This is a genomic window from Paractinoplanes durhamensis, from assembly GCF_016862175.1.
In the GTDB taxonomy this organism is placed as follows: Bacteria; Actinomycetota; Actinomycetes; order Mycobacteriales; family Micromonosporaceae; genus Actinoplanes; species Actinoplanes durhamensis.
In genome coordinates, this window is sequence record NZ_BOML01000058.1 from 170450 (window position 1) to 261457 (window position 91008).

A 91008-nucleotide genomic window follows, 5' to 3' on the forward strand; every position below is an offset into this window, starting at 1 on the left:
CTCGGCTGTTCGAGCTGCAGGCCACCGACCGCGGCCTGTCCGAGCTGCTGGTCAGCACCAGTTTCGACGACGACGACCGGCTCGCCGAGTTGCGCACGGCCGCCCAGCGCAGCGCCTCCGAGGTGATCGCGCGGGCGGTGGGCGCCGGGGTGCTGCGCGCCGACTTCAACCGCCGCGACATCAGCCTGCTGATGCGGGCCAACGCCGGCGTGCTCCAGCGGTCGACCGAGCCGGACGCCTGGCGACGTCAGTTGACGCTGTTGCTGGAGGGCCTGGCCGCCCGCTGATGACATTTAAAGTTGTTTAAGGTCAAGCCAAGGTCCCTTAATTACAGACCGGCCGAGAATCGACTCCCGTCGTCACCACCTGCGATCGGAGTCACCCATGCAACGCAGCCGTCTGCGTCTCGCCATCTATGCCTCGGCGGCCGTCCTCGCCGTCGGCGGTGGCGTCGGCGCGGCCGTCGCGGCCACCACCCCGACCACCAAGGCCGCGGGCGTCCTCAGCGCAACCTTCACCAAGGACAGCGACTGGGGTTCGGGCTACCAGGCGAAGTACACGATCACGAACGGCACCGGCGCGGCCGTCAGCGGCTGGCAGCTGGCCTTCGGGCTGCCGTCGACCGCGAAGCTGGGCAGCTTCTGGGACGCCACGGTGACCGTCTCCGGCAGCACCGCGACGGCGAAGAACCCGAGCTGGGCGCCCACCATCGCGGCCGGCGCCAAGGCCGAGTTCGGCTTCATCGTGGCCGGCAGCGGCAGCCCGGTGAGCTGCACGATCAACGGGGTCTCCTGCGCCGGCGGCACGCCGACCACCGCACCCACGACGACCCGGCCGACCACCGCGCCGACGACGGCCCCGACCACCAAGGCGCCGACCACGGCCCCCACCACGGTCGCACCGACCACCACCGCGCCGACCACCCCGTCGACCGGCGGTGTGCTGGTCGCCCCGTACGTCGACATGGGTCTTCTCTCGAACGGCTCGACCACCCTCGCCCAGCTCGGCACCAGCGGGAACGTCAAGTCGTTCAGCCTGGCCTTCGTGACCAGCGCGGGCTGCAAGGCCAGCTGGTTCAACGCGTTCGACCCGCGGCAGAAGCAGTTCGCCGACCAGATCGCGGCGGTCCGCGCGGCCGGCGGTGACGTGAAGGTGTCGTTCGGTGGTGCCACCGGCATCGAGCTGGCCCAGGCCTGCACCAGCGTCGCCACCCTGCAGGCCGAGTACCAGGCGGTCGTCACCGCCTACAACCTGAAGTACATCGACCTGGACATCGAGGGTGCGGCGGTGGCCGACCCGACCACGATCGCCCGCCGGTCGACCGCGCTGGCCGCCCTGCAGAAGGCCAACCCGGGCCTGAAGATCTCGCTGACCCTGCCGGTGCTGCCGGAGGGCCTGACGGCGGACGGCGTCAACGTGGTCAAGTCGGCCAAGGACGCCGGCGTGAACCTGGACCTGGTCAACATCATGGCGATGGACTACGGCCGCTCCGCCCAGGACTACGGCGACCTCGCCATCCAGGCGGTCAAGTCCACCAAGGACCAGATCAAGGCGCTGTACGGCAACAGCGACGCGGCCGCCTTCAAGATGGTCGGCGTGACGCCGATGCTGGGGGTCAACGACGACCAGGGCAAGTTCCTGCAGAGCGACGCGCGGGACCTGGTCGCCTTCGCGAACGCCAACCACATCGGCTTCGTCTCCTACTGGGAGGCGAACCGGGACAAGAACGCCTGCACGGGTGCCCTCTTCCAGTGCACGAACGTGAGCCAGACGCCGTTCGAGTTCAGCAAGATCTTCGCCGGCTTCACCGGCTAGAGCTTTCCTCTCATCCCCAAAGTAAGAGAAACGCGGCTCCGGGTCCCCCAACCCGGAGCCGCGTTTTTTCGTACGTCTACGCCAGGCCGCGGCCGGCGTTGGCGAGCGCCTCCTCGGCGAACTCCCACCGGGTCGCCGCGGTCGGGGCGTCGAGCCACATGTTGAGCGAGACGCGCAGCGCCACCAGGAAGGCGGCGGCGGTCATCCGCGCCCGTACGCCACGCGGGTCGGGCTCGGTCAGGCGGGCCGAGACCTCGGCCGCGAGATCCCGCTCGACCGCGGCGAACGTCTGCATCTGGGCGGCGAAGAGCGTCGGATGGGTCCGCAGGAGCCGGCCCTGGGCCACCATCTGCGGGTCGAGGTCGCCCACTTCCCGGTTGAAGTCGGCGGCGGCCGCGGTGAGCGCCGCCCACGGTGACTCGGCGGCCGGCCGGCCGCGGAACGAGTCGAGCAGGCGCTGGATGCGCTGGAGGTCGCCGTGCATGAGCGCTTCCTCTTTACTGCTGAAGTAGTTGGAGAACGTCCGCCGGGAAACACCCGCGTCGTCGGCGATCGCCTCCACCGTGATCCGGTCCAGGCCGTGCTCGGTCGCCAGCCGGACCGCCGACTCATGCAGGGCCTGCCGGGTGGCGGCCTTCTTCCGCTCGCGAAGCCCCGGCTCCGCCGTCGTGCTCATGGGATGAGCGTACCGGCGTGTGACTCGGTTCTCAATGGGAAATATTGCTCAGTGAGCAGCGTTGGTCGATAGTTGTATTTGCCAACCACTTGAAGAACCCGCTGGAGGCTGCGCGATGAGCGCGAAACCCATGTCCCACCGCCAGATCATGGAGGCGCTCTCCGGCCTTCTGCTGGTGCTTTTCGTGGCGATGGCCAGCTCGACCATCGTTTCCACCGCGCTGCCGAAGATCATCGGGTCGCTGAACGGCACCCAGACCCAGTACACCTGGGTGGTCACCGCCAGCCTGCTCACCGCGACCGCCTCCACCCCGATCTGGGGCAAGCTCGCCGACCTGTACAGCAAGAAACTGCTGGTCCAGATCTCGATCGTGGTGTTCGTGGTCGGCTCGATCATCGCCGGCTTCAGCCAGACCGCCGGCCAGTTGATCGCCGCCCGCGCGTTCCAGGGCCTCGGCATGGGTGGCGTCCAGGCGCTCGTCCAGGTCGCCATCGCCGCGATGATCCCGCCGCGGGAGCGCGGCCGGTACAACGGCTACCTCGGCGGCGTGATGGCCGTCGCGACCGTCGGCGGCCCGCTGCTCGGCGGCCTGATCGTCGACACCGCGTGGCTCGGCTGGCGCTGGTGCTTCTTCATCGGTGCGCCGATCGCGGTGATCGCCCTGGTCGTGCTGCAGAAGACGCTCAACCTCGCGGTCATCCGGCGGGAGCACGTCAAGGTCGACTACGTGGGTGCCGCCCTCATCGCGGCCGGCGTCAGTGTGCTGCTGGTCTGGGTGTCGTTCGTGGACAGCTCGTTCGCATGGTTGTCCTGGCAGACGTACGCCATGGTGGGTCTCGGTGTTGTTCTTCTCGCCATCGCGATCTGGGTGGAGACCCGGGTCGCCGAGCCGGTCGTGCCGCTGGAGATCGTCAAGAAGCGGGGCACCGCCCTCGCGATCATCGCGAGCCTGTCGGTCGGCATGGCCATGTTCGGTGGCGCCGTCTTCCTCGGCCAGTACTTCCAGATCGGCCGCGGCTTCAGCCCGACCGAGGCGGGCCTGCTCACCATCCCGATGATGGCCGGCGTGCTGGTCTCCTCCACCATCTCCGGCCGGATGATCAGCAAGACCGGGCACATCAAGCCGTACATCGTCGCCGGAACGCTCGTGCTGGTGGCCGGCTTCGCCGGTCTCTCGATGCTCGACCACGAGACCCCGCTCTGGTACGTCGGCATCGCGATGGCCCTGGTCGGCATCGGTGTCGGCATGTCGATGCAGAACCTGGTCCTCTCCGTGCAGAACACCGTGTCGCTGAAGGACATCGGCGCCGCCAGCTCGACGATCGCGTTCTTCCGCTCGCTGGGCGGCACCATCGGCGTCTCGGTGCTGGGTGCGGTCCTGGCCCACCGGGTCACCGCGGAGCTGGGTGGGGGCGCATCCTCCGGCAGCAGCAGCCTCAACATCAGCGCCCTGCCCGAGGCCGCTCAGCACGTGGTCCGCGCCGCCTACGGCGACGCCACCGGGCACATCTTCCTGATCTCGGCCGCCATCGCGGTGGTCGGCGTGGTGGCCGCGCTGTTCATGAAGCCCACCGCGCTGCGCTCGACGGTCGACCTCGACTCGTCCGCCGCCTCGAGCGCCGAGGCCCCGGTTCCGGCTCTCACCCGCTGAACCCCTTGAAGCGTGTGCCCGATCACGTGCTTGGGATCTTCCACTTACCCAGAGCTAGCCTTCAGGAACGGAGCGCATACGAGAGAGGCGGCGGATTTGAACGGGGATCTCGATGCCGCCCTGCTCGAACTCGAAGACGCCATCAACTGGGACGCCGAGGCCATGCTGGAGCAGGCCGGCCGGCTCGAGCGGGACGCCCAGGCCCTCGGCGACGAGTTGCTCGTCGCACGCGCCCGGCTCAGCCAGGCCAACCTGCACATGCGGGCCGGCGATCTGCCCGGCGCGGCCCGCCGGATCTGGAAGGTGCACCAGTGGGCGGTCGAGCACAACGCCCGGCAGCTCACCGCCCGCACCCACCTGGTCTGGGCCAACATCCACCGGCATCTCGGGGACGCCGCCCAGTGCCTGGAGCACTCCATCCTCAGCGTCGAGCTGCTCGACGACACCGCCACCGACCACATGCGGATCTGGCATCTGGCCAAGCTCGCCGACGCGCTCAGCCTGGCCGGCTCGATGGACGCCGCACGCCTGCGCTACCGGCAGGCCGCGGACCTCGCGCGCCGTCTGAAGCGTCCGGATCTGCAACTGGCGGTTCTCAACAACTTTGCGTACGCCGAGTTCGCGGCCGGGCAGCACGAGATGGCCCAGCAGGTCGCGGCCCGGCTGCAGCGGCACGCCGCCGGGCACGGCTTCGAGCTGGACGCCGCCCTGCTCGACACGATCGGCGCGATCCAGATCGAGAACGAGCAGTTCGCCGAGGCCGAGCGCACCCTGCTGGCCTGCCTCGACAACCACCACGACGGCAACCAGGACGACGCCGACGCGCTGGCCGAATACCTGCTCACCCTGGCCCGGGCCCAGCGCGGCCTCGGTGCGTACGCCCGGGCGCAGCGCAGCCTCAACGCCTCCCGGCGCCTCTGCGCCGAGCGTGCGCTCGGCCATGTGCAGGTCCGGCTCCATCAGGAGCAGGCCGAGCTGTACGCGGCGCAGGGCGAGTTCGCCGAGGCGTACGCGGCGCACAAGGAGTTCTTCGCGGCGCACACCCGGCAGCACTCGATCCAGCGCGAGGCGCAGGCCCGGACCAGGCAGGCGATGTTCGAGACGGCGGAGGCCCGGCAGGAGGCCGAGCGGTTCCGCGAGCAGGCCCGCCGCGATCCGCTGACCGGGCTGCGCAACCGCCGGTTCCTCAACGAGCAGCTGCCCGGCCTGATCGAGTCGGACCCGGAGCTGACCGTGGCGATGATCGACCTCGACCACTACAAGCGGATCAACGATCAGCTCTCGCACGACGTCGGCGACCTGGTGCTGGTGCAGGTGGCCCGGCTGCTGGAGAAGGCGCTGGCGGAGATGGCGCCCGGCGGTTTCGTGGTGCGGATGGGCGGCGAGGAGTTCCTGCTGGCCCTGCCGGGGACGCCGATCGACCGCGCCACCGCGGCGCTGGACGACCTCCGGCGGATGATCAGAGGTCACGAGTGGGCGCCACTCACCGCCGGTCTTCCGGTTACCGTGAGCATTGGCGTGGCCGGCGCCGGAGACGCCGCGAAACCCACCCAGGCGGCCCTTCTGTCCATTGCGGACAGTCATTTGTACGCCGCTAAGCACGGTGGACGCGACCGGGTGGTGTCATCGGCGACCGGATCCGGCCGGAACCGCCGGGCATCCGCGGCGTGAGCTGCGATTCCGCTCCGTAATGTTGATCTGGGTCGACGCCGGTGAACACGCATAGGTCGAACCGCTACCCTTGACGACACTGACGGATGTCGACCCGCGCGAGGGTCGGCGAGGTTCGCCCGTCGGCGCTGGGAGGGGTCATGCACGGAAGCAACGAGGTTGCGCCGCCAGGAGTCAACACCAACGTGCCCCATTCGGCCCGCATCTACGACTACTGGCTGGGCGGGAAGGACAACTTCGCGGTCGACCGGGCGGTCGGCGAGGCGATGATCAAGGCGATCCCCGGCATGCGCTACATGGCCGGCGAGAACCGCAAGTTCGTCCACCGGGTGGCCCGTGATCTGGTCGCCAAGGAGGGCATCAAGCAGTTCCTCGACATCGGCACCGGCATCCCGACCCGGCCCAACCTGCACGAGATCGCCCAGCAACTGGAGCCGTCGTCGCGAGTGGTCTATGTGGACAACGACCCGATCGTCCTGGTGCACGCCCGCGCCTTGATGATCAGCACGCCGGAGGGCCGCAGCGAGTACATCTCGGCCGACATCCGCGACCCGCGCTCGATCCTCGACGACCCGGCGCTGAAGGACACGCTCGACCTGGACGAGCCGATCGGCCTCACGCTGATCGCGGTCCTGATGCTGCTGGCCGACGCCGACGACCCGTGGTCGCTGGTCGGCGCGCTGCGCGACGCGATGCCGTCCGGCAGTTGCCTGGCGATCACGCACCCGACCGCCGACTTCGCGCCGGCCGAGGTCGAGCAGGCGGTGAACGCCGCGACCGGGGCCGGCATGACGCTGGTGGCCCGCTCGCAGGAGGCGGTGCGCCGCCTCTTCGGCGACTGGGAGCTGCTGGAGCCGGGCCTGGTGCCGGTGTCGAGCTGGCGCCCGGACACGGCGGTGGACAACCCCGAGGCCGCCTACTACTGGGCCGGGGTCGCACGGAAGCCGTAACGGCTTGGGTTTAGGCGGGGGTCAGGGGCGAGCGGGCCCCTGACCCCCAGTTATATGTGGGGTAAAGCCGTCCCCGCCGCTGCGCCTCACCGGCCAATCCCCTGACCACGACCGTCCTGGCCGGACGGCGCGATCGCCGGCGTGGCGTAGCGGCGGGTTGAGACCGGTCGAGCGGCCTGGCACGGGGGAACCGGACCGCCCGACCGGCGTCGGGCGAGCGCCTTTGCGGGGCGCTCACGGGTGTGACGGCGTTTACACCCGCAATCGTGGTCGCTTGCGTGCCAGCGGGGCCGGTAGTCGCTCCGCGCGAATCAGAATGTGGCGGCGGCCGGCCGGATGACCGGCCGCATCGAGCTCGTCGACCTCGGCGACGAGCCACGTGGTGCCATCGCGCACGACCGAGCTTTCCCACTCGATGTGCACGATGCGTAACCGAAGGCTGCCAGAACCATGATGGTAGTCCGACTCGGCAAACTCCTGCGCGGGCCAGCGCGGCTGCCGCGGAAGGAGCCGGCCGCCGCGGAAGATCAGCGCCGTCGGCACCGGAACCGGCGGACCGGGAAGGTGCCCGGCACGTCGGCCCCGCGCGCAGCGGACGAGGTCACTCGCGCGCGTCGGAATCACCTTCCTCGGCCGACGACCGAGGATCGATCGCCGTGGCATCGGGGCGGGTCAGGGCATACCTGACCCCGCCGAAGCGGTGGGTGACAGTGCTGGCACGCGTGGTAGCCGCGGCCATGTCATCCATCAGTGGCTCGTCGCGATAGACGACGGACGGGTTTCCCCGACGTTGTGTTTCCACTCCATCGGGGTCACTCGGATCCGCATGCTCGGGGCCGATGTTGGGAATCGACATGCTCGCCACCTCTCGCTCGGACGCCCCCGCCAGGGAGCCTCGCGTCGAGGCCGCAGACGCCGTTTCCGCGACCGACCCGTCACCCAAAGATGTCACCGTAAGTGACACCCATTGAGGTGTGTACGTGCGTTATCATGCTCACAATCACGTGAGTACGCAAGGCCAAATGCACGTGCATTTGCACAACGCGTGATCTGGCCGTAGCCACGAGAGACCGCCGCCTCCGGACGATCCCCGACCGGAGCAAACCAAGGGAGTTTCGAATGAACGCGGTTAACGGCATCCCCGCCGGCCAGTTGGACGGTGTCACCTGGCAGAAGAGCCGGCGCAGCAACCCCAGCGGCAACTGCGTCGAGGCTGCGCTGCTGCCCAACGGCGATGTCGCCATGCGCAACTCGCGGGACCCTGAGGGCCCGGCCCTGATCTACACGCCGGCCGAGATCGAGGCCTTCCTCGGCGGAGTTCGTGACGGCGACTTCGACAACCTGCTCGCCTGACCCCGGTGACCGGGCCGACGAGCCCGCGATCCACCGGAGAATCCGGCCATAAAAGACTCAGGCCCGCCGATCGGCGGGCCTGAGTGCTGTCCGGGACCTACTAGGCCGGGCGGCCGACCTCGTGCAGGAGCTTGCCGAGGATCTCCGGCGTGTGGTTCGGCGCCTCGGCGTCGATGCAGACCCGCTCCATCGCCATCGCGTACTGGTCGACGTCCTCGCGCTTGTCCAAGTAGATGGCGCTCGTCAGCTGCTCGACGTACACCACGTCGGGCAGCTCCGGCTCCGGGAAGCGCAGGATGGCGAACGGGCCACCGGCGGCGGCGTGGCCGCCCGCGTGGAAGGGGATGATTTGCAGACGAACGTTCGGCTTCTTCGACGCCTCGATCAGGAACTCGATCTGCGCCTTCATCACCTCGACGCCGCCGATCGGGCGGCGCAGCACGGCCTCGTCGATGACCGCCCACAGCTGCGGGGCATCCGGCCGGTCGAGGATCTGCTGCCGTTGGCGGCGCAACTCGACCCGGCGGTCCATCTCCTCCGGCGTGACGCCGGCGTGGCCGAGCATGATGACGGCCCGCGCGTAGTCCGGAGTCTGCAGCAGACCCGGGACGAACTGGACCTCGTAGGTGCGCAGCAGCGAGGCCGCGGCCTCCAGGCCCAAGTAGGACTGGAACCAGCCGGGCAGGATGTCGCTGAACTGCTGCCACCAGCCCGGGTTGTTGGCCTGGCGGGCCAGCACGAGCAGAGCCTCGCGCTCGGCCTTGTCGTTGACGCCATAGAGGGTCAACAGGTCGGCGACGTCACGCTCCTTGAAACTGACGCGCCCTAGCTCCATGCGGCTGATCTTCGAACCCGAGGCGCGGATCTCCCACCCGGCATCTTCCCGGGTGATGGTCTTGGCCTCCCGCAAGCGGCGGAGCTGGGCGCCGAGCAGGATGCGCAGCACTGTAGGGCCGCTGCCCGGTGCCTCCTCCTGCGAACCCGCGCTCACCTGACTCCTCGTCATCGCTGTCTTGGGGGCTGCCGGCCGCAGTCCCTACGCATCCTAAAGGGGAGATCGTCCACAACGAAACAGCACCAGCTTATCTCCGGAGGGTGACGCCCGAGGCATCCACGCGATGCAAATGCACGTGCATCCGGCCTTGCGAACGCCTCCGTCGGCGAGGATGATAACGGACACACCCGCACCACCTGCTGACACAGCGTGCTGAATAGTTCGGCTTCTCGGCTTACGCGCGCGATCTGGGTGGCGTTGTTTCGCCAGCCTGACGACGGAGTCTCCGAGACCTGGGAGGGCCAGCTCGATGTCCACACCTCCGCCTAACACCCCTACAGTCGCGCCGCCGCAGCGTGACCCCGCTGATGTGGCCCCGGCGGACAGCTATCACCCGTCCGACCGAGTCTGGGTCTACCGCGACGGCTGGCGGGCCGGTGTGATCGAGGCGAGCTCTCCCCGCGCAGTGACGGTGACCTATCGGCCCGGCGCACACCGTGGCACCGGGGTCGACACCTTCACTGCTCCTTATGTGAGCGTGCGCTCCTCGGAAGACCCTGCGCTCGACAAACGCGACCGCAATATCGTCGGTCGCCGGATGACACCGACCGGCCTCCCGGTGCGAGGTTCCGCCGCATGACCGGCGCAGTAACCGTGGCGGCCATCGTCGGCCTGCTCAGTCTTCTCGGTGGCGTAGCCCTGGGGTGGTATTTGCGACGCACCAACGACTGGTGCGCCGCGTGCGGAGACCAGCTGGCGTGTGAAGGATGCGGATCCGGCGCCGCCTGGCCCAAGCGGCCCATGTCGCCGTCCAACTCCCTATAACCCGCACTGATCCAACCGAGCCGGCGCAGATGCGCCGGCTCCTTTTGTTTCCACGCGGACAGTTACTGTCCGGAGTGCGAATTCACGGCATCTATCGAGTGAACCTGATGAACTCAAGATCGAGGAAACGGTCACTCAACGTGACTTTTTAGGGGTGCGGCAGGCCGCTCGGCGGACGCTAATCACCCAAAGGGTCGATATTGAAGTTGTCACGGAACACGTTCGCCGGGTCGTACTCCCGCTTGAGAGCCCGCAACCTGGCCAAAGTCGCAGGTGGCCAGGCCTCGGCAAGCCGCTCCGGGCTCTGATCGGTCTCGAACGAGAGGTACAAACCGCGGAAGTGGGTGGCCAGTTCGGCCCAGGCAGCGTCCAATCTCGACTTAGATGCCCCGAATGCCACCACTGAGAAGTTCGCTGCCCGGTGCGAATACGCCGTGGCAACCTCCGGCACGTCGGCGACCGCGCCGCCCACCGACCTGATCTGGAAGAAGTAGGCCGTACCCGCGTTGATCAGGGCCGCAGCGGCGGCACAGAACGACGGCGTTAGATGATCGATAAGCCCCGAGCGGGCCACCGGATCCCCCTGGCCCTCGTGCGGCGCGTCCGGCACGTTCATCACCCCGGCATACGGCACCAACTGGACCTGCTGGTCGAGCAGCGGCGCGATCTCGGCGATCGGGGTGAGCCGCTCGATGATCGTGTCCGGGGTGGAGGAGTTCACCACGCCGTACACCTGGGCGAGCGACTGCCCGCGCCGCGGCGCACCGACGATGAGGTTGGTGGTCAGGTCGCGGGGTGCCGCCTCCATCGCGGCGCCCCAGCGTTCGAGCAGGCCGGCCGTGTCGGAGGCGTCGAAGACGAACTGCCCGAACCCGACGTCCCCCACCTCGTCGACCTGGAACTCGAACGAGGTGACGACCCCGAAGTTCGCGCCGGCGCCGCGCACCGCCCAGAACAGGTCCGGGTGCTCGGTCTCGCTGACGTGCATTCGCGAACCGTCGGCCAGCACCAGGTCGGCGGCGCGCAGGTGGTCGATGGTGAGGCCGTGCTCGCGGGCCAGCCAGCCGATGCCGCCGGCCGTGGCCAGCCCACCGACCCCGACGCCGCCGTAGTCACCGCTGGACAGCGCCCACCCGTGCGGGGCCAGCGCCGCCGCCACGTCCTTCCAGCGGGCGCCGGCCTCGACCCGGACCAGGCGATCCGCCTCCGACAGGACCGAAATGTCGCGCATTTCGGACAGGTCGATGACGATGCCACCGTCGTTGGTGGACCGCCCGCTGATCCCGTGCCCCGCACTGCGCACCGCCAGCGGCACCTTCTGCTCGCGGGCGAACGCGAGCGCGGTCACCACCTGCTCGACGTCCCGCGCCTTGATCACCAGGCCGGGCGAACCGCCGCGCATATAGGTGGAGCGAACCTTCGCGTAGCCGAAATCGCCCGGCTCGACCGCCGTCAGCGAAGCCGGAAGCGCGTCATAGTCAATGCCTTCCCGGCGTGCCGCCAGCGCGACAGCGCTGCGCACCGGCCCGGCGTTCGTCCTTCGGGTGGAGAGTTCCGCACGCACCGCCGGAATGACCTCTTCAGCGAATCGCTGCAGCTCAAGCGGGTCATCGCTGCCAAGAATGAGGGTCCCGACGCCATCGTCGAGGATCAGCGGCAACAGTTCGTCCACCCACTGCGCCGCCCCTTTCCCCGGTTCGCCGGAAATGTTCAGCAGCCGGCGAATCTCCCGCGGATCCCGCCCCGCACCGGCGGCCGCCTCGTCGATGATCGCGTTCCCGCGCGCAAGATCCCCCGGCTTCAGATAGCCGAGCGACGGCAGCCACCCATCGGCCTTGGCCCCCACCAGCCGCAACATCCGCGGCTTGTAGGCCCCCAGCCAGATCGGCACGTCATGCGCCGGCGCCGGCCCACGCTTGGCCCCCTTGAGCTGGTAATACTTCCCGTCGACCCGGAGCTGGTCACGCGAGTCGGCCCGCCAGACCTCGCGAATCACCTCCATCGCCTCGGCCAGCTGCTCCACCGACTCGGCCGGCGTCCGCCGCGGAAACCCCATAGCCACCATCGCGTCCCAAAACGCCCCCGCGCCGAGCCCGAGCGCGAGCCGCCCCTCGGACAGCAGATCGAGCGAGGCAGCCGCCCGAGCGAGCACCGGAGCCGGCCGCATCGGGACATTCAGCACATTGCCGGAGATCTGAATCGTCGACGTCTGCGCCGCCACCCAGGTCAGCAGCGTCCACGTGTCCAGAAATCCAGGCTGATACGGGTGATCCTGAAAGGTGACCAGGTCAAACCCGAGCTGCTCACTCAGCTGCGCACGCGCAACAGCGGCTTGCGGCGGGTCATTGACGGGCGTGATGAACGTCCCGAACTCGATCGGGTGACCATAATCCACAAGCCCGAGCCTAGGTCGTCCCGCACGCCGAATCCGTGCGTCCTGCAACACATGATGCAGACCTATATATAGGTACGCGCCACGGGGCCACCAACCGCAACATCCGCGCCGGCCGCTTCTGGATACCTCGGCCGTCGCTGGTCACCCCCGGCGGCAGGCCACCGGCGGGCGCGGCGCCAACGCTGGGGCAGTTGCCGCCGTGGCCGGCCTCAGGGATCTTGGCCGGGCGGCGCCGTGCTGGGCTCGGCGGTTCGGTCGGCTTTCAGGCTGTCGACCTCGGCGCGAAGCTTGCGGATCTCGTGCAGGAGCAGGGCGATGTCGGCGCGGGTGGCGGTGCCGGCCGGCCGATCCGCGTCGGAGAGCCGCTCGACGAGCCAACTCGCCAGCGACCCGGTGGTGAAGCCGATCAGACCCAGGCCGCCGAACATCAGGGTCACCGCCACGAGACGACCCTCGATGGTCTGCGGATAAAGGTCGCCGTAGCCGACCGTGGTGATCGTGCAGACCGCCCACCACAGCGCTTCCGGGTAGGAGTTGATGAGGCTGTCCGAGCGGTCCTGCTCGGCGTCGAGCACGGCCAGGGCCGCCATCAGCACGATCAGGAACGACGCGCAGATCACGTAGACGGCCAGCCGCCCCCGAGTCCAGGCGACGGCGTGGCGGTTGAGCACGCGGAGAGCATTGAGCAGGCGTAACGCTCGGAGCGGGCGCAGCACCGGCAGGATCAGCACGGCCAGGTCGAACCAGTGGGTGCGGACGAAATGCGGTTTGCTGCGCGCCAGCCGAAGCCGAATCAGATATTCGATGCAGAACAGGCTCCAGATCACCACATCGCCGAGCTCGCAGACATTCCGCCAGGTCGAATCCAGATCCGGCTGAAGCACCGGCCACGCATAGACCGCGATGAAGAGCAGAGAAAGACCGGTCAACGGGTACGCGGTGGCGTGCTCCCACGCACGCAGCCGAACCTCGGACCCGTCACGACTCATGATCGCAGCTTGCCTGATCAGCCGGCCTTTTTGGGTGCGGTCCTGGGCTTGAGCGGCTGGGGGCAACCAGAGGTGCGGTTGTGAAAGTTGAGACGCGTACTCAAAAAGCCTTTGAAGGTGGTTCGGCAGATGGCGAACGCCCGCGTTTCGCGGGGAGGTCGACGGGCAACAAAAGGCGCGTCGGGATGTCCGTGGAGGTGGACCCGCATGCTGGAGCCGAACGAGAAGGCAAGGTTCGACAGTCTGGTGAGCGGCCTGCGAGAGGACGACCCCGTCTTCAGCCGCCGAATAGACCGCCTGGCCAAGCCAAAGCGAAACCGCTACCTGGCATTGGCCGTTCTGCTGTGGACCGCGGCCCCGATTTGCATAGTCTTCGGTGGATGGACGGGCTTGCTGCTGGCCGCGGTAGGCGTGGCCTACGGGGTCCACTTGATGTCAAAACGGGCCAGCGTGACCAGCGAGGCCGTATGGCCACCCCAGCGCCGCCGACCCGGCGTCGCCAACTGAGCGTTACTTCCAGGACTCGCCGGTAAGCCGCTCATAGACCTCGATGTAGCGGTTACGGGTGGCCGCAACAACTTCTTCAGGGATTTCCGGCCCCGGATCCGTGCGATCCCACTCGGTGAGCGAGCCGGACCAGTCCCGAAGGAACTGCTTGTCGAGGTAGCGCTGAGTGCCCCCCGGCTTCCATTCATCGGCCGCCCAGAACCGCGACGAGTCCGGCGTGAGCAGCTCGTCCCCAAGCTTGAGGGTGCCGTCCTTGGCGATGCCGAGCTCAATCTTGGTGTCGGCAATGATGATGCCCTTGGTGGCCGCAACTTCTTGCCCGCGCCGATAGACCTCGAGGGTGACGTTCCGAAGTTCCTCGGCAGCGTCGTCCCCCACCTTGGCCTGAACGTCAGCAAAGGTCATGAACTCGTCATGCCCTTCACCCACCGCGGCCTTGGTGGTCGGGGTGTAGATGGGCTCAGGAAGCTGAGACCCTTCGATCAGCCCAGGCGGAAGCGCAACACCGGAGACAGCACCGTCCCGCTCGTATTCCTTGAGCCCAGAGCCGGCAAGGTAGCCGCGGGCAATGCACTCCACCATGACCATGTCGAGCCGCTCACAGCGGATGGCCCGGCCGGCCCACTCACTCGGCACGTCAGTGCTGGAGATGACGTGGTTGGGGATGACATCACTGAGCTGCTCAAACCACCAGAGCGAGAGCTGAGTGAGAATCTTCCCCTTGTCCGGGATAGGGGTGGGAAGGATGACGTCATAGATCGAGATCCGGTCCGAGGTAACGAGAAGCAGGTCATCGCCATCGGCGTAGACGTCCCGAACCTTCCCCGAGTGCAACAGCTCCACGTGCTCCCCTTCGCGCGACCGTCCCGCATGTGCCACCTCACGCTATCCGACCTCGAAGAAGCCGGTCCGAAAGGCCCACCAGACAATCAAGATCAATGCGGCAGAATGACCGGGTGCGTGACGAGCTTGCCGCCGGGCTGTACGAGACCGTTCTTACTGAGGCGCTTGAGGCGCAACTCTCCGGGATTGACGCTCAACTTGTCGACAGGATCCCGCTGCGCAAGGCCGACGCGCCCGACCGCATTGCCCAGCTTCTCGCTCGACAGGTGTTTCGCGCGCTTGAGGCTGTCCCCCTCGATGAACGGGTAACCGTCGGCGTCGAAGTCGCAAATCTGCTGATGGACCAACTACAAGCTCGGCTCCCGAAGGCTGCCGCCGCGACCGAGCGGCCGACCGCAGCCGGCGAGGTCCTCCACGCCATCGGGACGACTCAGCTGGACGGCAAGCCGCATTTTCCCGCTCGGCCGCTCATCCCGCTGCTAGACACGGCGCTGCTGACCAATGCGCGCGGCGAACCACGAGTAGGCAGTCAGGTGCTCCGGGAGATCGAATCGGCGGACGAGATCGACCTGGTCATCGCCTTCATTCGCAGCAGCGGGCTGCGGCAAGGATTGGGTGACGCGCTGCGTCGGCACGCCGAGCAGGGCAAGCCGTTGCGGATCTACACCACCACGTACACCGGGTCGACCGAAGCCGCGGCACTCGACAAGCTCACTGCGATGGGCGCCGACGTTCGGGTTTCCTACGAGACGTCAGCCAATCGCTTACACGCGAAGGCCTGGCTCTTCCACCGGCACAGCTCGTTCAGTACCGCCTACGTGGGCTCGTCGAATCTGACCTATTCGGCGCAGAACGATGGAACAGAGTGGAACGTTCGCCTCTCCGCTGCGCGCAATCCCGATGTCATCGCTCGCATCAAGGCCGCCTTCGAGACGTTTGGGGCCAGCGAGGAATTCAAGAAGTACGAGAAGGAACAGTTTGAGGACGCCCTCGCGCGCATGCGCCGCTCGGACCGGCCCGATCCGACCGTCATCAGCCCAACTGAGCTGGAGCTCAAGCCGTTCCAGGAGCGCCTGCTCGAACTGATCGAGGTTGCCCGAGCCAAGGATCGCCACGAGAACCTGCTGGTCTCGGCCACCGGAACGGGCAAGACCGTGATGGCGGCTATCGACTATCAACGGTTGAGGTCTCGGCTTCCGCGAGCCCGCCTGCTCTTCGTCGCGCATCGGAAAGAGATTCTGCAGTCGAGCCTGGCCACCTACCGGCAGGCGCTGCGGGACTACTCCTTCGGCGAGCTGTGGGTAAATGGCGAACGCCCAACGGACTTCGAGCATGTCTTCGCCTCGATCTACAGCCTGAAGAACAGCATCGACCAGATCGCGCCTGACCACTTCGACGTCGTCGTCATCGACGAGTTCCACCACGCGGCCGCAGCCTCATACGACGCGGTCCTGGCCAGACTGCAACCACGCGAGCTGTTGGGACTGACTGCCACCCCGGAACGAACTGACGGGCAGTCGATCCTGCACTGGTTCGGTGGCCGAATCGCCGCCGAGCTTCGGCTTTGGGACGCGATCGAGCAGCGCCGGCTGTCCCCCTTCGAGTACTACGGCATCCACGACGGCATCGACCTGCAGGACGTTCCGTGGCGTCGTGGCCAGGGCTACGACCTAGATGCGTTGACCGAGAAGTACACCGGCAACGACCGCTGGGTGCGTTTCGTCTACAGCCAGTTGGTGGACCACGTCGACGACTTGGCCACGATGAAGTGCCTCGGCTTCTGTGTCAGCGTTGCGCACGCTCGCTATATGGCCGCGCAGTTCGAGCAGATGGGCATCAAGGCGGTCGCGGTCTCAGCCACATCCACGGATGTCGAGAGGGAAGGCGCCCTCACCGATCTGGCCGCCGGCCGGACACAGGTGGTCTTCTCGGTCGACCTCTTCAACGAGGGCGTCGACGTCCCGGCGGTCGACACCCTCCTGATGCTGCGTCCGACCGAGAGCGCCACGCTCTTCCTGCAGCAGTTGGGCCGCGGCCTGCGGCAGTCCCGCGAGAAGACGATCTGCACGGTCCTCGACTTCGTCGGCATGCACCGACGCGAGTTCCGCTTCGATCTCCGCTACCGAGCCCTGCTGGGCGGCAGTCGCCGTGACCTGGAAAAAGCGATCGAAGACGGCTTCCCATTCCTGCCGGCCGGCTGCCACATGGAGCTTGACCGTGTCGCCCAGGACGTCGTGCTGCGCAGCATCAAGGACGCGGTGCCGTCTACCTGGCCGAACAAGGTCAGGGAGTTGCGCGAACTCATTCGCCTCCGCGGCACGGTCTCGCTATCCGACTATCTGCGAGAGACCGGCCTGGAACTCGCCGACATCTACAAGGGCGACCACACCTGGTCAGAACTACTTGAGGTCGCCGGCGCGCCAATCGAGTCCGCCGGCCCATTCGAGGAGCCCTTGCGTCGAGCCGTCGGCCGATTGACGCACATCGACGACCGGCAGCGGCTGGACGGCTACCTCGCACTGCTGACCGCGGCTGGTCGCCCGAACACCGGATCGATGAGCAAGACCGAGCGACGGCTGCTTCACATGCTCATCGCCAATCTCGGCAGCCAGGTGCTGACCAAGAAGAACGAATTGCAGGACGCCACCCTCCAGCAGGCCACCGACATCGTCTGGCGGCACCCGCAGGTGTTGGCAGAGCTTCGCGAGTTGATGTCGACGCTCTATGACGCACCCGATCACGTGCAGCACTCATTCGCCAACGAGATCCCGCTGCAAGTACACGGCCGCTACACCCGACTCGAAATGCTCGCCGCCGTGGGCGAGGCCGACCGCGCCAAGACTCGGGAATGGCGCGAGGGCGTGCTCGACGTGTCAGCCATCGGCGCCGACTTGCTCGCCTTCACCCTCGACAAGACCAGCGGCGACTTCTCACCCACCACCCGCTACCGCGACTACGCGATCAGCCCAGACCTCATCCACTGGGAAAGCCAGTCGACCACGTCGGCCGACAGCCCGACCGGGCAGCGCTACCAGCATCACGTGGCCATGAAGCGGCAAATCCTGCTCTTCGCACGAGAGAACAGCGACGAGCGCGCGTTCTGGTTCCTCGGACCTGCCACCTACGTGAGTCACGAGGGCGAGCGCCCGATGGCCGTGAAGTGGCACCTGGAGACTCCACTGCCTGGCGATCTGTTCGCTGCTTTCGCAGCCGCGGTCGCGTAGTCGACGTTAATAGCCGAACGCATAGACCTTTCCGACCAGCGCCGGATCGCTGCAGGCCACAACGGTCACGTCGTACCAGGAGTCGCCGTCGGGACGGCCAGTGCCGGTGAACTCGTAGATGTGGTCATACTCCCAGGCCACCATGTCATCGGCGTCCCCGTCCACGGGCGGGGCCGGGATGACCGCACCAACAACCTGGGTCGGAATCATCAAGCCGCCCTCGTAGCGGTTCTCGATTGCCAGACTGATCGTGATAAATCTGTCGGCAGTCACGAAACGCTCGTGCACCGCGATCCTCCTATCCGGCAAGCTTCGCAAGTAATTGGCCAGTTAACTCGCGCTTGGCCCTGTCCACACTAGGCTGCGAAAAACCTACGCAAATTGCCGGATCAGCCACCCTCTTGTCTCAAGCCTGCCCCCCTGTAGATCATCATGCCGGCCATGATCAGCTACACGGCAAATCAGCGCTATAACCGTGCCGCTATCCACGCTGCGGCCAAGAAGGCGGGCGGTCCGCCAGGCAATGCCACCGCCGGGATCACGGTGGTCGGAGACGATCAGTGCGTCTTCTGGAATCCCTTCCGAGGACTCTATGCGAACCGATGGATCAAGGAGCCTGACGAGTTCATCTACTCAGGTGAGGGCAGCGTTGGGCCCATGCTGGACAAGGGTGGGAACCGCCGCCTCAGTGCGTGCCACGCGAATGGCACACCTGTACTTGTATTTTACAAGATGCAGAGGACAGGCTCGGAATGGCTCCACCTCGGCAGCTTCACCGTCGTGGATGTTGAAGCTGGGGTAAGCGTGGACGTCAAAAAGGTCCTGCGTGATGACATCAGGTTCCGCTTCCTACGGGTGACGCAGGACGTAATTTCCCAACCCCTGCCGGCACTTCCGAACGTTCCGCCGCCCCCGCCGCCGTCCGAGAACGAGCTTTGGGCACTGGTCGCGGCCCGTGCAGTGAAGACCAACGGCAAGCGGAAGCGGGCAACCAGGACGAGCCGCGATCGGCGCGTCTCCGATCCGCTTTTGACGGCCTACGTGCTCCAACGCGCCATCGACAATGGCGGCACCTGCGAGTCCTGCGGGGTCGCGCCGGATTGGAAGGACGACTCCGGGAGGCCCCACTTTCAGGCGCACCACATCGATCCCGACATCGACCGCGTGGACTGGATCGGCGCTGTCTGCGGAACTTGCCACGACCGCCTCCACCACAGCAGCGACCGCACCCACCGAGCCGACAAACTGCGGAAACTCGTCCGCGAACGGCAACTCGCAGCCGGTAGGGACGTCGTGGATTTCTAGCTTGCGACCCAGACCAGCTCAGTCAAGGTGGGCAGTCGGACGATCGTCGAGTCCATCCCAGGAACCTGTTCCAGGCCTCTCCGATCGGGCCGGGGCCCGCATCCATAGCGAAATCCTCGAGGTAGGTCCACATCAGGATCGCCAGGGCAAGCTGGTCAGCGACGTACTCGGCGGCGAGCGCGTTGCGCGCCTCAACGCATGGCCATTCCGCGCCACAGCGATAGCACTCCCAGACAGGGCGCTTCGGCAGATGCGCTTCGTCAGTCACCGCCCGATCCGCGCCTGGGCGATGAGCCGACGAACCGCTGCGGCGTGCTCGGCCGCGGACCGACTGGGCGCCTCGCGGGCAAGGCGCGCCAGTCGGCGGCGTCGCACGATCATCTGCAGAACAAGGAGCCTTTGCAGCATCGTTCCTCCCAGACCCAGACCGAAAGACGCAGCGGCGAGGCTCCAGAGACTGCAAGTACCGCGCCGCTGCCACGACGGACAGTAGGGAGGACGACTACTCGGAGGAACGGACGCAGTAGCCCATTTTCGGGCGTACGTGATCTTCTGCGGTAGGACGTTCTGTCCTACTCAACGCCCAGGCGGCGGGCCAGGCTCTTGACCGCGGTCGTCGGCCGGTGGCTGCTCAGCAGCTCACCGACCACAGTGCGAGGGAAGACTTGGTAGCGCATCCAACGCGGCGCCATCCGCTCAATGTTGAGCAGGATGCGTTCCGCCTCGCTGGCGTGAGCGAGGGCGACGTGAGCGTGCGCAAGGTCTGTCTGGTGCCGAGCCCTGGCCGCAAGCGGCAAGCCTGAATCCACCGGCATATCCCGCGCGACATCCAGGGCGCGCACATAGTCGCCGGCCACCACCGCAACGTCGACACGCTGCATCACCACCTGACTCACGCCGAACGCGGTCTGGTAGTCATTGCGGTCCTCGCCAAGACGAACCGCCGCACCGTGCGCCACCTGAAGCAGGTCCTGTGCTTCCTCGTCGTCGCCCGATCGGGCGGCTGCGGTCGCAGCGGTGACGAGCAGATTCCCCCACATGCTGATCGCAGCCTTCGGCGCCCGCCGGCGCGGCTCCATCTCGTCCGCCTCACGGATCGCGATGACCGTGGCGTCGGCTGCCCGAGCCTGGTTGAGCAACACCCACGATTGAGTGCCGATAAGTGCCGCCCGCAGTAGTGGCTCCTCGACGACCGCAAGCGCTTGGGCGACGGCAACCAAAGACAAGTCAGAGTGCCCAAGGTGGACCAGTGTGCAAGCGGCGATCTGGCAGGCCTCAGCGAGAAGATCCTTCGACGGCAGACCCCGAGAGCTGCCGATGATGCCCGGCAGGAAAGCCGACAACAGGTCGTAGTCGCCGCTCCAGTAAGCCGACCAAGCCTCGCCAAGCTGGGCGCGCAGGTCTTCCGGGTCGCCCTGCTCCCCAGGCTCATCGACCACCGGAGTCAGCGCTCGCCGCAGTGCCAACAAGCCTCCGTCGACCGGCAGGGTTTCCAGATGGGTCGGCTTACTCAGCAGCGACGAGAGGTCGACGTCGAGAGCGGCGGCAATCGCCGAGAGCGTGCGGATCCGCGCGGAGGCCTTGCGCCCCTGCTCCAGCTTCTGAACAACGTCGACGCTCACGCCCGCGCGTTCGGCGAGCTCGTGCTGGGTCAGGCGGGGGACGCGCTCAGTGCGGAGTTCGTGGATACGCTGCCCGATCTCGGACATCTGGGCTCCCTGGTAGCGGTCAGGGGAGGCCGTCAGCCGCTACAACTGACCGCCACACTCGACGGTATCCCGGCCCTACCCAGATTCCGATGCCGGCGACAGAGCCGATCAGTCCCGCCTACGCGCCTGGCGAGTCACGCACGTACACCCCGACGCCGGCGAGGGTCTCGGTGATGCCCTTGACTCGCAGGATCTGCATCGCGCGGTCGATGACCGGGGCTGTCACGTCGTAGTGGGCGGTCAACTCGCGGCGGCTCGGCAGGCGTGAGCCGGGCGGGAACTCGCCCGCCTCGATCCGCTTTTGCAGGTCATCGGCGATCTCTTCATACCGATAGCGTGGCGGCACGGTGCTCTCCTCGGTTGGCTCCCCGAGTAGATCACCTATAGCTAGCCATTGACTAGCCAAAGCTAGCTATGGCAGGTTGTCAGTGGGCAACCTCGGTTGGCGCTTAGGTAGCCCAGGCAGCGTGGTAGATCAGCCCCAGGTCTACTCGTGGTCAAGACGAAGGCCCGGAGCAATCACAGTGCCCCGGGCCTTCGTCTTGCGCACTTTACGTGCCGAGAAAGCGTTGCCGACCAGTCACGCCTAATACGCCTACGGCGCGAAGTTCGACAGCACTCCGTCGTTCACGGTGTATAGGTGGCCTCCGGTGGCGATCTGGCGGCCTGCCAGTGCCTTGGGCTGGGTGATTACGGCGCCTGATGTTGGGGACAAGATGGGGCCGCCTGTGTAGAGGAGGCCGCCTGCTCGGGCCGGCTGGGTGCCCTCGGCGGGCAAGGCTCGGGACCACAGCGGGCGGCCGCTGTTGATGTCCAAGGCCTCGGCCGTGTGGTCGTCCATTCGGTAGAGGCGGCGGCCGTCGGTGGCCAGCAAATCCGAAGCCTTGTTTGGGGCGGTCCACAGCACCGCGCCGGTGGTGGCCTTGATTGCGGACATTGCGGCGCCGTTCGTCACCAGGAAGCGGTCGGCTGCTGGGGTTGCGGCCTTGGCCTCCCACAACGCCGGCTTTGTCCACAGCAGAGCTCCCATGGTGATGGACAGGGCTGACGTCGTGTTTCCCTTGTTCACCAAGATGCGGCCGTCTGCGGAGACGCTTGACGCCGCGTAGTCGACTCGCTTCCAGGCCTGCTTGCCGTCGGAAACCCGGTAGGCGACCACGGCCTGCTCGTCGGACGGGGATTCGCCCGAAACTACGACCATGCCCTTGTCGACCACCACCGTGTAGATGGGCATATCCGAGTCCACCTGCCAGCGGACCTTGCCGGTCGCCAAGTCCAGGGCCACCAAGGTGCCGTCCGGGTCGCTGTTGGAATTGCAGTCTCCGTTGGCGGAGATCACCGTGTTTCCCGACGCCGCCAGCACCGCCGTGTCCGAGTCGCCCGGGTCCACCCAGTCGTAGTGCCACGCAGGCGCGCCCGTGGCTGCCTGGAACGCCGAGATTCCCAGCTGGTCGGTGGTCACCACGCGGCCGCCTGCCACCATCGGGGCGCTGAAGCCGCCGCACGAACCCTCGTGCTTTCGCAACGCCACCGACCATTTCTTGGTCAGCTTCGCGATCGAGGTCGCGTTGATCGCGCTTTCGCCCGGGTTGTAGTAGCTGTCCTCGGCGTCGTAGCCGGGGTGATCCCAGCCTGCAACGGCGGCTTCGGCCCGCGCAGGAGAGCAGGCAAAGGCCAGAGCGAAAGACAAAATCCCTGCTTGAGTACGGCGTAAAGCAGTCACGGCACAGCCCCTTTTGTGGTGATTTGCGCACGTAACCTATGCACGCCCACCCGCCACATGAGGGTGAAACGCCGAAAGGGCGGCCCAACGTACAGGCCGCCCCCGGACGAAGGAACGATCAGCTGTTCATCAGCGTCAGCATCTGCTGGACCTCAGCCTGGCGAGACTCGCGAACCCTGCTCGCGAAAGCCTTCGCCTCCGCGTTCGCACCGTTGGTCGTCTCCAGGTGGGCCATCTCGATCGCGTTGTGCTGGTGGGCCAGGAAGAGGTTCAGGAACGCGGTGTCGAACGACGCGGCCGACACCGTCTTCAAGGCCTTGATCTCGGCCGGACCCGTCGCCGGCAGGCCGCCGTGGTCGGCATGCAGGCTCACCGATGTGTCTACGTCGGTCGGCTTGGCCCACTGGGTCAGCCACGCCTTCATCATCGACAGCTCGTCCTTCTCCGTTGCCTGCACCGCCGCCGCCAGCGTCTTCAGCTGCGGATTTGCCGCCCGCGACGTCGCCGTAGTGGTCATCTCCAGGCCCTGCTTCTGGTGGTAGACCATCATCTGCAGGAACATCACGTCGGTGTCGTTGAATTTGTCGCCGGCCTGGATCTCGGCGACGCTCTTGGCGGTGACGGTGGGGGCGGGGGAAGCAGCCGTCCCGCAGGCACTGAGCGCGAGCGGCACCATCAATGCGACCAGAAAGCGCCTCACAGCGGCAGCCACAGCGCGAGCGTGTAGATCGACGGCTCCCAGCTGTTGATCGAGCTGTGCGACTGCCGGCACTGGTAACGCACGCCCTGATAGGTCACCACGTCACCCGTTTTATACGAAACTCCGGGCGCCCACGATGAGCCGCCGACAGCAGGCGGAGCGGTAGTGGTGGCAGTCGGCGCGGAAGTGGGTGCCGAGGTGGTCGGAGCCGTAGTCGGTGCGGAGGTGGGGGAAGAAGTGGCCGGAGACGTGGTGGGAGTCGAGGTCGACCCGCCGCCCACGTTCAGGTCCACACAGCTGTAGAAGGCGTTCGCCGTGTCCCCGATGTTCCAGACGGCCAGCACCGTGTGCTTCCCCGGGAACTTGCTCAGGTCGATCGTGTGCGACACCACCGCATCAGGCTGGGCATTCCCGCCATCTACCGTCGCGATCTTGGTGCCGCCGATGAAGTACTGCCAGTCGGCGGTCCGGTGCCGGGCGGTCATCACCCAGGTGAAGGTGACCGAGTTGCCGACCGACTTGGCCGGCCAGTTGCGCGACTCGTCCGACAGGACCGACCACGTCGAAACGCCGCCGTCGCAGGACTGCCGGCCCTTCGGAGCCTCCACGCTCTGTGGCTCGAACTGGATCTGCCCGCAGTCGGTCACCGCGCCCGACGCGCACAGCGCCTGCCGGGACGGCGGCGTCGAGACGTAGCCGTGGGCGAACGCGGGCGACACGACCGCCAGACTCGTGCCGACCGTGACGCCGAGGGCTACCAGGGGGTAAGCAATTTTCCTGCGCATGCGGAGCAGGTTAGGGAGCCGGACCATAAAGGCTCCTTAACGAACCCGGAAGGGATCATGAAGGAGCGAACAGGATGCCCACCCGGGCTCCGCCGAGCGGGGATCGGGCGACCACCAACCGGCCGCCGGACTCCTCGGCGGCCCGCCGGACGATGTCCAGGCCGAGGCCGGTGGAGCCGGCGCCGCTGACCCCGCGCTGCACGGCCCGCGACGGATCGGCGATCCCCGGGCCGGCGTCGTCGACCAGCAGGCCATCGGGCGAGATATGCACCCGGAACGCGGTTCGCTCCGGCGTGTGTGAGAAGACGTTGCCGAGCATCGCGTCGACCACCAGGATCAGCTCGCTGTGCGACTGCGGCAGCATCACCGGTACGTCGCCGCCAACCACCTCCCATGGGCGTTCCTGGTCCTCGGCCAGCACCGACCAGAAGGCGAGCCGATCGGCCAGCACCTCGACCAGGTCGGTGCGTTCGCCGGGGCGGGCCCCTACGCCGAGCCGCGCGCCGGTGATGATCGCCTCCAGCTCCGAGTCGAGCAGGTCGCAGGCCTGGCGCATCCGGTCGGCTACCGGGCCCGGCGGCATCGCCTCGGCGTCGAGGCGGAGCGCCGTCAACGGCGTACGCAATCGGTGGGAAAGGTCGGCAGCCAGCTCGCGTTCCCGGTCCAGGAGGCCGCGGAGGTCGTCCGCCATGGTGTTGAAAGCGTTTGCCGCGTCGCGCAGCTCGCGCGGGCCGATCGGCTCGACCCGCGTCTTCAGGTCGCCGCCGCCGAGGCGGCGGGTCGAGCCGGCCAGTTGCCTCGTGGCCTTGACCATCTTGCTGCCGAGGCGGTCGGCGAGCAGGACCGAACCGGCCACCAGCACCACCGCGAGTCCACCGAGGACCAGCCAGGCCATCGCGACACCGCGCCGCATCTCGGAATTGGGGACGTAAACCTCGACCACCACCGTGCGGCCGTCGGTCAGGACCGTCGGCTGCAGGTAGGCGACGCCGTCGGGGGCGGACGCCAGCACGGACCTGCGGTCCTGTGCGGCGATGGAGATCTGGGCGGCGTCGGTGTGCGCGATGCCGATCGGGTCGACGTCCGGGAGGTGTACGGCCAACCGGCCCGCACTACCGGCCGTGGTACTGGCCACCGCGTTGGTCAGCAGGGTCGGGTCGGCGTCGACGCCGAGCACCGTGACCAGCGATGTCGCCTGCTGGCGGGCGTCGCTGACGGCGCGGTCGTGGGCGATCTGCTGGGTGGCGACCGCCAGGGGTACGAGGAAGGCCAGCGCGACCATCGACGTGATGGCGAGGGCCAGCCGGTTGAGGGCCCACCTCACCGCGGATCGACCATCATCACGCCGACCCCCCGCACGGTGTGCAGGAACCGCGGCTGGGCGGCGGTCTCCCCCAGCTTTCGACGCAACCACGAGATGTGTACGTCGATGGTCTGTTCCTCGCCGATCCGGGCCTGGTTCCAGACCTCGTTCATCAGCTCCCGGCGGCTGATCACCTGCCCGACGCGTTCGGCCAGGTAGGCGAGCACGTCGAACTCGCGGCGGGTGAGTTGCAGCGGCTGCCCGCGCAGCTCGGCCTTCCGCTGCCGTGGGTTGATCACCAGCTCACCGACGGTGATGTCCTGCACGGTCTGCTCGGGTGCGGTGCGGGCGCGGCGCAGCACCGCGTTGATCCGGGCCAGGATGTGGCCGCCGGAGAACGGCTTGGTCACGTAGTCGTCGGCGCCCGCGCTGAGCAGGCTGATGATGTCGGCCTCGGAGCGGCGGGCGGTGGCCACGATAACCGGCACATCGGACACCGAGCGCATCATCCGCAGGGCGTCGGTGCCGTCGATGTCGGGCAGCCCGAGATCGAGAATCACGAGGTCGGGCCGTTCCTCGGTGACGATCTTCAGAGCGTCGGCGGCCCGGCCCACCGGCCGCACCACGTGCCCGGCGTCGGTGAGCGCGCGGGACAGTGCGGCCGTGATGATGCGGTCGTCCTCGACCAGCAGGATCAGCGCCATGGCGTGCAGCATAGGTGTAGGTGCGATCATTGCCGCGTGGGATCTTCCCGGTGGGCTCCGATCGCGGGCTGGGCGGCGGCAACGGCCACCAGCATCGTGCTGGCCAGCACGGCCATCCTCCCGGTGCTGCGCACCACCGCGCCGCAGGACGGCGCCCTGGCGCAGCTGCCGGCCGGCCAGTCGGTCAGCTTCCCGGCGCCGCTGCCCGCGGTGACCGAGTCGAAGCCGGCCGAGTCGCCGTCGACCACGTCACCGACGAGTCGCCCGCCGCGCACCACCGCGCCGGCCGTCACCGGCAAACCGACCACCACGACGCCGTCGACCAGGACCACCACCCCGCCGACCAAGACCGAGGACGGCTGGACGGTCACCACCGCGGCCGACGGCCTGCGCACCTACGTGCGGTCGTTCCAGGTGGAGGGCGGCCAGGCGGTCATCCGGATGACCTCGGACGGGGTGGTTACGCTGGTCACGGCGACCCCCGCCCAGGGGTACGCGGTGCAGAAGGTCCAGGACTCCCCGGACAACATGGCCGTCTACTTCAACGAGACCAACCACAGCTTCATCATTCACGCCGTGTGGTGGGACGACCGCCCGTTCGCCGAGGTCAGCGAGGTCGGGCAGTAGGGACGGGCGGCCCCCGGTGGAGGCCGCCCGATAGCGCCGCTCAGGCAGATTCCGAGGGTGACGGCGTATCCGACGGGATCGGCGTCGCCGAGTCCGACGGAACCGGCGTCGCCGAGTCCGAGGGAAGCGGCGTCGCCGAGTCCGAGGGAAGCGGCGGGCCGCTGGGCCACGGACCGCTCGGCCAGGGGCCACTCGGCCGCGGACCGCTCGGCCGCGGGCCACCGCCACCACCAGGACCGCCGCCGCCTCCGGTGTTGCCGGCGGCCGTGCCGGAGGTGAGCTCGATGACCGGTGTCGCGCCGGTCAGGTCGCCACCCGCGTAGAGCCCCTCGCCGAGCGGCGTGCCGGTCGCGGTTCCGCCGCTGTAGAGCAGGTAGTGGGTGCCGGTCACCACGTCGGCCGAGGAGAACAGCACGCCCTGGAAACCCTTCGTGGTCTCGTACGCGAGCAGCGGCGTCCCGTCCGCGGAAGCCAGCTGCACCAGGGTCCCGGCCGGTTGGGCGGCGTCGAAGCCGTACAGCACCCAGCCCTGCCCGGCGGCGGGCAACCGGCTGGTCACCGCGCTGATGCCGGTGGAGACGACGGTGCCGCCGCTGAAGGTGAGCGCGCCGTTGGAGTCGAGGCCGCCCTCGCCACCACCCCGGGTGGCCGAGCCCTTCACCACGACCACGCCACCGGCGATGGTCAGGGCGCCGTTGGAGTCGAGCCCGTCGGTGCCGCCGTCGACGACGACCGTGCCGCCGGTGATCTCGATGAGCGCGTTCGGCGCCGGTTCCATCTCGCCGACCCCCTCCTCGGTCGCGTTGAAGGCATCGTCGGTCTGCGAGACAGCCCGCACCGTGCCCCCGCTGACCAGGATCTTCAGACCCTCGATCCCCTCGTACGAGCGGTTCACAGCGACCGACCCGGCGCTGACCGCGACGACGCCGTCGGCGTGGATGCCGTCGTCACCGCTGGCCACGGTGAGACTGCCGCCGTCAACGGTGACCGTGTCGTTGGAGTTCACCCCGTCGTCGGTGGCGTCGACGGTGACGGTGCCGTCGCTGACCACCACCGAGGTGCCGGCCTTGAGGCCCTTGGTGGAGGCGTCGGCCGCGGCCCCGGTGGTGCCGACCGCGAGCGATCCGCCGTCGACCAGCACGTCGGTCGCGGCGGAGAGCCCGTCCCCGCCGGTCGAGGTCGCCTGCACGGTGCCGCCGTTGACCGCGATATACCCCGCGGTGACGTCGGTGTCGTTGTCCGACCGCAGCGCGTCGCCGCCGGCCGTCACCGCGAGGGTGCCGCCGTTGACCACCAGGTAGTCCTTGCCGCGGACCCCGTCGTCGACGGCCTGCACGGCGATCGTGCCACCGTCGATGACCAGGCCGTCCTTGCTCGCGATGCCGTCCTCGAAGTTGCCGGTGACGGTCAGCGAGCCGGACCCGCCGATGGTCAGGTCGGCCGCGCTGAACAGGGCCGCGTTCGGCCCGTCCACGGCATAGGTGGTCGCGTCGGTGAGCACGTTCGCCGAGCCGGGCGCGAGCACCACCTCGGCCGCGCCGGCGGCGGCGATGACCAGCGGTGCGCCGGTGGAACTGCTGATGTCGACGCCGGCCAGGACGAGCCGGACGAGGCCGGCGTCGGGGCTGTCCACCACGATCTGGCCGTCGGTCAGGCGGCCGCTGATCCGATAGGTGCCGGGCGAGCCGATCGTCACGGTCGCGCTGGCGACGGCGACACCCGGGCCGGCCGCGCGCGCCGAGCCGCCGGTCAGCCGGATCTGCCGCTCGACCGGCCGCCGACCAGGGTGTTCGTCCGGGCGGCGGCTGTCGTGGTCGGGCCGGTTGTGGGCGCGGGCGGCCGCGGCGGCGGTGCCGGGAGCACCGGCCGCGGCCCGCGGCGAGGCCACGGCGGTCGGCGGTGCGGCCGCCATCGCTACCGCCGAGGCGCCGGCCAGGGTGATGGCGAACGCCGCGGCGGCCGCGGGCAACGCGGCCCGCGGGATCTTGGGGGTCATGAACAGGGTCCCTTCTGAACACGGCCAAGCTGATCCAGGACCACCGGTTGGTGAACGCGGGGTTACCCGGAGTTGAAATCGAAACTTATCAATGCAAAGGGCCGTGGCCGGGGACCGGAACCTCATGGTTACCCGGGAGTTCGCTATGAATTGACTATGTTCGATTGATGCGGTTCAGCATGCCAAAACGGGTGATTTCGCAGGTCAGCCGATTACCTGCGGCGCCGCCGGGTATCTGGTGGGCTGAGGAGGCAATCGCGCATGACGACGCATACCGAGCAACAGTCGACCGCTGACCTGGTGCGGCATATGAGTGAGCAGGTCTCGACGCTCGTCCGGGAGGAGTTGGAGCTCGCCCGGATCGAAATGGTCGAGAAGGGCAAGCGCGCGGGCATCGGCGCCGGCCTGTTCGGTGCGGCGGGCACTCTGGCCCTCTACGGGCTCGGCGCGCTCTTCTTCACCGTGGGTGCGCTGCTCGCGCTGGTCATGCCCGCCTGGGTGGCCGCGCTGATCGTGACCGTGCTGCTCTTCGGCTCGGCCGGGGTGGCGGCGCTGATCGGGAAGAACGAGGTCGCCAAGGCGATGCCGCCGGAGCCCGAGGCCGCGATGGCGAGCGGCAAGCGCGACGTCGAGACCGTCAAGGAAGCTATCCGAGAGGGACGGACATGAGCGGCGACAACAGGACCGCGGACGAGGTTCGCGAGTCGATCCAGGAGACGCGGGCCGACCTCGGCGAGACGGCCGCCGCGCTGGCGGCGAAGGCCGACGTGAAGGCCCGGGTGCAGCACGCCGCGGCCGACAAGAAGGCCGAGATCACCGAGAAGACCGCCGAGATCAAGGACGCCGCGGTCGAGAAGGCCGCCGAGATCAAGGACGCCGCCGCCGAGAAGGCCGCTCAGGTCAAGGCCGTGGCCGCGGAGAAGACCGCACACGTCAAGGAGGCCGCGGCGGAGAAGACCGCCCAGGTCAAGGACCTCGCCGCGGAGAAGACCGCGCAGGTCAAGGACGTCGCGGCCGAGAAGTCCGCGCAGGTCGCGGGGGTCCAGCAGGCGACCGCGCAGGCCGCCGGCCGACTGGCGAACCGGGCGAGCGAGGCCGGGCACGAGGCCAAGCATCAGTTCACCGACGGTCGCCCGGCCGACGTGGCCCGCCGGCCGCTGCCGATCGCCGCCCTGGCCGTCGCGGCACTCGGCGTCGCCGCGGTGGTAGTGGCGGTGCTGCGCCGTCGGCGCTGAAAACGAAGAGACGACGGCACGCCCTATGGCGTGCCGTCGTCGAGCAGGGCGTCTTCGAGGACCTCGTTGAGCACCCGGGCGTACGTTCCGGTCAGGTGGAACTGGTTGCGATAGACCAGGACGTAGAGGACCACCCGCTTCGCGCCGGCCGGATCACCGAAGACGCACGGGTCGTCGAGCCGGTCGGCGGCCGGGGCGGCCTCGCACTTCCGCGGGTCGAAGCCCAGGTCGTCGCCGGCCGCCGACAACGCCGGGGTCAGGTCGGCCGGCACCGCCCGGATGCCCGGCGCCCGGCCGACCGCGGCCAGCACCCCGGCCGGCGACCCCGAGGGCGGCGGAGCCGCGGACGGCGACGGCTCGACCGGCTGGGCGTCGGCGCAGCCCGCGACCGCGAGGACGAACAGACCCAGCAGAAGCAGAACGAGCGGGAAGCGGACCGTACGGGCGTCAAAGGGCATGCGGATCGGCGCTCCTAACCGCGGTAGATCGCCAGCGGTGCCGCGATGAGCAGCACCGCCATGGTGACGGTGAGCAGGTGGGACCGCTGCAGACGCGGGCTGCGCCGGAACGGGGTCTCCACGAGGAGGTGGGTCACGATCGCCAGCGCGACGCTGAGCAGCACCAACGCCAGTCGCGTCCGGCCGGACAGCGGCCCGTAGGCCTGCTCGGCGATGATCAGCGCCGGCCAGTGCCAGAGGTAGAGCGGGAAGGAGATCTGGCCGATCCAGCGCAGCGGCGCGACGCCGAGCACCGCGTCCCCGCGCCCGGCCAGCACCAGCACGGTGGCCAGCACCGGCAGCACCGCCGCGTAGCCCGGGATCGGGGTGCTGTCGTCGAAGCTGAGGGCGGCCACCACGATGCCGCCGAGGCCGGCGCCGGCCAGCGCGGTCGAGATTCCGGCCGGGATCCGGTCCAGGCGCTCGGCGACCAGCGCCAGCAGGCAGCCCGCGCCGAGTTCCCAGGCGCGGGTGGCCGGGGAGAAGTACGACCACGTCGTGCCGGCCAGCCAGATGGACCAGGCCAGCGAGCCGGCGACGACGAGGCCGAGCACGGCGGGGGTGGTGTGCCGCAGGCCGAGCCAGATCAGCAGCACGACCAGGGCCGGCCAGGCGAGGTAGAACTGCTCCTCGACGGCGAGCGACCAGAAGTGCTGCAGCGGGGACGGCGCGGACTGCGAGTCCAGGTAGTCGACGCCCTGAGCGGCGAAGTTGACGTTGGCGGCGAACAGCGCCGCCCACCGGCCGTCGGCGGCGATCTCGTCGCCGCGCAGGAAGCCGAGCCAGTGGTGGCCGGCCGCCACGACGGTGACCAGCACCAGCGTCGACGTGGGCAGGATGCGGCGGGCTCGGCGGCCGTAGAAGCGCAGCAGCGACAGGCCGCCGGTCGCGGCCAGCTCGCGCATCATCAGCGCGGTGATCAGGAAGCCGGAGATGACGAAGAAGACGTCGACGCCGATGAAGCCGCCGCCGAGGCCGGGCACCCCGGCGTGGCAGAGGACTACCGCGAGCACCGCGATCGCGCGCAGCCCCTCGATGTCGGGACGGAACCTCAGGGTTGGCCCGGCCGCGCTGGCGGCGGCCGGGCGAACCTCAGTTGTCGTCTCCATCATCGGAACCGACGTTATGCTTGTTTAGTCGACAAAGCGGACGAAAAGCACCAGACCACGCGTTAGGCGAAAACTGCCAGGAAACCGAGACGGGTCCGTGACCTCTGTGCTATCACATTGACCTCGTTTGCGACCATGACGGTGGCGAGCAGGGCACGGACGGGGGCGTAACAAGATCATGAGCGGGTTCATCGGGGCTGCCTTGAGTTTCCCGACAGTCCTGTTCACGCCCCTGTTGATCATCGTGATCGGGTTCTGGATCGTGGTGATCGCCGGCGGCGCGGACCCGGACGCCGAGGGCAGCGGCGACCTGCTGGATTTTGCCGGGCTCGGGGGCGTGCCGGTCTCCGTACCCATCTCACTGTTGGTGGTTTTCGCCTGGTTCGGCAGCCTTTCCGGGGCCGAGTTCCTGCCGGGCTGGCTGGCGCTGATCGGGGCCCTGATCGCCGCCTGGCTTCTCACCCGGATCGCGACCGTCCTGATCAGACGGTTCGGTCCACTTCGTACCGATGCCTCCCGCAACGACTTCCTCGGCCGCACCTGCGTTATCCAAACGGGCCGCGTGACCAGCACTTTCGGGCAAGCCGAGGTCCGCGCCGACGACGGTTCCTCCGCCATCGTGCAGGTCCGCCAGGCCGGCGACGACGACCTGCACGCCGGCACTGTCGCCGTTCTCTACGACTATGACTCAGAGGGCGAGTTCTTCTGGGTAGTTCCCGCCGATATAGCCACTGGGCCTTCCCGCAGCGGAAAACCCCAGAATTTAAACCCTGAAGAGGACGCTTGATGGACGTTATCTCGACCGGTCTGGGCATTCTCGTAGCCGTCATCGTTCTCATCGCACTGGGCGCACTGTTCTTCCTGAGCCGGATGTTCCGCAAGGTCGAGCAGGGCAAGGCGCTGATCATCTCGAAGGTGCGCCGGGTGGACGTCACCTTCACCGGCGCCGTCGTGCTGCCGGTGCTGCACAAATCCGAGATCATGGACATCTCGGTGAAGACGATCGAGATCGTCCGGACCGGCCGCGAGGGCCTGATCTGCCGGGACAACATCCGCGCCGACATCCGCATCACGTTCTTCGTGCGGGTCAACAAGACCACCGAGGACGTCATCAAGGTCGCCCAGGCGATCGGCACCGCCCGGGCCAGCAACGAGACCACGCTGCAGGAGCTGTTCAGCGCGAAGTTCTCGGAAGCGCTCAAGACCGTCGGTAAGCAGCTCGACTTCGTCGATCTCTACACGAAGCGGCACGAATTCCGCGATCAGATCATCGAGGTGATCGGCACCGACCTCAACGGCTACAGCCTGGAGGACGCGGCGATCGACTTCCTCGAGCAGACGCCGCTGCTGTCGCTCGACAGCAAGAACATCCTCGACGCGCAGGGCATCCGGAAGATCACCGAGCTGACCGCGATCGAGGCGGTCCTCACCAACGACTTCCGGCGCAACGAGGAGAAGGAGATCACCCGGCAGAACGTCGAGGCCAAGGAGACGATCCTCGAACTCCAGCGCCGGCAGGCGGACGCCGAGATCAAGCAGCGCCGCGAGATCGAGACGATCCGGGCCCGCGAGGAGGCGGAGATCGCCCTCGCCCAGGCCGAGGAGATGCTGCGGTCCGAGGGCGCCAAGCTGAAGACCCAGCAGCAGCTCGGCGTGCAGGAGGAGAACAAGGCCCGGGAGATCGCGGTCGCCGAGAAGAACCGCGAGCGGGTCATCGCGATCGAGACCGAGCGCATCGAGAAGGACCGGATGCTCGAGGTCATCGGCCGGCAGCGGGAGACCGAGCTGTCCACCATCGCCAAGGACAAAGAGGTCGAGGGTGAGCGCCGGGCGATCGCCGAGGTGATCCGGGAGCGGATCGCGGTCGAGAAGACGGTCGCCGAGCAGGAAGAGATCATCAAGCGCCTGCGGGTGGTCGAGGAGGCCGAGCGTACGCGTCAGGCCGTGATCATCAACGCCGAGGCCGAGGCGCAGGAAGCCCTGGTCAAGGACATCAAGGCGGCCGAGGCGGCCGAGGCCGCGGCCAAGTTCAAGGCCCGCGAGGTGCTGCTGCTGGCCGAGGCCCGGCAGCAGACCGCCGAGCTGGACGCCCGCGCCAAGATCCGGCTGGCCGAGGGCACCCAGGCCGAGGCGGCCGCGGCCGGCCTCGCCGACGTGCAGGTGCGCGAGCGCAACGCCGAGGTGGTCGAGAAGACCGGCAAGGCGGAGAACGTGGTCGAGCGCGAGCGGATGCTCATCGCGGCCGACTCGATCAAGGCGAAGCTGCAGGCCGAGGCCGAGGGTCTGACCGACAAGGCGGGCGCGATGGCCGCCCTCGACGACGCCACCCGTGCGCACGAGGAGTACCGCCTCCGGCTGGAGATGGAGAAGGAGATCCGGCTGGCCGGGATCAACGTGCACAAGGAGATCGCCGAGTCGCAGGCGATGGTGCTCGCGAAGGGCCTGGAGAAGGCCGACATCGACATCGTCGGCGGCGACTCGATCTTCTTCGACAAGCTGATGGGCTCGATCACGCTGGGCAAGAGCGTGGACGGCTTCGTCGAGCACTCGACGGTGGCGCAGGCGCTCGGCTCCCGCTACTTCGACGGCGAGGGCGACTTCATGGGCGACCTGACCCGGGCGATCGGCGGCCTGAACACCGCCGACGTGGCCAACGTCAGCCTGGCCGCGTTCCTCACCCAGCAGATCAAGGCCGGGCGCGGCGACACCGGCAAGCTCCGAGAGCTGCTCGCCGCGGCCGAGAAGATGGGCATCGCCGACGCGAAGGTCCCGGCCAACCGGTGACCGAACTCGACGCCGGCACCTATGAGGTCCTGCGCGCCCGGCTGGGCGCGCAGGCCAAGGAATTGGCCGCCCGGGCCGAGACGCTGAACGACAAGCGCGTCGAGACGTTCGGCGGCCGGCAGATGAGCCTGCTCGGCACCGAGCGGGTCCGCACCGAGAACAACTGCGTGCCGCGGGACATCGCGCACGTGGGTGGGTCGATGCTGTTCGGCTACAACGTGTTCATCGGTCTCAAGGCCGAGACCGCGGTGGCCGACGTCTTCGCCGTGCACGACTTCGCCGACCAGAAGCTGACGCCCGGCAACAAGGCCGGGATCCTGGACGACCCCGGATTCCAACGCGACTTCGCCGAGCTGTACCGGTATTACCGGGACACCCGGCTGCTGCAGTTGCGCCGGCTCGAAGGGCTGCTGCTCGCGGTGTTCCAGACCGGGGCGCGCGGCGACGACCTCAAGGTGCTGCGCTGGCGGGTCGGCGTCGACGGCACGGTGTCCTACCTCGACAATCGGGGCGAACGGGACCACGTCTTTCCCCCGGCCCAGGACTTCGAGTGGAAGCCGACCACCCGGGAGCAGCACATTCTCGGGCGGCACCCGCACGTCTCGATCGAGGACGCGGTCTTCGTCGAGACGGTCGGCGGCACCCTCACCGTCAAGGTGGAGAACAACACCGAGGACGGCGAGGGCATCTTCAGCGAGCCCGTCGACGAGCCGCTGCAGAGCCTGGCCGACGCTTCCATCGCGTACGCCCGCATCGGTCCGTTGATCTTGCTCAAGATCCTTCCGTACAAGGAGACGCGCGAGCGGTACCTGGTCTTCAACACCCGGACCCGGGACGTGCGGCGGCTCGACGGGATCGGGCAGGCCTGCCAGCGGCTGCCGGAGGATCAGGGGATCATCTTCCCGGGCGGGTATTACCTGGCCACCGGCCTGGCCAAGACGTTCGACGCGGACACCGACGACCTCGAGTTCGAGCGGGTGCTGCGCAGCGTCAACGGCGAGGACGTGCTCTACGTCTTCCACGCCCGGGCGACCGGCCGCTATCTGCTGCTGCCCTACAACGTGATCCGCAAGGAGGTGGCCACGCCGATCACCTGCCACGGCTGGTCCCTCTTCGACGACGGCACCCTGATCGCGTTCCGCCACGACTCGGACGAACCCACCCGGGTCCACCCGATGCAGATCTGGCAGACCCCGTTCGTCTCCGACACGTTCGCGGCCGCGCAGCCGATCGGCACCGGCCCGCTCGACCGGATCGGCAACGCCGACCTGGTCCGGGGCATCGCCGACGCGCTCTCGGTGTCCCGGATGGTCGACGAGATGTCGCCGTCCGGGCCGGTCTTCGAGGCGATCATCGCAGCCTGCTCGCGACTGTTCGACAACTACTTCTGGCTGGGCGAGGCCGAGCTGGACGACCTGGCCGCGCCGCTGCGCGAGGTCCGGGCCACCGCCGAGCAGGTGCTCGACGAGTTCGAGTCGGTGCAGCAGCTCACCGCGCAGGCCACCGCCGCGGTCGACGAGGCTCAGGCGGCGGCGACCGCGCTGATCCGGCGGGCCCGCGGCGAGGTGCCGGCCGGCACCGACGGCTGGATCGGGCTGCTCGCAGCGCTGCGCCAGCAGCAGGGACACGCGGTCACGCTGCGCGAGGTGCGGTACGCCGATCTCGGCCGGCTCGACGCGCTCGAGACGCAGCTGTCCGAGGAGGTCGACGCGACCGCCCGGCGGGCCGTCGAGTTCCTGCGCCAGGAGGAAGCCTTCACCGGCTACCAGCGGGCGGTGGACGCGCTGGTCACCGAGGCGGCCGCGATCGCCACGGTGGCCGCCGCTCAGCCGGTCGCCGACAAGCTGACCGAGCAGGCCGACGGCCTGCAGGTGGTGATCGACGTGGTCGGCGGGCTGGACATCGCCGACGCCACCGTCCGGGTCGCCATCCTGGAACGCATCGGCGAGGTCCTCGGCGGCATCAACCGGGCCCGGGCCACCCTCGACGGGCGCCGCCGCGAGCTCGCCGCGGTCGAAGGGCGGGCCGCGTTCGCGGCCGAGTTCGCGCTGCTCGGGCAGGCGGTGACGGCCGGGCTCGCGGCCGCGGACACGCCGGAACGCTGCGACGAGCAGTCCGCCAAGCTGATGCTGCAGGTCGAGGGCCTGGAGTCCCGGTTCGGCGAGTTCGACGACTTCGTCGACCAGCTCACCGCCAAGCGCACCGAGGTCTACGAGGCGTACGCCGGCCGCCGGCAGGGGCTCATCGACGAGCGGCAGCGCCGGGCCGACCGGATCGTCGCGTCCGCCCAGCGCACCCTGGTCAGCGTGCAGCGACGGGTCGCCGGGCTGGCCACGCTGGAAGAGGTCAACACCTACTTCGCCACCGATCCGATGGTCGGCAAGCTGCGGTCGGTGGCGGCCGAGCTGCGCACGCTCGGCGACACCGTGCGCGCCGAGGAGCTGGACGGCCGGGTCAAGGCCGCCCGCCAGGAGGCCGGCCGGGCCCTGCGCGACCGACTCGACCTCTACGGCGACGGCGGCACCACGATCCGGCTCGGCCGGCACACGTTCGCGGTCAACACCCAGGACATCGACCTGACCCTGGTGCCGGACGGCCCCGACCTGGCCTTCACGATCACCGGCACCGACTACCGCGCGCCGATCCGGGACGCCGCCTTCATCGCCGACACCCGCCCGTTCTGGCCGCAGTCGCTGCCGTCCGAGACGGCGACGATCTACCGGGGTGAGTTCCTGGCGGCCGCGATCTTCGCGGCCGATCCGGCCCGTGCGGCGGCCGCGCTGGCCGACGGGTCCCTGCCTGATTTCGTACGGAGGGAAGCCGAGTCCCGGATCGACGAAGGGTACGAACGTGGCGTGCACGACGCCGACGCGGCCCTGATCCTGGCCGCGGTCCTCCGGCTGCACGCCGGCGCCGGACTGCTCCGGTTCGAGCCGTCGGTGCGGGTCGCCGCCCAGCTGTTCTGGGCGTTCACCGCCACCGCCGAGCAGCGCGCGGTCTGGGGTCTGCGGGCGGCGTCGCTGGCCCGGGCCCGGGACGCCTTCGGCAGCGCCCTCCCGCTCGCCGAGCTGGCCACCGAACTCGACACCGCGGCCGGGGCGCCGATCGGCGAATACCTGGTCGAGGAGCTGGCCGGCGGCACCCCCGGGTTCGTCACCGCGGCCGGGGCGCGGACCTTCCTCGACAAGTTCCACCGGGCCGGCCGCGGCTACCTCGACGACCTCGCCGGGCTGACCACGGTCGCCGAGAAGCGGCAGCTGATCACCGGCTGGCTGACCTCGTTCCGGCACGCGTTCGCCGACGCCGGCACCGCCGACGACCTCGCCGAAGCGGTCGCGATCGAGCTCACCGGCACCGCGCTGACCAGGTACGACTCGTCGGCGGCGCTGGACGCCACGGTCGAGGGCCTGCTCGGCGTGCACCCGCGGATCACCGGCGGCAAGCTGCCGGTCCGGCTCGACCGGTTCCTGGCCGCGACCAGGACGTTCCGGGAGACCGCGGTGCCCGCCTTCCGGTCGTACCAAAAACGGCGCAATGCCCTCGCGGTCGCCGAGCGCAACCGTCTTCGCCTGGCCGAATACCGCCCGGCGGTGTTGACCGCCTTTGTTCGCAACCGGCTGCTCGACGAGGTCTACCTGCCGCTGATCGGCGACAACCTGGCCCGCCAGCTCGGCGCGGCCGGCGACGCGAAGCGTACGGATCAATCGGGTCTTCTGCTGTTGATCTCGCCGCCGGGTTACGGCAAGACGACGCTGATGGAGTACGTGGCGAACCGGCTCGGCCTGGTCTTCGTCAAGGTCAACGGGCCGGCGCTCGGGCACGCGGTGACCTCGGTCGACCCGTTGTCGGCGCCGAACGCGACCGCGCGGCAGGAGATCGAGAAGATCTCGTTCGCCCTGGAGATGGGCAACAACGTGCTGCTCTACCTCGACGACATCCAGCACACGTCGCCCGAGTTGCTGCAGAAGTTCATCTCGCTGTGCGACGCGCAGCGGCAGATGGAGGGCGTCTGGGAAGGCGATACGAAGCGGTACGACCTGCGCGGGAAGCGGTTCGCGGTGTGCATGGCCGGCAACCCGTACACCGAGAGCGGGCAGCGCTTCCGGATCCCGGACATGCTCGCCAACCGGGCCGACGTGTGGAACCTCGGCGACGTGCTGTCCGGCCGCGAGGACGCGTTCGAGATGTCCTATCTGGAGAACGCGCTCACCTCGAACCCGGTGCTCGCGCCGCTGGCCACCCGCTCCCGCGACGACCTGCCGCTGCTGGTCCGGCTCGCCGCCGGCGACGACACGGTGCGGCCGGACCGCCTGTCGTACGCGTATTCGGCGGCCGAGCTTTCGCAGGTCCTGGCCGTGCTGCAGAAGATGCGAAAGGTGCAGCAGGTCGTGTTGCGGAACAACCAGGCGTACATCGCGTCGGCCGGGCAGGCCGACGAGTCCCGCACCGAGCCGCCGTTCCGGCTGCAGGGCTCCTACCGCAACATGAACAAGCTGGCCGAACGCATCGTCCCGGCAATGAACGACGACGAGGTCGAGACGGTCCTCGACGACCACTACGCGGGCGAGGCGCAGACCCTGACCACCGGCGCCGAGGCGAACCTGCTGAAGCTGGCCGAGCTGCGCGGCCGGCTGACCCCGGCCCAGGCCGCGCGGTGGGCCGAGGTGAAGGCGGCCTACCTGCGGGCCAAGGCGCTGGGCGGTTCGGGCGACGACCCGATGAGCCGGGCGGTCGGCGCGGTCGGCCTGCTCGCCGACCGGGTCGGCGACGTCTCCTCGGCGATCGGCCGCCTCGGCTCATCTTGATCATGAGCCGGTAGGGTCCACGGTATGGAGATCTTTCGGCTTGCCGACATTGCCGTGGACCACTCGCCGGCCGGGGACGACGAGGTGGTGGCGGGGGCGCCGACGCTCGGCGCCACGCCGATCACCAGGCTCGGCGGGACCGAGGTCGAGGTCGGCGTCTGGGAGATGAGCGTCGGGGCGGTGCGTGACGTCGAGGTCGACGAGGTGTTTCTGCTGCTCGCGGGCGCTGCGACGATCACCGTTGACGGTGCGGCGCCGGTGGCGATCTCGGCCGGGGATCTCGTGCGGCTCACCGCCGGGACCAAGACCGTCTGGGAGGTCTCCGCGCCGCTGCGGAAGCTCTACGTCGCGTAGTCGGCGATCGAGCAGCCGCTTCGGGCCGGGTCCTCGGTCAGCTCGATGATGGCGTCCAGGCGGTCGCGGGTCTGGATCAGGTCGGTGATCTGGCGGTCGATGCGGTCGCGCTCGGCCGACAGCTTGGCCCGGGACTCCGGGGTGCTGACCTGGGCATCCACGCACGGGAGCAGCTCGGCTATCGTGCGGCTGGCCAGGCCGGCCGCATACAGGTGCTGGATCAGCTGCACCCGGTCGACCGCCGGGTCGGCGTAGTGGCGCTGGCCGCTTCCGCTGCGGCCGGCCGCCAGCAGGCCCTGCTCCTCGTAGTAGCGCAGCGCGCGGACGCTCACGCCCGCCTTCGTGGCCAGCTCGCCGATCCGCATGGGTGACTCCGATCGCAGTTCTTGCCTCTGACGTCAACGTCAGGTTCTAGCGTAGCTCTTATGCAGATTTCCGGATCAATTGCCCTGGTCAGCGGCGCCAACCGTGGTCTCGGTCGCGCCTTCGCCACCCAGCTGCTCGAGCGCGGCGCCACCAAGGTGTACGCCGCCGCCCGCCGGCCCGAGACGATCGACATCCCGGGCGTCGTGCCGCTCCAGCTCGACATCACCGACCCCGACTCGATCGCCGCGGCCGCCGCGACGGCCAACGACATCACCCTGCTCATCAACAACGCCGGCATCTCCACCGGCGCCAACCTGATCAGCGGTGACCTGGAGACGATCCGCCGGGAGATGGACACCAACTTCTGGGGCACGCTCAACATGATCCGGGCGTTCGCGCCGCGGCTGGCCGGCGGCGCGATCCTCAACGTGCTCTCGGCGCTCTCCTGGTTCGCCTACGACGGCGCCGGTGCCTACGGTGCGGCCAAGGCCGCCACCTGGAATCTGACCAATGGCGTACGCCTTGAGCTCGTGGCCCAGAAGACGCTGGTCACCGGCCTGCACCTCGGGGCGGCCGACACCGACATGATGGCCGACTACGACGGGCCGAAGATCGCGCCGGCCGCCGTGGTGAAGGCCGCCCTGGACGGGATCGAGGCGAACCGGCTCGAGGTCGTCGCCGACGACTGGAGCGCCCACGTGAAGGCGTCGCTCGCCAACGACCCGAGCCAGTTCTACCCCCAGACTGTCCTTTAACTAGCGGTAAGCGCGGACGTCGGCGACCGACCACCAGCTGTCGCTGCTCGCGGTCAGGTTTATACGGACATATCTGATTTGTCGCCCGCGCAGGTCGACGGTCGTGAACTGGCCGCTCCCCATTCCGGTGACGGGAGCCCAGTGCACGCCGTCGGCCGACGCGGTGATCGTGTAGCCGCGCGGGTAGTCGCCGGTCGAGGCGCCGGTGTCGAAGACGAGCCGCCGCACCGACTGCATCCGGCCGAGGTCTACCTGCAGGTACTGGCCGGGTTGCTGGGCGGCGCCGGTGCTGAAGCGGGTGCTGGCGTCATCGTCGACGGCGCCGGCCGGCACGTCGCCCGTACCCAAAGCGGTCCAGCCGGTCGGGGTGATCGGCCGATCAAAGCTGCCGACGTGGCCGCGCCAGACGAAGGTGGCCAGCGAACCGCCCGGCAGCGTGTAGCTGAACTGCCGATCGCCGATCCGGACCGCGACCGCCTGCGGGTTGTCATTCTCGTTGTGCGCGACCACGACCGTGCTGCCGTCCGGGTTGACGAACGCGACGTCCATGACCTGGCCGTTCCAGCCGGTCGTGCCGAACGACGTGCTCGCCACCCGGGTCGCCCCCGGCCGCACGAAACGAGCCAGATGGCCGAGCGTGTAGTACTCGGCGTTTCGGCTCACGGAAGCGCCGACCGTGATCACGCCGGTGCAGGTGCCGCAGCCGCCGGTGTGCGGGCCGTTCGTCTCGTCGAGCGCCAGGTTCCAGTTGACGGCGGTCTTCGCCCAGTTCCGGGTGTTGCCGATGATCAGGTTGCGGGCGTGCCACTTGAGCGTGTCGGAGAACGTCAGCGCCGGGTCGCCGGACCGGCTGCCGGAACACTCGGTGAAGTAGATGTCCTTCGCCGGGAACTCGTCGTGCAGGGCGGTCATCGCGCTCGGGTCGCCGGAGTAGCAGTGGTAGGCGGTGCCGGCGATCCAGCGGGCGGCCGGGGTCGCCAGCAGCTCCTGCGGGTAGTGGTTGATGTCCGCGGTCTCGTCGGGCGGGGTGTTGGCGGCGTCGTTGGGATGTTCGGCCCAGTTGTGGTCGTACCCAAGAATCTTGGTCTTTTCGAAACGCAGCATCGGGCCGAGCTGCTCGATCACCCTGGCCGCCTGCCAGGACGGCAGGTCCATGCCCGGGTAGCCGGACGGCGCGCGGTTCTGCGGTTCGTTCTGCAGGGTCAGGTAGTCGATACGGACACCCTCGGCCCGGTAGGCCTGGACGAACTTCAGCAGGTAGGACGCGTACGCGCGGTAGATCGCCGGGCTGTCGATCAACCGGCCGCCAACCAGTGAGCCGTTGGTCTTCATCCAGGCCGGCGGGGACCACGGCGTACCCATGATCTGCAGTGAAGGGTTGAGGTGTTTCGCCTGGCGGAGCAGCGGCAGGATCTGGGCGCGGTCGTGCGCGACGCTGAAGTGCCGCAGCGCGTAGTCGGTCTGACCGGCGGGCACGTCGTCGTAGGTGTAGGCCGGCTCGTCGGTGAAGTCGGAGGCGCCGATCGGCTGGCGCAGGAAGTTGAGCCGGTCGGCGGCGAAGAGGTCGGTCATCGCGGCGTTGCGGGCGGCGGGCGCGAGCCGGTAGAGCACAGCCGCCGACGAGTCGGTGATCGAGGCCCCGAAGCCGGTCATCGTCTGATATTTCCGGGCGGGGTCCACAATGATCGTCGGCGTCGTGGTCTCCGCCGCCTTGCCGAACTCGACGGTCCCGGCGTCGGTCATCGCGTAGGCGCCGTCCGGCGAACTGATCCAGACGCGCGCGGTGGCACCCGAGACGGGAGGGGACAAAGCGGTGCCCAGGACGAGTGCGGTCAGGGCTGCGGTTCCGAGGCCGGCCATGCGGTTCTCCTCGCTGTAACAAGCAAGAAACCTTTCGATATTGCTATCAGCCGATGCCGTTCGCCGCCACCCCCATCCTTCGGAAGTTAATTTAACTATTAGGTGACTTAACCTTGTGGGCCGGGACATCGATGCCTGAGGATGTGCGCAGCGGCGCCGCGTCCCCAACCGCTACTCATCCCCGAGGTATCCACCGTGTCTCGAAGACTGATCAGACGTGCCCTTGTCGGGGCGATCGCCCTGCTCACGGCGGCCGCGACCGGGCTTGCCGTGCACTCCGCCAACGCCGCCGTCGCGCCCGCGTTCAAGGTGCTCGCGTTCTACAACGGAACGTGGGACGCCGCGCACATCGACTTCGACAAGGAAGCCAAGGAGTGGTTTCCGCAGGCCGGCGCGCAGTACGGCTTCAGCTGGGAGGCCACCACCGACTGGAGCCGGCTCAGCGCGAGCGGGCTGGCCGGCGTGCAGGTCGTGATGTTCCTCGACGACGGACCGCCGGCCGAGCGCCGGGCCGCGTTCCAGACCTACATGCAGAACGGTGGCGGCTTCCTCGGCTTCCACGTCAGCGCGTTCACCACCAGCGCGAACGACTGGAGTTGGTACTACAACACGTTCCTCGGCTCCGGGAACTTCGTCTCCAACACCTGGGGGCCGACCGCCGAGACGCTGAAGATCGAGGACCGCAACCACCCGTCCACGGCGGGGCTGCCGGCCACCATCCCGTCGTCGGTCAGCGAGTGGTACTCGTGGAGCAACGACCTGCGCAACAACGCCAACATCGACATCCTGGCCTCGCTCGACGCCTCGACCTTCCCGGTCGGCGACGACCCCAACCAGCAGTGGCGCAGCGGTTTCTACCCGATCATGTGGACGAACAAGAACTACAAGATGCTGTACGCCAACTTCGGGCACAACGGCATGAATTACACGACCAATACGCGTACGTCGTCGACGTTCGCGAGTGCGCAGCAGAACCAGTGGTTGATCAACGGATTGCTGTGGCTCGGCGGAGGTTCGACCCCGCCCACTACCCCGACCACGCCTCCGGCCGGCTACTCCTCGATCGTCAACAAGAACAGCGGCAAGTGCGTCGATGCCCGCTCGGCCGGGACCACCAACGGCACCGCGATCCAGCAGTACGCCTGCAACGGCTCGGCCGCGCAGAAGTACCAGCTGGTGACCACGACCGGTAGCTACGTGCGGGTCAACAACCAGGCCAACAGCGCCCAGGCCCTCGACGTCACCGACGTCTCCACCGCCGACAACGCCAAGATCCAGACCTGGACGTACAGCGGCGGCCTCAACCAGCAGTGGCAGTCCGTGGCCGAGAGCGACGGCTGGTTCCACCTGGTCAACCGCAACAGCGGCAAGTGCCTGGACGTCCCGGCCGCGAGCACGGCCGACAGCGTCCAACTGGTGCAGTACACCTGCAACGGCACCGCCGCGCAGAGCTTCAGGTTGAGTTAGCCGAAGCGGCCGTTGACGTAGTCGGCGGTCCGGGGGTCGATCGGTGCGTTGAACATGTCGTCGGTAGGGCCGGACTCCACGATGTGGCCGGGGGTGCCCTGCTCGGCGAGGAAGAACGCGCACTGCTGCGACACCCGGGCCGCCTGCTGCATGTTGTGCGTGACGATCACGATGGTGACCTCTTCGCGCAGCTCGGCGATGGTCTCCTCGATGCGGCGGGTGGAGGTCGGGTCGAGCGCCGAGCACGGCTCGTCCATCAGCAGCACCTGCGGGCGGACCGCCAGCGAACGGGCGATGCAGAGCCGCTGCTGCTGCCCGCCGGAGAGCGCGCCGCCCGGCTGCCGCAGCCGTTCCCGCACCTCACGCCACAGGCCGGCCTTGGTCAGGCACTCCTCGACCAGGGCGTCCTTCTGCCCGCGGGACGCCCGGGTGCCGGTCAGCTTCAGCCCGGCCAGCACGTTGTCGTAGATCGACATCGCCGGGAACGGGTTGGGCTTCTGGAAGACCATCCCGATGTGCTTGCGGGCGTCGGTGACCTTGATGCTCGAGTCGTAGATGTCGGTGCCGTCCAGCCACACCTCGCCGGCCAGCGACGCGCTCGGGATGAGCTCGTGCATCCGGTTGAGGATCCGCAGGAACGTCGACTTGCCGCAGCCGGACGGCCCGATCAGCGCGGTCACCATCCGGGCCGGCATGGTCAGCGAGACCCGGTCGAGGACCTTGTGGTCGCCGAACCAGGCGGAGATCGAGTGCGCCTCGAGCGCCACGGCGTCGTAGGCCGACACCCTCGGCATCACGGCGGTTTCGGTCATCGGAGCTCCTCGATCAGATCAGGTTGGGCACGAGCTGGGCGACCTGGCCGGCCACCAGCACGCCGAGCAGGGCAAGGACGGGGACGCCGATCAGCCAGGCGTGCCAGGCGCTGAGCCGCTGCCGCAGCCAGGCCACCGACAGCGCGGCCGCGACCAGCAGCTGTCCCCACAGGACCAGCGGGACCAGCGCCATCAGGTCGATGCCCATCACCGCGTCCTTGGTCGGCAGCACCGCCGACGAGATGGCCAGCCGCGGCGTGTCCTGCGGCTCGCTGACCAGCTTGGCGTCCACCCGCAGCACGTCGGTCGGGGCGTAGGCCTGCCCGTCCGCCGTCACCAGGGTGAGCCGGCCTTCGCCGGCGGCGAGCACCGGTGGTTGCGGTTCACCGGTCCGGCGCACGCCGATTACTTGGTACGCGTGCTCGCCCTGCCCGTTGATCACGGTGATCCTGTCGCCCCCGCGGAGATCGCCGATCCGGGCGAACGGACCGCCGTAGGCCGCGCGCCGCCCCATCAGCACGCTGACCCCCTGCTGGCCGGGGAAGACGGTGTCCCGCCGGTGGCCGGGGCCGCGCATCAGGACGCCGCTGTCGGTGCCCTCGAAGACGACCTGCCGCACGCCCACCGCCGGGATGCTGATGATCGCGACGGCGGCGCCCTCGGCCAGCGAGTCGGTGCCGGCCTCGTTGAAGTGGCTGACCGGGGCGGTGGCCTGGGCGAGCTCGGCGCGGAAATTGGCGTAGGCGACCCGCTGGGCCCGCTCCTGGGAGAGCGCGCCGAGCGCGGTCATCTGCGCCACGAAGCCGAGCGCGATCGCGGCCAGGATGGTCAGCGCGGTGCCGACCGTGCGGCCACCGGTGTGCGGCGGCCGCACCGGCTGCGGTGCATCGCGCCGGCGCGGATCCGGTTCGGAGGCGACCGAGGCCGGCGGGGCGGGCGCGGGAGGTGGCGTCGGTCTGGCCTGTTCGGCCGGTGGCTCGCCGGCCGGCAGCGGCTCGGTGATCGTGGTGCTGATCGTGCTCACCACCGCGCCGGCTGCGGGCGGTCGAAGCGGCAGGTACCGAGGACGATCGCGCCACCCAGGATGAGCAGCAGGATGCCGATGACGAAGATCCCGCCGGCCGGTGGTCCGGTGAGCGGCAGCGTCGCCCCCGCCGTGGCGGTGGCGGTCGGGGACGTGGTCGGGGCCGCGGTGGTCGGATCGGTCGTCGGGTCCGGGCTCACCGTCTCGCTGGGCGTCGCGGACACCGACGGAGATGCGGATACCGACGCGGAGGCCGAGACCGACGCCGACGTGCTCGGCTCGGCGGTGCTGTCCGGGTAGACGTTCGCGCCGGTGACGTACGCGGTGGCGCTGGTGAAGTGCATATATCCGCTGTACGAGCCGCGCACGATCTGCTCGAGCCCGTCGATGCAGGCCAGCGTGACCAGGTAGTAGCCGGGCTGGACCGCGGTCAGGCCGAGGTCCTTCGCCGCGTCCAGCATCGTCATCGAGAACGTCGCCTCGATCGGCTCCTCGGTGCTGAAGTTGGCCGTCGTGTTCGGGGTGATCAGGAACGGGTCGGCGAACTTGCCGGGGCCGGTGACCGTCACGTAGTACACGTCGGTGCTGGCCGGGCAGCCGCCGGTGGTGAGCAGTCGCGGCGCGGTCTCGTCGGTCTGGCTGGTCGACGAGAAGGTGAGCGTGGTCGAGAACGTCGCCGCCCGGGCGGGTGACGCGAAGACCAGCGCCATCGCCCCGGCGGCCATGAGGATCACGCCGGACGATGCCGCCCAGGCACGGAAGGATCGCAGCACGGTTTCCTCCTTAAGGTCGGGTGGTGGCGGAGCGGCGCCCGAGGCGCCGCCCGGTCTCGAAGGCGAGCAGGATCGCGGCAACGGCGCCGGCGATCCAGCCGACCGGAAGGCTGTTCTTGCTGGTCGTAGCGGCTGGCGCGGCGTCCACCACGGCCGTCGTCTCGACCGGAGTCGGCGCCGCTTCGGAGGCCGGCGCGGCTTCCGCTACCGGCACAGTCGGGCGCTGGGTTCCGGTGTTCCGGCCGGACGCCTGGTATTTCGTCGGCGAGGAGAACGTCAGCTTGCCGTCGAACTGGGCGTAGCGGGTGCCGGTGAACGAGTCCACGCAGTACACCGAGACGTCGTAGCGGCCCTGCAGCGTGGTGCCGTTGTCGGCGGCGAAGTCCTTCATCGTCTGCGCGAAGAAGACGTTGAAGCCCTCGGTCCGCGACATCCCGGCGGCCGTCGGCGCGGTCACGACCTGGCCGTCCTTCGGAAAGCCGTGCCCGGTGGCGATCGCGTAGTAGGCGTCGGCGGTCGACGGGCAACCGGCCGACGTCTGCACCACGATCGCGGCGGTGTCGATGCTGGTCGACGGGAAGAACGTAAGGGTGCCGCTCGCCATCAGAGCGGCCAGCGCGCTAAGCACTGGCGCGCCCGCGGCGGCGCAGCCGGCGGACGCCGAAAACGCCACCGACCAGCAGCACCAGGCCAACGAGGATGGCCAGCAGGGTCCACGAGACAGCCCAGAAGCCGTGATCGCGGGTGGTCGAGTAGAGCGGCAGCTTCTCGTCGCCGGCCTGGGCCATCGGGTCGGCGGCCACCGAGCCGGTCAGCCAGATCGCCGGGAGCGCGCCCTTGACCTCGGCGGTCATGTCGACCGCGTCGCCGGGCAGGATCTCCCGCACATCGGCCACACCGTCGGCGGTCGTCTTCGTACCCCACAAGGTTTTGACCGTGACCTTCTGATGGGCGCCGAGCCGGACGTTGCCGGTGTTGCGCACGCGGTAGGTCAGCGTGGTCTTCCCGGCCGATAACGGGTTGCGGCTCGGGTGGTAGTCGGCGGTCAGCCCCTCGACGGTCAGGCGCGGTTCGAGCGAGCCGCTGATCCGGAGGTAGACGCGGGCGCCGACGCGCTGGTCGACCGACACCTTGTTGCCCTTGGCGTCGGTGCCCTGCGAGGTGAGCGTGGCGACGATGCCGGCGCTGTGGTCGCCCGGCGTCGCGGTGGCCGGCACCTTCAGCGTGAACGGCAGGATGATCCGGCCGCGGGCCGGGACCGTGACGATCGGCTTCGACATGACCACCCAGGCGCCCGCGTCGGTCGGCTTCGCCCCCGCGGCGAGCAGGTCGAACCCGCCGGTGCGCGGGGTGAACGCGTCACTCGCGTACACCTTGAGGGTCAATGGTTTGGTCCCGGCGTTGGAGATCTCCACCTGGTCGTTGAAGATCCCGCCGGGCGTCGCCGCGTAGGCGAAGGTGGGCCGGTCATCCGGACCGCTCTTGCCGGTCGGCCGGACCCCGAAGGTGGCCCGTCCACCGGTGTCGGCGGCCGCGGGCGCGGCCGGGACCAGGACCAGCAAGACGCCGAGGAGTGCTGCCGCACGCCGCATGATGACCGTCCTTAGCTAAGGGTGTGCGGGGCGGGTGGCGGCCCGCCCCGCACGAGGTGGATCAGATCGCGGTGATGGTGAGGGTGGCCGTGTAGGTGCCCGCCACGGTGGTGGTCGGCGCCTGCAGGGACACGCTCGCGTTCAGGTGCGCCGTGCCCACGCCCTTGCCGGCCGCGGCCGAGGCGAGAGTGCGGCTGGACGCCAGGCCGAGACCGGCCGGGGCGGAGACGCCCGGCGCGATGGCGTTGGCCGGCTCCACCTTGGAACCGACGGCGACGTCCTGCGACGCCGAGTTGTCGATCACCTTCGGCGTCCAACCGAGGTTGGCCGCGTTGATCGAGTGGTTCTTGCCGTCGGAGAAGTCCGACACCTGACCGGCGACGTTCCAGCCGAGGTTGCCGGCGCGGAGGTCGGTGACGGTCAGCGAGTTGATCGTGCCGGCGGTGGTGAGCTTCGAGGCGTCCGACGTGAGGGCCGGGGCCGGGAGCACCACCGGGTCGCTGCTGCCGACGCTGATCGTCAGGGCACCGCTCTCGACCGTGGTGGAGATGGTCTGCGAGCCGGTACCGCCGGTGAACGGCGTGATGGCGACGGCGACCGAGTCCGACTCGCTGCCCGCGTAGGAGCCCGAGTTGGTCGGCACGAAGCGGGCGGACAGCGTGTGGCTGCCGGCCGCGAGGCTGCTGGTGGTGAACGTGGCCGCGCCGTCGGTCACCGTGACCGGCGAACCGAGGTTCTGGCCCGCGTCGACGAACTGGATCTTGCCCGGGGCACCGGTCGGCAGAACCGAGGCGCTCAGGGTGATCGGGGTGAGCTGCTGCACCGAACCGCTCGGGTTGACCACCAGCGAGGTGGTGGTCGCGGTGGCCGCCGGGCCGTTGACCACGAGCGCCGAGGCGGCCGAGGTCGAGCCGTTGATGCCGGCCGAGCTGCTGGTGAAGACGGCGGTGAGCTGGTGGGTGCCCGCGGTCAGCGCCGCGGTCGCCAGCGAGGCAATCCCGCCGCTGACGGCAACCTCGCCGCCGAGGTTGGCGTCGCCGTCCTTGAACTGGACCGTGCCGGTGGTCGTCGCCGGGGCGACGGTCGCCTTCAGGGTCACGATGTCACCGGCGTTGACCGGACCGGCCGGGGTGACGTCGAGCGAGGTGCTCGACGGCTGCGACGCGTTCGGGTCGGTGGTCTGCCACGCCGTCGCCGAGGTGAAGTAGACCGCACCCTTGAAGCTGCCCCGGGCCTCGGTGGTGAACGAGTCCAGGCAGTTCAGCGTGATGTCGTACTCGCCGGCCACGATCGTGGTGCTCAGGTCCTTGGCGGCGTCCGCGAACGTGTTGTTGAACGCGGCCGAGAAGGAGGCCTCGGTGGAGAAGTTGGCGCCGGTCGGGTTGATGATCTGGTAGCCGACCGAGAAACCGCCCGGGCCGGTGATCACGGCGTGGTAGGTGTCCGAGTCAGCCGCACAGCCGGCCGACGTGGTCACCTGCGGGGCCGACAGATCGGTGCCGGTCGACGGGGTGACGGAGAGGGTGCCGAGAGTGCCGGCACCCGGAGCGGCCTGGGCCGCGCCCGCGCCGGTCAGAATGGTCGCGGCGGTGGCAGCCGTGACGAGAGCCGCGCCCGCGATACGGGAGAGCTGCATTGTTCAGTCGCCTTCGGGTCAGTTCGGCGTACGGAGAGTGGTGTCACCACAGGACGCGTGCGGCGCGAAGCCGTAGCGCTTGATCGTGGTGGTGTTGACGCAGACCTTCGAGGTCGAGCCGACGAAGACGCTCGACACGTTGGCGTCGGTGAGCTTCGCGGTCGGGACCACGTTGTAGACGTCGCGGACCATCGTCGACGCGGTGTTCAGCACGGTCGGCGACTGGCCGTCGAGGGCGCCGAGCACGACCTTGCCGTGCACGTCGTTGACCACACCGGCGGTCTGCGACAGGTACTGGGCGATCGAGTAGGGCACGATCTGGTTGGTGGCGGTCACCAGGGTGCCGTTGTTCTCCTGCAGCGCGGTGCCGGTCGAGTCCTTCTCGGCGATGCAGGTGTGGTTGGCCAGCTGCACGAAGTCGGCCGAGTCGGTGAAGCCGAGCTGCTTGAGGAAGAACGAGCGGGTGCCCGAGCCGAACTGCGGGAGCAGCGGCTTGTAGGCGGCCACGCCACAGTTGTAGATCGAGGTCAGCTGAGCCTTGGTCAGCGTCCGGGAGAGGGTGCCGTCACCACGCACCGCGTAGGTGACCGCGTCCACCGCGAACGGGATGTAGGTCAGGTTCTTGCCGGCGTACGACGACGCGTTGTTGCTCGACGAGCGCGCGAAGTCGATGCAGTTGTTGGCCGCGTCGACCGAGGCGACCAGGGCGGTGACTCCGTTGCCGGAACCGGCGGGCCGGTTCAGCTCGCAGCCGACCTCCTTGGTCTTGATCGTCGCCGTGCCGAACGCGTCGTAGGACGCGATCTGCTTGACGTTGCTCGAGTTGAGGATGACCTGAGAGAGGCCGTTCATGACGCCCTCGGTCGTGTCGGAACCGACGCCGGCGAGGTCGCGGTAGGTGGGCGTCCCGCTCGGGTCGGCGGATGCCGGGGAGGCGGTGAACGCGAGGGCGCCCACCAGGCCGATCCCGGCCACAGCCAGGAACCGTTTGTTCAGCACTGCGGCTATCCTTTTCTGTGCGATTGCGCGCGCCGGGCTGATGCCCGGCCGCTCTTTCCGGCAGCAGTCACTGCCGGTGCTGTGGCCAGGAGTTGGCGCTCCTGGCCACAGACGTTCGGCATTTCACCGGCCCCCTCTCCGGGCCCGGCCGGCCCGCAGCAGGAAGATCGGCCCGGCGAGCGCCGCGGCCAGCCCGACGGCCAGCGCGACGATCAGGGCATAGCGCAGATTCCCGACCGGATGTCCCGGCGTCGGGTTGGTCTGGGCGACCGGCACCGGCGAGCCGTGGCCGGTCGGCGTCGCGGCCGGGACGGCCAGGCTCGGCTTGTCGCCGGTGTCCGGTGCGGCCGCGGCCGTGCTCTTGGCCGGGGCCGGCACGCCGGTCGCGCTGCCGCCGCCGACCGGGGTGGTCGTCGCGACCGCGGCCGGGGTCGGCACCTTGCCGGCGTTCTCCTGGATCTGGGTGGCGGCCCGCACGGTCAGCGCGCGCAGCGCTTCCGGCATCGGGGCGTAGCCGTAGGGCAGGGTGCCGGGGTGCACGCCCGGGGTCTGCCCGTCGGCGGCCGCGTAGCGCAGCAGGTCCGCGTAGTCCGCGCCGGCCTCGGCGGTGATCGCGGCCGGCACGGTGCCCGCGTAGACCACCGTGGTCAGCGGGTAGGCCGCCGCGTTCGTGCTGGCCGGGTTGGGTTCGAGCACGTTCGGCACGGTCTTCGACTGGGTCATCGTGGTCACCCCGGCGACCAGGCTCGCGGTGCTGGGCGCCACGAACGCGCCGGCCTTGTTGCGCAGCTGGGCCATCGGCAGGCCGTACCGGTCGGCGGTGGCCACGTCGGTGACCGCCAGGACCGCGCGCTTGCCGGGCGCCTGCGGGGCACCCTTCTTCCAGCCGATCACCGCGCCGACCGCGTCCCGGGAGGTGGCGTTGCGGACCAGGGTGTCGCCGCGGGCCGCGTACCGGGCGGTGTCGTGCATGTTGTTGGCGTACGGGTGCATGTCGAGCGTGCACCAGTCGTGGTCCTTCTGGTCGTCGGCCCGCAGCGCGATGCAGTAGAGGTCGCTCTTCGGGAAGTTGTCCTGCGGCCAGCTCTGCGACGCGTAGACCGGGTTGACCTTCATCCCCCACGGGTCGGGGCTGCCGGTCAGGAACGCCTTGGCCTCCGAGTCGGCGAGGATCCACTGCCACAGCCGGGTGGCCAGGTCGGTCTGGCCCAGCGGCACCAGCATGTCGCCGATCGGCAGGTTGAGCTGCTTGGCGAAGTCCGGGTTGAGCTGGATGAACTCCGGGTCGGAGCTGATCGTCTGCGGATTGCCCCGGATCGTGGTGCGGTTGAGGTCGGCACCGGACAGATAGGACTGGGTGAGCAGCTTGGCGACCAGGCGCGGGGTCAGTTTGAGGTCGGCGAGCCGCCGGCCCTCGCGTAACCGTTCCTCGTCGGTGGCGTCGAAGCCGGACTGCCACTCCAGGTTGAGCGCGATGGTCAGGCCGGAGACCGCCACCGGCGCGTACACCTGCGGGTTGGTGGTCGCCGCGGGCGCGGCCGGCGAGTTCACGAAGATCATGCCCGGGTCGGTGCCGGCCAGCCGGGTCCGCGCGATGTCGTCGGTGACCTGCGAATAGCCGTACACCGTGGCGCTCGTCCCGGCGCAGAGCGTGGGCTGCCAGCGCAGCATGGCCTCGGTCATCGCCTCGGCGCCGACGGTCCGCCGCTCGGCCGAGCCGATCGGGCAGGCCTTGCCGATGGTCTGGAACTTGAGCGGTACGACGATCTTGTTGGCCCAGTTCGTCGCCTCCAGCGGCGACGTGTCGAGCCAGTTGTGCGGCCGCTTGTCGCCGGTGCTGCCGTTGATCTCGGTCTCGCCGCGCGGCACGACCACCAGGTAGCAGGGCCGGGCGGTGCCGTCGGCCAGCTCCTCGCCGCAGCCCAGGCCGGGCGCCTCGGTGCCGGTCTGCACCTCGAAGAACTCCTGGCCGGTGCCGTTGGCGAGGGTCCGGCCGTAGGGGATCTCGTTGGTCGTGCTGGCGTCGAAGAACTCGCCGCCGTTGCCCGCGGTGACCGTTCCGCCGGTGACCGAGGCGAACGGCACGAACGCGTTCTCGCCGGGCGCCGGCTTGATCGGCTCGTTCGGATCGGTCCAGCCTTCACCGAAGATGCCGCCGTAGCTGACCTGCCGGGAGCCGGTCCAGGTGCCGCCGCGGGTGTCGGTGAACAGCGCGCCGTACTGGCACTGGGTGCGGTCCGGACCGGTCACCGGGTCGCCCCAGCACTGCATGATCTGCAGATAGTCGAGGTAGACGCTGGTGTCCACGGTGGGCTTGCCGCCGGTCCAGGAGACCGAGACCACCTGGTTGATCAGGTTGCTGGTCTGGCTGACCGTGACCTTGAGGTCGGCGAACTCGCCGGTGCCGGAGACGGTGGTCGCCTCGTCGGCCGCCCGGGCCGGGGCCTGGGGATAGACGATGGCGGTGAGCGCGAGAACGATCAGCGCGGCGATCCAGCGGCGGGTCATGGCCGGCCTCCACGGTTGACCATGCGGGCCACCAGCGGCGGGCCCACGGTGAGGCCGAGCAGGAGCCCGCAGGCCACCACGATCAGCACGGTCTTGAGGGTCGGGTCGAGCTGGGAGCTCAGCGAGACCGGGATGGCCGCGGCGTTGTCGGTGCCGCCGCCCCCGGTGCCGCCGACCGCCTGGCCGGTGTCCGGGTCGATGGCGGCGCCGCCCCCGGTTGTCCCGGTGCCGGTGCTCGCGGCGGCGGTCGGGGTGGACCCGGACGGGTTGGCGCCGGGCTTGGTGGTGGCCGCCGTCCCCGGGGTGTTCTTGCTGCCGCCGTTGGACGTCGGGGTGTTGGCCTTGGCGCCGCCGGTGCCGGTGGCGCACTGGGTGGTGCCGACCTTGTCGCAGGTCTGCGGGTAGGGCGCGGTCTTGGCCAGCGTGTTCGACCCGTCCTTGGAGAAGGTCGGGTTGTTGCACTTGGCGATGTTGACGTTCTGCGCGTCCACGCCCGGGATCCGGCGCACCTGGTCGAGACCGGCCTGGACCAGGTTGATCGGCAGCGGCGAGTAGCCGAGCTGGTCGGCCTGCTGCTGGCCCTCGCAGAGGAAGTAGTAGGAGAAGTCGCCGAGCGTCTTGCCCTTGGCCACCTTGAACCGGGTGTTCTCCTGGTCGACCGGGATCAGCATGTAGCTGTAGCTGGACAGCGGGTAGGTGCGCGCGTCCCCGCTGTTGTAGACCCCGGTCAGGTCCTGGGTGAGGTAGTCGCCCGAGCTCTTGTTCGTGTTGATCTTCGCGGACAGCAGGGCGACCGCCACCGAGCGCGCGGTCGGCTCGACGAAGTAGTCGCTCTTGTTGCGCAGCTTCGCGACCGGGAAGTGCAGGTTCAGGGCGTACGAGTACTCGACGTAGGTGATCGAGCCGACGCTGGAGTCCTGCGAGACGTAGCCGGAGACGCCGGTCGAGCTGGACTGCGCGGTGGTCGAGGTGCCGGGCACCAGCGGGTAGCTCGAGGTGACCCCGCACGGCGTCTTGCGGCCGGCCTTGGCGCAGTAGGCGTTCCAGATCGACGGGTACTGGTTCACCATCCACGTGGTGAACTGGGCGGTCGTGCCGGATCCGTCGGACCGGACCACCGGCACGATCTTGCGGCCCGGCAGGACCAGCCCCGGGTTGTCCGCCTTGATCGCCGGATCGTTCCAGTTGGTGATCACGTTCGTGAAGATCTTCGCGAGCGTGTCCCCGGACAGCCGCAGGTTGGTCACCCGGCTGTTGCCGATCTTCAGGTTGTACATGAACGACGTACCGCCGGCCACGATCGGCATGTAGGCGAACGGGAACTTCGGTCGCGCCTCGCTGGCCGCGCCGTCGTCCTTGCCGTACGGGATCTCGGACACGCCGAAGTCGGTGAGCCCGCTCGCGAACTGGTTCCGGCCGTTGGTCGAGCCGGTGCCGTCGTAGTTGATCCGCATGCCGTACTGCTCGACGTTGGACGCCCACTGCCGGATCGCGTTCTCGCTCCAGGTGGAGCCCGCGCCGTTGATCGGCACATAGGCGGCCGCCATCGCCGGAGTCTGGCCCGCGAAGAACAGGACAAGTACCGCCGCCACCGCAAGGAGGGCGCGCCTCTTACTCACTTGTGTTCACTCCTTGTTGCGCGAATTGCTGGGCGAGGCGCTGCTGCTGCCGGGTGAATCGGGCCACGTCACGGGCCGACATCCGGGCCCGCCGTCGCGCCTGCCGCTTGGACAGGTCCTGCGGGCCTCGGCCACCGATCAGCCGGGCCACGATGAACAGCAGCAGCACCAGGCCGAGCAGCAGCGCCGCGGTGCCGAAGCCGCGCGCCACCACGTTCGGCTGCGGCGACTTGATCAGCGTGAAGGTGGCCAGCGGCAGCGACACCTGCGGACCGTGGAACGGGTCGGGGTTCAGGGCCGCCGAGTAGCCGGCGGTCAGCAGCACCGGTGACGTCTCGCCGATGCCGCGGGCGGTGGCCAGGATGACCGCGGTGGCGAGACCGGGTCGCGCGGTGGGCAGCACCACCGTGCGTACGGTCCGCCAGCGGCTCGCCCCCAGCGCCAGCGACGCCTCCTTGAGGTGACCGGGGACCAGCCGCAGCACCACGTCGGAGGCGCGAATCATGATCGGCAGCATCATCACGCTGATCGCGAGCGAGGCCGCGAAGCCGGACTTCTCGAAGCCGAGGATCAGCAGCACGGTGGCGTAGATGAACAGGCCGGCCACGATCGACGGCAGCGCGGTCATCGCCTCGACGATCGTCCGCACGAAGCGGGTGAAGCCGCCGCGCAGCTCGGAGAGGAACAGCGCGCAGAGCAGTCCGAGCGGGACGGTGATGACCAGCGCCAACCCGATCTGCTCGAGGGTGCCGACCACCGCGTGCAGGCCGCCGCCGACGGTGAGCGGTTCGAGCGGCCCGGCCTTGGTCAGGTCCTGCGTGAAGAAATTCGGGTGGATCAGCGCCCGATAGCCCTTGAGCAGCGTGAACACCACGACGAAGACGAGCGCCATGATCAGTAGGGCGGCGATCCCGTGCACCGCGGCGCCGACGATCCGGTCCCGCACCGCCGGGCCGTCGCCGTCCAGCCAGACCAGCGCGGCATAGAGCGCCAGGAACATCACGAACGAGACCACGACGAAGCCGAGTACGCCGGAGAAGGGCGCGATCCAGTAGAAGATCAGCGCCGTGATGCTGATCGCCGCGGCCATCGCACCCAGCGCGACCAGGACGTCGTCGCCGGAGATGGTGGCGGTGTCCCGGCGGGTCTCGGCAACGTCGGGCTCGGGCTGCGCGCCCGGGACACGGTGGGGGACGACGGTCATCACGCCTCGCTCTCGGCGCCGGAACGGCTGCGGGCCACGATCGAGCCGGCCGCGAAGTTGACCACCAGGGTCAGCAGGAACAGAGCGACACCGGCCGCCATCAGCGCGGACAGCGCCATCGGGCCGGACTCGCCGTAGCGCAGGGCGATCAGGGCGGACACCGAGTTGGCGCCGTTCTGCAGCACGTGCGGCTGGATCACGAAGACCGGCGAGATGATCAGGTAGACGGCGATGGTCTCGCCGAGGGCCCGGCCGAGCCCGAGCATGGTGCCGCCGATCATGCCGCCCTTGCCGAACGGCAGGACGACCGAGCGGATCATGCCCCAGCGGGTCGCGCCGAGTGCGTACGCTCCCTCGCGCTCGCCGATCGGGGCCTGGGAGAACGCCTCCCGCATGATCGAGCAGATCACCGGCGCCACCATCAGCGCGACCACCAGGCCGGCGATGAAGGTCGACGAGGTGTAGACGGTCTCGGTGGCGAGCGGGTCGCGCGGGTCGGAGCCGGTCACCTTGAAGAGCGGGAACCAGGCGAAGTAGGTGGACAGCCAGCGGGCCAGGCCGATCATGTGGGCCTGCAGGAAGGCGAAGCCCCACAGGCCGTAGACGACGCTGGGCACGGCCGCCATCAGGTCGATCATGTTGATCAAAATCCGCCGGACCCGGCCCGGGGCGTACTCGGAGACATAGAGCGCCATGCCGGTGGCCAGCGGAACCGCGATGCTGATCGCCACGCTCGCGATCAGGATCGTGCCGGTGAGCACGGCCGCGATGCCGAAGCGGCCCGAGTCCGGCTCCCACTCCTCGGTGGTCAGGAACGACCAGCCGGCCACCCGCAGCGCGCTGACCGCCTTGGTGAACAGGAACGTGCCGACCATCGCCATCAGCACCAGCACGGCCGCGCCGGCCAGTCGCAACACGACCCGGAAGACCCGGTCCGGCCCGCCGGACGGCCGGAGCCGGCGTCGCCGCTCCGGCGTCGCCACAGCGCTCGTCATACGTTCCCCGCCCCTGGTGACTCTCGAGTAACTCTGTGCGGGCTCAGCGAAACGAGGCTGGTTGGACTCCAGGCCGGGCTTCGGTGAACGACGGACGAATGTGAAAAATGTTTTCCAGCGGGAACGGGCAATCAGCGACGGGACTGATCCATCCCGGCCAACTCGGCATCCGGGATGAGTTCGACCACGATCGAGGCAGCCTGTTCGGCCTGGATGCGCCGCTGATAGTCACGGCTGGAGAGAGCGACCACGTCGTCGCCGGCGGCGATCCGCCAGCTCCACGACGAGGGGCTCGCGCGGTGAATGGACACGCGCAGGTCGTCGATGTTCTTCTGCAGCCAGCGCACGGCGTCGCGGCAGGTCTCGGCATCGACGTAGGTGGCCGGGGCCCGGCCGAGGTCGCGGTTGTTGGTGGCCAGCAGGCGCCAGCTCAGCCGGCCGTCCGACCGGTGTCGCATGATCCGAAATCGCGCAGCAGCCACCGGACCGGCTCTTTCCTCAGCGGGATGCGCGAGGGGATATCCGATCTTGGTGAGCGGCCGCGCGCCAAGAGATTGAAGCCTCTCAGTACACGGCCGACACACAGCGCGTGAACGGCAGGCCCTGTAGAGACGAAAGGCCCGCACGCCGTTCGATCAGTGGCAGTGCTTGGCGGTCGACTTCGGGACGTCCAGCGCGGGGTTGCGGTCGAAGAAGCCGTACGGCTTGAGGGTGAAACCGGCGTAGTCGACCGGCATGATCGGCCAGTCCTCCGGCCGCGGGAAGTGGGTCAGGCCGAACGTGTGCCACACGACGATGTCCTCGCCGTCGATCGGCCGGTCGGCCGCCGTCCAGGCCGGCAGCCCGTCCCCGGCGTGGCTCTGGTTGACCAGGTCACCGGCCGGGTAGCGCTCGTCCGGCGAATACTTCGTGACCCACAGATGCTTGGTCGCGAAGGTCGCCCGGGCATGGATCGACGACGACTCGTCGGCCAGCAGCACCGGCAGCCCGGCCGGGTGCAGCGCGTAGCCGACCGGCCGGCCGAGCCGGTTGGTGACCTCCGGGTTGACGATGTGCCAGACCCGCCCGGCCGCCGGGTCGGCGAGCCGCTGCGCCGCCGACTCGGTCGCGAGCCGGGTGCTGCGCCGGCCGAACGCGTTGCCGTACGGGTTGTCCGGTCCGACCGGCACCCGCACCGCGTCCACCTCGTCGACCGCGTTGTTCACGCCGTCCACGGTCATGTCCAGGCGCGCCGAGAACAGGTGCTGGTGGAAGGGCGCGCCGAGACCGGGCGCGATCTCGGTGGCGTACGGGTATCCCTCGCCCGGGTAGGCCGAGGTGAACACCACGCCGGTCGCCTTGGACTCCAGCTGGATCGTGCCGTCCAGGTAGAGATACCAGTAGAAGCCGTAGTCGTAGTTGCCGATCGTGACGAAGAACGAGATCACCAGGCGTCGCTGGCGGCGGGTCTCGGCCATCTCGTTGAAGAGGTCGGTGTGCTTCCACAGCACCCCGTAGTCCTCCTCGTGCATGCAGATCGCGTTGTTGATCGACCGCGGCGCGCCCTGCTCGTCGGCCAGCGTCGCGTCGAAGTAGTGGATCTCGCCGAGGCAGTCGCAGCCGAGTTCGAGCGAGTTGGTGTAGCGGGCGAACAGGTACTCGCCGGTGTCGAAGTAGTTCTGCCAGAAGCGGGCCGGCGACGGGTCGGCGTACGGGACCACCATCTCGGCGATCGAGGCGCGGTAGACGATCGGCCGGCCGTCGAACGAGATCTGGTTGAGGATCAGCCCCTCGCGCATGTCGAAGCCGATCCGGAACTGCCACTTCTCCCAGGTCACCACGTCGTCCTCGACGGCGAAGCTGGGCCCGTCCGGCTGGGTGATCTCGATCGTCTTCAGGGTGTCCCGGGCCGGCACGTCCCACTCGGCCTTCTCCCGCGGAATCGGGAAGACCTGGTGGTCGTAGACGGCGTGCGCGGTGCGCTCGGTCAGGTTCACATAGGCGACCAGACCATCGATCGGGTACGCCCAGACCAGCTCGGCCGGGTCGGGCTGATGGAAGGCGAGCACCCGGATCATCCGCTTGCCGGCTTCGTCCTCGTAGTCGAAGTGACCGGCCGACAGCGGGCAGGCCCGCACCTCCTCGACCGGCAGGCCGCGCTTGGCCAGGGCGGCCAGCCACTCCGCCGACTCGGCCAGGATCTCCTCGATGACCATGAACTCTTCGTCGAGGATCGGCATCTGGCCGCCGATCGTCGCGTCCGCCTCGGTGATCGAGGCGATCGCGCCGGCCGTGAGGTCGACGAGGCAGTCCCGGCCGAGGCCGGTGGCCCGGTCGAGCAGCAGCACCCGCACCTGGCGCGGCACCGCCTCGCCGGCCAGCACCGGCCGTTTGTCCGGCTCGGCCAGCCCGACATACGCGAAGCGCGTGCTCTCGGTCAGCACGCCGGACAGCAGTTCCCGGGCCTTATCGATCTCCGCGGCGGTCAACCGGGCGAGGGGGTGAGTACTCATTTTCGCGGCTACCTCCAGTGTGGGCAGTGAGCCGCGTCAACCTACCTCCCCGATTGCTGCGCCTGGAAGATCCGGCCGGGCCACCTCAGATCGTGCGTAAGGCCTCCGTCGGGGACAGGCGTGCGGCGCGCAACGCCGGGACCAGCCCGGCGATGGCGCCGATCAGCACGGCCGCCGCGATGCCGCCGGCCCAGGCCTCCACCGGCACCACCACCTGCCAGCCCTTGTTCCGGGCGTAGACCACGGTCGCGATCATTCCGGCGGCCACCCCGGCCGTGCCGCCGAGCACGGTCAGCAGCACCGCCTCGGCCAGGAACTGGCCACGGATCTGCCGCCGGGTGGCGCCGAGCGCGCGACGCAGGCCGATCTCCGAGCGCCGCTCCAGCACCGAAATGATCATGATGTTGGCTACCCCGACCGCGCCGACGATCAGCGCCACCACGCCCAGCCCGAGGAACAGGCTGTCGAAGGCGCCCTCGGCCGCGGCCCGCGCGGTGAGCGCGTCGGACGGCTGGCTGATGTCGACCTCGTTCGGTGATTCCGGGTTGGCGGTCTGCGCCAGCACCGCCTGCACCTGCGTCACCTGATCGGTGGCGGCCCGCACGTAGAGCTTGCTCGGCGGCCCGTCGACCGCCCGGCCCTGCGCGATCGCCACGTGGTCGAGGTAACGATGCGCGGCCGGATAGCCGACCAGCACACTGGTATCCAGGGCCGACGCCAGCTTGGCCGGCGCGAGGATCCCGGCGACGTAGAACCACTGGCCGCCCAGCCAGACTCGCTGCCCCGGGGTGACCCGGTCGAAGCCGAGCCGCTTGGCGGCGGTCGCGCCGAGCACCGCCACCGGCTGGGTCGCCGTGGCCTCGTTCAGCCAGCGGCCCTTCGCCATCCCGGTCGCCACCACCGACAGCAGGTTGAGGCTGGCCGCCCGCACCTGGATAGCGTTGGTGCTCACCGCCGGGATGAGCGGGGTCCGGTAGACGTTGGCTCCGGCGATATCGCCGGTGTGCGCCACCGACTCGACCGCGGCGAGGTTGCCGACCCGGGCGGGCGCTTCGAGGGGCAGCTGCGCGTCGCTGCCGCCGAACGACTGGCCGCTGCTCGCGGTGAGCAGGTTGGTGCCGAGCCGGTCGATCTCGGCGAGCAGCCCGGCCTGCGACGACGAGGAGAGCCCGAGCACGGCCACGATCGCCGCCACTCCGATCGCGATGCCGAGCGCGCTCAGCGTGGCCCGCAGTTTGCGCGCCCGCACCCCGGCGCTCGCGACCCGGGCCTGGTCAGAGAACCGCAACCGCATGGCTGTCCCCCACAATCTTCCCGTCGAGAACCTGCACCTGACGCGGCATCCGAGCCGCCAGATCGTGGTCGTGGGTGATCACCAGAATGGTCGCGCCGGCCGCGTGGAGTTCATGCAGCAGCGTGACGATGGTGGCGCCGGTGGCCGAGTCGAGGTTGCCGGTCGGCTCGTCGGCCAGCACGATCGCCGGTTTCCCGACCAGCGCGCGGGCGATCGCCACCCGCTGCCGCTCGCCGCCGGACATCGTCGACGGGCGGAAGTTCGCCCGATGGGCCAGGCCGACCTGCTCCAGGGCCTCGGCGGCCCGGAGCCGGCGGCGGCGAACGGGCACCCCGGCGTAGAGCATGCCGTCGGCCACGTTCTCCAGCGCGGTCGTGTGCGCGGACAGGAAGAACTGCTGGAAGACGAAGCCGATGTCGCGGGACCGCACGTCGGCGAGCTTCTCGTCGCTCAGCCCGGCCACGTCGACGCCGCGGATCCGCACCGCCCCCTCGCTCGGCCGTTCGAGCGTGCCCATGACGTGCAGCAACGTCGACTTCCCGGAACCGGACGGGCCGACGATCGCGACCAGCTCGCCCTCGTCGACCTGCAGGTCGATGCCGCGCAACACCGGCACGTCGCCGTAGGTCTTGGTGACACCGGCCAACTCGAGAATCATGCCGACGGCACCACCACTCGGTCGCCGGCCGTCAGATCGCCGGTGACCTGCACCAGCCCGGCCGAGTCGTCGAAGAGGCCGAGCTTGACCAGCACGGTCTCCCGGCCGCCGTCGGCCCGGATGCGCTCGACCGCGAACCCGCCGCCGCCCGCGCCGACCAGCGCGGTGACCGGCACGATCAGCGCGCCCTTCACCCCGGCCGTGGTGATCTGCACCCGGACCGGCGCGGCGTCGAGCTTCCCGGCCTCGGCCGGCTTGTCCAGCACCAGATAGACCGGGATGGTCGTGCTGCCGTCCTTGCCCTCGACCGCCACCGCGCCGATCCGGCTCACCCGGCCGGCCACGACCCGGTTGTCCGGCAGCGTGATCTGCGCCTTGTTGCCCACCTTGACCTGGGCCTGCTGGGACGCGTTGAGCTGCACGGTCACCTCACGCCGGGTGGTGACCGCCGAGCCGAACGGGCTGCCCGCGACGGCCCGGGTGCCGAGCTGCGCGCTCACCGCGGCGATCCGCACCGGTCCGGGCAGCACGACCGCGTCGCCGACGTGGAGCACACCGGTGTCGGCTCCCCGATCGTCCTGCAGGTCGGCCAGCCCGTCGGCGGTCTCGGCGGTGAACTCGTCGCCGTCGTCGGCGTCGTAGCCGAGGGCGCGCAGGTTCTTGTTGAGCATCGCGACGTCCCAGCCCTCGCGGCCCTGGTAGAGATCGCGATAGAGCGGGCGGCTGCCGCAGAGCAGCAGAACCGGCTCGTCGTCGATCCAGTAGAGGATCTTGCCGCAGTCGGCGACCTGGCCGGCCGAGGGCAGCTTCGTGTAGGTGCCGGTCGCCTGGTTGACGATCGGATAGTCGCCGCCGTCGGCCTGTCCGGCGTACGCGAGGGTGCCGTTCTGGGTTATCTGTCCGGACAGCGTGCCCTGCTTGACCGGCACCACCGCGACCTCGGCCGCGGGCGTCGGGGTCTCGCCGGCCGCCGAGCGCGGCCAGAAGAACCAGCCGCCCACGCCGAGGAGAGCGACCCCGACGAGAGCCGTGATCCAGCGCAGCATCAGCCCGCACCGCCCGGCATCCCGCCCGGCGCCAGGTCACGGCACTTGGTCTGGGCATCCTTGAAAGCCTGCGACTCCGGGTCGATCCCGTTCTCCGCCCCGATCAGCATCCGCCCGTCGGTCTGCGGATCCGGCATGTCGGGCACCCCGTTCTGCCGCATGCAGGCCACCCATTTGAGGATCCGTTCCTGCTGCTCGGGGTTCTGACCGGCGGTGCCGATACCGGCCGGAGCGAGGTCCTTGCAGGCCTCCTGCGCCTTCTTGAAGCCCTCGCTCGCCATGTCGAGGTCGGAGCCCTTCTCGACCTTGAGCTGGATCCGCCCGTTGACCGGGTCGGGGAAGCTGGGCACGCCGTTCTCCCGCATGCACTGCGAGTACTTCACGGCTTTGGTGGCCGCGTCGTCCGTACCGGAGCCTTCGTCCTTCTTGTCCCCTCCGCCGCAGCCGGCGAGCAGGCCCACGGCGAGCAGTGCGACGAATACGTGTTTTCTCATGGCGATGAGTTCTACGGACCGAGCGGTCACGGGCCGGTACGCGATTTGATGACCTCGCTGTGACCGGAGATCGGGCAGGCTGGCCTCATGCGGGTACTGGTGGCCGAGGATCAGATCGAGCTCGCCGACTCGGTCGGGCGGATGCTGCGGCGCGAGGGAATGGCCGTCGACGTCGTGTACGACGGTGGGGCCGCCCTGGAACGAGCCACCGTCATCGAGTACGACGTGCTGGTCCTCGACCGCGACCTGCCGGTCGTGCACGGCGACGACGTCTGCCGGCAGGTGACCGGTCCACGCATCCTGATGCTGACCGCCTCCGGCACCCTCGCCGACCGGGTCGAGGGGCTGAACCTGGGCGCCGACGACTACCTGCCGAAACCCTTCGCGTACGCCGAACTGATCGCTCGCGTGCGAGCCATCGCCCGCCGCAGCCAACCGGCCGCGCCGACCATGCTCACCCACCATGACCTGGAGCTCGACCCGGCCCGGCGGGTCGCCACCCGGGCCGGCGCGCGCCTGGCCCTGACCCCGAAGGAGTTCGCGGTGCTGGAGTTCCTGCTGGCCGCCCGGCACCGCGTGGTGTCGACCGAGGAGTTGCTCGAACACGTCTGGGACGAAGCCGCCGACCCGTTCACCACCACGGTGAAATCGACGATCAACCGGCTGCGCGGCAAACTCGGCGACCCACCGCTGATCGAGACCATCCCGCGCAGCGGCTACCGGATCTGACCGCCGTGTCCCGCGTGCGCACCCGCCTCACGCTGCTCTACAGCGGCCTGTTCATCGTCAGCGGCGCGACCCTGCTGACCATCACCTATTTACTGATCTTCCACTCCCGGCGCACCCTGGTCTTCCGGAACTTCAGCGGCAGCGAAACCGGCAGCGCGAACGGCACGCCGCCGGCCGACATCCTCGACGACATGACCCGGCGGGCCACCGACTTCGCGCGCCAGGAACGCGCGGCGCAACTGCACGAACTGCTCACCTACTCGGGTCTGGCGCTGGCCATCGTGTCGGTGCTGGCGCTGGCCCTGGGCTGGTTGATGGCCGGCCGGATCCTGCGGCCGGTGCGCACGATGACCACGACCATCCAACGGATCTCGGCGCACAACGTGCACGACCGGCTCGCCGCGACCGGTCCGCGTGACGAGTTGCGGGATCTGTCCGACACGGTCGACGGCCTGCTCCAGCGGCTGGACACGGCGCTCGCGGCGCACAAGCGGTTCGTCGCGAACGCCGCGCACGAGCTGCGCACCCCGCTCACCGTCGAGCACGCGCTGATCGAGGAGATCCTGACCGACCGGACGGCCACCCTCCCGCACTACCGGTCGCTCTTCGAGCGCCTGCTGGAACTGCGGAAACAACAGGCGGCGATGCTGGAGTCGCTGCTCACCCTGGCGGGCAGCGAGCGGGGCCTGGATCGGCGCGACGAGGTCGCGCTCTCGGCCATCACCGAGCGGACGGTGGCGGCTTACCGCGCCACGGCCCGGCTTGCCGGCGTACGCCTCGAGCAGCGCATCGATGCGGCCTCGACGACCGGCGACCCGGCTCTGATCGAACGCCTCGTGGCCAACCTGATCGACAACGCGGTCGCCTACAACGTCGACGACGGCGAGGTGGAGGTGCACACCGAGGTCCGCGACGGGCGGCCGGTGCTGACCGTCGCGAACACCGGCGAAATCATCGAACCGGAGAAGGTGGACGCCCTGTTCGAGCCGTTCCAGCGCCTGGACCGCACGACCGGCCGGGCCGGACACCACGGTCTCGGCCTGTCGATCGTGCGGGCCATCGCGACCGCCCACGACGCGACGATCGAAGCATCCCCGGGGCCGGCCGGCGGCCTCCGGATCGAGGTGCGCTTCCCAGCCCCGTCCCCGGCGCCATCAGCGGCAGCGACATTCGCCGGCCCGGGCTGAGGATCAGTGCCGGAAGGCCGCGTGGCCGGTCCGGGGCATGCAGGCCGCGGTGGCGCACCTGGCCGACGACCTGCTCGCTCCACTGCAGGAGCACCCGCTGCTGCTACCGTCTCTGGACGTCTTCCTGCAGCACAACGGGGTCTGGGGGACTGCGTCGAGAGCTCTCGGGGTGCATCGCCACACACTGCGGCACCGGATGGCGCGGGTGGCGCAGCTGACCGGGCTCGATCTCGAATCGGCGCAGGACCGGACGGCCCTACTCCTGGCCCTGTTGGCGCGCAAGATTCAAACCCCCGGAGGGACGAACTGAATCGACACATGTCTAACCTGAGACGGCGATCCAGCTGGGAACTGTCTGAAAATTGGCGTGTCGGTTGGACGTCACCTGCTCTTTTGGGGCTCGCGCACTGACGAATTCGCCAATTACTATCTCGGCGCCATCCAAATAAAGATCACGGGGGTGTCTTTCCTGAGAACCTTCTCCGTCCCGGAGCGAGTCGGCGCCTTCGGCCTGCTCGTCGGGGTCGGTGCTGCGGTCTGGCCGGTCTTCACCGACCACACCGGCGCCTCCCTGCCGTGCCCGCTGCGCACGCTGACCGGAGTGCCGTGCCCGGCATGCGGTCTGACGACCGCGGCCGTCGCGCTGGTCCGGGGCGAGTTCGGGGCGGCGTTCGGCGCCAACCCGTTGATCTTCGTCCTGGCGGCGCTTGCCGTCGCCGTCGTTCCCCTCGTGGTGTTGCGTGCCACGGGTGTACTGGAGTCACCACGGCCGTGGTCGTCGAAAAGGCGGCGGTGGGCGGGATGGCTCAGCGGGCTGCTCGCGGTCGCGAGCTGGCTCTTCCAACTGCATCGGCTCGGCATCGGCCGGGCCTCGTAAAGGATCAGCGAGATGACATATCCACCGAACAACGACCCGTACGCCAACCAGCAGCCGCCGCAGCAGCCCTACGGTGCCCCGCCGCCGCAGTACGGCGCGCCGCAGCAGCCGTACGGCCAGCCGCAGTACGGCGCGCCGGCCGGTTACGGTGCCCCCGCGGTCAACTACGCCCACTGGGGTCTCCGCGTCGGCGCGTTCCTGGTCGACGAGGTCTGCGTGCTGCCGTTCTACCTGATCGCGATCACGCTGGGTAACGGCGACAACGGGCTGAACGCCTTCTACTTCATCTTCATGCTGCTGGCCCTGGTCGTGCAGGGTTACAACCGCTGGTACCAGGCGGGCAAGACCGGCCAGAGCTGGGGCAAGAAGGCGCTGGGCATCCGCCTCGTGCGCGAGGACTCGGGCCAGCCGATCGGTGCCGGCCTCGCGTTCGGTCGCGACTTCCTGCACATCGTCGACGGCCTGCCCTGCTACATCGGCTACCTGTGGCCGCTGTGGGACCAGAAGAAGCAGACCTTCTCCGACAAGATCGTCAAGACGATCGTCGTCAAGTGATGTAGTGGGTGCCGGCCGTGTCTTCGGCCGGCACCCACATCGCTCTCAACCCTTGATCGAGCCGGCCGTGATGCCGGCGACGAAGTGCCGCTGCAGGAACGCGTAGGCCAGCACCATCGGCACCGACGCGACCACCACGCCGGTGAACAGCAGCGGGTAGTCGGTCAAATACTCGCCCTGGAAGTCGAGCAGCGCCAGCGGCAGGGTCCGCTTGGCCGGGTCGTCGATGAACAGCAGCGGATACAGCAGGTCGTTCCAGTGCATGACGACCAGGAAGATCGACGTGGCGGCCAGCGACGGGTACGACAACGGCACCGCCACCTTCCGGAACATCGTCCACGCTCCGGCGCCGTCCAGCTCGGCGGCCTCGTAGAGCTCCCGCGGCAGGGTCCGCATGAAGCCGGTCAGGATGAACACCGCCACCGGCAGCGTCACCACCACGTTGATCAGCATCAGGCCGGTCAGGCTGTCGCGCAGACCGAGCCGGTCGAACTGCACGTACTGCGGGATCATCATGGCCTGCGCGGGCACGGCCAGACCGGCCGCGAAGATGCCGAAGACCGCATGACCCCACCAACCGGGAAGACGAGCTGCGGCGTACGCCGTCAAGCTCGCCAAAATCAGCGTGGCCGGCACCGAGACCGCGACCACCGTGATGCTGTTGCCCAGCACGCGCAGCAGGTTCTGCTGGCGCAGCACGGTGTCGTAGTTGTCCAGGGTCGGATGGGTGGGCAGCCCGAACGGTGAGGCGAACAGCTGCTGCGTGGTCTTGACCGAGCCGCCGACCACGACCAGCAGCGGCACGATCACGATCAGGGCGTAGAAGCCGAGCAGGGCCCGGCGGCCGATCCTCATCGGTGCGCCAATCGGGTGGCCCGGTTCTGCGCCACCGTGACCGCCGCGATGGCCAGCATGAAGACGACCGACTCGGCCGCCGCGTACCCCAGCTGGTTGTTGGCGAAGGTGGTGTAGATCCGGGTGGACAGGATGTCGAGCGCGCCCCGCGGCGGGTTGCCGCCGAGCCCGAGGATCAGGTCGAACGCCTTGAACGACTGGATCGTGGTGTAGGCGACGACCAGCGTGGTGGCCGGCGCGACCAGCGGCCAGGTGATGTGCCGGAACTGCTGCCACCGGTTGGCGCCGTCGGTGCGGGCCGCCTCGTAGAGCTCGGGCGGGATCTGGTTGATCCCGGCCAAGTAGATGATCATCATCTGCCCGGCGTGGAACCAGATCTGGGTGATCGCCACGAAGAAGATGGCCTTCTTCTCGTCGCCGAGGTACGACTCGTGCAGCCCGGTCAGCCGATTGGCCAGCCCGAAGTTCGGGTCGTAGACGAACCGCCAGACGAACGCCACCGACACCGACGACAGGATCGTCGGCAGGAAGAACAGCCCGCGCAGCCAGGTCGAGCCGCGGCTGCGGGCGGCCAGCAGCACCGCGAGGAACAGCGCCAGCACGGTCTGCCCGATCACCACGGCCAGCAGGAACTTCAGGTTGTTGCCGAGCGCGTTGCGGAACAGGTCGTCCGCCGTCGCGACCTCCCGGAAGTTGTCGAGCCCGACGTTGTGGAAGGACGGGCTGAAGCCGTCCCAGTCGGTCGTCGAGTACTGCAGGCCCTGCACGGCGGGGAGCACGAAGAACGTGCCGTACAGGGCCAGGGCCGGAACCGGGAAGAGCAGCAGCGATTTGGAGAATCTCACCGCTTCTGGTCGATCACGCGCTGCGCTGCCTCCGCCGCCTTCGCCGGGTCGGTGCCGCCGACCACCTGGACGGTGGCGTTCTCCACGGCCGAGCGCACGTCCAGGTTGTTGAACTGGAAGCGCGGTGCGAGCAGGGTCTTGCGGGTCAGCCAGGGCGCGAACGACTTGAGGTCCTCGTTGGTGTACTCGACGTCCTTGACCGTCACGTGCTGCGAGGTGCCGTTGGCGTAGACGCCGGCCACCGCCGGGTCGGCCAGGTGCTTGAGCCAGGCCAGGGCGGCACCCTGCTTGCTCGACTTGGCGTTGATGCCGAGGATGAAGGTCGCGTTGAAGACACCCTCGTATTTCGCCTTGTCGGCGGTGGTGGTGATCGGGGCGTACAGGCCGAGGGGGAACTTCGCGCCGAGCTTGCGCACCGCCCCGGCCATGAACGAGCCGGTGGCCAGCAGCGCGGCCTTCTGAGTGGCGAAGAGCTGCTGCGCGGCCTCGCTGCCGGTGCCGTTGGCGCCGCTCTGCACGTACGGGCGGAGCTGGGCGTACTGCTTGAGGGTGTGCACGAACCACTCGTCGGTCGCCTTGACCTCGCCGGTCTCGAACTTGCCGAGCGCGTCGTCGGACGGGATGTTGTTCATGACCATGGTGTTGAGCAGCTGACCGGCGTTGGCCGCGTCGCCGCCGGGCCAGGCGATCGGCGTGACGTCCTTGGCCTTGAGCCCGTCGAGCATCCCGAGGAAGCCGTCCCAGTCCTTCGGCAGGTCGGTGTAGCCGTACTTGGCCAGCAGATCCACGTTGGTCACCGGCATGTTGAAGACCAGCTGGTAGGGCAGGCCTAGTTGTTTGCTTTCGCTCGTCCCGGCTGCGATCAACTTGGGGTCGAATTTGCCGACCAGGTCGCTCTGCGTGGACAAATCGGCGAAAACGCCCACGCTGGCGATCTGGGTGAACTGGGCGCCGCGGAATGCGGTGAACGCATCGCCGACCGAGCCGCCGCGGATCTTCTGCAGGGCGGTGCTCTGGTAGTCGTTCGACGGCGAGATGTCTTGCCGCACGGTGACCTTCGGGTTCTTCTGGACGAAGCTCGCGACGATCTGCTCGAGGACGTCCTTGTCCTCGGCCCGCCAGTGCGCGAACGAGAGCTGGCCCTCGACCGGCCCGTCGAAGCCGGTCACGGTCTTCTCGTCCGCGTCACCGCCCGGCCCGGCGCAGGCGGCAAGGGCGCTGCCGGCCGCGGCGAAGAGCAGGGTCCTTCTCGACAAGTTGGACATTTCGGATTCCTTTAATCACTGGGCCAACAGGCCGCGGGAACGCAATTCGGGGAAAAGGCCCTCGCCGACCCGGTACGCCTCTTCGAGGTGCGGGTAGCCGGAGAGGATGAACTCGTCGATGCCGAGGTCGTGGTACTCGGCGATCCGGTCGGCGACCTCGTGGTGACTGCCGACCAGGGCGGTGCCGGCGCCGGGCCGGACCAGGCCGACCCCCGCCCACAGATTGGGCGACACCTCGAGGGCGTCGGTGCGGCCGCCGTGCAGGGCGAGCATCCGCTGCTGGCCGACCGAATCGCCCTTGGCCAGCGACTCCTGCGCCTTGCGGATCTCGTCCGGGCCGAGCGCGTCGAGCATCTGCTGCGCCTCGGCCCACGCCTGCTCGGACGTGTCCCGGGTGATCACGTGCAGCCGGATGCCGAAGCGCAGGGTCCGGCCGTGCGCGGCGGCCCGCGCGCGCACCGCGGCGACCTTCTCGGCCACCGCTTTCGGCGGCTCGCCCCAGGTCAGGTAGACGTCGACGTGCTTGGCCGCGACGTCGAGCGCGGGCGTCGACGAGCCACCGAAATACAGCGTCGGCTGCGGGTCGGGCGGCGCCGACACGGTCGCCCCGGCCACCTTGAAGTGCTCGCCGACGAAGTCGAACGGCTCCCCGGAGAGCGCGCCGCGCAGCACGCTGAGGAACTCGTCGGTCCGCCCGTACCGCTGGTCGTGGTCGAGCCAGTCACCGAACCGCCGCTGCTCGACCGCGTCGCTGCCGGTGACGATGTTGAGCAGCAGCCGGCCGCCGGAGAGCCGCTGATAGCTGGCCGCCATCTGCGCGGCGAGCGTCGGGGTGAGCGAGCCCGGCCGGAACGCGACGAGGAATTTGAGCCGCGTGGTCTCGCGCAGCAGCGCGGCCGTGGTGAGCCACGCATCCTCACAGTAGGTGCCGACCGGGGTAAGCACACCGGTGAATCCCGCGCGCTCGGCCGCGATCGCGACCTGGGCGAGATATCCCAGGTCAGGCTGCCGCAGACCGGCGCCGGGCGAGCGGTGCGTGCTGCGCCCGCCGCGCTCGTCTACGCCCACGACGGTACGGCTGTCGCCGGTGGTCGGTAAGAACCAGTGCACGTGCACAGACATGACTGGGAATATCCCATGCAACCCATAGGTAAGGTCAACTCTTCCGATGGGTGGGATAGACAATCGTGACTACTGACTTCGTTATTGCCACCTCTATGCAATAGCCATAGGTGGCTAATATGCTGGCGGCCATGGACACACAGGCCATGCACATCGCCAACGGCATCGTGAACGGGCCGGTCTCCGCGATCTTCGCGGTGATCGCCGTGGCGGCCCTGGCCTACTGCGTGCGGCGCGGTCGGGACGATCTCGACGAGCGGCTCGCACCGATGGCCGGCCTGGTCGCGGCGTTCATCTTCGCCGTGCAGATGCTCAACTTCCAGGTGCTGCCGGGCATCTCCGGGCACCTGCTCGGCGGCACCCTCGCGGTGATCCTGGTCGGCCCGTGGGTCGGCGCGCTCTGCGTCTCGACCGTGCTGATCGTGCAGTGCCTGCTGTTCGGCGACGGCGGCCTGACCGCCCTGGGGCTGAACATCACGAACATGGCGCTGATCGGCACCGCCGCCGGCTACCTGCTGGTGGTGGCCCTGCTGAAGGTGCTGCCCAAGACCCCGGCCAGCCTCAGCGCGACCGCGTTGATCGCCTCGATCATCAGCGTCGTGGCGGCTTCCCAGGGCTTCGTCCTGGAGTACGCATTGGGCGGCACCACCGACCTGTCGCTGCCGACGATCTCCGGCACCATGGCCGGCGTGCACATCCTGATCGGCATCGGCGAGGGCCTGATCGCGGCGACCACGGTCGCCACCGTCGCCCGGGTCCGGCCCGACCTGGTCTACGCGCTCCGCCGCTTCCGTTCCGCCGCGCCGACCCCGACCGAGGTGCCCGCATGAAGAAGAAGACCTGGTTCTGGTTCGGCGGTCTGTTCGTCGCGCTGCTGCTGGCCGGCGTGGTCAGCAATTTCGCCTCGTCCAGCCCGGACGGTCTCGACGCGACCGCCCGCGAGGGCTGCACGTTCAATGCCGCCGGCGAGATCACCGGCGGCACCTGCATGGCCCAGCAGGAGAAAGATCACCAGCTGGCCGGCTCGCCGCTGGCCGACTACGGCATCAAGGGCATCGACAACCCGTACCTGTCGACCGGTCTGGCCGGGGTGGCCGGCGTGCTGATCACCTTCGCGATCGGCGGGGGCCTGTTCTGGGTGGCCCGCCGCCGCACGCACCAGGACGCCTGAGTTGAGCGCCGCGCCCCTTTTCCTGGATCGGCCGAGCCCGGTGCACCGGCTCGCGCCCGAGGTGAAGATCGTGGCGACGGTGCTGTTCACGATCGTCGTGGTGGCGACGCCGCGCGAGCACGTGCTCCCGTTCGCCGGCTTCGCCGTCCTCCTCGCGATCGTCGCCGCGATCGCCCGGGTCCCGGCGTTCTGGCTGCTCAAGCGGGCCACCATCGAGCTGCCGTTCGTGCTGCTCGCGGTGTGGCTGCCGGTCGCCGGGCACGGCGAGCGGGTCGACTGGCTCGGCCTGTCGCTGTCCGTCGACGGCCTCTACGGTGCGTGGAACATCGTCGCCAAGGGCACCCTCGGCGTCCTCGCCTCGCTGCTGCTGGCCGCCTCCACCACCAGCCGCGACCTGATCATCGGCCTCGACCGGCTGCACTGCCCGTCGGTGTTCACCCAGATCGCCACGTTCATGCTGCGCTACCTGGACGTGCTGGTCGACGACGCCCGCCGGATGCGGATCGCCCGGCTCTCCCGCGGCTACGACCCGCGCTTCCTGTGGCAGGTCAAGGCGTTCGCGGTCGGCGTCGGCGCGCTGTTCCTGCGCGCCTACGAGCGGGGCGAGCGGGTCTACCTGGCGATGGTGTCGCGCGGCTACACCGGGCGGCTGCCGGTGACCTCCGGCGAACCCGCGCCGGCCGCGCAGTGGGTGGCCTCGGCGATGCTGCCGGTCGCGTCGGCCGGCATCGCGCTGGCTACGGTTCTGGCATGACCCCGACGCTGCGGATCACCGGGCTGCACTTCGCCTACCCCGACGGGAGCGTGGCCCTGCAGGGTGTCGACCTCACCGTCGCCGAAGGTGAGAGGGTGGCCCTGCTCGGCCCCAACGGAGCCGGCAAGACCACCCTCGTACTGCACCTCAACGGCATTCTGCACGGCGGATCGGGCTCCGTCGAGATCACCGGCGTCCGCGTCGATCCGGCCGACCGTAGCCGGCTCGCCGACATCCGCCGCCGGGTCGGCATCGTCTTCCAGGACCCGGACGATCAGCTGTTCATGCCGACGGTCGCCGAGGACGTCGCGTTCGGCCCGGCCAACCTCGGCCTGCGCGGCCCGGAGCTGCACGAACGCGTCACCGAGGCGCTCGACGCGGTCGGCATGGGCGACTATCGCGACCGCGCCCCGCATCACCTGTCGTTCGGTCAGCGCCGCCGGGTCGCCGTCGCCACCGTGCTCGCGATGCGGCCCGAGGTGCTGGTGCTCGACGAGCCGTCGTCCAATCTCGACCCGGCCAGCCGGCGCGAGCTCTACGAGATCCTGACCGGCCTGCCGATCACGATCCTGATGGTCACCCACGACCTGCCGTACGCTCTGCAGCTCTGTGACCGCTCGGTGATCCTCGACGGCGGCCGGATCGCCGCCGACGGCCCCACCGGCGACCTGCTCGCCGACGCCGCCCTGATGGAACGGCATCGGCTGGAGCTCCCGTTCGGGTTCAACCCCCTCATTCGTCGCACCTGACCGAGCGGATTGGTCACCGACAGCAATCTCACTTTCGCCAAGCCGTAGCCCTTCCGGTGGCGAACCCCGTGCCGAGACAACAAGTCCCGGCACGGAAGGACAACCACCATGAAGCTCAGCAAGCGGTTGGCGGCCACGCTCGGCGTGGGCGCCCTGCTCGCCGGCTCGGTGTACGGCCTCGGCCCCGGCTCGGCCACCGCATCGAGCCACCGGGAGGCGCCGCTCATCGCCGCCGACCCGGCCGTCGACAACACCGACCTCTACGCCTTCGTCAGTCCCGAACGACCCGGCTACCTGACCTTCATCGCCAACTGGCAGCCGTTCGAGGAGCCCAACGGCGGCCCCAACTTCTTCCCGTTCGCGACCGATGCCACGTACCTCATCAAGGTCGACAGTGACGGCGACGCGAAGCCGGACACCGTCTTCCGCTGGAAGTTCAAGAACATCGACAAGCGGGGGAACAGCACGTTCCTCTACAACAACGGCCCGGTCACCTCGCTCGACGACGAGAACCTGCTGTTCCGGCAGACCTACACGCTGGAGTCGTCGTTCAACGGCGAGCCGTTCAAGCTGCGCGCCCAGGACGTGCCGGTCGCCCCGTCGCGGGTCGGCCAGGCGTCGATGCCCGACTACGGCACCCTGCGGGACCAGGCCACCCGCACCCTGCCCGGCGGCTGGAAGACCTTCGCCGGCCAGGCCGACGACCCGTTCTTCCTCGACCTGCGGGTCTTCGACCTGCTCTACGGCGGCGACCTGAGCGAGACCGGCCAGGACACCCTGAACGGCTACAACGTCAACACCATCGCCCTGCAGGTGCCGTTCAAGGACGTCGCGCTGCGCGGCGACGTCAACCGGAACCCGGTGATCGGCGTCTGGACCACCACCGAGCGGGACCGGGTCCGCGCGGCCGACGGCTCCTCGTCCGGCGGCGGCAAGGTGCAGGTCTCCCGCCTCGGAAATCCGCTGGTCAACGAGGTGGTCGTGCCGGCCGGGCTGAAGGACACGTTCAACGCGACCCCGCCCGAGCGGGACGCGAAGATCCCCGCGCTGGTCAAGCGGGTCACCAACCCCGAGGTGCCGCAGCTGCTGCAGCAGATCTACCAGATTCCGGCGCCGGCCACTCCCCGCAACGACCTGGTCGAGATCTTCCTGACCGGCATCACCACCAAGGCCGGCGGCCCGATCAAGGCCGATCTGAATTCCCAGCTCAACAACGCGGATGTACGGCCGGGGAAGTTCACCCCCTCCGAGCAGCTGCGACTCAACCTGTCGGTGCCGGTGGCCGGGCAACCCAACCGGCTCGGCGTGCTCGGCGGGGACCTGCAGGGCTTCCCGAACGGGCGGCGACTGACCGACGACGTCGTCGACATCGAGCTGCAGGCGCTGGTGGGTGCGGCGCAGACCGGCAAGCTGGTCGACGCCCTCGCGGCCGGTGACGGGGTGGACGCCAACAACACCACCTTCGGCGACCGGTTCCCGTACCTCGCGCTGCCCAACGCGGTGGCCGTGAACACCGTGGGCGGGGCCGCTCCCGCGCCGACGCCCTCGGATTCCCTGCCGACCACGGATCCGACGGTGGATCCGACCTCTTCTGAGTCGGTCGGCGCCGGCATCGCCGACCTCACTCAACCCGGCGCGATCGCCGGGCCGGCCTCCGCTGAGTCCCCGGATACCTGGATGACCAAGCCCGTCGCGTACGCCTCCGGTGCGACCGGCCTCGGCGCCCTGATCCTCGCCTTCGGTCTCTTCGCCTTCATGCGGCGCCGCCGGCGCCCGCGGGTCGTCGCCGACCCGGACCAGACGCAACCGATGTGACCCCGTCCGGGTGGGCGCTTCCGGCGCCCACCCGGCGTCCCTCTTGGAGGATCACCATGCGCCGCATCTTCCTGGTCCTGGGCGTGGTCGCCGCGCTGCTGACCGTCGCCGCCGTCGTGAACCGGCCCGCCCGGACCGCCCCCGTCGCCGCCGCTGCCCGCATCGACCCGCTGGTCGTCCGGGTGGCCCGGGCCCAGCAGCACCTGCGTGACGTGCCCGGCGACTGGGCCGGCTGGGCCGGGCTCGGCGCCGCCTACCTGGAGCAGGCCCGGGTCACCTCGGACCCGGCCCTCTATCCGCAGGCCGAGCAGGCCGCCCGCCGATCCCTGGCGCTGCGCCGCAACGGCGACGCCCTGGTCGTCCTGGGCGCGCTCGCCAACGCCCGGCACGACTTCGCCGCCGCCCGCGACCAGGCCAAAGCCGCGCTGGCGGCCGACGTCAACGACGGTGAGGCCTACGGCGTGCTCGCCGACGCCCTCACCCAGCTGGGCGACGCGCCCGGCGCCACCGACGCCGTGCAGCACATGCTCGACACCCGCCCCGGACTGGCCGCCTACGCCCGCGCCTCCTACGACCTGGAGCTGCGCGGCAAGCTCACCGAGGCCGAGAACCTGATGCGGCGGGCGCTGACCGATGCGGTCGACCCGCACGACGCCGCCTTCTGCCGCACCCAGCTCGGCGATCTGGCGTTCGGCCGCGGCGACCTGCGATCGGCCGGCGACGAGTACGCGGCCGCGCTCACCGCCGACCCGTCCGCCGTCGCCGCCCTCCGCGGCCGGGCCCGGATCCGGGCGGCCCAGGGCGACCTGCCCGGCGCGCTGGCCGACTACGCCGACCTGACCGCCCGGCTGCCCGGGCCGGGTTATCTGATCGAGTACGCCGAGCTGCTCAACCTCGACTCCCGCGCCGACGCCGCGGCCGAGCAACTGGCCCTGGCCGGCGCGGCCCAGCAGCTGTTCACCGCGAACGGCGGTCAGGACGGCCTGGCCACCGCCGCGCTCGCCCTGGCCACCGGTCGCCCGGCCGACGCGGTGACCGCGGCCCGCGCCGAGTGGGCCCGCCGTCATCACCCCGACGTCGCCGACACCCTCGCGTGGTCGCTGCACGCGGCCGGGCAGGACGTCGAGGCGCTGTCGTTCGCGAAGCTGGCAGGCGGCCGCCCCGCCAATTACGCCTATCACCTGGGCGTCATCCAGCTGTCGCTCGGCCACACCGCCGAGGCCCGCGCCGAACTCACCCGGGCGCTCGCCACCAACCCGTACTTCTCCCCGGCCGACGCCCCCAACGCCCGCCGCGCCCTCGGAGGCCTCCGATGAGATTCGTCCGCCCACTGGTCGTGCTCGCCCTCACCGCCGCGGCCGTTACCTTCGCGGCCACCCCCGCTCAGGCTCACCCGCTGGGCAACTTCTCGATCAACCAGTACGCCGGCCTGACCCTCCACTCGGACCGCGTCGACGTACTGGCGCTGGCCGACACGGCCGAGATCCCGACCCTCCAGGAGAAGCCGCGGATCGACACCGACGGTGATGGCGTGTTCTCCGCGGCGGAGCTTTCCGGCTATGCGGTGGCGGAGTGCCGCGCTTTCGCCGACGACATCGCCGTCACGGTCGGCGACCACCGTCTGACCTGGACTGTCGCCGAGCCGGCCTACTCGACGAAGCCGGGAGCTGGGGGTTTGGCCACCAGCCGACTCTCCTGCCGGCTCAGCGCGCCGGCCGGCCTGACCGGCCGGGCCACCCTTCAGGTGACCAACAGCTATCGGTCCGGCCGGGTGGGCTGGCGAGAGCTGACTGCCGTCGGTGATGGGGTACGCCTCAACTCACCGTTACCGGCCACCAGCGTCAGTCACGAGCTCACCGACTACCCGCGAGACCTGCTCACCTCGGCCCCCGACGTCCGCACCGCCACCATCCAGGTCGGCGAGTCCGGCGCCGTCGCCGCGTCCACGCCGCTGTCCAGCGCCGCTCCCGATTGGCTGGCGGGCGCGCAGAGCCGCATCGAGTCGGCGGTCGGCGGCCACCTGACGCCGGTCGTGGTCGCGTTGGCCTTCCTGCTCGCGCTGCTGCTGGGCGCCGGCCACGCGGCACTGCCCGGCCACGGAAAGACGGTGATGGCGGCCTACTTCGCCGGGCGGCAGGGCCGAATCCGCGACGCCTTGGCGGTCGGCGGCACGGTGACCCTGGCCCACACCGGCGGCGTCCTGGTCGTGGGGCTGCTACTGACCAGCTCCACGGCACTGGTCGGCGATCAGCTCCTGAGCTGGCTGGCCGCGGCGAGCGGGCTGCTGATCACCGTCGTCGGCATCGGCATGCTGGTAGCGGCTCTGCGGTCCCGCCGAGCCGTCCATTCGCACGACCATGGTCACGGCCACTCCCATTCGCACGACCATGACCACGCGCACGGCCACAGCCACGGCGGCCACCGGCATGATCACCGGCGGGTCGGTGGGCGGCTCGGACTCGCCGGGATCGGCCTGGCGGGCGGCCTGGTGCCGAGCCCCTCTGCCCTCGTGGTGCTGCTCGGCGCGATCGGCTTGGGTCGCACGGTGCTCGGCGTGCTGCTTGTCCTTGCGTACGGAATCGGGATGGCCGGCACCCTCACGGCCGTGGGCCTTCTGCTGGTTTTTGCCCGGCGCAAGCTGGGCGGCATCGCCGGCCGCGCCGGCCACCTCACCCGTTGCCTGTCCGCGGCCGCGCCCGCCGCCACCGCAACCCTCGTCGTCCTGGTCGGCCTGGGCGTCGGCCTACGAGCCGTCGCATGACAGCCGCATCCGAGGGACATGCCCGTCCCGGTTATGACTTATCGCCCGGCATCAGCGCGGTCCTTGACCGAGGCCCGGGGAGGGCGTTTGCTCCGGGCATGAGTGAAGCCAGCGTTGAGCGGCGGCTGTGGTCGCTGTTCGAGCCCGTGCACGCCGTCATCTACTTCGCCCCGGAGGGTGCGGCGCCGTTCGAGGCGGCCGGCCTGCGCGGGTTCTGGCGGCGGTATTTCGCCGGGCGCAGCGCGCCGCTCGGTGCGGTCGGGCCGGGGCCGGTGGTGGCCTCGTTCTTCGGGTTCGCGCCGGGCACGGCGACCCGCGCGCTGCCGGACATCTGGACCCGGATCACCCCGGCCGCCGCCCTCGAAGCCCGGCAGGCCGGTGCCAACGCGGCGCTGGCGAGGCTGCTCGACGGGGTGCCGGTGGACGAGGCGGCCGACCTGCTGGAGGCGGCCGCCCGGGCCGTCGACCTGCCCGGGCGGGTGCTCGGGGCGGCCAACGCCGACCTGCCCTGGCCGGCCGAGCCGCTCGACCGGCTCTGGCACGCGGCGACGATCCTGCGCGAGCACCGCGGCGACGGTCATGTGGCCGCGCTGCTCACGGCCGGGGTCGACGGCTGCGAGTCGATCGTGTGGCGGTGCGGGCAGGACGGCTCGCGGGCGAGCATGCAGCCGGCCCGGGGCTGGACCGACGAGGAGTGGGACGCGGCCGCCGACCGGCTTCGGGCGCGCGGCTGGCTGGGTGCGGACGGCTCGGCCACGATCCTGGGCGAGGAGGCGTACGCCGAGGTGGAAGCCCTCACCAACCGCCTGGCCGGACGCCCGTGGCGGACGCTCGGCGCCGACGTCACCGAGCGGTGCGCGACGCTGCTGGAGCCGATCGCCGCCCGGATCTGGCCGCTGCTGCCGGCCGACAACCCGATCCCGCTGACTCAGGGGCAGGTCGCCCGGTAGGCCACCCCGGGCACATACTTCGCCCACTCCGTCGTGGTCAGCGGGTCGCCGCCCGAGCTGCACAGCGATTGCACGATCTGCTGCTCGTCGGTGGGCCACAGGGTGACCTTGCCGAGGCTGCCGACGGCCATCAGCGTCTTGCCGTCCGGGGTGTAGCTGATCGCGTACGTCTTCCCGTTGGGGTTGGCGGCGTGCAACGCGGTGCTGGTCGCCGGTTGGCCGCCGATCAGCTTCCACGTCCACACCGAGCCGTCGCCGCCGGAACCGGCCAGGGTCCGGCTGTCCGGGCTGAAGGCCAGGCTGAAGACGTAATGGGTGGGGCCGGTGAGCGGTTCGCCGCGGGGCGTCGGCAGCTGCGGGTTGGTGATGTCCCACAGCCGGATGGTGTCGTCGGCGCCGCCCGCGGCCAGCGTGCGCGAATCCGGCGAGAAGGCCACCGACCAGGCGTAGTTGTCGAACCCGGACAGGGTCGGGAACTCCTTCGCCGCGGCCGGGTCGGTGATGTCCCACCAGTGCACCTCGCGGTCGACGCTGGCCGCGGCCAGGTAGCGGCCGTCCGGGCTGAACGCGATCGTCGAGGCCAGACCGCCCGAGTCGAGCTTGGGCAGGGTGCGCGGGGTGGCCGGGTTCGAGACGTCCCAGACGTGCACGAAACCGTCGTCGGAGCTGGCCGCGACCAGCTCGCCGTCCGGGCTGAACTGCACCGATTCGATCAGGGCGGTGGCGTCCTTCAGGATCACGCTCTTGCCCGCGGCGACCAGCAGCACGTCGCCGGCCCGGTTGCCGGTGGCGAAGGCGGTGCCGTCGGCGGAGATGGCCACCGAGCCGGCCGACGGGCCGAACGCGGCCGGGTTGGCGGGCGATTGTTGCCGCTGCGGGGTCGCGCCGGCCAGGGACCAGATCGCGACCTGGCCGTCCGGGCCGGTGGAGGCGACCGCGAACCGGTCGCCGGCGCGGTCGACGCTCACCGCGAACAGCGCGCCGCTGCCGACGTCGACGCTGCGCGGAAGGACCGGGAACGTCCGCACGGTGCCGTCGGCGGCGGCCACGTTCAGCAGGGTGCCGTCCGGGGCGTACGCGATCGAGGTGACCTGGGCTGCGCTGGCGACGGTGCTGAGCCGGGCGTTGGTCTTCTGGTCGAAGACCGCGATGGCGTTGTTGGAGCCGCCGACCGCGATCCGATCGCCGCCGGGCGAGTAGGCGGCCGCGTTCACCCAGGAGGTGAAGCCGGTGTCGAGCGTGGCCCGCACCTTCCGCCCCGCGGTGTCGATGACCGCGGCGGTGCCGTCCTTGGCCCCGGCGACCAGGCTGCGGCCGTCCGGCGACCAGCCGATCGCGTTGACCGTGGTGTTACCGATGGCGGCGGTGACCGGTGCGACCGCGAGGTTGGCGGCCGACCAGAAGGCGACCTTCCCGTCGGTGCCGCCGGCCACCAGCGTCCGGCCGTCGGGGCTGAACGAGACGGTCTGGGTGACCTCGGCGCCGCCCAGGACCCGCGTTTCCTTCCAGGCACCGCCGGTCCACGACCAGGCCCGCAGCGCCGGGTTCTTGCCCGCCGCGACCAGCCGGTTCCCGTCCGGGGCGAAGGCGATCGACTCGACCACGTCCTGGGTGCCGGGCGCGTCGTCGAGCGTCTCCGGCTGAGCCGGGTCGCGCACGTCGACGAGGTGCACGAGGCCGGCCTCGCCGCCGATCGCGAGGATGTTGCCGTCCGGGCTGAAGGTCAGCGCGAAAACCGCCTTGCCCTTCGCCGCGGCCGGGATCGTGGCGAGCTTGGCGCCCGGCCGGCCGTCGGCGTAGCGACGCAGGTCGACGCTGCCGTCGGCGGCGTTGCTGATCGCCACGACGGTGGCGTCCGGGTTGATCCGGAGCATGGTCGGGCCGGACGGGCCGACGATCCGGTTCACCACGCCGTCGGCGGTCGCGTCGAACAGCGCCGAGCGGGCGTCCACGGTCGGCGAGATCCGGTAGGCGGTGAGCGCCAGCTGCTCGGCCAGTGCCGGGTCGGACTCGGAGGCCCGGGTCGACTCGATCGCGACCTGGCGGGACAGCGCCTCGTCGCGGGCGACGGTGGCGGCCTTGCGCTCGGTGGCCGCGACGCTGGAGGCCCGGAAGGCGAACCCGGCCGAGCCGGCCGACACCACGACCAGCACCATCAGCGCGCCGACCAGCCGGCGCAGCACGGTGATCCGGCGGCGGTCGACCAGTTCGCCGGCGTCCCGGGCGGCGGCGCTGCGGTCGAGGTAGTCGAGCTCGAGCGCGTTCATCGAGGCCCGGTGGTCCGGGTCGCGCGCCCATTCGAGCTGGTCGGCGAGGGCGTTGCCGCGCATCAGGAGCTGCTCGTCGGCATCCTCCTGCCAGACCTTGGCGGCGCCGGTCAGCCGCCGGTGCAGCAGCAGGCCGGCGTGGTCGGCCGCGATCCAGTCGGCGAGCCGGGGCCACGCGGTGAGCAGCGCGTCGTGGCTGATCTCCAGGTTGTGCTCGTCGACGGTGATCAGCCGCTGGGCCACGAACCGCTCGATCACCGGCTCGATGTCGTCGCCGCTGGCCGGCAGCTCGCTGCGGGTGATCCGCCGCTTGGTGCTGACCCGGTCGTCGTCGACGGTCACCAGGCGTAGGAACAGCCTTCGGGCCAGCTCCTGCTCCGCGGGGTCGAGTTCGGCGTACGCCTGCTCGGCGCTCTGCTGGACCGCCCCGCCGAGACCGCCGGTGGCCCGGTAGTGATGGAGGGTGAGCCGCCCCCGGGTGCGTTCGGCCCACGCCGCGCGCAGGGCGTGCGAGAGCAGCGGCAGCGCGTTCCCCGGCCGGTGCACCGGCACGATCTCGCCGAGCACCACCTCGACCAGGGCGTCGTCGACGGTGACCTGCCAGGCCGCGGCCGGGCCGGTGATGGCCGAGCGCAGCTCGTCCTCGGTGAGCGGCGGCACCACCATCTGCCAGCCCTGCAGGGCCGGCACGAGGCGCGCGTCGGCGGCGGCGCGGGGGAAGAAGTCGGCGCGCATCCCGGCCACGATCAGGGTCCGCGGGCCGAGCGCGGCCAGGGCGGCGACGAAATCCTCGTCGGCGCCGGCCTGGGTGTAGAGCTCCTCGAACTGGTCGACGATCAGCAGCCGGGGCTCGGGCAGGTCGGCCAGTGCCCGATCGAGAGCGGCCACTGGGTCCTTACCGGGCACCATCGTGGCGACCGCCCAGGACTCCTCGTCGGCGGCCGGCGCACCGTCCTCGCCAGCCTCTCCGGTGGCCAGCGCGCCGTCGAGCACGGCGGGCTGGACGGCGGCGCGCAGCAGCGACGACTTGCCCGATCCGGACGCGCCGACCACGAAGAGAAGCTTCATCTCGACGGCGGAGTCACGCAGCGCGGTCAGTCGCGCGAGCACGTCGGCGAGGAACGCCTCCCGGCCGAAGAAGAGCGCGGCGTCCTCGGCCTCGAACGGCCGCAGGCCCGGGTAGGGCGCACCGTCCGGGCCGCGGCCGGTCTGCCGGCCGTCGGTCGAGGTGCGGACCCGGTCGAGGGCGTCCTGCCAGCGACCGAGCTCCTCCGGGTCGTCGACCGCACAGGCCTCGAGCAGCTTGCGGAACTGGCCGGCCTGCGCCGGACCGGGCAGGTGCCGGCCCTTGACGTAGTCGCCGACCGTCGCGGTCGGTAGCCCCGAGCGGGAGGCGAGCTCACGGATGGTGAGGCCGGCCCGAAGCCGAAGCTTGGTGAGCACGGCGCCGAGTTCGTCGCGGCTCTCGATCCGGTCCGGTTCGGTCTCGATGCGATCGGAAATCGGCCTGCCCCATCTCCAGGAGACACCGTCGGATGTCTGCGGAGATCCGAACCTAGGGCAGTGACGCGATGACCACGATCGGTCTATCGGCCGCCCGGGTCCGACAAATGGTGCGCGGGCTCTGGGTGGACGGCGGACGCGCCGCCACCCCGACCGCCATCGGAGGGCGGCGCGTGCCCCCGGCGCAGGCACCAACCGGCGCATGCGTCGACTCACCGTAAGCCGCTCACCAGGGCAGACGCGCTTGTCCGGACAGTCCTCGGACAACCTCGGACACGAAGTGGGGTACGCGACACCGATCAGGGCGGTGAGGGGCGTCGCGTACCCGGGGCGGGCCGACTCGGGTGTTCGCCAGCCCGCCTACCAGGGAGTCTGCGAGTTGTGGCGGGTCGCAGCCTCCTATCTCCCGGCGGAATCACTGGCTCTTTCGCCGATCCCGGGTGTCGCGATTCGGCGTACACGCAAGCTCCGGAACTTTCGCCGCCTGCGCGACCAATCGCTGATTTTCGCGCTAAATGATCAAGATCTGCGCCGGTCACGGGTCTCCGATAGTTTCCGGAAGTTATTGACACTTTTCGATGGGCTGGCCAAGACTGGAAAAGCTCCCCGGGAGCGCTCCCACCGTCTGAAGGAGCCCCTGTGAACAATCGAAGAATCCGCTCGACCCTCGTCGCGCTCGCGGCGGCGGTCACGGCCGGAGCGGCGGTGGTCGTCGTCCCCGCGCTCACCGTCCCCGCCCAGGCCGCCGTGGGCGTCGAGGACGAAGGCGCCGGCTGCACGGTGTCCGCCCTGCCCGACGCCGGATCCCTGCCCACCAACGCCAAACTCCCCGACCCGTTCAAGAAGATCGACGGCACCCGGATCAGCAACGTCGCCGACTGGACCTGCCGACGCGAAGAGATCAAAAAGCAGGCCGAGAAGTACGTGTACGGCGAGAAGCCGCCCAAACCCACCAGCGTGACCGGCACGGTGTCCGCCACCAACATCACCGTGAACGTGTCGCACCAGGGCAAAAGCTCCAGCTTCTCGGCGAGCGTGTCGCTGCCCAGCGGCACCGGCCCGTTCCCGGCCGTCGTCGTCCTCGGCGGATTCGGGGCCGACACCAACACCATCAAGGCGGCCGGCGCCGCCGTCATCAACTACGACCCGTACGCCGTCGGCAAAGAGGGCACCGCCCGCACCAACAAGCAGGGCGCGTTCTACAGCATCTACGGCGCGACCAGCCCGACCGGCCTGCTGATGGCCTGGTCGTGGGGGGTCAGCCGGATCATCGACGTGATCGAGCAGGCCGGCGGCAGCATCCTGCGGGCGGACGCCACCGGGGTGACCGGTTGCTCCCGGTTCGGCAAGGGGGCGTTCGTCATCGGTGCGTTCGACCAGCGCATCGCCCTGACCATGCCGATCGAGTCGGGTAGCGCCGGCGTGCCGATCTTCCGCGGCATCCCCGGCGAGGGCGCGCAGAGCCTGAGCAGCGCGTACGGCGAACAGCCGTGGCTCGGCGACGCATTCAGCTCGTTCGTCAGCGCCCCCACGAAACTGCCGATCGACACCCACGAGATCGTCGGGATGTTCGCACCCCGAGGTCTGTTCATCATGGACAATCCGCACATCGTCAACCTGGGCCCGAAGTCCGGAAGCGTGGCCGCCCTGGGCGGCGCCGAGGTCTACAAGGCGCTGGGCGCCGGCAGCAACATCACCTACTGGTCCGACATCACCGACGGCAACCACTGCGCCAACCGGGCCGAATGGACCACGCCGCTGCAGCAGAACATCAAGAAGTACCTGCTGAAGACCGGCAACGACCCCGGCACCATCCGAATCTCCAGCAAGGCCCAGGGCAGCCTGCCGACCTGGATCGACTGGACCACCCCGGCGCTGGGCGCGGGCCCGACCACCCAGCCCACCACCACCCCACCGACGTCCGACCCCACGACCTCGCCGACCACTTCCCCACCGCCGTCGTCCGGCGGCTGCTCAGCGTCGGTGTCCCTCAATTCCTGGACCGGCGGCTTCGTGGGCACGGTCCGGGTGACCGCCGGATCGTCCGCGGTGAACGGCTGGTCGGTGGCCCTGACCCTGCCATCAGGCGCCACGATCACCAACGCATGGAACGCCAACCGAAGCGGCAACAGCGGCGCGATCCAGTTCACCAACGTCAGCTACAACGCCCAGATCCCGGCGGCCGGCTACACCGAGTTCGGCTTCCAGGCCACCGGCACAAGCACCCCGATAACCCCCACCTGCACAGCAACCTGACCCACTCACCGCCTGGGCGGCGGCACCCCGCCTCCGCCCAGGCGAGCACCCGCGGGCTAGGGCACCTCGCCCGCCCACACCCGCCCGACGACCACAACCTCGGCATCCGCACGATCGACCACCAGGATCGTCTCGCCGGTCCGCCGGGTACGCGGCGTCGGGTGATCAACCCCCAGCACCCGGACCGGCCGCCCGGTATCCACGTCACGCAGGCGCGGAACACCGACGAAGTCCCCGTGCAGACTCGACCCGACAGCGATGAGCCCACCGCGAGCGGCAATGTCAAAGACCTCGTTGACGCGAAACTCAACTCTTGTCATGGCGGATGGTTCCTATACCGTTCCAGGGCCGGGATCTCGCTGTCGTACGCCTCGTCTTCCAGATCCTTCAGCGTCCGTTCCAGATGCTCCCCGGCTCGTTGCTGTACGACGTGGGTGTGCTCGTGGGCGATGGTAGCCGCCAGCGTTTCATCATCGGCGAAGCTGGCCGGGCCGATCCGGATCTGCGCACCATTGAGCTCCGACGGCGTGTAGGCACCGGCATCCATGTGATCGAGATAGCGGATCTCCTCGGGATCGCTGATGATCACGACGTCGACGTCTTCCAGGTCGATCCCCATCCGGCCGGCGGCGTCGTGGACATTCTCCAAGGTCATCGGGGTTCCCGGACCGTTGTCCAGGACGTCCTGGTTGCTGCGCACCGGGCTCTTGCTGAAGAAGTCGGGACTCGATGGTGCCGCCGGCGCTCCGGCCGGGTCCGACCGGCTCAACCGACGGAGTGCCTGCTTGATGCTGTCGATGGCGCCGGTCAGGTCGGCGACCTTGCCGCTCAGCTTGCGGAGGCTGTTCAGCAGGGCTCGGACGAAGTGTTGAATCTTGTTGACCCACTTGGCGACCAGGGCGGCGACCTGACCGACGACCACCGGGGTGGCCAGGCCGAGCGTCAGACCCTCTTCGGCCAGCCATTGCGGCAAGCGGGCGGCGAGGGTCGCCACGAACTGGGCGATCAGGTCACGAACGAGGCCACGCACCAGACCCACCAGCAATCCGGCGCCCTCCACGGCGTACGAGATCGCCCCCGATGCCGTGGCGATGGCGCCGACCGCGTCAAGTTGCTGGGCCGCGTGGTTTCGATACGCGTCCCCGATGCTCCACCCCACTCGGCGACCTGGGTACGCACCGCATCGGCGTACTGCTGATGAACCGCGATCGTGAAGGAGGAGACGTTCCGCCAGGTGGACGCATGTGCCGCGACCTCATCGGGATTGCCCGCAAGCCAGTCCAGCGCCTCCTTCAGCGGCCTGACATGCTCCATCAACCAGCTGACGCCCCAGGCAACCAACGAGCCGAGCGGGTCGATCACCGCGCCGAGCACATCGAGAGTGCCGCCGACGCCGCCCAGCGTGGTGTCCACCCAGCTGTTGTCGTGGATGCCGCTGCTGATCTGCTCGGCGTCCTCGATCAGGCCGAGGCCTGTGTACCAGGTCGTAGAACTCTGCGCCTCGGCGACGAGCGGATTGCCGCTCACAACGGCAGCACCGGGCCCGATCCGCCGGCGTCGGTCACTCGACCGGCGCTGCCAAGGTCGGCGGCGTCCATGCCGCCGGCCGTCGCGCGCAGCTTCAATGCAGTTTCGCTCAATGCCTCAACGGCGTCCGCCATAACCTCGGCGGCACCCGTGAATACCGGGCTGAGCAGGCCCGGAAGGAACTGGCACAACTGGCCGTAGGCCGCGCTGTCCATAGTCACCTCATGCACGGCTGACCTGGCTTGCGTCATCTGGTCGGATGCCGCACTAACCGCATCGGCATGGCGCCGAACTGAGGCGGCCGGAAACTGGACGCCGTCAGCACCGGTCGTCATCGCTCCGCCTCTCGGCCCTCCGAGAAAGCAACATCGATGTCGTCGTTCACCACACACTCCGTTCATCGACAACTACCGACAGATTAAGGCGGCGACGCCAGTCAACCTTTCGGCCATGCAAGATTCGGAGCTTTGTCCGTATTCTTGGTCTCAGTCGCAAACACCCGATTCCTTTGACTGCATTGGGCGGTTAGTCCGTAATGTCGGACGTATCGAGAGCGGAATTCCCCCTTCGCTCGCCTATGCAGGAGGACACCTCATGAAGAACACCATGGTCCGGATGATCGCGGCTGTCGCGCTGGCCGGCGCTGCCGGTTCCGCGCTGGCGCTGGCGACCGCCGGTGCCGCGTCGGCCGCCCCGAGCATGCCGGGCGCGCCGCAGCCGGTGTCCAGCCGCCTCACCGCCGTGAAGGCCAACACGCCCAGCTGGGTCAACATCTTCTGGCGCACCGGTCGCCCGGTTTGCGACGTCAAGGTGTCGGTCGACGGCGGCCGTGAAGTTGCCATCGCGTACGCGGGCATGCGCCGCAGCACCACGTTCACCACCGGCGACTCGCTGCGCCCGGGCCGCACCGGGGTCACCCCGATCCGGGTGACCGCGATCCGTCGCGACAGCGGCGTCGCCCTGCTGCGCACCACGATGTCCTACACGGACTGTGGCAAGCGCGCCCGCACCCAGTTCACCCGGGCCACCCTGGCACTCCCGGTGATCCAGCACGTCCGCCCGGGCCAGCACCAGATGCCGCCGGCGCACCACCAGATCCCGCAGCTGCCGAACCAGCACCAGGGTCCGAACCAGCACCAGGCGCCGCAGCTGCCGAACCAGCACCAGAACCCGCAGAACCAGCACCAGGCGCCGCAGCACCCCGCCAAGCGCTGATTTCTTCCGATGACGCCGCTCCCTTGAATGTCGGGGAGCGGCGTCGTCGTGACGTGCGGTAGGCGGGATTCGAACCCGCTCAGCAAGGCACCTGCTTTACCGGCAGGTCCGACTCTCCAGCGTCGGCGCTACCGCGAGACGGAAAGGCAGATGCGGAGGGTGCAGGGATCGAACCTGCGCAGGACCGGAGCCCTGTCGACGGCTTAGCAAGCCGCAGCCTTACCGCTCGGCCAACCCTCCTGAACTGCATCAACTCGTGCCCGGCGAGGGATTCGAACCCCCAACCTTCCGACCCTGAATCGGACGCCTCTGCCAATTGGGCTACCCGGGCTTGGTGCGTACCCTCGGCGGGATTCGAACCCGCACCGTCGACGTCCTCAACGTCGTGCCTCTGCCGTTGGGCCACGAGGGTGCAACGCAAGAAATAAAAAAGCCGCCCTGACCTCATGCGAGGCGGGCGGCGTAGACGCGACTGTGCGCGCTACCCACTCCACCGCTCATGCTCGAGGCTGCTTTCGAGGGACGGTAGATAAGACATCGTGTTCAGCTCCCTCATTGGCTCGAGCAGCGGCGGCGTAGACATATCTTGCGGGACGGCCCGGGGCCGCCGCCACCGAATTACGGCAGCGGCGGCGCGAGGGTCACTGTGCGCGGCCCCACGGATCGCTCAGTAGCCCGCCGAGGCGTCGACGCCGAGGCCGGAGATCAGGCTCGTCACCAGGATCGCGATGCCCATCGCAGTGCCGACGCCGAGCGCCGCCAGCAGCACGATCAGGACCGAGGTGCGGGCGATGCCGCCGACGCCCTCGGCGACCACCCGGCCCAGGGTGGGGTGTTCCCAGGTGATCGGCGCGTAGGTGCGACGGCCCACCGGAACCGTCGGCGCGGGGGTGGGCACTTCCCGGTGCTGACCCTGCTCTGCGCGAGCAGGAACCACGTTGATCGGCCGTTGAACGGTCCGGCCTCCCTGCAACAACATGATGTCGCCTCCCTTGGCTCCAACACGTCCTGATACCTGAAGCATGGGCGCTGACCTGGGAAAACGTGATGGGCCGTCCGGCCTTTCCTTTTTGCCGGACTCAGACGTATATTTGGCAAATGTGTGGCCGCTTCACTTCTTGATCTTGACGGCGGCCGAGACCGCCCGGCCGTCGTGGTGACCGGTTCGCCGGGCCACCACGACCAGGGTCAACTTCTTGCCGGCCCAGGCCTTCGTCAACTTCAGCGACGCGGCCGTGCCGACCAGCTTGCCGTTCACGCGCCACTCGTACCGGTAGGAAGTCGCCTTCGGTGACCAGGCACCCACCGAGACCTTCACCGTCTTGCCGACCTTGACCGTACCGACGATCTTCGGGACGGCGGTCGCCTTCGGCGCCACACCGTAGGCAACGGTGAGTGCGGCGGAGGTCGCGGCGTTGGTCTTGAGGTTGGTGCGATAACCGGTCACGGTCACCGTCAGGCGCTTGCCGCGCAGAGAAGCCGGGATGGTGTACGAGGACCCGGTCGCTCCCGCGATCGCCGCACCGTTGGCCGCCCACTGGTACCGGTAGTAGTCGACCGCCGGGCTCCACACCCCCGGGTTCGCGGTCACCTTCACGCCGACCGCGATCTTGCCGGCGACCGACGGCTTGGTCGTCACCGCCAGCTGCGATTCCTGCACCTTCACCATGTACTGGTAGGTGAGGGGCCGGTTGGGTGACGCGTACGACGCCGCCGTGATGTCGTAGCCGCCCGGCGCGACCCCGGACAGGTCGACGTCGACGGTGTAGAAGTCCCGGTTCGGCGAGACCGACCGCACCACGATCGGCGCCACCTTCGTGCCACCCTCGCCGAGCCACAGGGTGTCCTGCTGGTGCAGGGCAACACCACCGATGGTGAAGGTCGCCGTCTTTCCGGCGGCCAGCACATAGGGGTACGGCTCCGCGCTGGTGCCGAGTCCGAAGTAGACGCCGCCGCAGGTCGGGTTGACGCACGCCGCCTCGGCCCGGATCGGGCCGAACTCCGTCGCGATGAACGCGACCAGGGCGCGGTCGCCGACGCGGGGAGTCGGCGAACAGATCCAGGCGTCGCCGTCCTCCGCACACCGGACGATCGTGGTGTCGCCGTTGACCACGTACGGGACGGCGTTCTGCACCGTCAGCCGGAACTTGTCGGAGATCCCGACCTGAACGGAGACGCAGTGCGCCCGGTCGGCGGCGCTCATCGTCGCGGTGACCGGCCCGAAGCCGTACGCCGTGCTGTCGGTGATCACGCCGCAGTCGGCCGGCGCCGCGAGATCGCTGCCGACCGCCCAGGTGTCCAGCTGGTAGGTGGCCGGCTTCGCGCTGGTCACCACGACCTCGGTGGACAGCGCCACACACGGGAGCGCCGCGCAGGTACGCAGCCCGCCCTGCGGGTCGAAGTACTTGATCGTCGGCTGGTCGGCGCCCTCCGGAACCCCGATCCAGGAGCTCATCGGAACCCGGTAGCACCGAACGTCCCCGGCCACGCCGATCGTGCTCACCGTGGCCGGCCCGCCGAACGCCGTCGAGGCCGGCGCAGCGCAGTTCGCGCTGATCCCGGTGACCTGGCTGACCCGGAACTGCCCCGAGCCGGTGGCCGACCGCACCACCGCCATGTGCCGGGCTCCGCCCAGCGTGCAGCCGATCTGCTGGTAGGCCGCGGCGGTCGCGTCCTGGCACACCATGTTGCCGTCGAAGTCGTAGACCGAGAGCGAAGCCGTCCCGTCCCCCGCGACCCGGTCCAGGGTGAGGATCTCCGGGCTTTCCCCGCTGCCGCCCGCCGGAAGCGCGAAACAGCTGACGAAGTCGGTGCCGGACAGCGAAACGGTTGCCTGCCCCGGAGCACCGGGCACCCCCGCCGGCAGGGCGGCGCAGTCGTTCGCGCCGGTCGTCCGCTGCACCGCGACCTGGTAGTCACCGCCCGCCCGCGGATCCTGCACCACCACGATCAGCCGGGTCTCCCGGGGAACGGTGACCGGGCAGCCGAACACGGTGGTCAGGGTCGAGAGGCACATCAGCGGGTCCTGGCTCTGAATGAGCTGCACCAGCGGCGGAGCGGCATCGCCCGGCGGGAGCGTGACCTGGTAGCGGCCGGACGGCTCGGGCATCGCCAGACAGTGGACCTCGCCCTGCTCATCGAACGTGCCGCGATAAGCGGAGCTGAACCCCTGAGCCGGCACCGACTCGCAGCCGTCACCGAACAGGTTGACCACGGTCGCCCGGAACGGCTCGGTGCGCGGCTCGGCCGCGCCCGGGTCGGCCACCAGGTAGAACGTGCCGGCCGCCAGGTTGCACCAGACGACGACACAGGCGAGCCGGCCACCGGCGTCGTAGACCGCGCTGGGGAGAGTCTTGTTGTCCGCGTCGGCGGCCCGGGCCAGATACGCCTGGTAGGTCGGGGTGGTGAACTTCCGGCAGCTGCCACCCTGCAGACCATCAGCCGGCGCCGCATCGAACCCGGTAAGCGGGGCCACGGCACAG

Annotated in this window: 81 protein-coding genes, 4 tRNA genes and 1 pseudogene (1 of these 86 running past the window's edge); 33 read left to right on the forward strand and 53 right to left on the reverse strand. The window is 69.5% G+C overall.

Annotation, left to right across the window (positions count from 1 at the left end):
- Window positions 1–287 carry the 3' portion of a TetR/AcrR family transcriptional regulator gene (locus Adu01nite_RS36210; RefSeq protein ID WP_203733806.1) on the forward strand. 271 nt of this gene lie to the left of the window's left edge, so 287 of the gene's 558 nt are visible here — the last part of the coding sequence; its start codon lies off the left edge, out of view; it ends in the stop codon at window positions 285–287.
- Between the two features lie 97 nt (window positions 288–384).
- Window positions 385–1815: a glycoside hydrolase family 18 protein gene (locus Adu01nite_RS36215; protein ID WP_203733807.1), complete on the forward strand. Its 1431-nt coding sequence runs from the start codon at window positions 385–387 to the stop codon at window positions 1813–1815.
- Between the two features lie 76 nt (window positions 1816–1891).
- Here Adu01nite_RS36215 and Adu01nite_RS36220 read toward each other — a convergent pair whose 3' ends face one another.
- Window positions 1892–2491: a TetR/AcrR family transcriptional regulator gene (locus Adu01nite_RS36220; RefSeq protein ID WP_203733808.1), complete on the reverse strand. Its 600-nt coding sequence runs from the start codon at window positions 2489–2491 to the stop codon at window positions 1892–1894.
- A gap of 115 nt (window positions 2492–2606) precedes the next feature.
- On the opposite strand from Adu01nite_RS36220, the gene Adu01nite_RS36225 reads away from it, so the two are divergent.
- The 3 genes from Adu01nite_RS36225 (at window position 2607) to Adu01nite_RS36235 (ending at window position 6763) form a co-directional block, all read left to right on the forward strand.
- Window positions 2607–4142, forward strand: coding sequence for an MDR family MFS transporter (locus tag Adu01nite_RS36225; RefSeq protein WP_239132957.1), 1536 nt, complete (start codon window positions 2607–2609; stop codon window positions 4140–4142).
- 96 nt (window positions 4143–4238) lie between these two features.
- Window positions 4239–5813, forward strand: coding sequence for a GGDEF domain-containing protein (locus Adu01nite_RS36230; RefSeq protein WP_203733809.1), 1575 nt, complete (start codon window positions 4239–4241; stop codon window positions 5811–5813).
- 140 nt (window positions 5814–5953) lie between these two features.
- A complete protein-coding gene (locus Adu01nite_RS36235) occupies window positions 5954–6763 on the forward strand; it encodes an SAM-dependent methyltransferase (RefSeq protein WP_203733810.1) in 810 nt (269 codons plus the stop codon).
- A 252-nt stretch (window positions 6764–7015) separates the two neighbouring features.
- Here Adu01nite_RS36235 and Adu01nite_RS36240 read toward each other — a convergent pair whose 3' ends face one another.
- Together Adu01nite_RS36240 and Adu01nite_RS36245 are read right to left on the reverse strand one after the other, a co-directional pair.
- Window positions 7016–7306, reverse strand: coding sequence for a hypothetical protein (locus Adu01nite_RS36240; protein ID WP_203733811.1), 291 nt, complete (start codon window positions 7304–7306; stop codon window positions 7016–7018).
- 58 nt (window positions 7307–7364) lie between these two features.
- A complete protein-coding gene (locus Adu01nite_RS36245) occupies window positions 7365–7619 on the reverse strand; it encodes a hypothetical protein (RefSeq protein ID WP_203733812.1) in 255 nt (84 codons plus the stop codon).
- A gap of 263 nt (window positions 7620–7882) precedes the next feature.
- On the opposite strand from Adu01nite_RS36245, the gene Adu01nite_RS36250 reads away from it, so the two are divergent.
- Window positions 7883–8116 (forward strand): DUF397 domain-containing protein, encoded by a 234-nt coding sequence (locus Adu01nite_RS36250; protein ID WP_203733813.1) that lies wholly within the window; start codon window positions 7883–7885, stop codon window positions 8114–8116.
- 100 nt (window positions 8117–8216) lie between these two features.
- Here Adu01nite_RS36250 and Adu01nite_RS36255 read toward each other — a convergent pair whose 3' ends face one another.
- From Adu01nite_RS36255 to Adu01nite_RS36265, 3 genes are all read right to left on the reverse strand, one after another.
- Complete coding sequence (locus tag Adu01nite_RS36255) at window positions 8217–9107, reverse strand: Sco1979 family transcriptional regulator (RefSeq protein ID WP_239132958.1); 891 nt, start codon at window positions 9105–9107, stop codon at window positions 8217–8219.
- 1006 nt (window positions 9108–10113) lie between these two features.
- Window positions 10114–12381 carry an LLM class flavin-dependent oxidoreductase gene (locus Adu01nite_RS36260; protein ID WP_239132959.1) on the reverse strand — a complete coding sequence of 756 codons (2268 nt, stop codon included), beginning with the start codon at window positions 12379–12381 and terminating at the stop codon, window positions 10114–10116.
- A 158-nt stretch (window positions 12382–12539) separates the two neighbouring features.
- A complete protein-coding gene (locus tag Adu01nite_RS36265) occupies window positions 12540–13319 on the reverse strand; it encodes a potassium channel family protein (protein WP_203733815.1) in 780 nt (259 codons plus the stop codon).
- A gap of 207 nt (window positions 13320–13526) precedes the next feature.
- Here Adu01nite_RS36265 and Adu01nite_RS36270 point away from each other — a divergent pair, with 207 nt between their 5' ends.
- Entirely contained in the window at window positions 13527–13826 is a 300-nt protein-coding gene (locus Adu01nite_RS36270) for a DUF3040 domain-containing protein (RefSeq protein WP_203733816.1), read from the forward strand.
- 3 nt (window positions 13827–13829) lie between these two features.
- Here the strand turns inward: Adu01nite_RS36270 and Adu01nite_RS36275 are convergent, their stop codons facing one another.
- Window positions 13830–14669, reverse strand: a complete 840-nt coding sequence (locus Adu01nite_RS36275) for a phosphoribosylaminoimidazolesuccinocarboxamide synthase (protein ID WP_203733817.1) — start codon at window positions 14667–14669, stop codon at window positions 13830–13832.
- Window positions 14670–14782: 113 nt separating this feature from the next.
- Between Adu01nite_RS36275 and Adu01nite_RS36280 the strand changes: the two genes are divergently transcribed.
- On the forward strand, window positions 14783–17893 hold the full coding sequence (locus Adu01nite_RS36280; RefSeq protein ID WP_203733818.1) for a DUF3427 domain-containing protein: 3111 nt from the start codon (window positions 14783–14785) through the stop codon (window positions 17891–17893).
- A 6-nt stretch (window positions 17894–17899) separates the two neighbouring features.
- Here Adu01nite_RS36280 and Adu01nite_RS36285 read toward each other — a convergent pair whose 3' ends face one another.
- Window positions 17900–18181 (reverse strand): hypothetical protein, encoded by a 282-nt coding sequence (locus Adu01nite_RS36285; protein WP_203733819.1) that lies wholly within the window; start codon window positions 18179–18181, stop codon window positions 17900–17902.
- A 153-nt stretch (window positions 18182–18334) separates the two neighbouring features.
- Between Adu01nite_RS36285 and Adu01nite_RS36290 the strand changes: the two genes are divergently transcribed.
- On the forward strand, window positions 18335–19198 hold the full coding sequence (locus Adu01nite_RS36290; RefSeq protein ID WP_203733820.1) for an SRA domain-containing endonuclease: 864 nt from the start codon (window positions 18335–18337) through the stop codon (window positions 19196–19198).
- Between the two features lie 22 nt (window positions 19199–19220).
- Here the strand turns inward: Adu01nite_RS36290 and Adu01nite_RS36295 are convergent, their stop codons facing one another.
- The 8 genes from Adu01nite_RS36295 to Adu01nite_RS36330 form a co-directional block, all read right to left on the reverse strand.
- Window positions 19221–19466, reverse strand: a complete 246-nt coding sequence (locus tag Adu01nite_RS36295; protein ID WP_203733821.1) for a hypothetical protein — start codon at window positions 19464–19466, stop codon at window positions 19221–19223.
- Between the two features lie 304 nt (window positions 19467–19770).
- A complete protein-coding gene (locus tag Adu01nite_RS36300) occupies window positions 19771–20907 on the reverse strand; it encodes a helix-turn-helix domain-containing protein (protein ID WP_203733822.1) in 1137 nt (378 codons plus the stop codon).
- 118 nt (window positions 20908–21025) lie between these two features.
- Window positions 21026–21253, reverse strand: coding sequence for a winged helix-turn-helix domain-containing protein (locus Adu01nite_RS36305; RefSeq protein ID WP_203733823.1), 228 nt, complete (start codon window positions 21251–21253; stop codon window positions 21026–21028).
- Between the two features lie 249 nt (window positions 21254–21502).
- Entirely contained in the window at window positions 21503–22630 is a 1128-nt protein-coding gene (locus Adu01nite_RS36310; RefSeq protein WP_203733824.1) for an outer membrane protein assembly factor BamB family protein, read from the reverse strand.
- A 118-nt stretch (window positions 22631–22748) separates the two neighbouring features.
- Window positions 22749–23306: a DUF305 domain-containing protein gene (locus Adu01nite_RS36315; RefSeq protein WP_203733891.1), complete on the reverse strand. Its 558-nt coding sequence runs from the start codon at window positions 23304–23306 to the stop codon at window positions 22749–22751.
- A 20-nt stretch (window positions 23307–23326) separates the two neighbouring features.
- Window positions 23327–24115: a lytic polysaccharide monooxygenase gene (locus tag Adu01nite_RS36320; RefSeq protein ID WP_203733825.1), complete on the reverse strand. Its 789-nt coding sequence runs from the start codon at window positions 24113–24115 to the stop codon at window positions 23327–23329.
- A gap of 55 nt (window positions 24116–24170) precedes the next feature.
- Complete coding sequence (locus Adu01nite_RS36325) at window positions 24171–25439, reverse strand: sensor histidine kinase (RefSeq protein ID WP_203733826.1); 1269 nt, start codon at window positions 25437–25439, stop codon at window positions 24171–24173.
- Window positions 25436–26122 (reverse strand): response regulator transcription factor, encoded by a 687-nt coding sequence (locus tag Adu01nite_RS36330; RefSeq protein ID WP_203733827.1) that lies wholly within the window; start codon window positions 26120–26122, stop codon window positions 25436–25438. The genes Adu01nite_RS36325 and Adu01nite_RS36330 overlap by 4 nt, the downstream gene beginning before the upstream one ends.
- A 36-nt stretch (window positions 26123–26158) precedes the next feature.
- Between Adu01nite_RS36330 and Adu01nite_RS36335 the strand changes: the two genes are divergently transcribed.
- Window positions 26159–26749 carry a DNA mismatch repair protein MutL gene (locus Adu01nite_RS36335; RefSeq protein ID WP_203733828.1) on the forward strand — a complete coding sequence of 197 codons (591 nt, stop codon included), beginning with the start codon at window positions 26159–26161 and terminating at the stop codon, window positions 26747–26749.
- Window positions 26750–26789: 40 nt separating this feature from the next.
- Here Adu01nite_RS36335 and Adu01nite_RS36340 read toward each other — a convergent pair whose 3' ends face one another.
- Window positions 26790–28745 (reverse strand): carbohydrate-binding domain-containing protein, encoded by a 1956-nt coding sequence (locus Adu01nite_RS36340; RefSeq protein ID WP_203733829.1) that lies wholly within the window; start codon window positions 28743–28745, stop codon window positions 26790–26792.
- Window positions 28746–29006: 261 nt separating this feature from the next.
- Here Adu01nite_RS36340 and Adu01nite_RS36345 point away from each other — a divergent pair, with 261 nt between their 5' ends.
- Together Adu01nite_RS36345 and Adu01nite_RS36350 are read left to right on the forward strand one after the other, a co-directional pair.
- On the forward strand, window positions 29007–29414 hold the full coding sequence (locus Adu01nite_RS36345) for a phage holin family protein (RefSeq protein WP_203733830.1): 408 nt from the start codon (window positions 29007–29009) through the stop codon (window positions 29412–29414).
- Window positions 29411–29980: a DUF3618 domain-containing protein gene (locus Adu01nite_RS36350; RefSeq protein WP_203733831.1), complete on the forward strand. Its 570-nt coding sequence runs from the start codon at window positions 29411–29413 to the stop codon at window positions 29978–29980. The genes Adu01nite_RS36345 and Adu01nite_RS36350 overlap by 4 nt, the downstream gene beginning before the upstream one ends.
- A gap of 23 nt (window positions 29981–30003) precedes the next feature.
- Here the strand turns inward: Adu01nite_RS36350 and Adu01nite_RS36355 are convergent, their stop codons facing one another.
- A complete protein-coding gene (locus Adu01nite_RS36355) occupies window positions 30004–30438 on the reverse strand; it encodes a hypothetical protein (RefSeq protein ID WP_203733832.1) in 435 nt (144 codons plus the stop codon).
- A 14-nt stretch (window positions 30439–30452) separates the two neighbouring features.
- On the reverse strand, window positions 30453–31589 hold the full coding sequence (locus Adu01nite_RS36360; RefSeq protein ID WP_203733833.1) for an acyltransferase family protein: 1137 nt from the start codon (window positions 31587–31589) through the stop codon (window positions 30453–30455).
- A gap of 175 nt (window positions 31590–31764) precedes the next feature.
- Between Adu01nite_RS36360 and Adu01nite_RS36365 the strand changes: the two genes are divergently transcribed.
- From Adu01nite_RS36365 to Adu01nite_RS36380, 4 genes are read left to right on the forward strand one after another with little or no spacing between them, the layout of a single operon-like run.
- Entirely contained in the window at window positions 31765–32373 is a 609-nt protein-coding gene (locus Adu01nite_RS36365) for an OB-fold-containig protein (protein ID WP_203733834.1), read from the forward strand.
- Window positions 32373–34370 carry a flotillin family protein gene (locus Adu01nite_RS36370; RefSeq protein WP_203733835.1) on the forward strand — a complete coding sequence of 666 codons (1998 nt, stop codon included), beginning with the start codon at window positions 32373–32375 and terminating at the stop codon, window positions 34368–34370. The genes Adu01nite_RS36365 and Adu01nite_RS36370 overlap by 1 nt, the downstream gene beginning before the upstream one ends.
- A complete protein-coding gene (locus tag Adu01nite_RS36375) occupies window positions 34367–39175 on the forward strand; it encodes a DNA repair ATPase (protein ID WP_203733836.1) in 4809 nt (1602 codons plus the stop codon). The genes Adu01nite_RS36370 and Adu01nite_RS36375 overlap by 4 nt, the downstream gene beginning before the upstream one ends.
- A gap of 24 nt (window positions 39176–39199) precedes the next feature.
- Window positions 39200–39529, forward strand: coding sequence for a cupin domain-containing protein (locus Adu01nite_RS36380; RefSeq protein WP_203733837.1), 330 nt, complete (start codon window positions 39200–39202; stop codon window positions 39527–39529).
- On the opposite strand, the gene Adu01nite_RS36385 is transcribed toward Adu01nite_RS36380, so the two are convergent.
- Window positions 39517–39894, reverse strand: a complete 378-nt coding sequence (locus Adu01nite_RS36385) for a MerR family transcriptional regulator (protein ID WP_203733838.1) — start codon at window positions 39892–39894, stop codon at window positions 39517–39519. The two genes, Adu01nite_RS36380 and Adu01nite_RS36385, sit on opposite strands and share 13 nt — an antisense overlap.
- A 60-nt stretch (window positions 39895–39954) precedes the next feature.
- On the opposite strand from Adu01nite_RS36385, the gene Adu01nite_RS36390 reads away from it, so the two are divergent.
- Entirely contained in the window at window positions 39955–40650 is a 696-nt protein-coding gene (locus Adu01nite_RS36390) for an SDR family oxidoreductase (protein ID WP_203733839.1), read from the forward strand.
- On the opposite strand, the gene Adu01nite_RS36395 is transcribed toward Adu01nite_RS36390, so the two are convergent.
- Window positions 40651–42510, reverse strand: a complete 1860-nt coding sequence (locus tag Adu01nite_RS36395; protein ID WP_203733840.1) for a glycoside hydrolase family 30 beta sandwich domain-containing protein — start codon at window positions 42508–42510, stop codon at window positions 40651–40653.
- Between the two features lie 195 nt (window positions 42511–42705).
- On the opposite strand from Adu01nite_RS36395, the gene Adu01nite_RS36400 reads away from it, so the two are divergent.
- Window positions 42706–43977, forward strand: a complete 1272-nt coding sequence (locus tag Adu01nite_RS36400) for a ThuA domain-containing protein (protein WP_239132960.1) — start codon at window positions 42706–42708, stop codon at window positions 43975–43977.
- On the opposite strand, the gene Adu01nite_RS36405 is transcribed toward Adu01nite_RS36400, so the two are convergent.
- The 17 genes from Adu01nite_RS36405 to Adu01nite_RS36485 all read right to left on the reverse strand — a co-directional run bounded on the left by Adu01nite_RS36405 (window position 43974) and on the right by Adu01nite_RS36485 (window position 63123).
- A complete protein-coding gene (locus Adu01nite_RS36405; RefSeq protein ID WP_344520333.1) occupies window positions 43974–44789 on the reverse strand; it encodes a phosphate ABC transporter ATP-binding protein in 816 nt (271 codons plus the stop codon). The two genes, Adu01nite_RS36400 and Adu01nite_RS36405, sit on opposite strands and share 4 nt — an antisense overlap.
- A 13-nt stretch (window positions 44790–44802) precedes the next feature.
- Entirely contained in the window at window positions 44803–45813 is a 1011-nt protein-coding gene (locus Adu01nite_RS36410) for a sortase (RefSeq protein WP_239132961.1), read from the reverse strand.
- Window positions 45810–46586: a hypothetical protein gene (locus Adu01nite_RS36415; protein ID WP_203733842.1), complete on the reverse strand. Its 777-nt coding sequence runs from the start codon at window positions 46584–46586 to the stop codon at window positions 45810–45812. The genes Adu01nite_RS36410 and Adu01nite_RS36415 overlap by 4 nt, the downstream gene beginning before the upstream one ends.
- 10 nt (window positions 46587–46596) lie before the next feature.
- Window positions 46597–47214: a hypothetical protein gene (locus tag Adu01nite_RS36420; RefSeq protein ID WP_203733843.1), complete on the reverse strand. Its 618-nt coding sequence runs from the start codon at window positions 47212–47214 to the stop codon at window positions 46597–46599.
- Window positions 47207–48178 (reverse strand): DUF916 domain-containing protein, encoded by a 972-nt coding sequence (locus tag Adu01nite_RS36425; RefSeq protein ID WP_203733844.1) that lies wholly within the window; start codon window positions 48176–48178, stop codon window positions 47207–47209. Before Adu01nite_RS36425 ends, Adu01nite_RS36420 begins: the two co-directional genes overlap by 8 nt.
- 61 nt (window positions 48179–48239) lie before the next feature.
- Window positions 48240–49814, reverse strand: coding sequence for an Ig-like domain repeat protein (locus Adu01nite_RS36430; RefSeq protein WP_203733845.1), 1575 nt, complete (start codon window positions 49812–49814; stop codon window positions 48240–48242).
- A gap of 18 nt (window positions 49815–49832) precedes the next feature.
- Window positions 49833–50813 (reverse strand): hypothetical protein, encoded by a 981-nt coding sequence (locus tag Adu01nite_RS36435; RefSeq protein ID WP_203733846.1) that lies wholly within the window; start codon window positions 50811–50813, stop codon window positions 49833–49835.
- A gap of 123 nt (window positions 50814–50936) precedes the next feature.
- A complete protein-coding gene (locus tag Adu01nite_RS36440; RefSeq protein WP_203733847.1) occupies window positions 50937–53321 on the reverse strand; it encodes a hypothetical protein in 2385 nt (794 codons plus the stop codon).
- Entirely contained in the window at window positions 53318–54940 is a 1623-nt protein-coding gene (gene pstS / locus Adu01nite_RS36445) for a phosphate ABC transporter substrate-binding protein PstS (RefSeq protein ID WP_239132962.1), read from the reverse strand. The genes Adu01nite_RS36440 and pstS overlap by 4 nt, the downstream gene beginning before the upstream one ends.
- On the reverse strand, window positions 54933–56144 hold the full coding sequence (pstA, locus tag Adu01nite_RS36450; protein ID WP_239132963.1) for a phosphate ABC transporter permease PstA: 1212 nt from the start codon (window positions 56142–56144) through the stop codon (window positions 54933–54935). The genes pstS and pstA overlap by 8 nt, the downstream gene beginning before the upstream one ends.
- Window positions 56144–57139 carry a phosphate ABC transporter permease subunit PstC gene (gene pstC / locus Adu01nite_RS36455; protein ID WP_203733848.1) on the reverse strand — a complete coding sequence of 332 codons (996 nt, stop codon included), beginning with the start codon at window positions 57137–57139 and terminating at the stop codon, window positions 56144–56146. The genes pstA and pstC overlap by 1 nt, the downstream gene beginning before the upstream one ends.
- A gap of 131 nt (window positions 57140–57270) precedes the next feature.
- Window positions 57271–57597, reverse strand: a complete 327-nt coding sequence (locus Adu01nite_RS36460) for a hypothetical protein (RefSeq protein WP_203733849.1) — start codon at window positions 57595–57597, stop codon at window positions 57271–57273.
- Window positions 57598–57774: 177 nt separating this feature from the next.
- On the reverse strand, window positions 57775–59631 hold the full coding sequence (locus Adu01nite_RS36465) for a primary-amine oxidase (protein WP_203733850.1): 1857 nt from the start codon (window positions 59629–59631) through the stop codon (window positions 57775–57777).
- Window positions 59632–59716: 85 nt separating this feature from the next.
- Complete coding sequence (locus tag Adu01nite_RS36470; protein WP_203733851.1) at window positions 59717–60925, reverse strand: ABC transporter permease; 1209 nt, start codon at window positions 60923–60925, stop codon at window positions 59717–59719.
- Window positions 60906–61583: an ABC transporter ATP-binding protein gene (locus tag Adu01nite_RS36475; RefSeq protein ID WP_203733852.1), complete on the reverse strand. Its 678-nt coding sequence runs from the start codon at window positions 61581–61583 to the stop codon at window positions 60906–60908. Before Adu01nite_RS36475 ends, Adu01nite_RS36470 begins: the two co-directional genes overlap by 20 nt.
- Window positions 61580–62629 carry an efflux RND transporter periplasmic adaptor subunit gene (locus tag Adu01nite_RS36480; RefSeq protein WP_203733853.1) on the reverse strand — a complete coding sequence of 350 codons (1050 nt, stop codon included), beginning with the start codon at window positions 62627–62629 and terminating at the stop codon, window positions 61580–61582. Before Adu01nite_RS36480 ends, Adu01nite_RS36475 begins: the two co-directional genes overlap by 4 nt.
- Window positions 62629–63123 carry a hypothetical protein gene (locus Adu01nite_RS36485; RefSeq protein ID WP_203733854.1) on the reverse strand — a complete coding sequence of 165 codons (495 nt, stop codon included), beginning with the start codon at window positions 63121–63123 and terminating at the stop codon, window positions 62629–62631. Before Adu01nite_RS36485 ends, Adu01nite_RS36480 begins: the two co-directional genes overlap by 1 nt.
- A gap of 87 nt (window positions 63124–63210) precedes the next feature.
- Between Adu01nite_RS36485 and Adu01nite_RS36490 the strand changes: the two genes are divergently transcribed.
- The 5 genes from Adu01nite_RS36490 (at window position 63211) to Adu01nite_RS36510 (ending at window position 66471) form a co-directional block, all read left to right on the forward strand.
- Window positions 63211–63852 carry a response regulator transcription factor gene (locus Adu01nite_RS36490; protein ID WP_203733855.1) on the forward strand — a complete coding sequence of 214 codons (642 nt, stop codon included), beginning with the start codon at window positions 63211–63213 and terminating at the stop codon, window positions 63850–63852.
- Between the two features lie 14 nt (window positions 63853–63866).
- On the forward strand, window positions 63867–65039 hold the full coding sequence (locus Adu01nite_RS36495; protein WP_239132964.1) for a sensor histidine kinase: 1173 nt from the start codon (window positions 63867–63869) through the stop codon (window positions 65037–65039).
- A gap of 37 nt (window positions 65040–65076) precedes the next feature.
- Entirely contained in the window at window positions 65077–65349 is a 273-nt protein-coding gene (locus Adu01nite_RS36500; protein ID WP_203733856.1) for a helix-turn-helix domain-containing protein, read from the forward strand.
- Window positions 65350–65499: 150 nt separating this feature from the next.
- The gene (locus tag Adu01nite_RS36505) at window positions 65500–65916 is read left to right on the forward strand and encodes a DUF2752 domain-containing protein (protein ID WP_239132965.1); all 417 of its coding nucleotides are present in this window, start codon (window positions 65500–65502) and stop codon (window positions 65914–65916) included.
- 12 nt (window positions 65917–65928) lie between these two features.
- Entirely contained in the window at window positions 65929–66471 is a 543-nt protein-coding gene (locus Adu01nite_RS36510; protein ID WP_203733857.1) for an RDD family protein, read from the forward strand.
- 45 nt (window positions 66472–66516) lie between these two features.
- Here the strand turns inward: Adu01nite_RS36510 and Adu01nite_RS36515 are convergent, their stop codons facing one another.
- The 4 genes from Adu01nite_RS36515 to Adu01nite_RS36530 are packed head-to-tail and all read right to left on the reverse strand — an operon-like array spanning window position 66517 to window position 70558.
- Window positions 66517–67326, reverse strand: a complete 810-nt coding sequence (locus tag Adu01nite_RS36515; RefSeq protein WP_239132966.1) for a carbohydrate ABC transporter permease — start codon at window positions 67324–67326, stop codon at window positions 66517–66519.
- Window positions 67323–68171, reverse strand: coding sequence for a carbohydrate ABC transporter permease (locus Adu01nite_RS36520; protein ID WP_203733858.1), 849 nt, complete (start codon window positions 68169–68171; stop codon window positions 67323–67325). The genes Adu01nite_RS36515 and Adu01nite_RS36520 overlap by 4 nt, the downstream gene beginning before the upstream one ends.
- Window positions 68168–69436: an ABC transporter substrate-binding protein gene (locus Adu01nite_RS36525; RefSeq protein ID WP_239132967.1), complete on the reverse strand. Its 1269-nt coding sequence runs from the start codon at window positions 69434–69436 to the stop codon at window positions 68168–68170. Before Adu01nite_RS36525 ends, Adu01nite_RS36520 begins: the two co-directional genes overlap by 4 nt.
- Before the next feature lie 15 nt (window positions 69437–69451).
- Window positions 69452–70558 (reverse strand): LLM class flavin-dependent oxidoreductase, encoded by a 1107-nt coding sequence (locus Adu01nite_RS36530; protein WP_203733859.1) that lies wholly within the window; start codon window positions 70556–70558, stop codon window positions 69452–69454.
- Window positions 70559–70689: 131 nt separating this feature from the next.
- Here Adu01nite_RS36530 and Adu01nite_RS36535 point away from each other — a divergent pair, with 131 nt between their 5' ends.
- The 8 genes from Adu01nite_RS36535 (at window position 70690) to Adu01nite_RS36570 (ending at window position 78758) form a co-directional block, all read left to right on the forward strand.
- The gene (locus tag Adu01nite_RS36535; RefSeq protein WP_203733860.1) at window positions 70690–71388 is read left to right on the forward strand and encodes an energy-coupling factor ABC transporter permease; all 699 of its coding nucleotides are present in this window, start codon (window positions 70690–70692) and stop codon (window positions 71386–71388) included.
- A complete protein-coding gene (locus Adu01nite_RS36540) occupies window positions 71385–71729 on the forward strand; it encodes a PDGLE domain-containing protein (protein WP_203733861.1) in 345 nt (114 codons plus the stop codon). The genes Adu01nite_RS36535 and Adu01nite_RS36540 overlap by 4 nt, the downstream gene beginning before the upstream one ends.
- 1 nt (window position 71730) lies before the next feature.
- A complete protein-coding gene (cbiQ, locus tag Adu01nite_RS36545) occupies window positions 71731–72483 on the forward strand; it encodes a cobalt ECF transporter T component CbiQ (RefSeq protein ID WP_203733862.1) in 753 nt (250 codons plus the stop codon).
- On the forward strand, window positions 72480–73232 hold the full coding sequence (locus Adu01nite_RS36550) for an energy-coupling factor ABC transporter ATP-binding protein (RefSeq protein ID WP_203733863.1): 753 nt from the start codon (window positions 72480–72482) through the stop codon (window positions 73230–73232). The genes cbiQ and Adu01nite_RS36550 overlap by 4 nt, the downstream gene beginning before the upstream one ends.
- Before the next feature lie 108 nt (window positions 73233–73340).
- Entirely contained in the window at window positions 73341–75047 is a 1707-nt protein-coding gene (locus Adu01nite_RS36555; RefSeq protein WP_203733864.1) for a DUF4331 domain-containing protein, read from the forward strand.
- Window positions 75048–75103: 56 nt separating this feature from the next.
- The gene (locus tag Adu01nite_RS36560) at window positions 75104–76363 is read left to right on the forward strand and encodes a tetratricopeptide repeat protein (protein WP_203733865.1); all 1260 of its coding nucleotides are present in this window, start codon (window positions 75104–75106) and stop codon (window positions 76361–76363) included.
- Window positions 76360–77808 (forward strand): hypothetical protein, encoded by a 1449-nt coding sequence (locus Adu01nite_RS36565; RefSeq protein WP_203733866.1) that lies wholly within the window; start codon window positions 76360–76362, stop codon window positions 77806–77808. Before Adu01nite_RS36560 ends, Adu01nite_RS36565 begins: the two co-directional genes overlap by 4 nt.
- 98 nt (window positions 77809–77906) lie before the next feature.
- On the forward strand, window positions 77907–78758 hold the full coding sequence (locus Adu01nite_RS36570) for an SCO6745 family protein (protein WP_203733867.1): 852 nt from the start codon (window positions 77907–77909) through the stop codon (window positions 78756–78758).
- Here the strand turns inward: Adu01nite_RS36570 and Adu01nite_RS36575 are convergent.
- Window positions 78737–82468: an nSTAND1 domain-containing NTPase gene (locus Adu01nite_RS36575; RefSeq protein WP_203733868.1), complete on the reverse strand. Its 3732-nt coding sequence runs from the start codon at window positions 82466–82468 to the stop codon at window positions 78737–78739. The two genes, Adu01nite_RS36570 and Adu01nite_RS36575, sit on opposite strands and share 22 nt — an antisense overlap.
- Before the next feature lie 699 nt (window positions 82469–83167).
- Here Adu01nite_RS36575 and Adu01nite_RS36580 point away from each other — a divergent pair.
- Entirely contained in the window at window positions 83168–84784 is a 1617-nt protein-coding gene (locus tag Adu01nite_RS36580; RefSeq protein ID WP_203733869.1) for a glucuronyl esterase domain-containing protein, read from the forward strand.
- A gap of 56 nt (window positions 84785–84840) precedes the next feature.
- Here the strand turns inward: Adu01nite_RS36580 and Adu01nite_RS36585 are convergent, their stop codons facing one another.
- Genes Adu01nite_RS36585 through Adu01nite_RS36595 form a run of 4 tightly spaced genes read right to left on the reverse strand, consistent with a single transcriptional unit; the run spans window position 84841 to window position 86646 of the window.
- Window positions 84841–85104 carry a hypothetical protein gene (locus tag Adu01nite_RS36585; RefSeq protein ID WP_203733870.1) on the reverse strand — a complete coding sequence of 88 codons (264 nt, stop codon included), beginning with the start codon at window positions 85102–85104 and terminating at the stop codon, window positions 84841–84843.
- Window positions 85101–85814: an eCIS core domain-containing protein gene (locus Adu01nite_RS48200; protein ID WP_239132968.1), complete on the reverse strand. Its 714-nt coding sequence runs from the start codon at window positions 85812–85814 to the stop codon at window positions 85101–85103. The genes Adu01nite_RS36585 and Adu01nite_RS48200 overlap by 4 nt, the downstream gene beginning before the upstream one ends.
- Window positions 85790–86311: a hypothetical protein gene (locus Adu01nite_RS48205; RefSeq protein WP_239132969.1), complete on the reverse strand. Its 522-nt coding sequence runs from the start codon at window positions 86309–86311 to the stop codon at window positions 85790–85792. The genes Adu01nite_RS48200 and Adu01nite_RS48205 overlap by 25 nt, the downstream gene beginning before the upstream one ends.
- Window positions 86308–86646, reverse strand: a complete 339-nt coding sequence (locus tag Adu01nite_RS36595) for a hypothetical protein (RefSeq protein WP_203733871.1) — start codon at window positions 86644–86646, stop codon at window positions 86308–86310. The genes Adu01nite_RS48205 and Adu01nite_RS36595 overlap by 4 nt, the downstream gene beginning before the upstream one ends.
- Before the next feature lie 259 nt (window positions 86647–86905).
- Here Adu01nite_RS36595 and Adu01nite_RS36600 point away from each other — a divergent pair, with 259 nt between their 5' ends.
- On the forward strand, window positions 86906–87526 hold the full coding sequence (locus tag Adu01nite_RS36600; RefSeq protein WP_203733872.1) for a hypothetical protein: 621 nt from the start codon (window positions 86906–86908) through the stop codon (window positions 87524–87526).
- Window positions 87527–87580: 54 nt separating this feature from the next.
- Here Adu01nite_RS36600 and Adu01nite_RS36605 read toward each other — a convergent pair.
- The 6 genes and pseudogenes from Adu01nite_RS36605 to Adu01nite_RS36630 all read right to left on the reverse strand — a co-directional run.
- Window positions 87581–87661: transfer RNA gene (locus Adu01nite_RS36605), tRNA-Tyr, on the reverse strand.
- Between the two features lie 18 nt (window positions 87662–87679).
- A tRNA-Ser gene (locus Adu01nite_RS36610) sits at window positions 87680–87766 on the reverse strand.
- A 17-nt stretch (window positions 87767–87783) separates the two neighbouring features.
- Window positions 87784–87857: transfer RNA gene (locus Adu01nite_RS36615), tRNA-Leu, on the reverse strand.
- Window positions 87858–87865: 8 nt separating this feature from the next.
- Window positions 87866–87938, reverse strand: a tRNA-Leu gene (locus Adu01nite_RS36620).
- A 255-nt stretch (window positions 87939–88193) separates the two neighbouring features.
- Window positions 88194–88505 carry a hypothetical protein gene (locus Adu01nite_RS36625; RefSeq protein WP_203733873.1) on the reverse strand — a complete coding sequence of 104 codons (312 nt, stop codon included), beginning with the start codon at window positions 88503–88505 and terminating at the stop codon, window positions 88194–88196.
- Between the two features lie 132 nt (window positions 88506–88637).
- Window positions 88638–91008 (reverse strand): annotated as a pseudogene (locus tag Adu01nite_RS36630) (hypothetical protein); the annotation flags it as partial.

What these genes read in the sequence shown, in the direction of transcription:
- Adu01nite_RS36460 (WP_203733849.1), bottom strand. Translation starts at nt 57,597, where the DNA reads ATGCGACACCGGTCGGACGGCCGGCTGAGCTGGCGCCTGCTGGCCACC.
- pstC (WP_203733848.1), bottom strand. Translation starts at nt 57,139, where the DNA reads ATGACGAGCGCTGTGGCGACGCCGGAGCGGCGACGCCGGCTCCGGCCG.
- Adu01nite_RS36215 (WP_203733807.1), top strand. Translation starts at nt 385, where the DNA reads ATGCAACGCAGCCGTCTGCGTCTCGCCATCTATGCCTCGGCGGCCGTC.
- Adu01nite_RS36235 (WP_203733810.1), top strand. Translation starts at nt 5,954, where the DNA reads ATGCACGGAAGCAACGAGGTTGCGCCGCCAGGAGTCAACACCAACGTG.
- Adu01nite_RS36530 (WP_203733859.1), bottom strand. Translation starts at nt 70,558, where the DNA reads ATGTCTGTGCACGTGCACTGGTTCTTACCGACCACCGGCGACAGCCGT.
- Adu01nite_RS36440 (WP_203733847.1), bottom strand. Translation starts at nt 53,321, where the DNA reads ATGACCCGCCGCTGGATCGCCGCGCTGATCGTTCTCGCGCTCACCGCC.
- Adu01nite_RS36485 (WP_203733854.1), bottom strand. Translation starts at nt 63,123, where the DNA reads ATGAGAAAACACGTATTCGTCGCACTGCTCGCCGTGGGCCTGCTCGCC.
- pstA (WP_239132963.1), bottom strand. Translation starts at nt 56,144, where the DNA reads ATGACCGTCGTCCCCCACCGTGTCCCGGGCGCGCAGCCCGAGCCCGAC.
- Adu01nite_RS36250 (WP_203733813.1), top strand. Translation starts at nt 7,883, where the DNA reads ATGAACGCGGTTAACGGCATCCCCGCCGGCCAGTTGGACGGTGTCACC.
- Adu01nite_RS36565 (WP_203733866.1), top strand. Translation starts at nt 76,360, where the DNA reads ATGAGATTCGTCCGCCCACTGGTCGTGCTCGCCCTCACCGCCGCGGCC.
- Adu01nite_RS36380 (WP_203733837.1), top strand. Translation starts at nt 39,200, where the DNA reads ATGGAGATCTTTCGGCTTGCCGACATTGCCGTGGACCACTCGCCGGCC.
- Adu01nite_RS36340 (WP_203733829.1), bottom strand. Translation starts at nt 28,745, where the DNA reads ATGACCCCCAAGATCCCGCGGGCCGCGTTGCCCGCGGCCGCCGCGGCG.
- Adu01nite_RS36540 (WP_203733861.1), top strand. Translation starts at nt 71,385, where the DNA reads ATGAAGAAGAAGACCTGGTTCTGGTTCGGCGGTCTGTTCGTCGCGCTG.
- Adu01nite_RS36555 (WP_203733864.1), top strand. Translation starts at nt 73,341, where the DNA reads ATGAAGCTCAGCAAGCGGTTGGCGGCCACGCTCGGCGTGGGCGCCCTG.
- Adu01nite_RS36625 (WP_203733873.1), bottom strand. Translation starts at nt 88,505, where the DNA reads ATGTTGTTGCAGGGAGGCCGGACCGTTCAACGGCCGATCAACGTGGTT.
- Adu01nite_RS36395 (WP_203733840.1), bottom strand. Translation starts at nt 42,510, where the DNA reads ATGGCCGGCCTCGGAACCGCAGCCCTGACCGCACTCGTCCTGGGCACC.
- Adu01nite_RS36385 (WP_203733838.1), bottom strand. Translation starts at nt 39,894, where the DNA reads ATGCGGATCGGCGAGCTGGCCACGAAGGCGGGCGTGAGCGTCCGCGCG.
- Adu01nite_RS36490 (WP_203733855.1), top strand. Translation starts at nt 63,211, where the DNA reads ATGCGGGTACTGGTGGCCGAGGATCAGATCGAGCTCGCCGACTCGGTC.
- Adu01nite_RS36595 (WP_203733871.1), bottom strand. Translation starts at nt 86,646, where the DNA reads ATGACGACCGGTGCTGACGGCGTCCAGTTTCCGGCCGCCTCAGTTCGG.
- Adu01nite_RS36345 (WP_203733830.1), top strand. Translation starts at nt 29,007, where the DNA reads ATGACGACGCATACCGAGCAACAGTCGACCGCTGACCTGGTGCGGCAT.
- Adu01nite_RS36350 (WP_203733831.1), top strand. Translation starts at nt 29,411, where the DNA reads ATGAGCGGCGACAACAGGACCGCGGACGAGGTTCGCGAGTCGATCCAG.
- Adu01nite_RS36365 (WP_203733834.1), top strand. Translation starts at nt 31,765, where the DNA reads ATGAGCGGGTTCATCGGGGCTGCCTTGAGTTTCCCGACAGTCCTGTTC.
- Adu01nite_RS36390 (WP_203733839.1), top strand. Translation starts at nt 39,955, where the DNA reads ATGCAGATTTCCGGATCAATTGCCCTGGTCAGCGGCGCCAACCGTGGT.
- Adu01nite_RS36360 (WP_203733833.1), bottom strand. Translation starts at nt 31,589, where the DNA reads ATGATGGAGACGACAACTGAGGTTCGCCCGGCCGCCGCCAGCGCGGCC.
- Adu01nite_RS36270 (WP_203733816.1), top strand. Translation starts at nt 13,527, where the DNA reads ATGCTGGAGCCGAACGAGAAGGCAAGGTTCGACAGTCTGGTGAGCGGC.
- Adu01nite_RS36550 (WP_203733863.1), top strand. Translation starts at nt 72,480, where the DNA reads ATGACCCCGACGCTGCGGATCACCGGGCTGCACTTCGCCTACCCCGAC.
- Adu01nite_RS36470 (WP_203733851.1), bottom strand. Translation starts at nt 60,925, where the DNA reads ATGCGGTTGCGGTTCTCTGACCAGGCCCGGGTCGCGAGCGCCGGGGTG.
- Adu01nite_RS36600 (WP_203733872.1), top strand. Translation starts at nt 86,906, where the DNA reads ATGAAGAACACCATGGTCCGGATGATCGCGGCTGTCGCGCTGGCCGGC.
- Adu01nite_RS36525 (WP_239132967.1), bottom strand. Translation starts at nt 69,436, where the DNA reads ATGTCCAACTTGTCGAGAAGGACCCTGCTCTTCGCCGCGGCCGGCAGC.
- Adu01nite_RS36500 (WP_203733856.1), top strand. Translation starts at nt 65,077, where the DNA reads ATGCAGGCCGCGGTGGCGCACCTGGCCGACGACCTGCTCGCTCCACTG.
- Adu01nite_RS36245 (WP_203733812.1), bottom strand. Translation starts at nt 7,619, where the DNA reads ATGTCGATTCCCAACATCGGCCCCGAGCATGCGGATCCGAGTGACCCC.
- Adu01nite_RS36355 (WP_203733832.1), bottom strand. Translation starts at nt 30,438, where the DNA reads ATGCCCTTTGACGCCCGTACGGTCCGCTTCCCGCTCGTTCTGCTTCTG.
- Adu01nite_RS36585 (WP_203733870.1), bottom strand. Translation starts at nt 85,104, where the DNA reads ATGACAAGAGTTGAGTTTCGCGTCAACGAGGTCTTTGACATTGCCGCT.
- Adu01nite_RS36475 (WP_203733852.1), bottom strand. Translation starts at nt 61,583, where the DNA reads ATGATTCTCGAGTTGGCCGGTGTCACCAAGACCTACGGCGACGTGCCG.
- Adu01nite_RS36570 (WP_203733867.1), top strand. Translation starts at nt 77,907, where the DNA reads ATGAGTGAAGCCAGCGTTGAGCGGCGGCTGTGGTCGCTGTTCGAGCCC.
- Adu01nite_RS36220 (WP_203733808.1), bottom strand. Translation starts at nt 2,491, where the DNA reads ATGAGCACGACGGCGGAGCCGGGGCTTCGCGAGCGGAAGAAGGCCGCC.
- Adu01nite_RS36265 (WP_203733815.1), bottom strand. Translation starts at nt 13,319, where the DNA reads ATGAGTCGTGACGGGTCCGAGGTTCGGCTGCGTGCGTGGGAGCACGCC.
- Adu01nite_RS36315 (WP_203733891.1), bottom strand. Translation starts at nt 23,306, where the DNA reads ATGGTGCCGCTCGCGCTCAGTGCCTGCGGGACGGCTGCTTCCCCCGCC.
- Adu01nite_RS36290 (WP_203733820.1), top strand. Translation starts at nt 18,335, where the DNA reads ATGATCAGCTACACGGCAAATCAGCGCTATAACCGTGCCGCTATCCAC.
- Adu01nite_RS36510 (WP_203733857.1), top strand. Translation starts at nt 65,929, where the DNA reads ATGACATATCCACCGAACAACGACCCGTACGCCAACCAGCAGCCGCCG.
- Adu01nite_RS36405 (WP_344520333.1), bottom strand. Translation starts at nt 44,789, where the DNA reads ATGACCGAAACCGCCGTGATGCCGAGGGTGTCGGCCTACGACGCCGTG.
- Adu01nite_RS36465 (WP_203733850.1), bottom strand. Translation starts at nt 59,631, where the DNA reads ATGAGTACTCACCCCCTCGCCCGGTTGACCGCCGCGGAGATCGATAAG.
- Adu01nite_RS36225 (WP_239132957.1), top strand. Translation starts at nt 2,607, where the DNA reads ATGAGCGCGAAACCCATGTCCCACCGCCAGATCATGGAGGCGCTCTCC.
- Adu01nite_RS36320 (WP_203733825.1), bottom strand. Translation starts at nt 24,115, where the DNA reads ATGCGCAGGAAAATTGCTTACCCCCTGGTAGCCCTCGGCGTCACGGTC.
- Adu01nite_RS36480 (WP_203733853.1), bottom strand. Translation starts at nt 62,629, where the DNA reads ATGCTGCGCTGGATCACGGCTCTCGTCGGGGTCGCTCTCCTCGGCGTG.
- Adu01nite_RS36370 (WP_203733835.1), top strand. Translation starts at nt 32,373, where the DNA reads ATGGACGTTATCTCGACCGGTCTGGGCATTCTCGTAGCCGTCATCGTT.
- Adu01nite_RS36535 (WP_203733860.1), top strand. Translation starts at nt 70,690, where the DNA reads ATGGACACACAGGCCATGCACATCGCCAACGGCATCGTGAACGGGCCG.
- Adu01nite_RS36515 (WP_239132966.1), bottom strand. Translation starts at nt 67,326, where the DNA reads ATGAGGATCGGCCGCCGGGCCCTGCTCGGCTTCTACGCCCTGATCGTG.
- Adu01nite_RS36430 (WP_203733845.1), bottom strand. Translation starts at nt 49,814, where the DNA reads ATGCAGCTCTCCCGTATCGCGGGCGCGGCTCTCGTCACGGCTGCCACC.
- Adu01nite_RS36330 (WP_203733827.1), bottom strand. Translation starts at nt 26,122, where the DNA reads ATGGCGCTGATCCTGCTGGTCGAGGACGACCGCATCATCACGGCCGCA.
- Adu01nite_RS36425 (WP_203733844.1), bottom strand. Translation starts at nt 48,178, where the DNA reads ATGCGGCGTGCGGCAGCACTCCTCGGCGTCTTGCTGGTCCTGGTCCCG.
- Adu01nite_RS36300 (WP_203733822.1), bottom strand. Translation starts at nt 20,907, where the DNA reads ATGTCCGAGATCGGGCAGCGTATCCACGAACTCCGCACTGAGCGCGTC.
- Adu01nite_RS36560 (WP_203733865.1), top strand. Translation starts at nt 75,104, where the DNA reads ATGCGCCGCATCTTCCTGGTCCTGGGCGTGGTCGCCGCGCTGCTGACC.